99 protein-coding genes and 9 pseudogenes (1 of these 108 only partly in view) are annotated in these 114,155 nt (G+C 59.9%); 33 read left to right on the plus strand and 75 right to left on the minus strand.

What is annotated here, in order from left to right:
- Window positions 1-95: 95 nt before the first annotated feature.
- The 7 genes from ACIGJC_RS28775 to fisR form a co-directional block, all read right to left on the minus strand.
- Window positions 96-917 carry a sulfite exporter TauE/SafE family protein gene (locus ACIGJC_RS28775; RefSeq protein ID WP_483714920.1) on the minus strand — a complete coding sequence of 274 codons (822 nt, stop codon included), beginning with the start codon at window positions 915-917 and terminating at the stop codon, window positions 96-98.
- A 26-nt stretch (window positions 918-943) separates the two neighbouring features.
- The gene (locus tag ACIGJC_RS28780; protein WP_483714921.1) at window positions 944-1,222 is read right to left on the minus strand and encodes a cyd operon YbgE family protein; all 279 of its coding nucleotides are present in this window, start codon (window positions 1,220-1,222) and stop codon (window positions 944-946) included.
- Window positions 1,219-1,335, minus strand: a complete 117-nt coding sequence (cydX, locus tag ACIGJC_RS28785; protein WP_029047162.1) for a cytochrome bd-I oxidase subunit CydX — start codon at window positions 1,333-1,335, stop codon at window positions 1,219-1,221. Before cydX ends, ACIGJC_RS28780 begins: the two co-directional genes overlap by 4 nt.
- Before the next feature lie 18 nt (window positions 1,336-1,353).
- The gene (cydB, locus tag ACIGJC_RS28790; RefSeq protein WP_483714923.1) at window positions 1,354-2,490 is read right to left on the minus strand and encodes a cytochrome d ubiquinol oxidase subunit II; all 1,137 of its coding nucleotides are present in this window, start codon (window positions 2,488-2,490) and stop codon (window positions 1,354-1,356) included.
- 10 nt (window positions 2,491-2,500) lie between these two features.
- A complete protein-coding gene (locus ACIGJC_RS28795; RefSeq protein ID WP_483714925.1) occupies window positions 2,501-4,075 on the minus strand; it encodes a cytochrome ubiquinol oxidase subunit I in 1,575 nt (524 codons plus the stop codon).
- The gene (cydP, locus tag ACIGJC_RS28800; RefSeq protein ID WP_483714927.1) at window positions 4,072-4,266 is read right to left on the minus strand and encodes a cytochrome oxidase putative small subunit CydP; all 195 of its coding nucleotides are present in this window, start codon (window positions 4,264-4,266) and stop codon (window positions 4,072-4,074) included. Before cydP ends, ACIGJC_RS28795 begins: the two co-directional genes overlap by 4 nt.
- Window positions 4,267-4,458: 192 nt before the next feature.
- Window positions 4,459-5,769 carry a sigma 54-dependent transcription regulator FisR gene (gene fisR, locus ACIGJC_RS28805; protein WP_483714929.1) on the minus strand — a complete coding sequence of 437 codons (1,311 nt, stop codon included), beginning with the start codon at window positions 5,767-5,769 and terminating at the stop codon, window positions 4,459-4,461.
- Between the two features lie 229 nt (window positions 5,770-5,998).
- Between fisR and ACIGJC_RS28810 the strand changes: the two genes are divergently transcribed.
- The 3 genes from ACIGJC_RS28810 (at window position 5,999) to ACIGJC_RS28820 (ending at window position 8,844) form a co-directional block, all read left to right on the plus strand.
- Window positions 5,999-6,895 carry an MBL fold metallo-hydrolase gene (locus ACIGJC_RS28810; RefSeq protein ID WP_483714931.1) on the plus strand — a complete coding sequence of 299 codons (897 nt, stop codon included), beginning with the start codon at window positions 5,999-6,001 and terminating at the stop codon, window positions 6,893-6,895.
- 29 nt (window positions 6,896-6,924) lie between these two features.
- Window positions 6,925-8,601, plus strand: a complete 1,677-nt coding sequence (locus ACIGJC_RS28815) for a bifunctional protein tyrosine phosphatase family protein/NAD(P)/FAD-dependent oxidoreductase (protein ID WP_483714933.1) — start codon at window positions 6,925-6,927, stop codon at window positions 8,599-8,601.
- A 147-nt stretch (window positions 8,602-8,748) separates the two neighbouring features.
- Window positions 8,749-8,844 (plus strand): hypothetical protein, encoded by a 96-nt coding sequence (locus ACIGJC_RS28820; RefSeq protein WP_483714935.1) that lies wholly within the window; start codon window positions 8,749-8,751, stop codon window positions 8,842-8,844.
- A gap of 32 nt (window positions 8,845-8,876) precedes the next feature.
- On the opposite strand, the gene ACIGJC_RS28825 is transcribed toward ACIGJC_RS28820, so the two are convergent.
- A complete protein-coding gene (locus ACIGJC_RS28825) occupies window positions 8,877-9,143 on the minus strand; it encodes a hypothetical protein (protein WP_483714936.1) in 267 nt (88 codons plus the stop codon).
- A 104-nt stretch (window positions 9,144-9,247) separates the two neighbouring features.
- Here ACIGJC_RS28825 and ACIGJC_RS28830 point away from each other — a divergent pair, with 104 nt between their 5' ends.
- Window positions 9,248-9,370 carry a hypothetical protein gene (locus ACIGJC_RS28830; protein WP_483714937.1) on the plus strand — a complete coding sequence of 41 codons (123 nt, stop codon included), beginning with the start codon at window positions 9,248-9,250 and terminating at the stop codon, window positions 9,368-9,370.
- Window positions 9,371-9,521: 151 nt separating this feature from the next.
- Here the strand turns inward: ACIGJC_RS28830 and ACIGJC_RS28835 are convergent, their stop codons facing one another.
- Window positions 9,522-11,075, minus strand: a complete 1,554-nt coding sequence (locus tag ACIGJC_RS28835) for a winged helix-turn-helix domain-containing protein (RefSeq protein ID WP_483714938.1) — start codon at window positions 11,073-11,075, stop codon at window positions 9,522-9,524.
- 115 nt (window positions 11,076-11,190) lie between these two features.
- On the opposite strand from ACIGJC_RS28835, the gene ACIGJC_RS28840 reads away from it, so the two are divergent.
- Window positions 11,191-11,655, plus strand: a complete 465-nt coding sequence (locus tag ACIGJC_RS28840; RefSeq protein WP_483715186.1) for a cupin domain-containing protein — start codon at window positions 11,191-11,193, stop codon at window positions 11,653-11,655.
- 319 nt (window positions 11,656-11,974) lie between these two features.
- Here the strand turns inward: ACIGJC_RS28840 and ACIGJC_RS28845 are convergent, their stop codons facing one another.
- The 3 genes from ACIGJC_RS28845 to ACIGJC_RS28855 all read right to left on the minus strand — a co-directional run bounded on the left by ACIGJC_RS28845 (window position 11,975) and on the right by ACIGJC_RS28855 (window position 15,061).
- Complete coding sequence (locus tag ACIGJC_RS28845) at window positions 11,975-12,229, minus strand: H-NS histone family protein (protein WP_483714939.1); 255 nt, start codon at window positions 12,227-12,229, stop codon at window positions 11,975-11,977.
- Between the two features lie 182 nt (window positions 12,230-12,411).
- Window positions 12,412-13,752 (minus strand): H-NS histone family protein, encoded by a 1,341-nt coding sequence (locus ACIGJC_RS28850; protein ID WP_483714941.1) that lies wholly within the window; start codon window positions 13,750-13,752, stop codon window positions 12,412-12,414.
- Between the two features lie 94 nt (window positions 13,753-13,846).
- Window positions 13,847-15,061: a DNA-binding protein gene (locus tag ACIGJC_RS28855; RefSeq protein WP_483714942.1), complete on the minus strand. Its 1,215-nt coding sequence runs from the start codon at window positions 15,059-15,061 to the stop codon at window positions 13,847-13,849.
- A 61-nt stretch (window positions 15,062-15,122) separates the two neighbouring features.
- On the opposite strand from ACIGJC_RS28855, the gene ACIGJC_RS28860 reads away from it, so the two are divergent.
- The 3 genes and pseudogenes from ACIGJC_RS28860 to ACIGJC_RS28870 all read left to right on the plus strand — a co-directional run bounded on the left by ACIGJC_RS28860 (window position 15,123) and on the right by ACIGJC_RS28870 (window position 16,231).
- Window positions 15,123-15,344: a type II toxin-antitoxin system Phd/YefM family antitoxin gene (locus tag ACIGJC_RS28860; RefSeq protein ID WP_483714943.1), complete on the plus strand. Its 222-nt coding sequence runs from the start codon at window positions 15,123-15,125 to the stop codon at window positions 15,342-15,344.
- Between the two features lie 83 nt (window positions 15,345-15,427).
- A pseudogene (locus ACIGJC_RS28865) lies at window positions 15,428-15,622 on the plus strand (tyrosine-type recombinase/integrase); the annotation flags it as partial.
- A gap of 348 nt (window positions 15,623-15,970) precedes the next feature.
- Window positions 15,971-16,231 carry an XRE family transcriptional regulator gene (locus ACIGJC_RS28870; RefSeq protein ID WP_483714944.1) on the plus strand — a complete coding sequence of 87 codons (261 nt, stop codon included), beginning with the start codon at window positions 15,971-15,973 and terminating at the stop codon, window positions 16,229-16,231.
- A 37-nt stretch (window positions 16,232-16,268) separates the two neighbouring features.
- On the opposite strand, the gene ACIGJC_RS28875 is transcribed toward ACIGJC_RS28870, so the two are convergent.
- Entirely contained in the window at window positions 16,269-16,583 is a 315-nt protein-coding gene (locus tag ACIGJC_RS28875; protein WP_435386010.1) for a LexA family protein, read from the minus strand.
- Window positions 16,584-16,631: 48 nt separating this feature from the next.
- On the opposite strand from ACIGJC_RS28875, the gene ACIGJC_RS28880 reads away from it, so the two are divergent.
- Window positions 16,632-17,761 (plus strand): IS630 family transposase gene (locus ACIGJC_RS28880; protein ID WP_483714945.1). Its coding sequence is split into 2 segments (ribosomal slippage): window positions 16,632-17,114 and window positions 17,117-17,761, totalling 1,128 coding nucleotides; the frame shifts between segments, so codons are not numbered across the junction.
- A gap of 154 nt (window positions 17,762-17,915) precedes the next feature.
- On the opposite strand, the gene ACIGJC_RS28885 is transcribed toward ACIGJC_RS28880, so the two are convergent.
- The 5 genes from ACIGJC_RS28885 to acuI form a co-directional block, all read right to left on the minus strand.
- A complete protein-coding gene (locus ACIGJC_RS28885; RefSeq protein ID WP_483714946.1) occupies window positions 17,916-18,617 on the minus strand; it encodes a hypothetical protein in 702 nt (233 codons plus the stop codon).
- Window positions 18,618-19,263: 646 nt separating this feature from the next.
- Complete coding sequence (locus ACIGJC_RS28890) at window positions 19,264-20,070, minus strand: SDR family NAD(P)-dependent oxidoreductase (protein ID WP_483714947.1); 807 nt, start codon at window positions 20,068-20,070, stop codon at window positions 19,264-19,266.
- A 699-nt stretch (window positions 20,071-20,769) separates the two neighbouring features.
- Window positions 20,770-21,675, minus strand: coding sequence for an enoyl-CoA hydratase/isomerase family protein (locus ACIGJC_RS28895; RefSeq protein WP_483714949.1), 906 nt, complete (start codon window positions 21,673-21,675; stop codon window positions 20,770-20,772).
- A 98-nt stretch (window positions 21,676-21,773) separates the two neighbouring features.
- Window positions 21,774-22,544: an alpha/beta fold hydrolase gene (locus ACIGJC_RS28900; RefSeq protein ID WP_483714950.1), complete on the minus strand. Its 771-nt coding sequence runs from the start codon at window positions 22,542-22,544 to the stop codon at window positions 21,774-21,776.
- A 143-nt stretch (window positions 22,545-22,687) separates the two neighbouring features.
- Complete coding sequence (acuI, locus tag ACIGJC_RS28905; RefSeq protein ID WP_483714952.1) at window positions 22,688-23,674, minus strand: acrylyl-CoA reductase (NADPH); 987 nt, start codon at window positions 23,672-23,674, stop codon at window positions 22,688-22,690.
- 176 nt (window positions 23,675-23,850) lie between these two features.
- Here acuI and ACIGJC_RS28910 point away from each other — a divergent pair, with 176 nt between their 5' ends.
- On the plus strand, window positions 23,851-24,408 hold the full coding sequence (locus ACIGJC_RS28910) for a TetR/AcrR family transcriptional regulator (protein ID WP_483714954.1): 558 nt from the start codon (window positions 23,851-23,853) through the stop codon (window positions 24,406-24,408).
- Window positions 24,409-24,732: 324 nt separating this feature from the next.
- Here the strand turns inward: ACIGJC_RS28910 and ACIGJC_RS28915 are convergent, their stop codons facing one another.
- Window positions 24,733-25,740, minus strand: coding sequence for a zinc-dependent alcohol dehydrogenase family protein (locus ACIGJC_RS28915; protein WP_483714956.1), 1,008 nt, complete (start codon window positions 25,738-25,740; stop codon window positions 24,733-24,735).
- Window positions 25,741-25,940: 200 nt separating this feature from the next.
- Here ACIGJC_RS28915 and ACIGJC_RS28920 point away from each other — a divergent pair, with 200 nt between their 5' ends.
- The 7 genes from ACIGJC_RS28920 (at window position 25,941) to ACIGJC_RS28950 (ending at window position 32,319) form a co-directional block, all read left to right on the plus strand.
- Window positions 25,941-26,378, plus strand: coding sequence for a winged helix-turn-helix transcriptional regulator (locus ACIGJC_RS28920; protein WP_483714957.1), 438 nt, complete (start codon window positions 25,941-25,943; stop codon window positions 26,376-26,378).
- Window positions 26,379-27,209: 831 nt separating this feature from the next.
- Entirely contained in the window at window positions 27,210-27,683 is a 474-nt protein-coding gene (locus tag ACIGJC_RS28925; protein WP_483714959.1) for a DUF6841 family protein, read from the plus strand.
- 31 nt (window positions 27,684-27,714) lie between these two features.
- Window positions 27,715-28,518 carry an alpha/beta fold hydrolase gene (locus ACIGJC_RS28930; protein ID WP_483714960.1) on the plus strand — a complete coding sequence of 268 codons (804 nt, stop codon included), beginning with the start codon at window positions 27,715-27,717 and terminating at the stop codon, window positions 28,516-28,518.
- Between the two features lie 281 nt (window positions 28,519-28,799).
- On the plus strand, window positions 28,800-29,402 hold the full coding sequence (locus tag ACIGJC_RS28935; protein WP_483714962.1) for a TetR/AcrR family transcriptional regulator: 603 nt from the start codon (window positions 28,800-28,802) through the stop codon (window positions 29,400-29,402).
- Between the two features lie 86 nt (window positions 29,403-29,488).
- A complete protein-coding gene (locus ACIGJC_RS28940) occupies window positions 29,489-30,391 on the plus strand; it encodes an SDR family NAD(P)-dependent oxidoreductase (protein ID WP_483714964.1) in 903 nt (300 codons plus the stop codon).
- A gap of 111 nt (window positions 30,392-30,502) precedes the next feature.
- A complete protein-coding gene (locus ACIGJC_RS28945) occupies window positions 30,503-31,402 on the plus strand; it encodes an alpha/beta hydrolase (protein ID WP_483714966.1) in 900 nt (299 codons plus the stop codon).
- A 47-nt stretch (window positions 31,403-31,449) separates the two neighbouring features.
- Window positions 31,450-32,319: an MBL fold metallo-hydrolase gene (locus ACIGJC_RS28950; protein ID WP_483714967.1), complete on the plus strand. Its 870-nt coding sequence runs from the start codon at window positions 31,450-31,452 to the stop codon at window positions 32,317-32,319.
- 56 nt (window positions 32,320-32,375) lie between these two features.
- On the opposite strand, the gene ACIGJC_RS28955 is transcribed toward ACIGJC_RS28950, so the two are convergent.
- The 3 genes from ACIGJC_RS28955 to ACIGJC_RS28965 all read right to left on the minus strand — a co-directional run bounded on the left by ACIGJC_RS28955 (window position 32,376) and on the right by ACIGJC_RS28965 (window position 36,661).
- Window positions 32,376-32,960, minus strand: coding sequence for a TetR/AcrR family transcriptional regulator (locus ACIGJC_RS28955; RefSeq protein ID WP_483715188.1), 585 nt, complete (start codon window positions 32,958-32,960; stop codon window positions 32,376-32,378).
- A 190-nt stretch (window positions 32,961-33,150) separates the two neighbouring features.
- Window positions 33,151-34,926 (minus strand): acyl-CoA dehydrogenase C-terminal domain-containing protein, encoded by a 1,776-nt coding sequence (locus tag ACIGJC_RS28960; RefSeq protein ID WP_483714969.1) that lies wholly within the window; start codon window positions 34,924-34,926, stop codon window positions 33,151-33,153.
- A 67-nt stretch (window positions 34,927-34,993) separates the two neighbouring features.
- Window positions 34,994-36,661 carry an AMP-binding protein gene (locus tag ACIGJC_RS28965; RefSeq protein WP_483714970.1) on the minus strand — a complete coding sequence of 556 codons (1,668 nt, stop codon included), beginning with the start codon at window positions 36,659-36,661 and terminating at the stop codon, window positions 34,994-34,996.
- Window positions 36,662-36,998: 337 nt separating this feature from the next.
- Here ACIGJC_RS28965 and ACIGJC_RS28970 point away from each other — a divergent pair, with 337 nt between their 5' ends.
- The gene (locus ACIGJC_RS28970; protein WP_483714971.1) at window positions 36,999-37,574 is read left to right on the plus strand and encodes a TetR/AcrR family transcriptional regulator; all 576 of its coding nucleotides are present in this window, start codon (window positions 36,999-37,001) and stop codon (window positions 37,572-37,574) included.
- Window positions 37,575-37,716: 142 nt separating this feature from the next.
- Window positions 37,717-39,360: an AMP-binding protein gene (locus ACIGJC_RS28975; protein WP_483714972.1), complete on the plus strand. Its 1,644-nt coding sequence runs from the start codon at window positions 37,717-37,719 to the stop codon at window positions 39,358-39,360.
- Window positions 39,361-39,699: 339 nt separating this feature from the next.
- Here the strand turns inward: ACIGJC_RS28975 and ACIGJC_RS28980 are convergent, their stop codons facing one another.
- From ACIGJC_RS28980 to ACIGJC_RS29010, 7 genes are all read right to left on the minus strand, one after another.
- Window positions 39,700-40,125: a winged helix-turn-helix transcriptional regulator gene (locus ACIGJC_RS28980; protein ID WP_483714974.1), complete on the minus strand. Its 426-nt coding sequence runs from the start codon at window positions 40,123-40,125 to the stop codon at window positions 39,700-39,702.
- Window positions 40,126-40,253: 128 nt separating this feature from the next.
- A complete protein-coding gene (locus tag ACIGJC_RS28985; RefSeq protein WP_483714975.1) occupies window positions 40,254-41,243 on the minus strand; it encodes an NAD(P)H-dependent flavin oxidoreductase in 990 nt (329 codons plus the stop codon).
- A 147-nt stretch (window positions 41,244-41,390) separates the two neighbouring features.
- On the minus strand, window positions 41,391-42,971 hold the full coding sequence (locus tag ACIGJC_RS28990) for a class I adenylate-forming enzyme family protein (protein WP_483714977.1): 1,581 nt from the start codon (window positions 42,969-42,971) through the stop codon (window positions 41,391-41,393).
- Between the two features lie 94 nt (window positions 42,972-43,065).
- Window positions 43,066-44,064, minus strand: a complete 999-nt coding sequence (locus tag ACIGJC_RS28995; protein WP_483714978.1) for a Bug family tripartite tricarboxylate transporter substrate binding protein — start codon at window positions 44,062-44,064, stop codon at window positions 43,066-43,068.
- Between the two features lie 74 nt (window positions 44,065-44,138).
- Window positions 44,139-44,756, minus strand: coding sequence for a DsbA family protein (locus ACIGJC_RS29000; protein ID WP_483714979.1), 618 nt, complete (start codon window positions 44,754-44,756; stop codon window positions 44,139-44,141).
- A 414-nt stretch (window positions 44,757-45,170) separates the two neighbouring features.
- Window positions 45,171-46,355, minus strand: coding sequence for an acetyl-CoA C-acyltransferase (locus ACIGJC_RS29005; RefSeq protein WP_483714980.1), 1,185 nt, complete (start codon window positions 46,353-46,355; stop codon window positions 45,171-45,173).
- A 151-nt stretch (window positions 46,356-46,506) separates the two neighbouring features.
- On the minus strand, window positions 46,507-47,241 hold the full coding sequence (locus tag ACIGJC_RS29010; protein ID WP_483714982.1) for an SDR family oxidoreductase: 735 nt from the start codon (window positions 47,239-47,241) through the stop codon (window positions 46,507-46,509).
- A gap of 549 nt (window positions 47,242-47,790) precedes the next feature.
- On the opposite strand from ACIGJC_RS29010, the gene ACIGJC_RS29015 reads away from it, so the two are divergent.
- Window positions 47,791-48,387 carry a DUF6841 family protein gene (locus ACIGJC_RS29015; protein WP_483714984.1) on the plus strand — a complete coding sequence of 199 codons (597 nt, stop codon included), beginning with the start codon at window positions 47,791-47,793 and terminating at the stop codon, window positions 48,385-48,387.
- Window positions 48,388-48,737: 350 nt separating this feature from the next.
- On the opposite strand, the gene ACIGJC_RS29020 is transcribed toward ACIGJC_RS29015, so the two are convergent.
- The gene (locus ACIGJC_RS29020) at window positions 48,738-49,979 is read right to left on the minus strand and encodes an IS4 family transposase (RefSeq protein ID WP_483715189.1); all 1,242 of its coding nucleotides are present in this window, start codon (window positions 49,977-49,979) and stop codon (window positions 48,738-48,740) included.
- Between the two features lie 503 nt (window positions 49,980-50,482).
- On the opposite strand from ACIGJC_RS29020, the gene ACIGJC_RS29025 reads away from it, so the two are divergent.
- Window positions 50,483-51,559: a porin gene (locus ACIGJC_RS29025; protein WP_483714986.1), complete on the plus strand. Its 1,077-nt coding sequence runs from the start codon at window positions 50,483-50,485 to the stop codon at window positions 51,557-51,559.
- 672 nt (window positions 51,560-52,231) lie between these two features.
- On the opposite strand, the gene ACIGJC_RS29030 is transcribed toward ACIGJC_RS29025, so the two are convergent.
- Both ACIGJC_RS29030 and ACIGJC_RS29035 read right to left on the minus strand, forming a co-directional pair.
- Window positions 52,232-53,341 carry an alkene reductase gene (locus ACIGJC_RS29030; protein WP_483714987.1) on the minus strand — a complete coding sequence of 370 codons (1,110 nt, stop codon included), beginning with the start codon at window positions 53,339-53,341 and terminating at the stop codon, window positions 52,232-52,234.
- A 372-nt stretch (window positions 53,342-53,713) separates the two neighbouring features.
- Window positions 53,714-54,720: pseudogene (locus ACIGJC_RS29035) on the minus strand (NAD(P)H-dependent flavin oxidoreductase).
- A gap of 581 nt (window positions 54,721-55,301) precedes the next feature.
- Between ACIGJC_RS29035 and ACIGJC_RS29040 the strand changes: the two are divergent.
- A pseudogene (locus ACIGJC_RS29040) lies at window positions 55,302-55,598 on the plus strand (transposase); the annotation flags it as partial.
- Window positions 55,599-55,639: 41 nt separating this feature from the next.
- On the opposite strand, the pseudogene ACIGJC_RS29045 reads toward ACIGJC_RS29040, so the two are convergent.
- Window positions 55,640-56,262, minus strand: a pseudogene (locus tag ACIGJC_RS29045) (DsbA family protein).
- A 567-nt stretch (window positions 56,263-56,829) separates the two neighbouring features.
- On the opposite strand from ACIGJC_RS29045, the gene ACIGJC_RS29050 reads away from it, so the two are divergent.
- The gene (locus tag ACIGJC_RS29050; protein ID WP_483714989.1) at window positions 56,830-57,207 is read left to right on the plus strand and encodes a VOC family protein; all 378 of its coding nucleotides are present in this window, start codon (window positions 56,830-56,832) and stop codon (window positions 57,205-57,207) included.
- 48 nt (window positions 57,208-57,255) lie between these two features.
- On the opposite strand, the gene ACIGJC_RS29055 is transcribed toward ACIGJC_RS29050, so the two are convergent.
- The 10 genes from ACIGJC_RS29055 to ACIGJC_RS29100 form a co-directional block, all read right to left on the minus strand.
- The gene (locus ACIGJC_RS29055) at window positions 57,256-57,954 is read right to left on the minus strand and encodes an SDR family NAD(P)-dependent oxidoreductase (protein WP_483714990.1); all 699 of its coding nucleotides are present in this window, start codon (window positions 57,952-57,954) and stop codon (window positions 57,256-57,258) included.
- 31 nt (window positions 57,955-57,985) lie between these two features.
- Window positions 57,986-58,702 carry an ABC transporter ATP-binding protein gene (locus ACIGJC_RS29060; RefSeq protein ID WP_483714992.1) on the minus strand — a complete coding sequence of 239 codons (717 nt, stop codon included), beginning with the start codon at window positions 58,700-58,702 and terminating at the stop codon, window positions 57,986-57,988.
- Window positions 58,683-59,417, minus strand: coding sequence for an ABC transporter ATP-binding protein (locus ACIGJC_RS29065; protein ID WP_483714994.1), 735 nt, complete (start codon window positions 59,415-59,417; stop codon window positions 58,683-58,685). Before ACIGJC_RS29065 ends, ACIGJC_RS29060 begins: the two co-directional genes overlap by 20 nt.
- 10 nt (window positions 59,418-59,427) lie before the next feature.
- Entirely contained in the window at window positions 59,428-60,450 is a 1,023-nt protein-coding gene (locus tag ACIGJC_RS29070) for a branched-chain amino acid ABC transporter permease (RefSeq protein ID WP_483714996.1), read from the minus strand.
- A 13-nt stretch (window positions 60,451-60,463) separates the two neighbouring features.
- Entirely contained in the window at window positions 60,464-61,348 is an 885-nt protein-coding gene (locus ACIGJC_RS29075; protein WP_483714998.1) for a branched-chain amino acid ABC transporter permease, read from the minus strand.
- 84 nt (window positions 61,349-61,432) lie between these two features.
- Complete coding sequence (locus tag ACIGJC_RS29080; RefSeq protein ID WP_483714999.1) at window positions 61,433-62,698, minus strand: ABC transporter substrate-binding protein; 1,266 nt, start codon at window positions 62,696-62,698, stop codon at window positions 61,433-61,435.
- A 95-nt stretch (window positions 62,699-62,793) separates the two neighbouring features.
- On the minus strand, window positions 62,794-63,774 hold the full coding sequence (locus ACIGJC_RS29085) for a transketolase family protein (RefSeq protein WP_483715000.1): 981 nt from the start codon (window positions 63,772-63,774) through the stop codon (window positions 62,794-62,796).
- 5 nt (window positions 63,775-63,779) lie between these two features.
- Window positions 63,780-64,667, minus strand: a complete 888-nt coding sequence (locus tag ACIGJC_RS29090; protein ID WP_483715001.1) for a transketolase — start codon at window positions 64,665-64,667, stop codon at window positions 63,780-63,782.
- 77 nt (window positions 64,668-64,744) lie between these two features.
- On the minus strand, window positions 64,745-66,199 hold the full coding sequence (locus tag ACIGJC_RS29095) for an NAD-dependent succinate-semialdehyde dehydrogenase (protein WP_483715002.1): 1,455 nt from the start codon (window positions 66,197-66,199) through the stop codon (window positions 64,745-64,747).
- Window positions 66,196-67,305 (minus strand): glycerol dehydrogenase, encoded by a 1,110-nt coding sequence (locus tag ACIGJC_RS29100; RefSeq protein ID WP_483715003.1) that lies wholly within the window; start codon window positions 67,303-67,305, stop codon window positions 66,196-66,198. Before ACIGJC_RS29100 ends, ACIGJC_RS29095 begins: the two co-directional genes overlap by 4 nt.
- A gap of 117 nt (window positions 67,306-67,422) precedes the next feature.
- Here ACIGJC_RS29100 and ACIGJC_RS29105 point away from each other — a divergent pair, with 117 nt between their 5' ends.
- Both ACIGJC_RS29105 and ACIGJC_RS29110 read left to right on the plus strand, forming a co-directional pair.
- Entirely contained in the window at window positions 67,423-68,253 is an 831-nt protein-coding gene (locus tag ACIGJC_RS29105; RefSeq protein WP_483715004.1) for a shikimate dehydrogenase family protein, read from the plus strand.
- A 78-nt stretch (window positions 68,254-68,331) separates the two neighbouring features.
- Window positions 68,332-69,015 (plus strand): GntR family transcriptional regulator, encoded by a 684-nt coding sequence (locus tag ACIGJC_RS29110; protein ID WP_483715005.1) that lies wholly within the window; start codon window positions 68,332-68,334, stop codon window positions 69,013-69,015.
- A gap of 171 nt (window positions 69,016-69,186) precedes the next feature.
- Here the strand turns inward: ACIGJC_RS29110 and ACIGJC_RS29115 are convergent, their stop codons facing one another.
- From ACIGJC_RS29115 to ACIGJC_RS29130, 4 genes are all read right to left on the minus strand, one after another.
- Window positions 69,187-69,738, minus strand: a complete 552-nt coding sequence (locus tag ACIGJC_RS29115) for a TniQ family protein (RefSeq protein ID WP_483715006.1) — start codon at window positions 69,736-69,738, stop codon at window positions 69,187-69,189.
- Complete coding sequence (locus ACIGJC_RS29120) at window positions 69,698-70,552, minus strand: TniB family NTP-binding protein (protein WP_483715007.1); 855 nt, start codon at window positions 70,550-70,552, stop codon at window positions 69,698-69,700. Before ACIGJC_RS29120 ends, ACIGJC_RS29115 begins: the two co-directional genes overlap by 41 nt.
- A gap of 19 nt (window positions 70,553-70,571) precedes the next feature.
- A complete protein-coding gene (locus ACIGJC_RS29125; RefSeq protein WP_483715009.1) occupies window positions 70,572-72,182 on the minus strand; it encodes a transposase in 1,611 nt (536 codons plus the stop codon).
- 109 nt (window positions 72,183-72,291) lie between these two features.
- The gene (locus tag ACIGJC_RS29130) at window positions 72,292-73,752 is read right to left on the minus strand and encodes an ISKra4 family transposase (protein ID WP_483715011.1); all 1,461 of its coding nucleotides are present in this window, start codon (window positions 73,750-73,752) and stop codon (window positions 72,292-72,294) included.
- Between the two features lie 356 nt (window positions 73,753-74,108).
- Here ACIGJC_RS29130 and ACIGJC_RS29135 point away from each other — a divergent pair.
- Window positions 74,109-74,345: pseudogene (locus ACIGJC_RS29135) on the plus strand (transposase); the annotation flags it as partial.
- Between the two features lie 50 nt (window positions 74,346-74,395).
- Window positions 74,396-74,509, plus strand: a pseudogene (locus ACIGJC_RS29140) (transposase); the annotation flags it as partial.
- Window positions 74,510-74,574: 65 nt separating this feature from the next.
- Here the strand turns inward: ACIGJC_RS29140 and ACIGJC_RS29145 are convergent.
- The 3 genes from ACIGJC_RS29145 to hisD all read right to left on the minus strand — a co-directional run bounded on the left by ACIGJC_RS29145 (window position 74,575) and on the right by hisD (window position 79,428).
- On the minus strand, window positions 74,575-75,546 hold the full coding sequence (locus tag ACIGJC_RS29145) for a Bug family tripartite tricarboxylate transporter substrate binding protein (protein WP_483715013.1): 972 nt from the start codon (window positions 75,544-75,546) through the stop codon (window positions 74,575-74,577).
- A 67-nt stretch (window positions 75,547-75,613) separates the two neighbouring features.
- Complete coding sequence (locus ACIGJC_RS29150) at window positions 75,614-77,863, minus strand: arylsulfatase (protein ID WP_483715014.1); 2,250 nt, start codon at window positions 77,861-77,863, stop codon at window positions 75,614-75,616.
- A gap of 257 nt (window positions 77,864-78,120) precedes the next feature.
- Window positions 78,121-79,428 carry a histidinol dehydrogenase gene (gene hisD, locus ACIGJC_RS29155; protein WP_483715016.1) on the minus strand — a complete coding sequence of 436 codons (1,308 nt, stop codon included), beginning with the start codon at window positions 79,426-79,428 and terminating at the stop codon, window positions 78,121-78,123.
- A gap of 100 nt (window positions 79,429-79,528) precedes the next feature.
- Here hisD and ACIGJC_RS29160 point away from each other — a divergent pair, with 100 nt between their 5' ends.
- Entirely contained in the window at window positions 79,529-80,611 is a 1,083-nt protein-coding gene (locus tag ACIGJC_RS29160) for a LacI family DNA-binding transcriptional regulator (protein ID WP_483715018.1), read from the plus strand.
- 407 nt (window positions 80,612-81,018) lie between these two features.
- Here the strand turns inward: ACIGJC_RS29160 and ACIGJC_RS29165 are convergent, their stop codons facing one another.
- The 10 genes and pseudogenes from ACIGJC_RS29165 to ACIGJC_RS29210 all read right to left on the minus strand — a co-directional run bounded on the left by ACIGJC_RS29165 (window position 81,019) and on the right by ACIGJC_RS29210 (window position 92,835).
- On the minus strand, window positions 81,019-81,951 hold the full coding sequence (locus ACIGJC_RS29165; protein WP_483715019.1) for an electron transfer flavoprotein subunit alpha/FixB family protein: 933 nt from the start codon (window positions 81,949-81,951) through the stop codon (window positions 81,019-81,021).
- A 13-nt stretch (window positions 81,952-81,964) separates the two neighbouring features.
- On the minus strand, window positions 81,965-82,714 hold the full coding sequence (locus ACIGJC_RS29170; protein ID WP_483715020.1) for an electron transfer flavoprotein subunit beta/FixA family protein: 750 nt from the start codon (window positions 82,712-82,714) through the stop codon (window positions 81,965-81,967).
- 82 nt (window positions 82,715-82,796) lie between these two features.
- A pseudogene (locus ACIGJC_RS29175) lies at window positions 82,797-83,108 on the minus strand (CoA transferase); the annotation flags it as partial.
- Window positions 83,109-83,482: 374 nt separating this feature from the next.
- Complete coding sequence (locus ACIGJC_RS29180; RefSeq protein WP_483715021.1) at window positions 83,483-85,078, minus strand: GMC family oxidoreductase; 1,596 nt, start codon at window positions 85,076-85,078, stop codon at window positions 83,483-83,485.
- A gap of 8 nt (window positions 85,079-85,086) precedes the next feature.
- Window positions 85,087-86,484 (minus strand): FAD-binding oxidoreductase, encoded by a 1,398-nt coding sequence (locus ACIGJC_RS29185; protein ID WP_483715023.1) that lies wholly within the window; start codon window positions 86,482-86,484, stop codon window positions 85,087-85,089.
- A gap of 2 nt (window positions 86,485-86,486) precedes the next feature.
- Window positions 86,487-87,299 (minus strand): shikimate dehydrogenase family protein, encoded by an 813-nt coding sequence (locus tag ACIGJC_RS29190; protein WP_483715024.1) that lies wholly within the window; start codon window positions 87,297-87,299, stop codon window positions 86,487-86,489.
- 4 nt (window positions 87,300-87,303) lie between these two features.
- Complete coding sequence (locus ACIGJC_RS29195) at window positions 87,304-88,749, minus strand: aldehyde dehydrogenase family protein (RefSeq protein ID WP_483715026.1); 1,446 nt, start codon at window positions 88,747-88,749, stop codon at window positions 87,304-87,306.
- Window positions 88,750-88,780: 31 nt separating this feature from the next.
- Complete coding sequence (locus tag ACIGJC_RS29200) at window positions 88,781-89,566, minus strand: SDR family oxidoreductase (RefSeq protein WP_483715027.1); 786 nt, start codon at window positions 89,564-89,566, stop codon at window positions 88,781-88,783.
- 2 nt (window positions 89,567-89,568) lie between these two features.
- Window positions 89,569-90,546: a Bug family tripartite tricarboxylate transporter substrate binding protein gene (locus ACIGJC_RS29205; RefSeq protein ID WP_483715028.1), complete on the minus strand. Its 978-nt coding sequence runs from the start codon at window positions 90,544-90,546 to the stop codon at window positions 89,569-89,571.
- Window positions 90,547-90,576: 30 nt separating this feature from the next.
- Window positions 90,577-92,835 carry an arylsulfatase gene (locus ACIGJC_RS29210; RefSeq protein ID WP_483715030.1) on the minus strand — a complete coding sequence of 753 codons (2,259 nt, stop codon included), beginning with the start codon at window positions 92,833-92,835 and terminating at the stop codon, window positions 90,577-90,579.
- A 101-nt stretch (window positions 92,836-92,936) separates the two neighbouring features.
- Between ACIGJC_RS29210 and ACIGJC_RS29215 the strand changes: the two genes are divergently transcribed.
- On the plus strand, window positions 92,937-94,319 hold the full coding sequence (locus ACIGJC_RS29215) for an aminotransferase-like domain-containing protein (protein WP_483715032.1): 1,383 nt from the start codon (window positions 92,937-92,939) through the stop codon (window positions 94,317-94,319).
- Between the two features lie 14 nt (window positions 94,320-94,333).
- On the opposite strand, the gene ACIGJC_RS29220 is transcribed toward ACIGJC_RS29215, so the two are convergent.
- The 7 genes from ACIGJC_RS29220 to ACIGJC_RS29250 all read right to left on the minus strand — a co-directional run bounded on the left by ACIGJC_RS29220 (window position 94,334) and on the right by ACIGJC_RS29250 (window position 101,477).
- Entirely contained in the window at window positions 94,334-95,566 is a 1,233-nt protein-coding gene (locus ACIGJC_RS29220) for an anaerobic sulfatase maturase (protein WP_483715034.1), read from the minus strand.
- Between the two features lie 414 nt (window positions 95,567-95,980).
- Window positions 95,981-97,024: a cyclase family protein gene (locus tag ACIGJC_RS29225; protein ID WP_483715035.1), complete on the minus strand. Its 1,044-nt coding sequence runs from the start codon at window positions 97,022-97,024 to the stop codon at window positions 95,981-95,983.
- Between the two features lie 32 nt (window positions 97,025-97,056).
- Window positions 97,057-98,301, minus strand: coding sequence for an MFS transporter (locus ACIGJC_RS29230; protein ID WP_483715037.1), 1,245 nt, complete (start codon window positions 98,299-98,301; stop codon window positions 97,057-97,059).
- 745 nt (window positions 98,302-99,046) lie between these two features.
- Window positions 99,047-99,778, minus strand: coding sequence for a sulfite exporter TauE/SafE family protein (locus ACIGJC_RS29235; protein ID WP_483715038.1), 732 nt, complete (start codon window positions 99,776-99,778; stop codon window positions 99,047-99,049).
- A 133-nt stretch (window positions 99,779-99,911) separates the two neighbouring features.
- A complete protein-coding gene (locus ACIGJC_RS29240) occupies window positions 99,912-100,259 on the minus strand; it encodes a DUF202 domain-containing protein (protein WP_483715040.1) in 348 nt (115 codons plus the stop codon).
- Window positions 100,256-100,612: a YidH family protein gene (locus ACIGJC_RS29245; RefSeq protein WP_483715041.1), complete on the minus strand. Its 357-nt coding sequence runs from the start codon at window positions 100,610-100,612 to the stop codon at window positions 100,256-100,258. The genes ACIGJC_RS29240 and ACIGJC_RS29245 overlap by 4 nt, the downstream gene beginning before the upstream one ends.
- Before the next feature lie 688 nt (window positions 100,613-101,300).
- On the minus strand, window positions 101,301-101,477 hold the full coding sequence (locus ACIGJC_RS29250) for a hypothetical protein (protein ID WP_483715042.1): 177 nt from the start codon (window positions 101,475-101,477) through the stop codon (window positions 101,301-101,303).
- Window positions 101,478-101,681: 204 nt separating this feature from the next.
- On the opposite strand from ACIGJC_RS29250, the pseudogene ACIGJC_RS29255 reads away from it, so the two are divergent.
- Window positions 101,682-101,987: pseudogene (locus ACIGJC_RS29255) on the plus strand (IS110 family RNA-guided transposase); the annotation flags it as partial.
- Between the two features lie 186 nt (window positions 101,988-102,173).
- On the opposite strand, the pseudogene ACIGJC_RS29260 reads toward ACIGJC_RS29255, so the two are convergent.
- From ACIGJC_RS29260 to ACIGJC_RS29285, 6 genes and pseudogenes are all read right to left on the minus strand, one after another.
- Window positions 102,174-102,392, minus strand: a pseudogene (locus ACIGJC_RS29260) (IS3 family transposase); the annotation flags it as partial.
- Between the two features lie 12 nt (window positions 102,393-102,404).
- Window positions 102,405-103,454, minus strand: a complete 1,050-nt coding sequence (locus tag ACIGJC_RS29265; RefSeq protein ID WP_483715043.1) for an IS110 family RNA-guided transposase — start codon at window positions 103,452-103,454, stop codon at window positions 102,405-102,407.
- A 310-nt stretch (window positions 103,455-103,764) separates the two neighbouring features.
- Window positions 103,765-104,238, minus strand: a complete 474-nt coding sequence (locus tag ACIGJC_RS29270) for an aconitase X swivel domain-containing protein (protein WP_483715044.1) — start codon at window positions 104,236-104,238, stop codon at window positions 103,765-103,767.
- On the minus strand, window positions 104,235-105,464 hold the full coding sequence (locus ACIGJC_RS29275) for an aconitase X (RefSeq protein ID WP_483715045.1): 1,230 nt from the start codon (window positions 105,462-105,464) through the stop codon (window positions 104,235-104,237). Before ACIGJC_RS29275 ends, ACIGJC_RS29270 begins: the two co-directional genes overlap by 4 nt.
- A 5-nt stretch (window positions 105,465-105,469) precedes the next feature.
- Window positions 105,470-106,336 (minus strand): Bug family tripartite tricarboxylate transporter substrate binding protein, encoded by an 867-nt coding sequence (locus tag ACIGJC_RS29280; RefSeq protein WP_483715046.1) that lies wholly within the window; start codon window positions 106,334-106,336, stop codon window positions 105,470-105,472.
- Between the two features lie 186 nt (window positions 106,337-106,522).
- The gene (locus ACIGJC_RS29285) at window positions 106,523-107,299 is read right to left on the minus strand and encodes a GntR family transcriptional regulator (RefSeq protein ID WP_483715047.1); all 777 of its coding nucleotides are present in this window, start codon (window positions 107,297-107,299) and stop codon (window positions 106,523-106,525) included.
- A gap of 339 nt (window positions 107,300-107,638) precedes the next feature.
- On the opposite strand from ACIGJC_RS29285, the gene ACIGJC_RS29290 reads away from it, so the two are divergent.
- Window positions 107,639-108,898, plus strand: coding sequence for an MFS transporter (locus ACIGJC_RS29290; protein WP_483715048.1), 1,260 nt, complete (start codon window positions 107,639-107,641; stop codon window positions 108,896-108,898).
- 437 nt (window positions 108,899-109,335) lie between these two features.
- Here ACIGJC_RS29290 and ACIGJC_RS29295 read toward each other — a convergent pair whose 3' ends face one another.
- Window positions 109,336-110,076 (minus strand): ISL3 family transposase, encoded by a 741-nt coding sequence (locus tag ACIGJC_RS29295; RefSeq protein ID WP_483715190.1) that lies wholly within the window; start codon window positions 110,074-110,076, stop codon window positions 109,336-109,338.
- A 326-nt stretch (window positions 110,077-110,402) separates the two neighbouring features.
- Here ACIGJC_RS29295 and ACIGJC_RS29300 point away from each other — a divergent pair, with 326 nt between their 5' ends.
- Window positions 110,403-110,942 carry a 2,4'-dihydroxyacetophenone dioxygenase family protein gene (locus ACIGJC_RS29300; protein ID WP_483715050.1) on the plus strand — a complete coding sequence of 180 codons (540 nt, stop codon included), beginning with the start codon at window positions 110,403-110,405 and terminating at the stop codon, window positions 110,940-110,942.
- 80 nt (window positions 110,943-111,022) lie between these two features.
- Window positions 111,023-111,919 carry a LysR family transcriptional regulator gene (locus ACIGJC_RS29305; RefSeq protein ID WP_483715051.1) on the plus strand — a complete coding sequence of 299 codons (897 nt, stop codon included), beginning with the start codon at window positions 111,023-111,025 and terminating at the stop codon, window positions 111,917-111,919.
- Window positions 111,920-113,235: 1,316 nt separating this feature from the next.
- On the opposite strand, the gene ACIGJC_RS29310 is transcribed toward ACIGJC_RS29305, so the two are convergent.
- Window positions 113,236-114,155, minus strand: the 3' portion of a protein-coding gene (locus ACIGJC_RS29310; protein ID WP_483715053.1) for a tripartite tricarboxylate transporter substrate binding protein. Its footprint extends 64 nt past the window's final position; the window shows 920 of its 984 coding nt (coding positions 65-984); the start codon falls outside the window, past its right edge; its stop codon occupies window positions 113,236-113,238.

Raw genomic sequence — 114,155 nt, forward strand, 5'->3', positions numbered from 1 at the left:
GTCTGGCCTCGGCTGCTACGTGAAATAGGCGGAGACATTGACCACTTCCTCTGCCAATAGCGTCCCACCCTCCCCGGGCGGCTTGTTTGTTCGCATCAGCTTGCCATGACCACCTTCGCCACCATGCCGATAGCGATCAGGCCTGCGACCACGGCAAAACCTTGCTGCAGCCTTGCGCCGCTCAGCCTGCTCGCGAGCAGTCGGCCACCCAGCATCGCCAGCATCGCACCGGCGGCGAACGGCACGCCGACCCGCCAGTCCATGCGTCCGGCAATAGCGGTCGTGATGACGCCGGAAGCCGACACCAGCGTGATGACCGCCAGGGATGTCGCGACAATGGTATGCAGCGGCGCATTGGTGGCCTTCTTCAAGGCGGGAACGATGACAAAGCCGCCGCCAACGCCAAGCAGCCCCGATAGAAAGCCTGCGCTTGCGCCCGACAGCGCGAGGGCACGTGTGCACAAGGCAGTCCAGACAAAGCGTCCCGTTTGGTTGTCGAGCCGGCAAGGCTGCGTAGATTGAGCGGCTTCGGCTGCCTGCAGCACCCTGTTCCCGGCTGCCTGCCTGAACATCCGCCATGCCACGAACGCCAGCACGGCGGCAAAGAGCAGCGTCAGCGGACCGTTGGGCAGGCGATGGGCAAACCACAGGCCAACGGGCGAGAGCAACGTGCCCGACACCGCCATTAGCAGCGCGGCGCGGTAGCGCACGACGCCGGCACGTAGTCCAAGCAAAGCGCCGACGGCAGCCGACAGGCCTACCGCGAGCAAGGCGACCGGTGCCGCCTCCGCCACGCTCAGGTGCAGGACAAAAAGCAACAGCGGCACGGCAAGAATGGCGCCGCCCGCGCCTGTGAGCGCGAGGATGAGGCCGACGACGGCGCCCAGTGCCGCGCTGGTGGCAACAATGTTTTCCATCTGTTCATTCGCTCAAGATCAGGTGGCTACGCGAATCGCACCGCGAGGCAAGCGGCCAGCGCCATCGCGCTCGCCCCGCCTGAGAGCAGCCGGCGCGCCACGGCGTGCACTGGAACAAAGCCGACACCGCGAACCAGTGCCGCGCTCATCGCCCAGCACAGCAAGGCCGCGGCAACATGCGTGCGGCCAGGATTGGCCGAGATCAGAAAGCGGGGATCAACACTGACGACAAGCATGATGACGACGCCTGCCATCAAGGCCGGCCAGTGCATGCCGGGCCGTTGCAGCTTCGCCGGCCGACTCATATGTCTTCCTCCCGGCTGGCGCGGCGCGCCTCCTCGTTCTCGCCCCACATGGCGTTCATCACGGCAAGCAGGACGGCAAAGCCCACGCCAAGAACCCAGCTGAAGTACCACATTCGCAGACTCCTTTGATATCAGTAGGCGCTGTGCTCGTTGGCCTTGACGTATTCGACCGTCACCTTGCCGCGCATCACGCGGTAAGCCCAGGATGTGTAGCCAATCACGAGGGGCATGAACACGACGGTCGCACACAGCATGATCGTCAGCGTCAGCTGGCTGGAAACGCTGTCCCAGACCGTCAGGCTGTGGGCCGGCATGCTGCTCGATGGCATGATGAACGGGAACATGCTCGCGCCCGCCGTGCCGATCACGCCTGTCATGCTCAGGCTCGTCGCAACGAACGCGGCAAGCGTGCGCCCCAGCCGCTGAAGCCAGACTCCGGCCAGCGCGCCCGCCACGGCCAGCACCGGCAGCATCCACAGCGCGGGCACGCGTGCGTAGTTGGCCAGCCAGGCACCGGCCTCGCGTACCACCGCCTTGGCAGTCGGGTCCGCGACGGCGGCCGATTCGATCGCCGAGGCGATTCGGTATCCGTCCAGCTTGCCGACCCACAGTCCCGCGGCAACGAAGGCCACGCACATGGCCAGCGCTGCCCAAGCGGTGGCGCGGACCGCGCGCTGCTGCAGCGCCCCCTGCGTCCGGTGGGCAAGATACGCGGCGCCATGCATGGTGACCATGGCGCTGCTGACCACGCCGGCAAGCAGGGCAAAGGGATTGAGCAGCGCCCAGAAGCTGCCCGTGTAAGTGGACACCATGTAGGCGTCGAAATGGAATGGCACGCCCTGCAGCAGATTCCCGAACGCCACGCCGAAGATCAGCGGCGGCACGGCCCCTCCGATGAACAGGCCCCAGTCCCAGGTGCGGCGCCAGCGCGGGTCGTGGATCTTGCTCCGGTAGTCGAAGCCGACCGGGCGGAAGAACAAGGCCCAGAGCACGGCGAGCATGGCCCAGTAGAAGCCGCTGAACGCAGTGGCATAGACCAGCGGCCAGGCCGCGAAGATGGCTCCTCCACCAGTGATGAACCAAACCTGGTTGCCGTCCCAGTGCGGGCCGACCGTGTTGATGACGACGCGTCGCTCTTCGTCGCTGCGGCCGATGAAGGGCAACAACGTGCCGACGCCCATGTCGTGCCCGTCCATGATGGCAAAGCCGACAAGCAGGACCCCCACCAGAAGCCACCAGACCAGCTTCAGGGTCGTGTAGTCAAACATGCGAATCTCCTTATGCGTGCGCGTGGGCGTGGGCGTGGACCGGCTCGTTCTGGTAGCGCCCGGTACCGAGACTGCCGGGCCCCTGCCGCGCGAACTTGACCATCAGGTAGACCTCGACGATCAGCAGGACGGTGTAGAAGCCGACGAATCCGGCCAGCGACCCATACAGACTGGTGACGCTCAACGTGGAAACGCTGAGGTGCGTGGGCAGGACGCCGTAGATGGTCCACGGCTGGCGGCCGTACTCGGCGACGAACCAGCCCAGCTCGCAGGCCAGCCATGGCGCGGGCAGCATCCAGATTGCCCAGCGCAGCAGCCACAGGCGCGAGCGGAACCGTCCCTTCAGCGTGGTCCAGAACGACAGGGCGAACAGTGCCAGCATCGCGAAACCCAGGCCCACCATGGCACGGAACGCCCAGAACATCGGTGTGACGCGAGGAATGGTGTCGCGCACGGCGCGATCGATCATGGCCGGCGTAGCCTGGCGCACATCGCTCGTATAGCGTTTGAGCAGGAGACCGAAGCCAAGGTCGGCCTGGTGCTGCTTGAGCGTCGCCAGCGCGTGCGCATCGTCACGGTGGCTGCGCAGCGTCTCGAGCGCGGTGACCGCCTGGACGCCATTGAGGATCCGCTCGCGGTTGCGCATCTGGATCTCGTGGATGCCTGGAATCTCCCGGGAGACCGACCGGGTGCCGATCAGGCCCATGACCCAGGGGATCTGCACCGCCCAGTCGTTGCGCTGCGCGCTCTCGTTGATGCCGGCCACGAGGTTGAACGCTGCCGGCGCGGGCTCCGTCTCCCACATTGCCTCGATCGCCGCCATCTTGGTCTGCTGCGCCTCGCCGACCGTGTAGCCGCTTTCGTCGCCGAGCACGATGACCGAGCAGACACTGGCGAGCCCGAAGGCCGCCGCCACGCGGAAGCTGCGCTTGGCGAACTCCACGTCGCGCCCGCGCAGCAGGTACCAGGCCGACACCGACAGCACGAACATCGCTCCGGTGACATAGCCGGCCGAGACCGTGTGCACGAACTTGGCCTGCGCATCGGGATTGAAGACGATGGCCCAGAAGTCGGTCATCTCCATGCGCATCGTCTGCCAGTTGAACTCGGCGCCCACCGGGTTCTGCATCCACCCATTGGCGATCAGGATCCACAGCGCCGACAAGTTGGTGCCAAGCGCCATCAGGGCGGTCACGACCAGGTGCTGCACGCGCGAAAGGCGCTCCCAGCCGAAGAAGAACAGGCCGATGAACGTGGATTCGAGAAAGAATGCCATCAGTCCTTCGATGGCCAGCGGCGCGCCGAAGATGTCGCCCACGTAGTGCGAGTAGTACGCCCAGTTCGTGCCGAACTGGAATTCGAGCGTGATGCCGGTAGTCACGCCCAGCGCGAAGTTGATGCCGAACAGCTTGCCCCAGAAGCGGGTCATGTCCTTCCAGACCACGTTACCCGTCATGACATAGACCGTCTCCATGATGACCAGCAGCCAGACCATGCCGAGGGTGAGCGGGACAAATAGGAAGTGATAGAGAGCGGTGGCGGCGAACTGCAGCCGGGAAAGGTCCACCAGTTGTTCCGGGATCACGGACGGGCTCCTTGCAGGCGAGGGATGCTGGACACCGTGGGTGCGGCGCGCAGGTGCGCGGAGGCAGAGGCGGCGTCGACCGGTACGCGCTGTCCGGCGATGAAGGCCAGCCAGAGCCCCAGCAGCAGCAGTAGCTTGATGGCCAGGACCCAGCCCAGGTGACGCAGCAGGTTTTGATCGGAAGCGTTCATGACGACACATAAACAAGTTCCGTGCCACGCCGACGCGTTGACAAAAAGGGCAAGCAAAACAAAGAGTTGCCCCGCGCAGCGGACGCAGGTGCCCGGCTGCCTCGACTGTCAGGCAGATGTCACCGCTGCCAGCGGCGGCAGTGAATGGCAGTGATCTGGCAGGAAAACGACGGTGCGACCGGCTCGGGCGGATCAGCCGATGCCCAGTTCCCGTAGCCGGCGGTAGAGCGTGCGCTCGCTCATGCCAAGGGTGCGGGCAAGTTCACGCCGTGTGCCCCGGAACTGGCGGACCTGCTTGCGCAGCGCCTCGTCGTCGGTCTCCCGGGCGTCTGCCATGCGGCGATGCGCGGCCGGCGCCATGCCCGCTTCCCCCAGTCCTGGCGGGAGATCCTTGGCACGGATGACGCCGTCATCGGCGTACAGGCGAGCGCGATCGAGCACGTTGCGCAGCTCGCGGATATTTCCCGGCCAGTGGTACGCGCGCATCCGTGCCAGCGCGTCCGCGCTCAGGTGGAGTTGGTCCCTGGGCCCGCCCCCGCGCTGCAGGATCGACTCGGCTAGCAGCGGAATGTCGTCGGGCCGCTCGCGCAGCGCCGGCAGATGGATGGGGAACGCGGCAATCCGGAAATACAGGTCCTGCCGGAACAGCCCCTGGCTGACCATCTGCTCCAGCGGCTTGTGCGTGGCCGCGACCAGCCGGAAGTCTGCCCGCCGCGTTTCCACGCTCCCCACGCGGCGGTAGGTGCCGGACTCGATCAGCCGCAGCAGCTTGACTTGCATCGACAGTGGCACATCGCCCATTTCGTCAAGGAACAGCGTGCCGCCATCGGCGGTTTCGACCAGGCCCGGCTTGCGCGTGATCGCCCCCGTGAATGCGCCCTTCTCGTAACCGAAGAGCTCGCTCTCGAACAGGGACTCGGTAAGGCCGGAGCAGTCCACCACGACGAACGGCCCGCTGGCGCGGCTGCTGGCCTCGTGCACCGCACGCGCGAACATTTCCTTGCCGGTGCCGGATTCGCCGAGCAGGAGGACCGGCAGCGAAGAAGGCGCTACGCGCTGCACGGCCTCCAGCGCGGTGTTGAACGCCTCCGAGCGGCCGACCAGCCCCTCCGCGCTCGGACGGGCCGATGCACTGCGCACCGTGCTCAGGCGCTCGACATAGGCAACGACCTGCTGGTCCTCGTCAAGGATCGGGCGCAGTTCGACGTTCACATGTTCCGGACCGCGCGGCGTGTGGTGGATGTGCAGAACGCGGTCCGGACCCCGCGTCTCGAACGCCTTGCGCATCGGGCAATGTTCCCCGGCCTGGTCGCACGGTACGTCATAGCCATGCGAAATCCGGTAGCAGTGCTGACCGAGGTAGGGGCGCTCGACGGCACCGTACTGTCGGCGGTAGGCAGTGTTGGCGGCCAGGATGCGGTAGTCCGTATCGAGGACGATCATCGGCTGGCTTTCCTGCTCCAGGTAGGACAGGAGAGCCTGGAGAGTGGCTTGGCGATCCATGAGGGGCGTGGGGAGGGGCTTGCGTGGGGCGGCTTCGGGGGACGCGCCATTCTGTCAAATCCTGCCATCACTGCCAAGTGGCAGCGCCACACTTCACCCGGCGGCAGGCGAAATTGCCCGTTGCGCGAATAAATCATTTAAAAATCAATAACTTAAAAAAACAAACCAGCCTTGGCACGAGTCTTGAGTAGTTAGCAGCAATTCTCTCCTGACATCGGATAGACCACTCATGACACCGACCAAGCCAAGCCCATCGCACATGGAGATCGAAGCCTTCTACGATCCCGATACCTCGACGCTCAGCTACCTCGTACTGGACCGCGCAAGCCTGCAATGCGCGTTGATCGATACCGTGCTCGACTACGATCCGAAATCCGGCTGCACGCGCACCACCAGCGCGGACCGCCTGGTCGAGCGCGTGCAGTCGCTTGGCGCGACCGTGCAGTGGATCCTGGAGACCCATGTGCATGCGGACCACCTGTCGGCCGCGCCCTACCTCAAGCGCAGGCTCGGCGGCCAGACCGCCATCGGCAGCCATATCACCACCGTGCAGCAGGTATTCGGCAAGTTGTTCAACAGTGGCGCCGACTTCGCGCGCGACGGGCATCAGTTCGACCGTCTGCTGCAGGATGGCGACAGCTTCCGCATCGGGGGACTGCAGGCGCGCGCCATGCACACCCCGGGGCATACGCCGGCCTGCATGACCTATGTGGTCAGCGACGGCAACGATACCGCCGCGTTCGTTGGCGACACCCTGTTCATGCCGGATTACGGCACCGCCCGTTGCGACTTCCCAGGCGGCGACGCGCGCACCCTCTACCGCTCCATCAACAAGGTGCTGAGCCTGCCACAGGACACCCGCCTGTACATGTGCCACGACTACCAGCCGGGCGGCCGGGAGCTGCAATACATGACCACGGTCGCGGACGAGCGCGAGCGCAACATCCATGTGCGCAACGGCATCAGCGAAGAGGAATTCGTCGCCATGCGCCAGGCGCGCGACGCCACGCTGTCGATGCCGACGCTGATCCTGCCTTCGGTCCAGGTGAACATGCGTGCGGGTGAACTGCCGCCGCCCGAGGACAACGGCATGCGCTATCTGAAGATTCCCCTCAACTCGCTCTGAGCCACCCGCCCCCAAGGAAGAGACAGACCATGCAACCCCGCGCCCTCACCAACGATCTTTCAGTCAGCCAGCAGATTGTTCCCGACGATGTGCACACCTTGGCCGCCATCGGCTTTCGCTCGCTGATCTGCAACCGCCCGGATGGCGAAGGCCCCGACCAGCCGGGCTTCCAGGAAATCGAGCGCAAGGCTTCCGCGCTCGGCCTGCAGGTGCATTACCTGCCGGTGGAATCGGGCAAAGTCAGCGACGAACAGGCGCAGGCGTTCGGCCAGTTGCTGGACAGCCTGCCGAAGCCCGTACTGGCCTATTGCCGCACCGGCACGCGCTCGGCCACGCTGTGGGCGCTGTCGCAGTCCGCGCGCAGGCCGCTGCCGGACATCATCGAGCGGGCCGCCACCGCTGGCTACGACCTCAAGGGCGTCATCCGGCGAATTGCCAATGGCGGCCGCACGCCCGTGGACGTTGCCGATGCCAGCCACGCCGTCGTCATCATTGGCGGGGGCGCCGCGGGAATCGCTGTGGCGTCGAGCTTGCTGGCACGCAAGCCGGGACTGGACATCGCCATCGTCGACCCGGCCGACATCCACTACTACCAACCCGGCTGGACGCTGGTGGGAGGCGGCGTCTTCGAGCCGGCCCATACCGCGCGCACCATGGCTTCTGTGCTGCCGCGCGGCGTGGCGTGGATCAAGGCGGCCGTCGCAGCCTTTGAGCCCGAGCGCAATGCGGTCATCCTCGACGGGTGCCGCGTGGTGAAGTACGAACAACTGGTGGTGTGCCCAGGGCTCAAGCTGGATTGGGACGCAATCGAAGGGCTGCCCGAAACGCTGGGCCGCAACGGCGTGACCTCCAATTACCGCTACGACCTCGCACCGTACACCTGGCACCTTGTGCGCGAGCTGACCCGCAAGGGCGGCGGCAAGGCGCTTTTCACGCAGCCGCCCATGCCGATCAAGTGCGCAGGAGCGCCCCAGAAGGCCATGTACCTGTCTGCCGATGCCTGGCGCCGCGCCGGCATGCTCGATCGCGTCGACATCGACTTCTGCAACGCGGGTAATGTGCTGTTCGGCGTGGCGGACTACGTGCCGGCGCTGATGCAGTACGTTGAGCGCTATGGCATCGCCCTGAATTTCGGCGAGACGCTGGTGAAAGTAGACGGCGCCGCACGCCGGGCAACGTTCCGGCGGGCCGCCGCTGGCGGCGAGCCGGAACTGGTCGAGCGCGAGTTCGACATGCTCCATGTTGTGCCGCCCCAGAAGGCCCCCGATTTCATCCGCGTCAGCCCGCTGGCCGATGCCGCCGGCTGGCTCGAGGTCGATCCGGCAACGCTGCGCCACAAACGCTTCGACAATGTCTTCGGGTTGGGCGACGCGGGCAACATGCCCAATGCCAAGACGGCCGCCGCGGCGCGCAAGCAGGCGCCGGTCGTCGCGCATAACGTGCTGGCCACCCGCGGCGAGGCCACGGGAGAAGCCCGCTACGACGGTTACGGCTCCTGCCCCCTGACAGTGGAGCGCGGCAAGATCGTCCTGGCCGAGTTCACCTACGGCGGCAAGGTCGCGCCGAGCTTTCCGGGCTGGCTCATCGATGGCACGCGGCCTTCGCGGCTTGCGTGGTGGCTCAAGGAGCGAATTCTGCCGCCGCTCTACTGGCAGGGCATGCTGAAAGGACGCGAATGGCTCGCGACACCCGAGTTGCAGGGATAACGCAGGCGGCGCGACCCGAATCTGTTGTACGAGGCTGTTGTATCCTCCGGCGCTGCTTCCTGAAATGGGCATGTCCGATCCGATCCCAACGCCCTCGCCCCGCCCCCCAGCCGTGCCGGCGAACCACGCCGCATCAACATCCACGACGTGGCGCGGGCAGCAGTCGTCTCCTTGCTGACCGTCTCGCACGCGCTGAACGACCGCGGCGCGGTGAACCCGTGCCCGGTGTGTGTCCGGAACTGAGAGAGACAAGGGCTCGGCCCATAGTGCAAGAATCACGGTCCGCCGCTACCCCATTTCCGGGTAAGGAGTGTCTTCAAGAGGTCGTTCGGGCCGAGGACGAGAAGTCCTGCATAGGTGAATGTCACAAGACTGATCGCAAGCGGTAGCGGTCGCAGTTCCGCCAAGCCATGAATGCCGATGAACAGGCCAAGAGCGGCATCTGCGACGATGGCAATGGCAAGTGTCCTGCTCGGCCGTGACGACCAGAACGCGCGGCGCTCACGGACCGAGACGATGGAAAAGAGGGCGAAGAAGAGCAAGGTCTGGCATCCCTTGCCCCCAAGCGATCCGAATCGCGGGCGGATATGTTACGCCCTCCTCTCATTCGTAGCGGCCAACAGGTGTGGGGTTGCCGGAGAGCGTTGTGGATAAAGGCTTTCGGGGAAACCGCCAGATTTTGCACGAAAAGTACGATTACCCCGACGACCGCGTCACGGCGTTCCGGGCCATGGAGCAGCTGGTGGCGGGCTATCGGCGTGAAACCTGAGCGCCCGAGTGGGCGCGCATACCGCACCTAGCTGGCCAGTAGCCGGTAAGCGGTGCAAAGAAACGGCTTCATTGCATTTTCCCAAACGCGCGGCCCTGATGCGGGCGTTGGAGTGGTCTGGTCAGTGCAAGAGTCGGTGCAGGCTCAACTGCTATTGTGGCAACCCGGCGGCGCGAAGTGCATCGCCAAGGGATGCTGCAAGCGCAGCAGCACAGTTAACGCCGGCGAATTGGCGGTCATAATGAAACGTCGGGTGAAGTTCCAGGACTCTCGCCGCGGCCAGCCTAGCCTCCGTGATTCGCCCAAGTTTGGCAAGTGCCGCTGCCAATTGCACATAGGTGATGCTATGCGCGGGGTTGGCTTGAACGGACCGGTAAGCCGCACGAGCGGCATCTTCATAGCGGCCCCGGTGGAAATGACCCAATGCCTGCGCGTCAAACGCCGCCCAGGCCCAGGAATCGAAGGGGCTGAGACGCAAGCCCCGCTCGCTCCACTCTATCGCGCGCTCGGCTTCCCCGCCCCAACCGAAAATTACGCTGCCCAGAATGTACGTCAGTGCAGACGATGGACTGATGGCAAGCGCAGCTTCCAGCGCCGTGAAGGCGGCGGCGTGGTCGTGCCCGTCCATGCCGATAGAAAACCCGGCCCAGGTTAGGGCAAGCGCGTCGTCTCGTCCATGGATGATAGCCAAGCGGGCGTGCCGGATCGAAGCGGCACGATTAGCCTCCTGCAGGCCGGCGCGAAGGAATAAGCAATGGTGACACATCGCGGCATTACCGTGCGCAAGAGCATACGATGGCTCGAGTGCGATAGCGCGCTCAAGAAGCGCCAGTGCTCTTGTCACCTGCTCCGGCATGCCCGAATCGACGTCAGGCTGGGTTCGCAGGACAAGGTCGTAGGCATCGAGGCTTTCAGGGCGTTTGCGACTGACTCTCTTGATTTCGGCGCGTCGCAGGCTCGGCGCAATAGCGCCTACAACGGAATGTGCGATTTCATACTGAAGAGAAAAAATGTCGGCGTACTTATGATCATAGCGCTCCGCCCACACATTTGCTCCGCTGGAAGCGTCGATCAGTTGCGCGGTGATGCGGACGCGCTCGGGTGCCTTGCGAACGCTGCCTTCTAGCACGTATCGCACGCCTAGGTCGCGGCCCACCTGCTTCACGTCCACCATTCGACCTTTGTAGGTGAAGGTGGAGTTTCGCGCGATGACAAATAACCAGTTGATGCGCGACAAGCCGGTGATGATGTCATCGACAATTCCGTCGATGAGGTAGTCTTGATCGGTGTCACCGCTCAGGTTCGAGAACGGCAGAACTGCAATCGACGGCTTGTCAGGTAATGTCAGGGGCGGTGCGGCCAACACCGCAGTTGTTTGAAACTGATCGGTCGCCGTGACTGCCGGTCCGACATAGCGATAGCCCCGACGTGGCAAGGTTTCTATCCAATGGCCGCCCCCCGCCAGGTCCTCGAAGACTCGCCGCACAGCGGCAATCTGGACGGTCAGGTTGCTATCCTCGACCACCAGACCGGGCCAGGCTGCCTCTATCAAGGCTTCCTTGGAGATTAGCGCGCCAGCCCGTGTCGTGAGCAAAGCAAGCAGCGCAACCGCCCGCCCGCCGAGCGGCGTCGGCTCGGTGGCATGGAGCAATACTCCTGCATTAGTGTCGAGGTGAAACGGACCAAACTCCAGGATCTTCGCCATGGCTAAAGAAAATACCGTTTGCAAAAGTTTCGCAAGTATTTCGGAACGGCTTCACGACTTCCGGGCAACTATAGGGACATGCTTCAGGGAAGAAGCTGCGAATATGGAGGATCACATGAGCGCCAAGCCAGTCATTCGCATGCCCGCTGAAAATGAGGGAGTCACGCTGGGCAGTCATCCGATGGTCTTCCTCGTAACGGGAAAAGACACCAGGCACACTAGCATGTTCGATTGGACAATCCCGCCAGGTTTTGCCACTGGCCTTCATGTTCATCGGGTGCAGGAAGAGACCTTCTACGTGCTGGAAGGCGAGTGCGAATGGTGGCTCGGCGATCGGGTGGTTCGAGCCACGCGCGGAACCTACCTATTTGTTCCACCGGGGGTACCGCACAACATCACCAACGTCAGCGCCCAGCCCGCCCGCGTGCTCATGACCGTCTCGCCACCCGGACATGAGCACTACTTCAGGAAACTTGCCGAACTGGCCGCGCATGGAGGACACACTGACGCGGAAGCCATTGGCGAACTACGAGCACGATACGACACTGAACAGTTGTCGCCGTTGACAGCCAAATTTTAAGTCCGATTTCCAGCTCGTTCAACGTAAGGCCCGAGCTGATTATTGAGCACCCAATCCGGACTTGCCGTAGGTTGTGCGGGTTGTGCGCGAGCAGAGATCGCGTTGGCGATCAGACTCTACGACGTCAACGCTCTGCTTCACGAAGTTAAGGCGCCCTCTGATTAATGATGCGAGAATAGCTCGAATCGCGGTAGGAATGCCCTTTACTGAGCCCCCCACACAGATCCCGGCGTGCCCGATTCGGGCACCGGGCTCCTACCTTGGGTGTCTGACGGCAAAACGCCGGTCGGGCCCTGGATGAAGGATTCGAGGCGGCGGCCTATCCCACCCGGAAAAACTCGACGCTCTGCCCCGCATTGACGGCCCGCTTGAGCCACGACGGCATCTCACCCTGCCCGTCCCAAGTCAGCCCTTCCGCATTGCGGTAGCAGACCACCGGCGCCGGTGGTGCGGGCGGTGGAGGCGGCGGCGCGAAGCACCCCGCCGCGTCGAGGTCTTCCAAGGTGAGCCCGTAGTCGTCCATCTGCGCCTGGATCCAGCGGATCGCGTCCGCCCGCTCAGTCTTGGATGTCATCACTGCCGTCGCTGCCATCACCGCCGTCGTTGCCTTCGTCCTGATTGCCAGGCAGCGCCGCCGCCCCCCTGCTCGTTGCCCGGCTCGTCCCCTTGGGCTTCCTGCGCAGTGGCCGCCGAACTTCGGGCCTGCCGAGTTTGCTCAGAATTGGGGCGGACCGGCCGCGCCCGCCAACCTGTCGTTCAATCGATTAGGAAACGCTCGCGCTTCTTGCCAAGCCACGCGGGAGCCCGACCGCGTCCCGACCAGGTCTGGCCCGTCTTGGGGTTGCGGTACCTCGGACGCGGCGCGGCCTTCGTCTTGGTCGGAACAGCGCGGGCAGCGGGCTCAACACTGGGCTTGCCCGCAATGTCCTCCATGCTGAGGTCGTACTCCTGCATCCACTGCTGAATCTTCTCCACTACCTTTGGCACTTCCGTGGCTCGCAACCGCTCAAGTTGCGCATTGACCGATGCCAGTTGAGCGAGCAGTGAGGATTTGGACGGGCCTTGGGTTGCAGTAGGCGCTTGTTGCCCCTGTCGCGGCTTCCGGGTTCCCGTCTTCTGAGTCGGCGCTTCGGGGGCAGCCTCCACGCCAGGCCGTGCTCTCTGCTTCGGCCCGCGCTTCCGGGTTGGGGTCTCTTGCGTCGTGACTTCCGGAGCGGCAACTTCAGCCAGGATTTTCGGCTTCCGACCGCGCTTCGGGGTCCGCCTCTCTTCCGGCGCAGCTTCCGGAGCGGTGGTTTCGGTAAGCGCTTTCGGCTTCCGACCACGCTTCGGGGCCCGCGTCTCTTCCGGCGCAGCTTCCGCAGCGGCAGTTTCGGTGAGCGCTTTCGGCTTCCGACCGCGCTTCGGGGCCCGCGTCTCTTCCGGCGCAGCTTCCGCAGCGGCAGTTTCGGTGAGCGCTTTCGGCTTCCGACCGCGCTTCGGGGCCTGCGTCTCTTCCGGCGCTGCTTCCGGCGCGGCCGTTTCGGTGAGCGCTTTCGGCTTCCGACCGCGCTTCGGGGCCTGCATCGCTTCCGGCGCGGCTTCCAGTGCTGAGGCGTCACGCGGTGCGACCGGGGCGGCCGTTTCGGTCCGTTCGTCCTGGGCGGCAGCTTCCATCGGTTCGTCCGTGGCCAGGCCTTCAACCGGCGCTTCGGCCACGGCTTCCGGGGTCGCTGCCGAGGGCATGGCTGTCATGGGCGCTGCCGGCGCGTCCGATTCCGTCAACGCCTCCGAGGCGGTGGCTTCCCTCGATGCGTCCGGGGCCACGTCTTCCGTTGAAGCGTCCGGGGCGGTGTAAGGCCGCCGGCGCCGATAGGACACGGTCGCCGTCGGGCCGCTATCCCGGCTGGTGGACCAGAAGTCCATGCGTCGGGCCTGCGTGTCAGCGCTGCCGCCACCACCACTACCGACGCCTGCATCCCTGGCTTCCCCCATGATGGGATCCGCGTCGCGCATCGCCTCAGCGATGGGAAGCTCCATCTGACCAAGTCCGTCCGTCGCAGGGCTCGCGACCACGGGTTCCACCACTTGCTTCTGGGTCAATTCGTTCTCCTTCATGGAAGACACTGCCGGTGCAGACGCTTCCTGCTTCCATGGACGGTGAGACCTTGTCTCTTGCGTGTCGTTCGCTTCAGCGGATCGCGTTCCCTGCTCAGTCTTGGCTGTCATCGCTACCGTCACTACTGTCGTTGCCTTCGCCCTGATGGTTGGGTAGCGCCGCCGCCGGCTCGTCGCCCTGTTCTCCGGCCCGCGCATCCTGCTGCGCTTCCCCCTGACCGTCGCCCTGCGCTTCCGGCGCGGTCGCCGCCGAACTGCCGCCCTTGCGCCGCCTTCCACCACCGCCGTCCCGTTCGCGCGGCTCGACGCGCAGGGTGGCCAGCAACTGGCGCGCGAGCGCCGCTTCGGCTTCGGCCCGCTCGGCCCGGCGTTGCGCCGCGGCGAGTTCCGCCTGGACCGCCTCCAGGTCACCCGCTGTCTTGCGCTGCGCCTGCTCGGTGACCGCGAGTCGCTCGGCCAGCGCCGCGGCCTGCGCTTCGAGCTTGGCGCGCCCCTCCGCCTGCGCCACCGCGGCATCGCGCGCCTCGCTGCGTGCCGTCGCCAGTTCCGTGCGCAGGTCTTCGGCCGTGCGCTCGCTCTTCTGGCGCGCGGTGCGCTCCTGGTCGAGTTCGCGCAAGCTGCGCCGCTCGCTGGCTTCGGCGCGTTCCTGCGCGAGGGTCACCGCCTCGCGCGCCCGCTCCAGCTCCGTCGAGAATTGGGTGCGCAAGGCGTCCAGCTGGCGCCGGCCCGCCTCCAGCTCCGTGCGCCCCGCCTCGAGCCGGGCCTGCGTCGCGGCGTGCGCCTGCCGCTCGGCGGCCAGGTCCGCCTGCACGGTGTCGTGCGCCTGCCGGGCCTCCACTAGCTGGGCCGCGATCGCCGCGGCGTCCTCGCGCGCGGTGGCCGTCTCCGCGCGCGCCGCATCGCGCTCGGCTTCCGCTTCGCTCGCGGCGTGACGCGCCTCCGCGCGCAGCGTGGCCAGCTCGGCGGACGCGGCCTCGTTGGCCGACTGCCAGATGGTCTGGACCGCCTCGGCGGCGATCGACTTGAGCGCGTCCGGCAGATCCGGATGGTCGATGGTCACGCGCGTGCGCCCGCGCAACTCCTGCCAGAACGCCTGCAGCACCTCCGCGGGCGTGCCCATGCTGCCCTTGCGCACCAGGCTGTAGAGCTTGTTGGCGGTGGGCGTGACGCCGTAGCGGAAGAACAGCAGCCCGCAGACCTCGCGGTACAGCGCGCGGGTTTCGGGAAAGCGCCCGCGCAGCTCGGCAATGTCGTTGGCCATGGCGGCCTGCAGCGTGGCGTCGGTCAGGTCCAGGTCGGCGGCCGGCATCGGGGAAAAAAAGTGAATGATGTGAGGTATATTACTACGTAATACGATAAATAGCTAATGTTTGTTGTCATACTTTAGACATAACTGCGCTTATGTCTATGAATCTGGCTGGATTGCACTCCTGACTCCCGCCTCAGGCCAGCCCATGGCCCGGATCGTGCCGCTCGACAAGCCCAAGAGCCCGCGGCGCCTTGGTGGGCTGAAGGGCAAGATCCGCACGGCGGCGGACGACTTCGATGCCCCGCTCCCTGACGACTTGCTCGCGGCCTTCGAAGGACGGTAATGCGCAACCTGCTCGCGATACTCATGTGCTCCTCTGGGTCACGAATGCCCCCAAGAACTGAGCCAGGCCGAGAGGTGTTTGGCATGGCCGCGGCGCACTGGCTGCGCCACACCGCTGGCTCGCACATGACCGACCAGCAGGTCGACCTGCGCTTTGTGCGCGACAACTTCGGACACAGCTCGCTGTCGACGACAAGCGGTTACCTGCATAGCGAGGAGGATGCGCGGCATGAGGCCACGCAGGAGCGCCATCGGATCGGGTGGACCAGCGAGAACTAGCCACCGTCGCCACCTTTTCGCTTAAGCCTTGCAGGCATTCTGCAGTTTCGCGAACGTGAAATTATCGGGCCGGCCGGTTACCCTGGATACCGACCGGCAGGCGGAGGAGCCTGACCCCTCCCCTTCGCGGCCACCCCTTCCACTAGGCAGTGATCCACGCTCTCATCGGCCGGTCGTGGGCAGCCGTTCACAGCAAAAGCGGCGAGCGCGGTCAAGGGACCCGCGGGTCCCCTCTCAGTGTTTCCCCGAGATTGTATTGACATGCGCTTCACTGAATAATCGCGCCCTCAGCCACCATCACGCACGATGCAGAAAGGGGTTGTTGCCTAGCGAATGAAAGGAGTTCACATGTTTTGCTTCGAGTATGGAAAGAATAATGTCTATGCGCAGCTTGGCTTCGCAGACGCCGAAGAAATCCCGCTGAAAGCGAACATCGTGAAAGACATCACCGACCGCATCAAAGTGAGCGGGCTACGGTTGTCGGAGGCCGCCACCCTGCTTGACACCCCGCAATCGGATCTGCTCCTGGCACTGTGCGGGAAATTACAGTCCTTCCGCGCAGCCGAACTGCGCAACTGGCGGGATCGGCTAAGCCTTCCCTTGCGGTGATTTGGGCCGCCAATCGGAGGATCCATCGATCCCCGATCTAGTACCGCTGCACGGAGGTTTTGACAGTTTGGCTGGGTTGTAGGACAGGCAAGCAGTTGTGGTCAACGAGCAGTTCGATGCTGCGAGCGATGCCTGCTTGCCGGCGGATTAATCCATTGCGTTCGAGGTTGAGCACCATTTGGTGGACGGAAGGAGCCGTGACGGCGAAAAATCGCTGCATGTCGCGCTCGGCCGGAGAGCGGCCGTTTATCAAGCTGTAGGCCCAGATGAAGGCGAGATACTGACCTTGCTTGTCGGTGAAGCTCTGGCAGGCTGAGCGCTCGCCAGACAATGGAAGCGATTTCTGATTCATTCGGAACCCCGGTAGTCGAAGGAGGCTCCCCCGAAGGAAGCCATCCGGATGAATCTACGCTATCGAATCGAACTCGACCAATCCGAGTGTGAGGTGCTTGCTGCCATGCTAAGCGGCGGCAAGCACGCGGCACGCAAGCTCAAGCGAGCCCAGATCCTGCTTGCAGCGCACGCTGGCAAGGATGATGCGAGCATTGCCGCCACCGTGGCGGTTGGCGAATCCACGGTGTACCGCACCAAGCGTCGCTTCGTGGAGATGGGTCTGGACGCGGCGCTGAACGAACAGGCTCGGCCTGGGGCCCAGCGCAAGCTCAGCGGCAAGGAAGAGGCCCTGTTGATCGCCACCGCCTGCACCAACCCGCCAGCGGGACGTGCACGCTGGACGCTGGAATTGCTCGCCGACACGTTCGTCAAACTAACCGAGCACGAAGAGCTATCGCGCGAGACGGTACGCCGGCGCCTGGCCGAGAACGATCTGAAGCCCTGGCGCAAGGACATGTGGTGCATTCCCAAGATCGACGCGGAATACGTTGCACACGCATGGAAGACGTGCTCGACCTGTATGCCGAAACCCCAGATCCGCAGCACCCGGTGGTGTGCTTCGATGAAAGCCCGACCCAGCTCATCGGCGAAGTACGCCAACCGATTCCGGCCGAGCCGGGTAAGCCCTTGCGCTACGACTGCGAATACAAGCGCAACGGCACCGCCAATCTGTTCGTCTTCCTCGATGCACACCGTAGCTGGCGCAAGGTGAAAGTCACAGAACGGAGAACGGCAGATGACTTCGCCCAGTGCATGCGCGATCTGGTCGATATCCACTACCCCCATGCACCGCGCATCCGGATCGTGCTGGACAATCTGTCGACCCATACGCCGGCTGCACTCTACCAATCCCTGCCACCAGCGGAGGCACGCCGCATCCTGCAGCGAATCGAATTCCACTACACCCCCAAGCACGCCAGTTGGCTCAACATGGTCGAGATCGAAATCGGCGTGCTGCGAAGTCAGTGCCTAGATCGCCGCATCGACTGCCGCGACCGGCTGATCACCGAGGTCGCGGCTTGGGAGCAACTGCGAAACGCCAGCGGCGCTCGCATCAACTGGATGTTCTCTACCGAAAAGGCACGGGAAAAATTGGCCAAAGCCTACCCAGTACCTACCTCTGACAAACCGTCATAACCTCTGTGCGGAGGTACTAGGTCGTTTTCTGCTGGCGGTGTCAGTGCGGCTCACTAGGCAAGCCGGATACATGCCTGCAAGCCGTTTCGACATCACCGGCAAGAAGCCTGCAAAAGGCGTCGGGTCGATACACGCACCAAATCCGGTGCAGCGGCTAAGGCGAAGCCTGTGAGGTTTGCTCGAGCGGATCTGCAGCCGTCGTGTCGATACGCTGCATCTTATTGCCCTCAGTGATGTCCTGACGCATCACCGCACCAGTCACCGGGCAGAACCAGTCGGTGACTTCCATGTGCGAAGGCTCCGACAAGACTTGCTCGCCCGCGATGATCATCGGACCGATCGAAGCCACGCGCGTGTAGTGGATCGGCACGCATTCCGAAGGGCCTAGCGCGGTCTGAATGACCTGGCGTTTGCCCACTCGGCGCGAGGCTACCGTGACCGTCGCATGTGGGGCAACCAGCTTGCCGACTTCAACGCCCGAGTCACGGGCATAAATAGTGAAGGAAACACTCGATTCGACTGTGGCCCCACTAATGACGTCGCCCTCTCGCAGCGGCAAACCGCGGTATTGATAGTCCAGCAGGCCAAGCCCATCAACGGTAGTCGTGCCATACAGGCGTATGTAACGCGCCCAGGCGTTGACCGTGCCGCTGCCAATTATACCCGGCGGCGCCGCATCATCAGATGGCCGTAAGAGTAAGCGCTGCCTCTGCTCCGTGATGACAGGTGGGCCCATCAGCGCCGCCAGTGCCGTCTTGGATTGGATTTCCAGGTCGGCCTGGCACCCTGAAGCTGTGGGCAAGGGAGCCATTTGCGTGGATCGGCGTGACATGGGCATTTCGCCATCGGCTTCCATCTGCAGTCGCATTCCTCGCGGGAACCAGATCGAGCTACAGACATTTGCATCCCCTGCCGCCTCCGACTGGTCGCCCGATGCTGCCATGGCCGCAGTCGCCACACTCAAAAAGAGGCAGACGATGAGCCAGCTAGCTCGCCACGGCCAATAGAAGGGATCACGGAGTAGCGAGCAAGGTCCGCGCCCCGCGGCGCAAACAAGGCGTGCAAGCTCCTTGGAACCCAACACGTAACGCAAGCCGTGCTCGGACTGCATTGCCGCTCCGGAATGTCGAGATCTGGTGAAAAGCCGCAACGTTGGCTTGGCTGCTTTCCTCCTGGCACTACACCTTGTCAGTGTAGTCCGTATGAACGATAACTTGACCTTCAACCTCGATACTCCATTCGCGCAGTGCACGCACCCGTCGATGTATCGCACTGTCCGACAGGCAAAGAAACCCTGCGCCACAGGAGGAGAAGGCCACGTGCACGCGATGTTCTATGAGCATCTCGAGGCCAGGCTAAGATGAGCGAGGAACGGTCGCTTGCAGCATGTGGCGACCTCGAACTGATCGAACACATGATCAGTCGCGCAGTCGGGCGCGTTCGATGAAGCGCCCGACGTCCTCCTCGACCCTTGCGCGAAGGGGCACGCTCCGCCTTGACGTTCAGGCTTTCAGATAACGCGGTGCAGGGCGTCCCGTCTGCGTTGCCGCGAAGAGCTCGACTCGAGCGGCATCGAACTTGGTCCACAAGCTTTCATCCGCCACCGATGGCCAGGTGACCGGCTCACCCTTGTCGAACCCGGCCAAGGCCGCCTCAACCATGTCTTCGGCAGTCATCACCTTGTCCTTGTCAATGGTTGCCAGTGGTACGCCCGACACGCCCTCGGTCCAGATTTCCGTTGCAGTCACGCCTGGGAGGACAAGTTGCACCCTCACGCCGGTCGTCGCGATCTCATTCTGAAGCCCGCGGGTGAAGGCCAGCACGTAAGCCTTCGTACCGCTGTAGACTGCGCTGATAGGCAGGTACTGGATGGCAAGGATCGAAGCAATGTTAATGATGGCGCCCTCGTTCCGCGAAAGGAATGGTGGCAGCGCCGCATGGGTCAGGCGCGTCAAGGCTACGACGTTCAACGAGATCTGGGACAGCGAATCGCTGACCGCCGTTGCGGCGAGCGGGCGCACCTTCGACACGCCGGCGTTGTTGACGAGCAGGCGGATGCTCTGATCCCGCGCCAGGATAGCTTCGACCTCTGCGAGATCGGCGTCTTTCTCGAGGTCAGCCGCCAGCGTCTGGACGTTGACGCCGTGCGCCTTGGAGAGCCGCTCCGACACGGCTGCGAGTCGATCAGCGCGACGCGCCACGAGGATCAGGTTGAAGCCGCGAGCGGCGAGGCGATCGGCATAGACAGCGCCAATGCCTGAAGAGGCGCCGGTGACGACCGCGGTCTTGTTGGTGGTGGACATGGACATCTCCTATTGATGGGACTGGACAGATCGAAAGGCCAGTCGATGGTTTTGACCTTATGGTCACAGTGCTCTATTGCGCGGGTGTTCACGCCACGCCTCGCGCTATCGCGATACTCGGTGCGTGCTCCTCGAGCTTGCTTATGATCGACTTCAGGTGGACGTTGAAGGCTTCCACCGTGATGCCGAGCTGTCGGCCAATGACCTCGTTGCACTGCCCTTCGGCAATAGACGGCCAGCTCCTCTATTCACGAGGCCTGCGCACTACTCGCGCAGGCTCGGCACCCCGGCCCCCAAGCACTGGCCCGATATAGCGCCCCCCCCCGGTGAGTTGCTCGCTACGGTCTCGCTGGGTTCGGCAAGGCCGGCGCTGCTAAAGGCATAGCCGTAAGCCCCGGCGCCGAACGCCTTGCAAACAACGCGTCCCCGGGGAGACGCTTCCAGCAGCGGTTCGCGGCCATCACGGAGCACTGGGCTTCGCTGCGCCCAGTTCACGACGTCGTCGCCGATGCCCTTGCTAAGGCAAGCAAAAGCATCGCGTCCATAGATGAACGCCCCTACGTCCGGCGCTCTCATAAGCACCGCGGACGCACACTGAGCGGGAAACGGGTCCTTGTGCACGCCTTACATGCGGGAAAACGGCCGCCGATTAGGCTGGCGCCATCCTCCCGTCCCCTCATGTAAGTCATTCAGTGCGCCTGACGGCTACTGTCCGAGCTTGCCCAGGTAGTCGCCGAGTTGCAACTCGAAATCAATCCCCTTCTCGGCCACGACCTTCCCGAGTTTTGGCCTGCGAGCGAGGAAGCCCTGCCACGCAAGGGAGCGGCTGTACTCGCCGTAGGCGGCGTGCAGGTCTGCATCCGGCGGCAGAGTTGCCCGATTGACCTGGGCCTTAGCCGCAACGAGAGCCTCCTTGTCGAAAGAAGCCAGACGCGACGCGACTGCCTCGACAAAGCGATCCAGGTCGGCATCAGGAACAGCGCGCGTGACCCAGCCGTAGCGTTCGGCCGTGTCGGCGTCGTAGTCCTGGGCGCTTAGGATGGCCTCCAGGGCACGGTCGCGGCCGATCAAGCGCGGCAGCCGCTCCGACCCACCGCCGCCGGGCAGGATGCCGGTGCCAACCTCTGGCTGGGAGAAATACGCTTGCTCCTTGCTCGCGTACCGCAGGTCCATCGCCAGGCTCAGTTCGTTGCCCCCACCCCGGGTACGGCCCCGGATAGCACCAATGCTGATGAAGGGCGCCTTGGACAACCGAACCACAAGGTCTACCCAGGCAGGCGTGGAATCGTTCCCAGGTAAGTTGGGGAATTTCGCCGCCTGGCGCAGATCGAAGTGGTTGTAGAAGAAGCGCGGCGTGCTGCTGGTGAAGATCACGACTTGAACCGCGGGATCCTCGCTCAAGGTCTTTACCACCTCATGCAACTGTGACACGGTCTCGGGCACAATCAGATTGACAGGGGGGTTGGCGAACACGACTTTGCGGATCTTCGGCGACACGACCTCCACGGCGACCATGCTGTTTAGCGTCGCGGTCGGCGCTTGGGCCTGTGCGGGCCCAACATAGGTCGGCACGATGGCTGCGGCCGCGATTAGTTTGGTAAAGAATTTCATTTGCCCTTCTCCTTATTGCCCAAGGAAGGTGCTGACTTCTGCAGCGAACTGCTCGGGGTGCTGGAACAGGAAGGCATGCCCAGCGTCGGAGTAGATGCTCAGCGTCGAGTTCGGAATGTGCTGCGCCAGCAGGTGCGTGTTACGGTCGGCACCATGATGTCGTTGTCGCCATTTGCGACCAGAGTGGGCTGTTTGATGGCGGCCAGCCGGGTCAGTTTCGTGGGTTCAGGGATGCCCCAAGTGGAGATGGCGGTCAGTTGTGCATCACGCGTAGCAATGCTGACGGGCAGGTCGCGATCCGTTTGGCGCAACTGACGGCGACGAAGGAACTCGATGCCCTTGGCGCGGCTTGTATCGCTTTTCTCGAAGAAAATGGTCAGCACATCTTCCGCGTCGCTCTTCTCGGCGAGTGCAACCTTCAGGACCTCAGGGACGTACATGTGCATGTCCTGTCCGCCCTGCGGGCCAGTCCCCGCGAGCACCATGCGGCGAACCTGATGGGGCCGCATCAGCGCGAACTCCTGGGCAATGAACCCGCCGAGCGAGAAGCCGAACAGGTCGCAGCGCTCGAACTTCAGCGCGTCGACGAACGCTATGGCGCCGTGCGCCATCTCCTGGATGGTGTTGGGCGTCGCGCCACTGGAGCTACCGACACCAACGTTGTCCATCAGGATGACCTCTCGCTGCTCGGAGATCGCGTCCACGAGCGCCGGATCCCAGTTGTCCAAGTTCGCGCGGTAGTGAACGAAGAAGATCAGCGGCAAAGTATTGCCGTCGGCCTTGCCGAATCGCCGATACGCGTACTTGATGCCGTTACTGCCTTCAATGGTGAGATTTGGGGTATTAACCTGCCCAGGCTTTGTTGTCATTTCGTGTCCTTGGTTCATACAACCGGGCTGTGCCTCAGCCTCAGCGGCAGAGCCACACCCAGATGAATCTGACCGGTCATCTTACTAGGGCAATGGTTGTCTCATCAAATGGGTTCGCCCTCGCCCCCGGCCTTCTGAGCGCCTTAGGCGTTCACGTCGACGAGCGTGCGTCCGCGCACTTCGCCTTTCAACACCTGCACTGCGCGGCCCGCCGCCTCATTCAGGCCGATGACGGTGGCCATGCTGTCGAGCAGACCCGGATCGAGATCAGTGGCGAGACGAGACCAGGCCTGCTCGCGGATTGCCATAGGTGCATTCACCGTGTCGATTCCGCTCAGCGTTACACCCCGAAGGATGAACGGTGCCATGTTGCCCGTCAGGTCCATGCCCTGCGCGAGGCCGCAGGCGGCCACCGTTCCACCGTACTTGGTCTGTGCGAGCACATTGACGAGCGTATGACTTCCAACGGTGTCGACGGCACCGCTCCATCGCTCGGCGCCGAGGGGACGCTGTGGCGGGCTGGACAGAGTAGCCCGATCGATGATCTCGGCCGCGCCCAGCGAGCGCAGGTAAGCCTCTTCGGATACGCGGCCGGTTGACGCGAGGACCCGATAGCCCAGTTTCGCAAGGACGGCGATGGCCACGGACCCCACGCCGCCAGCAGCGCCAGTAACGATCACGTCACCGCTGCGCACGCCCCCGCGCTCAAGGGCGAGCACACTCAGCATGGCCGCGAAGCCGGCGGTGCCGATGGTGGCCGCCTGACGAGTGGAGATGTTCGCCGGCAGTTTGACCAGCCAATCCCCACGTACACGGGCCCGCTGCGCAAATCCGCCGTGGTGCGTAGCGCCGAGCTCGTAGCCGTTCAAGACCACCTTGTCGCCAGACTTAAAGCCTGGATGGGCCGACGCTTCGACGGTGCCCGCCAGGTCGATACCCGGGATCATCGGGAACCTTTTGATGAAACCGCCGAGCCTGGTGATTGCAAGACCGTCCTTGTAGTTGACGGTCGAGTAATCCACCTTGATCGTAACGTCGCCTTGATCGAGGTCTGCATCCGTCAGCTCCGCGACCTGAGCCGCGAGCTTGCCGTCTACTTCCGTGACCTGTACGCCTTTGAACGTTTCCATACCTCTCCTCTATACACGGATGTTCGCCCACGCCAACTGACGTGGTCGCAGTCGCAGTATAAGACGATCGGTCATATTGTGCATTCCACTGGAGGCAGGCACAATGACGCCGTGACATAGAACTGCGCACGGGAGCCAATTAAGACATGGGAAGAGTGAGCGTTAGACCACAGCTTGTGGATGCTGCGCTGGAAGTTTTCCAGACGCAAGGCTTCAATGCCTCAAGTGTTCAAGACTTGACGGAAGCCGCCGGCGTGCCTAAGGGCTCGTTCTATAACCATTTTGAAAGTAAGGAAGAACTGGCGCTTGAGGCGTTAAGCGTCTACGTCAGTCAGCACGGAATCGAAATCCTGCGCGACAAGAAATATGAGCCACTTGAACGATTGAAGCGCCACTTCCGTGCCAATTGGAATGTGGTGCGCGAACGCGGCTACCGCAGTGGTTGTTTGTTGGGTTCGCTGAGCTCAGAAATGGCCGACTCTCATGAAGCGGCAAGGGTTGAGTTTGCGAAGTATTACCGGGGCTGGTCTGCAGAAATAGCGAGAGTTATTGGGGAGGCGCAGGCCGCGGGAGGGATCAGCGATTTGATCGACCGACAGGTCCTCGGTAGATTCGTGCTAAACGCTTGGCAAGGGGCGCTAATCCGAGCAAAAGTCTCGAAAGACGAGGAGGCATTCAAGGATTTTCTGACTGTCACCTTTGGTGTGATCTTAGCTCCGAAACTCAAGGGCTGAGCAACCGGCTTGCTCGCCAACCGGTCTGTGTGACTTAATCCACCTAGACAGGATAGCACTAAAGAAAGCGCTTACTTGTTGGGAGGGCGCGTAGCCCCCCCGGCAGCAAGGATCATGGTGGACGCATATCAATCGCGTCTTCCGAGACGGGACCAGTTCCCGCGCTTTGTTTTAGGCCCGCAACGGCAGCTGTGATAACCGAGCACTGTCCGTCTGCGCAATGCGTCCCAGTCGTGACCGGGCGCCGATGTCGATTGGAGGCGGCAAAACCGTCTGAAAACGCCTGCTCCCGAAGATGAAAGGCGACTTCCGTCGCCCGACCCTTCAAATCGACAGGCAAACTTTGCCAAAATGCTTGCCAGCCGCCTGGTAGCGAAACGCGTCGGCAATCTCCTCGAGTGGGAACGTGCAGTCAATCGCGGGTTTGATGCCAGTGGCTTCGATCGCGCGAATCATGTCGACCTGATTCTTGCGGCTGCCGACAATGAGCCCTTGCAATTTCTGTTGACGAAGCATCAGAGAAACCGTCGGCACCTGACCGGTTACGCCGGTCAATACGCCGATCAGCGCGATGTGGCCACCGATCCGGCAGGCGCGGATCGACTGGCCGAGCGTGTCCGGACCGCCCACTTCGACAACATTGTCGACGCCGCGACCGCTCGTGATTTCGAGTACCTTCGCGGCCCAGTCAGTATCGCGCCGGTAGTTGATCAAGTGATCTGCTCCTAGTGCGCGGGCCTTCTCCAACTTCTCGTCGGATGACGAGGTGGCGATCACCGTCGCGCCCATCCGCTTCGCAAACTGCAGCGCGAAGATCGAGACGCCCCCCGTACCCTGTACGAGCACCGTATCGCCGGCCTTCAGCGCGCTGTCGACAACCAGCGCACGCCACGCGGTCAGTCCGGCAGTAGTCAACGTCGCAGCCTCCGCATGGCTGTAGCCTCGCGGCGCGAGCGTGAACCATTGCGCTGGGCGGACGACGGTTTCCCGCGCGTATCCATCGACACCGTCGCCCGGAGTCGTCGAAAAATCGGCTTGTGTCGGACTGCCGTCAAGCCAGTTTGGGAAAAACGTTGATACGACCGCGTCACCGACCGAAAATTCGGTCACGCCATCGCCGATCGCTTCGACAACGCCTGCGCCGTCCGACATGGGGATGCGACCGTCTTCGGTGCGCATGCGTCCTGTGACCACGCCCAAATCATGGAAATTGAGCGAGCTTGCGTGGATGCGCACACGGATTTCTCCCGGCGCCGGCGAACCGGGATCGGCGAGATCCGCGAGTTCGAGGTGCTCCAATGTAGCGGGTTGGCGCAAAGTAACGGCTTTCATCGTAGTAACTCCTGGTGGTCGATTGACGGGTGCCTTGCGCGATGCGGCTTCTGCGTCGAGTAGGCGATTGCGCGCATTGATCGGTGCGCGTGGCCGCGGGAGGTCCGCGACCATCTGCATCATGATTTTCCGAGGCTACGTTGATTACCGCAAGAACGTACAATTAACACGGGTACTATCAATCATGTAGGTATAACGCTATGCGACCGAAACGCCTGGACAGCAAGAGTGGCTGCGCCGTCGAAGTGACGCTCTCCGTGATCGGTGGCTTATGGAAACCGGTGATCCTCTTTCATCTGTTGCGCGAGAAGAAGCGATTCATGGAACTTACACGACTGATGCCGAACACGACGCAACGCATGCTAACGCTGCAACTTCGCGAACTGGAGGCGGACGGCATTGTTGCGCGCCACGTCTATCCGCAGGTCCCGCCAAAGGTCGAATACGAGTTGACGCCCTTCGGTGAAACGCTCGCACCGGTGCTGATCAGCCTGAGGGAGTGGGGCGACTCCTATAGGGCACGCCGCGCGAAAGAAGCCGCGCCAGGCACGGGGGTCCAGAAGGCTACAGAGACGCACCGCCTTCGCACGAAAAGACCTGAGGACAGCAGTGTCGAGATGTCGGACTGTGGACCTTGAACAGTGCCACTCCGCCTCCAAGGGAATGGATCGCACGCGAAAAACTGATCGACAACGCCAAGTCGCCGCCGTTACGTGCGCCACTACGATTACACCGCCACAATGACACCTCGTCCGGGTTCCCCGGGATCAGCAGGTTGAAAACATAAAAGCTCAGCATTGGTTCTCCTCGCATGAACAACGTCCGCCCGAACTGCCCCGTCGGTGAGACCTACGTTCTCGAGAATGCGGTAGGTATGAAAGGGACGGGAGCGCAACCGTCGACAAGGTATTCGATGATTCAACGAGGACAAGGTGATGACGGCCGAAGATATGGGTTGACGCTGCCTTGCCCGAGTTCGACAAAGGTGAGCCGGTCACGTGGCCAGGTGGCCGATTAAAACCTGTGGACTTCGATGCGGGCCCGCAACGAGCTCTTCGCAGCGACGGAGACGGGACGTCCGGCACTGCGGTATCTGAAGGCCTAAACATTAAGGCGGTGCGGAAGCAACCCGCCCCTCTTCCCAAGGACGAAACGCCTTGCACTCCAGCGAACGTAAGCGTTGCAGCACACCGCGTGTCCCCGCTGCCAAGCTGGTACACCGTCCATTGGACTTCACCTGGGTACTGACAGCGTCCGCTTTAGGAAAGTAAAATTTGGGCTTGAAACCTAAGACGACCAGTCATATTATAAGGCCTGGGGAAGCGCCGCAAGGAGGTGCTTGTGATTGTCGAGCCACTTCCTCACGCGTGCGACGCTTAGCGAAGGAACCAATCGATCCGTCGTGAAGCAGTGTGGTATGCGGAGGCAGTCCCGCGTATGTATTAACCCCAACCCCAAAGGCATTAGGTATGGCAACCCGGCTTGAAGAAAAGCACACCCTTGAAGAGGTATGGAACTGGTTCTTTGAAGACTATCTCCCACGCTGGACCGCAGCGGGTGAGCAGGGAGAAGACTCTTCGTTCATTACCGATTACTGGGGCGCACCATTATGGGTGAGCATCGATGACAGCCCCGTCGTCTTGGCAGCGACAGAAGCGCAAGTTCCTGGAATTCTAAGTCCTATTCATGTCCGACTTAAGGCTGCCGGCTACAGCCACACTTCCGTACTTGACCGCCAGGTCACAATCTTCAACAAAAACAGCGCACAGGTTCGTGCGATTTGGTCTCGCCAACGATCCGACGGATCGGAAATTGAGCGCTGCGCCGTGAGTTTCAATCTCATGAGACGCGAAGACGGCTGGCGTATTCTGCACATTCAGCAAAAGGCCACAGATGCGTCCAAGCTGACCGAAGTCTGGTCCGTGCATAGCACTCTTTCTTGATGACGTTCCACCTTGACACTTGAGTTGAACAATGTCGAAACGCGAATTTGTACGTAAAGTCACGCCTTCTGGCGTTGAGTATCTCTCCGACGGCGGAAGCAGCGAGCGGTTGCTGGTATTTGTTCACGGCTGGCGCGACAGCGCGTTGGGCTGGCAGTGGGTAATCAACAACCTCGAGCCGGAAGGAAGGTGGCGGGTCATCGCGGTGCAGCGAAAAGCCGCCGAACGCAGCGACGCAGACACGGCAGCTTTGCTTGAAGACTATGCGGACCAGGTCATAGATGCAATTTCCGATTGCGCTGCGCCGGAAAGCCAAATAGTGCTGGTCGGTCAATCAATGGGAGCGGCTGTTGCCGAATTAGCGGCATTACGAATCGGCAGTCGGCTCCGGGGTCTGGTGCTCATTACGCCTGCTCCGCTCGCTGGCACTCCCCTTCCACTCGAAGCCCGGAAAGCGTTTGAGGCCGGTGCACGTGATCTGGACCGAGTCAACGCTGGGCTCAGTCGCATCGATTTGGCCGTAAACGTCAGCGCTGAGGCTCAATTGCGAATGATTCTTGCCACACCCGCGGAGTCGGAGCGTTCTACGTTGCAGACACTAGCATCCTGGCTTGGTGGGCACCCTGCGGGTCAGCAGCCATCACTTGTGACTGTGCCAACGCTTGTGCTGGTAACGGATGACACGGCCTTTCCTGAAGAGATGCTGCGCGAAGCGGTTGCTCCACGCTTCAAGAACGTCCGAATTGGCGAGGTACGCAACGCGGGACATTTTCCGCATCTTGAGCGGCCTGAAGAGGTAGCCAGAGCAGTCACAGGCTTCGTGTCGGCTTTTTGATACAAAGGGCTTTTGGGCACAGAGTTTAGCTCTTGGCGCCTGGTGTCACTTCCATTCGCTTTCAACACTCAGACAGACGCAGCAACGTTCTATGAACCTCTACAAGTTGCGATCCTACTTGACAACATAAGTCAAACGGTCTAATTATTGGAGTCAACGAAGTTGCTTGTACCAGGTGCCCGTAAACATCGGTAAGGCTCCGTGGTGGTCAGTATATCGGCGTAGCCGTAGCGCGAAAGCCGAAGTGATGTGCGATTGATAGTCTCAGGAGGTAGATAGGTTTGGCAAATGCGGCTCCTAACAAACGCGGGCTTGAAACACGGTCTAAGCTGCTAACGGCGGGCGTGTCAGAGTTCCATTCCCATGGATTCAATGGCGCAGGGATTGATGTTATCGCCAAGACGGCAGGCGTTCCGAAGGGATCGTTCTACAACCTGTTCGATAGCAAAGAAGCTTTTGCCGTCGAGGTGATCGACCGTTATTTCGAGCTTGGCCAGAGCAAGCTTAACGAGTTTTTCGGCAACGAGGATCTTCCACCGCTAGATCGGCTGAGGGGGTACTTTTACGAACGCATTAGCCACTTCGTAAAGCTTGGGTTTCGACGGGGCTGCATGATGGGCAACCTTACGTTAGAAACTGCCGACGAGAGCGATCTCATTCGTAGTCGGCTTGCAGAAAACTTCAAGCAATGGAGCGCGACCTTCGCCGCCACAATCCAAGATGCACAGGAAGGCGGCAGCATAAAGAACCGCATGCCCGCGTCTGTTTTAGCCGACTTCATACTCAACAGTTGGGAAGGCGCGCTGCTGAGAATGAAGGCAGAGAAAAGCGTCAAGCCGCTCGAGGAAGCGACTGAAGTTATCTTCCAAGTCATTCTCGTTTAAGGTTCTGAATCGGCAATATACTGCGCGCCTGACCGACTGTCTTGCGACCAAGCTGAAATGATAGACGCAAGGGGCGCAAAGACTTATTGCTGCCCGCTGATAAAGCGACCGGTCTACTTTTATTACCACTTTATCGCTGCGGCGGCTCGACGGACTCGTTCACCAAAACGGTGGTCAACCTGCTTTATCCGAATCTACTCATGGCCAAAACGAAATTTCCCACTGCCCTAATCACGGGTGCGTCCACCGGAATCGGCGCCGCCTACGCGGACCGCCTGGCAAAGCGAGGGTATGACGTCATCCTTGTTGCCAGAGACGAGGCGAAAATCAACGACTTGGCATCACGTCTGAAACAGGACTACGGTGTTAGCGCGGAGCCATTCCGTACCGACTTGACTGATGACACCGACCTAGCGGTCTTGGCAAAACGCGTCTTCGAAGATACCTCGATCGGCCTGCTTGTGAACAATGCCGGTGCCGCCACTCCTGGTGGCTTCTTGGGTTCCGACATCCAAGCAATCGTCCAAGTGTTGAAGCTCAATATTAATGCGCTGACGGAGCTCGCCCACGCCGCGATTTCGCGCTTCGCAAGTGAGAGTGGTGGAACCATTATTAATGTCGCTTCGGTGCTCGCGCTCCGTCCTGAGTTCCCAATGGGCGCCTATCCGGCTACGAAGTCTTATGTCCTCACCCTATCTCAGTCGCTGCAAGCTGAATTTGGCACCAATGGAATTTACATCCAGGCGGTCCTTCCTGGAGGTACCAGAACTGAACTTTGGTCGCGGTCTGATCGGGACGTGAGCCAGAACCCAAACTTTATGGATGTCGACACACTTGTAGACGCCGCCCTAGTCGGCTTCGATCGCAGGGAGCCGGTCACCATCCCGCCACTTCCGGATCCGGACATGTGGCAAGCATATGAAGCGGCACGCAATACTTTCGCCTCCAACGTGCAACACCCTCACCCAGGCGTACGCTATCTGAGCTGATTCGATATCCAGTCGGCAGGCCATCGAGCTACCCCGAATGGAGCCATACGAACCGCCGTACCAATTCCCCTCCTGCGCGCAACGCGCAAACATATTTAGGAGTTTCCGGTAATGACCTCAAAGACTGACGTCAGTTTTCCAGCAGAAGGCGGGATCGAGCTCGCTGCGTGGCTGTTCCTACCTGAGGGTGACGGCCCCCATCCTGCCATCACCATGGCTCATGGTTACGGTGGCACACGCTACCACGCCCTCGAGAAGTTCGCCAAAGCCTTTGTGGCCGCCGGCTTCGTTGTCCTTGTGCATGAGCACAGAGGTTTTGGTGCGAGTGGCGGCGAACCCCGTCAGGACATTAACCCTTGGCAGCAGATCGCTGATTGGCGCCGTGCCATCTCGTATCTGGAAGCCCATCCCGCGGTCGATGCATCGCGAATCGGGCTATGGGGCACAAGTTACGCCGGGGGTCACGCCATCGTACTTGGTGCGACCGATCGCCGACTAAAGGCGGTGGTCGCCCAAGTGCCCACTATTAGCGGCTATGTGCAAGGCTTACGGCGGGTCTCCGCGGAAGCCGTGCCGGCACTGGAAGAGGCGCTTAATGACGACGAGCGAGCCCAGCTTCGCGGAGATGCCCCCCGCTACCAGGCCCTTGTAAGTGCCGATCCCACGACTCCTGCAGCTTATCGGTCTCAGGATGCGATCGACTTCAATCTGCAACCAATACCCGAAGGCGCCTGGGAGAACAAGGTCACGATCCGCTCCACGCGATGGGCTCGCATGTACGAGCCAGGAATGTGGATCACACGGGTTTCGCCAACCCCTCTGTTGCTGGTTGTCGCCCGCGAAGACAAGGCCACCCCAACCGATCTTGCGTTGGCTGCGTACGAGCAAGCATTGGAGCCAAAGAGGCTAGTGCTCATCCCCGGGGGTCACTATGACCTATACCAGAGTCAAGCCGAAGCTGCATGCAGCGCAGCTACAGACTGGTTCAACGAACATCTTTCCTCGCCATAAGCCGGAATATACGCAACCACCACCTCTTCAAGAACTGGGAGCAAATCATGAACCAATCTAGCATCGCCGCAACTTCTCTGAACTGGGAGTTGCTGATTAAGCGGCGCACCAGCGCTACCCAAGGAGTCCCCCCGGGCAAGGAAGACCTCACCTGGGTGGCCAACACCGTCACACTGATCTACGGCGAGCGTAATGCGGTCCTAGTTGACACATTCCTCAGCGACGAACACACGCAGGAAATGATCGACTGGATCAAAGCACATGATCGGAATCTTGAAACCATTTATATCACGCACGGGCATGCTGACCACTTCTTCGGGCTGGCAAAGCTACGCGAGCATTTTCCCAATGCTCAGGCGATAGCGCCGCCGCAAGTAGTCGAAGCGATGCAGCAGTCAATCCACGAGGAGGAAACGGATGGTATCTGGAGCAGACGCTTCCCCGGTCAAGTTCCTCCCAAGCTCATCCCCGCGCAGGTGCTCGCCGGAAACGCGTTCGAATTGGAAGGACACGAGTTGCGCGTCGTTGACATCGGCCACACGGATACCGACAACACAACCGCTCTTCACGTGCCGTCCATCGGCCTTGTGATTTCCGGGGACGCTATCTACAACAACACGCACCCCTACTTGGCGGAGTCAGACGAAGACGGCCGCCAAGCCTGGCTAGCGGCGATCGACAAGATCGAGGCACTGAATCCTAAACACGTCATCGCGGGCCATGGTCCGCTCGATCCCGACAGCAGCCCTAGCCATATCAAGGCAACACGGCAATACATCATGGATTTCGAGCGCGTGAACCATCAAACCACGACCGCGCGCGAGCTTTACGATAACATGCTCAAGCTCTACCCCGATCGGATCAATCCTGGCTCGTTGTGGGCAGCGGCCCATGCCGCGAAGAAAACCCCGAAGTAATCCAATACGAACACACTTGGCGCGATCTCGGGTCACCGAGATCGCGCATTCGATCGTCATTGAAATTCTCGCAGGGCAACGTTGTCGGGCAAATTGATGTCATGTCTCGCAAAGATCTTATAAAGCGCCTCGGCTCTGTACGACACAGATTTACCTAAGAAAATGCAATCGTGCTGAATTCCCAGCACAAATCCATAAATTTCAAACGCGAGCAGCCTGATATCGACTTTCGCAGAAATTTCTCCGCACGCGGCGGCATCACGCAACTGCTCATCCAAATAGTTGCGCCACCCATTCACCACAAAGCGCATCGTCTCTTCAATCAGCTCGTCAATACTGGCGCAATATTCGGAAGCTGCCCGAAGCAATAAACACCCACCATCCTTGAGCACGTAATCGCCGAGCCACATATCCACGATTCGTACAAGTCGACAAATTCCCTTTGGTGTATTCCTTGTGATGCCCTTAGCATCGCGCAGTAACGCTGAATAGTATTCCAGCAGGACTTCGGAAACCAAGTCGGCACGCGACTGAAAGCGGCCAAATACCATGCTCTTTGAGATTCCAAGTTGAGCCGATAGTTCGTTGATAGAAAACTTGCTCAGCCCGTGCCTTCTTGCCAACTGAGTCGTGACCCGCATCACGTTCTCTCTTGACGACCGAACAACCGTCTTTCCGTTCCGAGGCGTATCGCCTGAAGTATTCAGAGTCGTCATAATCACGAATACTGGGGAAGGGCCTATAGCCGAGTTAGATCATATACATAAATTTCAAAAATATTCTGACGGTCATATGCCAGACCGTCAGAATATTAAACCTAGAGAAGCACCTTCAGCCGAAATCGAGCGCCATGATCGATCCTGATCCAGCTGAAATCACCGTAGAAAGAGCGTGTATTTCTGGAAGCAATTTTTTGAAATAAAAACGCGCCGTAGCGATTTTGGACGAATATATAGAATCAGAATCCTGATTTTTTGCAAACGCCAGCGCCGCCATACGAGCCCACATCCAGGCGAGGCCCACATGACCAACGAGCCGCAAATATGCGGCCGCGACACTGCCTTCCGCATGCGGGTCCACCTTGGATTGCTGGAATACATTCACCGTCGCATTTCGCACCACGCTGACCGCATTAGACAGTGAGTTGGTGAACTCCCCCATTTCCGGGTCGATGGCTTGCATCTCGATGAATTTATCGATGACTCCCAGGAACATTTCGAGCTTTGCACCGTGGTCCATTAGAACCTTTCGACCTAAAAAATCCGAAGCCTGAATGCCGTTCGCGCCTTCATAGAGTGGGATAATACGTACGTCTCTAAGATGCTGCTCGACATGGTTATCCGCGATGTAACCATGCCCACCAAAGACTTGCATTGCAAGGCTAGTGCATTCAACGGCGAGGTCGCTGCTGAATGCCTTCACAATCGGAGTCACAAGAGCCGAGAGTTCCGCCGCTCTGTAGCGCACTTCTGGATCTTCACTACCGTGCTGGAGATCAGCAAGTTGGCATGCCCACCACCCAAATGCACGCGTCCCCTCGACGTATGCTTTCTGGGTCAAAAGCATCCGGCGCACATCCGCGTGCTCGATAATTGCATCTGCGGGCCCTTTTCTAGCCGTTTCCTTTGGAGCCCTGCCTTGCGTACGATCCTTGGCATAGGCTAGCGCCTTTTGGTACGCCGCTTCCATGACTCCAATCGCGTTGACACCGACAAGGAGTCGTGCGTGGTTCATCATAATGAACATCCCTGCCAACCCCTTGTTCGGCTCACCCACCAGGTATCCGGTTGCGCCGTCAAAGTTCATCGTACATGTGGCATTCGCACGAATTCCCATCTTGTGCTCGATAGAACCGCAAACAACCGCATTGCGATCCCCTAAATGCCCCTCAGCAGACACCAGGATCTTCGGAACAACAAAGAGAGAAATGCCTTTTACCCCAGGCGGAGAATCCGGGAGGCGGGCGAGTACGAGGTGGATGATGTTGTCCGTGAGATCGTGTTCACCGCCTGAGATAAAGATCTTCGTCCCGGTGATGGCGAAGGTGCCATCTTCATTCGGAATCGCACGAGTGCACAGAAGTCCAAGGTCGGTTCCTGCGTGTGGCTCCGTCAGGCACATGGTTCCTGCCCACTCGCCGGATACCAACTTCGGCAGATATAGAGCTTTTTGCGCGGCGCTACCGTTTGCCGCCAGACAAGTGTATGCCGCCTGCGACATTCCCGGATAAGACGCCCATGCCATGTTGGCGCCAGCGAAGATCTCTAGGACGGCAGCATTGACGGTGTTTGGCAGACCCTGCCCACCATGTTCCGACTGACATGCCAGCGACGTCCAACCTGCTTCAATAAACCCTTGATACGCGCTTTTGAATCCGTCAGGCGTGGTCACCACTCCGGCGCACGGCATGGAACAGCCCTGACGGTCGCCGATATCATTCAATGGCGCCAGCACTTCTGACGCGAACAGGCCAGCCGCCTCGATTACTTGGTCGATTGTCTCCGAAGACAGGTCATCAGTGCCAGAAAATTCAGGATGAGAAGTCACATTGAGCAGTTCGTGAAGCACGAACTGATACTCGCGAACTGGAGCGGAATATGAATTCATAACTATTGTCGACTTGTCGCCGATTGCCTCGAATGAAAAAGGGAAGATTCAAAACGATTTGCGGAGCCTAAGCACAGTCGCCATCGGGAGCCACCCGTAAGCGCAATTCTCTGCGCAAGATCTTGCCAACCGTGGATTTCGGCAGCGCCTCAACAAGCGTGATGTGCCGCGGCACTTTATAGGCCGCCAAATGAGCACGACAGTGCATTTCAACGTGCTCCCTTGTAAGCCTCGTATTGCGTGGCACGATGAAAAGGTGTGGTACTTCGCCTGACCGTTCGTCAGGAACGCCGACGCAAGCGGCCTCCATGACGTTTAGCATCATTGTGGCGACGGCTTCTATCTCATTCGGGTAGACGTTGAAGCCAGAGACAAGAATCATGTCCTTCTTACGGTCCACCATTCTCATGAATCCCTGTTCGTCCATAATGACGATGTCCCCTGTACGGAACCATCTATCTTCAAAGAAGGCGCGCTCGGTTTCCTCCTCCCGGTTCCAATAGCCGCTGAAAAGTTGTGGCCCTTTGATAAGCAGTTCGCCAGCGGCTCCGAGGGGGACATCGCGCCCGCTTTCGTCCACTAGACGAACATCGGTAGAAGGCGCAGGAATGCCGATGGTTCCATTTCGGCCGGGAGGGTTAAATGTGGCGCTGGGTGAGGTCTCCGTCAGCCCATAGGCTTCGGTAATTGGGGGTGCGCCCGCCGCACACCAACGCGTTGCGACGGCTTCATGGATTGACGCCCCGGCTCCGATCACCAGGCGAGTCGCGCTGAAATCCACTGAATTAAGCTCCGGCTCGTTCACCAGGCTATTGAACAGAGTGTTGACGCCAATGAACGTCTGAAATGGCCGTCGCATCATTTCCGCGACCAAGGCAGCTGTATCGCGCGGATTGGGGACTAAGCGGTTTTCACCGCCCAGCGATAGCGCAAGCAGAGCGGTAGCAAGCGGAAAGATGTGATAAAGAGGCAGCGGCGTGACCATCGAAGCCTCGCCCCCCGTCAATGCCGATCCAGCCCAGCTCGAAACCTGCGCCAGACTCGCGCAAACCGCCTTGTGGGTAAGGACTGCGCCCTTGGAAACACCAGTCGTGCCGCCGGTATACTGGAGCACCGCAATGTCTTGGGCAGTCTGTGTGACCTCTTCAAGCCGCCTACTGCTTCCCCACAGGATCGCGTCGGCGAGTTTTTGAGGATTCCCTTTACGGGCGGTCTCAGCCTGCTGGATATCGCCGGTATCGGTTGCCATAATTTTGTGAACAACCGACTTCATTCCGACGACGGGTGCTGTCAGTACCTGGACTATGCTGGTTTCTGCCAGTACTAAATGCAGCGACTCCTGCAAATGGTCAGCGACGATTATGCTTGCAGCGCCAGAGTCCTGTAGCTGGTGCTTCAGTTCACGCGGCGTATAGAGAGGATTGACTGGAACCACCACCATCCCCGCTCGAAGTGCCGCCGCTAGACCGACTATGAACGCCGAGCAGCTTGGCAGCATCAAGGCGACGCGGTCCCCTTTCTTCAATCCCGACCGTTGGAGAAAAGTAGCAAGCGCCTCGGACAGCATGCCAAGTTCCGCATAGCTCAATGAGTCCTCCAAGCAGGTGATCGCGGGACGCGCCGCGAACGACTCGACTACGCGTGAAATCATCGATCCTAGTGTCGCAGCTTCGTTGATCTCAATCTCAATTGGCATCCCGGGCGGATAAGCTCCATGCCAGCGTCTGGCTTCCATCGACGTCTCCTTAGTTGTTATACCCCGTTTGAATCCGTGATTGCTTACACCCTGCTAGTCACTTGATCACCTCGTTCCAGTGCACGGAATGACATCTCTAGGGCGTCGCAATCACTGTCTAAACGATCGTTTGGTAAACGATCGTATGGTACACATGAGACCATGTCAACAAGTATTCCGCGCCTGGCAGAATGCCGCGCGAGCTTCCGCAACGAACGTGCGAAAGCGAGCAAAGGGAGGGCAACATGCAATACAACAACACCCCTCGTGGCCACACCTTTCCTGAACGATCGTAATGCTATAATTGCGTCTAACGAAGACAGGAAAGGTGAGCCCAATGCGATACTCAAGCACCCACAAGCAGGAAACGCGAGAGAGGATCCTGAACAGCAGCCGAGCGATTGCCAAGAAGGGCGGCTTCGATTCAACAGGCGTTGATGCCCTGATGAAGGCGATCGGTCTCACTGGAGGCGCTTTTTATAGTCATTTCGAGTCCAAGGCGGAGTTGTTCGCAGCCGTCATCGAGCAGGAACTGACGAACAGTTCGGAAATGCTCGCAGGCAAAGAGACGGACGAAGATCATTTTGTGAAACGTATCCGTAGCTACCTGAGCAGTTCTCACGCGTTGCATCCGGAAACAGGTTGCGCCCTGCCGACCCTAGGCCAGGAGATTGCAAGGGCCGAATCTGAGGTTCGCGCTTCGGTCGAGCAAAGCGTCAAGAAGCTGCAGAGTAGCTGGAAAGAGAGGCTGGACGATCCGGATGCGGCCTGGGCTTTGCTCGCACAGTGCGTCGGGGCTATTCTGCTTGCGCGTGTGGTTGACTCAGACCGAACGAGACAGCAGATTCTCGCATCAAGCCGCCGCTTTCTCGGGCGCTCCATTGAGCAGCTTGAACCCCTCAGCAAGACCTGAGCGATGACAGGTTGCGCCTCCCCTGTTCAGGTACGTCGGCTTTAGAACGAGGGGCCTAATTCGCGAGCTCAACAAGATCCTAATCTACGGCACCCCCTGCGCGCCTATGCAGCTGATCCGGGATGTACGATGACCCGGCATCATGCTGACCAATGCTGAACTACTGCAGGCGTGCCGCACCTGTGAATTGTCAATGTCCCATCCACAGCATTTCGCGGGAGCGACTCCCGAAAAGGCCGCCGCAATATTCGTCCCTGGCAATGCGCGGATCACGTATGACCAGCTCGAGGAGGGAGCAAATCGCGTTGCCAACCTGCTACGACGCAGTGGGATTAAGGCAGGCGATGCAGTGTTATTCGCGGTTGAGAACCGGCCCGAATTCCTCTATCTGGCATGGGGCTGCCAGCGTGCGGGCGTCATATTTACACCAGCGTCGACCAAACTGAGCAAAGAGGATCTTTGTTATATCGCCAAAGATTCTGACGCACGGTTCGTTGTCGTGTCAGTAGCCTCGACCGCGAGCGATGACCTTGCGGCATCTGACTTCCGTGCCACGCCTCGCTTTGCACTGGGCGGGCACATTCCGGGATTCCAGGATCTGGGGAGCGCGCTCCGCTCATGTCCTCCCACACTCATCGCCGATCCGGCACGCGGCAGGGAGATGATGTATTCATCCGGCTCGACAGGTCGCCCAAAAGGGGTGCGTAAGCCTATTCCACCGATTCCCTACAATGGGATCGATCCTAGAGACGTTTCGTATGCAAGCCAGCCTGGCGTTGGGCCATCGATGGTAAGCCTGTGTACCTCGCCGCTCTATCATGCGGCACCACATCGAAATGTTTCGGCGACGCTTGCGATGGGTGGTACTGTCGTGGTGATGGAGCGGTTCGACCCTGTTGTTGCGCTTGCGGCAATCGAGCAATTTCACGTTACGCACAGCGTATGGGTTCCTACCATGTTTCACCGGTTGCTGCGTTTGAACCCCGTTTTCCGGTCGCAATTTGATCTTTCCAGCCACCAAGTAGCACTTCACGGCGCCGCTCCGTGTCCGGTAGAAATTAAAGATGCAATGATCAGCTGGTGGGGGCCAATCCTGCAGGAGTACTACGCGGGCACGGAAGGCATAGGCGCCTGCTCGATCAACTCCGAGGAATGGCTGCGTCACAAGGGCTCCGTGGGTAAGGCAATCGACGGAGTAATTCATGTCCTGGACGATGACGAGAACGAAGTACCGGCAGGCAAGACCGGTACAGTATTCTTTGAGACAAGTTCCTCCTTCTCCTATTGGAACGACGCTGACAAGACGACTCGGAGTCGCAGCAAGCAAGGATGGTGGACGTATGGCGACATCGGCCATCTCGATAGTGAAGGATTTCTCTATCTGACTGACCGGCGGGACTTCACCATCATATCGGGAGGCGTGAACATCTACCCTCAGGAAGTTGAGCATGTATTAATTACCGATCCCCGCGTCCTCGATGTGGCGGTATTTGGCGTGCCCGATGCCGACTATGGCGAATCGGTCTATGCGGTGATCCAGGTCGAACAGCTTCCTGATTTTCCGGAGCACTTAGCCGCAGAGCTTCGTGTAATGTGCCGCCAAAAGCTTGGACCGATTCGAGTACCACGGCGCTTCGCTTTCGTTCTCGACTTTCCACGGTTGCCCACCGGCAAGCTACAGAAGAAGGCGATGCGGGATGCCGTCATTGAATCACGAAAGCGTACGGAAGCAGGAGTAGCTGGTAGCCGGCCGTTGGTGGAAGTCTATGTGGACATGGGGAGCTGAGATCAGGGACAGCCACTTCGGCATAGGAATCAGCACACTATTCTGTCGGTTCCTCGTGAATCCCAAGTTTCCGTGAAAACCCAATGTAGGCACTGCATCGCAACGATACAGGCCTCTCCAAGGGAAAACCGAGTTCCGCAGCAGGACTCCACTTACATTGCGTCATTCGACCACCAGACGTGGCGTGGTCAACTGGTTTGGATCACATAACGCTTTCGCAAAATATGAACGCCGTTTCGAGAGCGTCTGGCGTGGTCTCAGGTAGACATTCCAGCATCCCGCGGGGCGGGACACAATTTTATGTATTGAACGGTGCTCCCACCACAAGATCCTCGGCCACTATCGGGCAGCCGACGTCGCGGGACAACCTGATGCGACAATGAACCTTTGCGTGACCGGGCATGTCATCACTGGCTCGTTATGTCCTGGCTGCGACAGCCATTGCTCCGCCCAAGCAGTGATTGCGACGTAAGTTGACAGCAAGGCCTTGCCACGCTCGGTCAGGTGATAAGACTGCCGCCCTTGTCTCTCGGTGTCACGGCGCTCCAGAATCCCTTGCCCGACCAACGAGCGCAGTCGCCGGCTAAGCGTGGCCGGAGAAATACCGAGGGTCTTCTGGAACTGGTCGTAGTTGGTCAGACCGCACATAGCTTCGCGCAAAATCAGCAGGACCCAGCGCTGCCCAAGCAAGGTCAATGCGCGGCTCGCCGCATCTCCGCGCAAAGCTTCTCGATGTCTTTCCAACGACGGCGTGGTGCGGAACATGGGAATTCAGTGCAGACGCGCGCTTCTAAACCATAGGCATTCGTCTGAAAGGAAAATGAAGAGGCGCTGACACCCCGCCAAGCAAGTTTCAGCGCCAACGGAGTCCTAGAAGCAATGACTTACGTCGTTTAGCTAGCCACGGGTGTCGACAGGAAATTCCCCAACCTCTGCGTGATCAATTGCTCGGCCTCCTCCATGATCCGGTCGATCAGCGTCCGTACTGAGGGGACATCCCGGATTAGGCCTACTACCATGCCACAGCTCCACGCGCCTGCATCCATGTAGCCGTCAACCATGATTTTGGGATAGACACCGGCGACCTGGTCATAAATGTCACCTATTTGCAGATCCTTTCCCTTTTCACGCTCGATATCCAGGATCCGCTCGACACCTGCGTTGTTCAACACCCGCTCTGTGTTGCGCAGTGGCCGCATAACAAGACGCGTATCCAGTTCGGACGCGTTGATGATGGCTTCCTTTACGTTCTCGTGTACCGGCGCTTCCTCGGTAGCAACAAAACGGGTTCCCATGTTGATCCCATCGGCACCGAGCGCCAGGGCAGCGACAAGGCCGCGTGCGTCGGCCATGCCGCCTGAAGCCACAAAGGGAATCTTCAGTTCATCTGCCGCCCTGGGCAGCAGAATCATGTTTGGTATATCGTCTTCGCCTGGATGTCCTCCGCACTCGAAGCCATCGACGCTAACCGCATCACAGCCAATTTTTTCAGCCTTCAGTGCGTGGCGTACTGAAGTGCACTTATGAATTACCTTGATACCGGCTTCCTTTAGTAAGGGCATGAACTCTTCCGGACTGCGGCCGGCGGTCTCGACGATTCGCACTCCGCCTTCGCGGATCGCTGCTATGTATTCTGCATATGGCGGAGCATCGAAAGTTGGCAGAAACGTCAGATTGACGCCGAAAGGCCGGTCGGTCATGGCAGCACAGCGAGAAATTTCGCGTGCCAGTAGCTCCGGCGTTCGTTGTGTCAGACCCGTAATGATGCCAAGGCCACCGGCGTTCGAAACGGAGGCCGCAAGCTCTGCGAATCCGACATAATGCATACCGCCCTGAATGATGGGATGGCGAATGCCAAACAGCTCCGTAATACGAGTCTTCATAATATTCTCGTGGTTGGATTAGAGTTAAGGGGGTGTCATCTCATCGCCATGCACACCCGCTACCCAGGCCAATGCTCAGCCTGACGCGCTGGAATGGCGATTCTCGCGGGCCTGATCGAATGCGAGAGGCGCGTAACGTCTAAGTCATCAAGCGACCGGCCGATCGAATTCGTCGCGCAATTCGCGCTTTAAAACCTTACCAATGGGACTGCGCGGCAGCGAATCGACGACCACCAAGTCCGCCAGCCGTTGCATCTTGCCGAGGCGTTCGTTGGCCCACACCAGCAGTTCGGCAGCAGAATTCCGTGCATCGGTGCGCAGCGTGACGAAGCCGACGGGGGTCTCGCCCCAACGCGCCGACGGCACGCCAACCACCGCCACCTCGGACACATGGGGGTGACTAGAAAGCACCTGCTCCAAGTCGCTCGGATAGATGTTGAAGCCACCGGAAATAATCATGTCCTTTCGGCGGTCCATTAGTACGAGAAAGCCGTCTTCATCGAAGCGGCCGACGTCGCCTGTGCGAATGAAGCGATTGCCTTCACTGTCATACCATTCCACTTCGGCGGTCCTTTGCGGCTGCCTATAGTAACCCGTCATCATTGCGGGTGAGCGGCCGACGAGTTCACCAACTTCACCCAGCTTGAGCTCGCGACCTTCCGAATCAATGATGCGCAGTTCATCGCCGGAGATCGGCTTTCCAACGGTATGCAGCTTGTCTGAATGCTCGTCAGCACGCAGCTCGCATGTCGCCCCGCCCTCGGTCATGCCGTAGAACTCTGTAAGCTTGCCTGGCCAGCGTCGCAGAATTTCAGCCTTTAGGTCGGCAGAGAACGGTGCACTGGTGCAAAAGCGGGTGCGCAGCGTCGATAGGTCGCGACGGTCGAAGTCCGGATGTTCTAGCAGGCGCCGGTACTGCACCGGAACCAGCATGGTGTGGGTGGCACGGTATCGCTCCGCCAGCTCCAGGTACTCAGCCGAATCGAACTTCGGCATCAGGATGACCGTGCCGCCCAACGCCAGCGTCGGAAAGACGCTCACCAGTGTGGTGTTTGAGTACAGTGGTGTGGAGGTCAGGGTAATTGCGTCGGGCCCATAGCCGCGCTCGGCGCTGCGGACGGTGTATGCGTGGCGCATAGCGTGGGACTGAACGATTCCCTTGGGCACGCCGGTTGTGCCGGACGAATATATGATGTTGAATGCCCACTCCGGTTGGATGTCAATCCGCTTCGGCACGGTGCCACTGGGGACGAGCCACATGTCGTAGAGGTTTGTGTCAATCCGGATGACGCGTCCCTCCTCAGGCAGCGTCACCCTCGCCAGAGCCTGCTCAACCGGGCCGTCGGCGAAGACAAGGTGGGCCTCTGCGTTAGCGATCATGCTGGCCAGGTCATCAGGGTGTGCCGCAGGCGACAGTGGCGCCACCACTGCCCCGGCACGCAGGCCCCCAAAAAAGGCAACGACGTAGCGAACGGAACTAGCGGCGCAGATCACGATGGCATCGCCCGGAGCGATACCGTCGCGCTGTAGTGACGCGGCAAAGCGATCGATCATCGCATCCAACGCGTTGAAGCTGACCGCCTCGCCATTGCAAAGGATGGCCGGATGTTCCCCACGTGCGGCTGCAAGGTGGTGGATCATATCAGGCAGGCTAACGAAAGTGCTGATTGCAGGCTGAGGTGGTGGCTCCTGCAACTGCAACTGAGAAAGGGGCTGAATCTCGCTCATGTCTCCATATCCTGGTGTTGTTGTAATCATTTCCGCATGATTGTTCGGGGCGGCCCGCCCCGGTTCAGAGTCGATTCCAGCGATAAAAAAGCGACTACACCTCCGGCTTATAGCCGAGATTGCGAATGAATGCCTCCCACCTCTCCCGATCCCGGCCAAGCTGCTTGGCGAGGCTATCTGCATCGTCGATATTGGGTGGCAGTAGCCGTAACTGCTCGAACCGCTCGGCGAACACAGCCGCGTGCAGCACCTCGTTCACAAGCGCATTGACACGAACCACCAGGTCTTTGCCCATTCCTCGTGGCGCGTACAGGTCGAAGCTGGCGGCAATTTGCTCCATGCCTTGGTATCCCAGTTCTCTGAATGTCGGGACTCCTGGCGCAAACTTCGTCCTTGTAGGGTTGGTGATAGCCATGGCACGCAGTTTCCCTTTTTCCACGTACGGCATGCCGTTCGACAGGGTATCGAACATCACCTGAACCTGCCCCCCCAGCAAATCCTGGAGCGCGGGCGCAGAGCCCTTGTAGCCAATATGCCGCATATCCACCCCTGCCAGCTGATTGAATAGCAGCCCTGCGAAGTGAGAAGACGTGCCAGGACCAATCGACGCGAAGTTTGCCTTCCCTGGATGAGCCTTCATCCAACTTATGAGCCCTGCTAGATCCCCGGCGGGAACGGCCGGATCCGCGTACATCACACCGGGTGTGCGAGCCACCTGCGCCACTGGCGTGAAGTCTCGGATCGGGTCGTACGGCGTCTTGATCGTGAACGGCACTAGCGTCAAGGCGTCACTGAGGGTCAGCAAGAGCGTGTAGCCATCAGGCGCCGCATGAGCGACAGCGCTTGAGCCGACAATAGTTGATCCTCCAGGTTTGTTGTCGACAACTACTACCTGCCCCGTCGCCTTCGAGAGCCCCTGTCCGATGGCGCGTGCGAGATTGTCGGTCGCTCCGCCAGGAGGAAATGGCACCACCACGCGGATGACTTTGCTCGGATACTTCCTTGCTTCTTGCGCTACGGCGAGAGGGATGCCAAGTGTCAGCCCGCCCAGCCATGCGCCACCTGCAGTCGCCAAAAATGAACGGCGCTCCATAGTTGTCTCCTCTTCGCTTCTCTTGTTCGACCTTCTTTGATGATTCCGGGCCTTAACTCAATACGGAACCATTCCTACTTTGCTCTCACCTTCTGAATCTCCTCCTCTACATCCCGCAACTGATCTTTTCCGAAGAACATCTCCTTACCTACGAAAAAAGTCGGCGAGCCAAATGCCCCGCGAAAAAACGACGCCTCCGTGTTTGCAAGAAGAATCTGTTTGACTTCAGGAGTTGCAATGCGCTCATGAAAGCCCTTGCCATCCAGACCGGCAGCATCCAGTGCTTCGGCGATGATGGCAGGGTCATCCATCTTCAACCCCTTCTCCCACATTGTCGCGAAGACGGCATTCACGTAGGACATGAAGGTACCGTTCTTCTGGGCAGCTACGGCACCACGCATGATCTGCAACGTATTGACGGGCCAGAACGGGTTGTGTCGGTATGCGGTCAGCCCGTGCTTGGCGATGAAGCGTTGCATCTCGAGTTCCCCAAACTCCGGCTTGTTCTTGATTCCTCCAAAGGCTTCCGCGGGAGACCGATTTCCGGTCAGCCTGAACAGGCCCCCCAGAAGCACCGGAACGTATTCGAACTTGACATCCTGGCGAGATTCAATAGCCGGGATGATTTTGTGACTAAGGTAAGAATTCGGGCTGCCGAAATCAAAGTGAAACTGGACACTTAAGCCGCTCATGGTGTCTCCTGAACAATGAGAATAGTGAAATCACTCGGGAACGTCTTCACAGAGCGTGCCGCATTGGCGAGACGTGTGCGGGTTGACGCCACCGCGCCAGGACCGGCGACAGCATCTCCGGGACTGTCAGGCTGGTGAAAATTCAGGCCTTACCGATAGCAAGTGTTGGTCAGCAGACCGGGAGGCCTCAAACTTTGCCCGCGCATCGTCTTCTGAATACGCAGGAAGCGTAATGACACCTGCTAGCTCGACGGTTGTGTTCAATACAAAGAGGGAAAACATCCGTGAATTGTTGTTCGATGTATGTGACATTGTGGTTTTCATAAGCATCTCCGAATGAAACGTGGCTGTTTTGACATCACAGTCAAGCTCAATGCGAGGTTGTCGCTGCCGCAAGCCACGATCTAGGGGCCGCTACGCTACTTCGAACAGTCCCGCCGCCCCCATCCCACCACCGACACACATCGTGACGACAACATACTTTTCGCCACGGCGCTTGCCTTCGATAAGTGCGTGAGCGACAAGTCTTGCCCCGGTCATGCCGTACGGATGGCCGATAGAAATACCTCCCCCATTGACGTTCAAGCGCTCGGGATCAATATTCAGGCGATCACGGCAGTAGATGACCTGGCATGCGAACGCCTCATTCAGTTCCCACAGACCGATATCCCCAACCTTTAGGCCATGTCGTTCCAAGAGTTTCGGGACCGCGAAGACAGGGCCGATACCCATTTCCTCCGGTGCGCAGCCAGCAACAGCGATGCCCCGGTAGATTCCAAGGGGCTGCAAGCCGCGGCGCTCGGCTAAGCGGCTATCCATTAAGATAGAGGCAGAAGCACCATCTGATAGCTGACTTGCGTTTCCGCCGGTCACGATGCCGCCTTCAATGGCAGTCCTGAGCGTTCCCAACGCTTCCACCGTCGTATCGGGACGATTCCCCTCATCGCGATCCAGTACTACATCACGAAAGCTAATCTGCCCCGTGTCCTTGTCCTGAGTTGCCATCGACGTCCTGAACGGTACGATCTCAGCTTCAAAGAGACCTCTCTCCTGGGCCAACGCGGTTCGACGCTGCGACTCGGCCGCGTAGACATCCTGCGCTTCCCGGGAAATTCCATATTTTCTAGCGACAAGTTCTGCTGTCTGCAACATTGGCATATAGGCGTGCGGAGCCCGCTCGATCAATGCCAAATCGGCCGCACTCGCCATCCATTCAACAAAGCGGTCCTGCACCAGCGAAATGCTCTCTTGCCCGCCTGCTGCCACCACATCCATACCGTCAGCGATGATCTGCTTAGCCGCAGTAGCCACCGCCATCAGACCAGAAGCGCATTGTCTGTCAATGGTCTGACCCGCGACGCTAATAGGAAGTCCGGCGGCTAAGGCACCTAGTCGGCCGATGTTCATGCCAGCGGTACCTCCAGCCATCGACGTACCGATCACGACATCCTCGATCTCTTCCGCAGTGATCCCGGCGCGCTGAACTGCGTGCGCGAGAACGTGCCCGACGAGGGTGGGCGATTTCGTGTTGTTCAGGGAACCTTTGTAGGCACGACCGATGCCGGTCCGTGCCGTTGAAACAATAACTGCTTCACGCACACTGCTCTCCTAGTGGAAGATATGACTAAGACTTAAACGCACGAAACTGATCGACGCATGATTGATCGCGCATCACAACGCTGCACCGCTTTTCTTCTAAACTGAAAACACTCTGAACACCTCGTCCCTGGATCCCGCGATCCCCGTTCAATCACCAACTCTCAATCCAGGGACGCAAGTCCAACTCAAACGTCCAGGCATCTCGCGGTTGCGAATGGAGGTACCAGTAGTTCTCGGCGATATGGTCCGGATCCAGAATGCCGCCTTGGTCTTTCAATGCATAACGATCTGGAAAATTCGTGCGGATGAACTCCGTGTCGATCGCACCGTCGACCACAACATGTGCCACGTGGATATTCTTCGGCCCGAGTTCACGCGCCATGCTTTGCGCAAGCGCGCGCAGAGCATGCTTAGCACCTGAGAACGCTGCATAGTTATCTTTACCGCGCAAACCTGCTGTCGCACCGGTAAAGAGGATGGTACCCCGCTGCCGCTTAACCATGCGCCGGGCAACCTCTCGAGCATTCAAGAAGCCAGAGAAGCAGGCCATCTCCCAGATCTTGAAGTACTTGCGCGCCGTTTCTTCGAGGATCGAACACGGTACGTTGGCGCCAATGTTGAACACGAGAACCTCTATCGGTCCGATCTCCGACTCGATATTGTCGATGAGCGCGACAACGTCCTCTTCCTTGCGTGCGTCCGTTCCGAAAGCGTAGGCTGTGCCGCCTGCACGGCGAATGGAGTCAACCAAAGGTTCGAGCTTATCCGCTGACCGGCGCGTTACACAGGCAACCATCCCTCCTGCGGCAAAACGCCGGGCAATCGCACCACCTGTCGAGTCTCCCGCTCCAATTACGAGCGCTACCTTCTGTTCTTTCGCAACCATTCTCGCATCCCCCATTGGTTAACTACCGTTTAGTTAACGAACGATATTTCATGTTGAGGAGGGAGTCAAGGGCAACTTGCCGGCTAAGCACTTCGGGCTGCGTGCGGCCGCCTGGGCCACATCTCCTTCGTGTTTCCACTGGTGATGTTCCGGGAGAGATGGCCATTTGCGATGGCGAGATCTCCGCAGTTTTTGGCGCCAGTACCAGCCTTCAATGCAGCCGTAGCCATTTCTAGCAATGGCGTTACACCAATCGCGTCACGCTGGCCCCGTACCTGGTGCAGCAACCTCGAGTGCGTCCTGTGGCTAGCAGCCTAACTTTGTATGCCCCTTTGAAGGCGCCCCACTAGGCCGGCAGCAACATACTCTTGCTTTTTAAGGCGACCGGTCATATTATTGACGGCGGGCTTCTGAAGGAGCACCGATCTGCCGCTTATGAGTGCAGATCGCTTGCAACCAAGTTACGAAACCGTCCGGCGTACACGAGCAAAGTCAAACAAATGCCCTACTACGCAAGACCGACAGATATTTGAGTCAACTGGAGACAAGATGAAGAAATCGACCAGAACCGTATTCACGGTTGCAGCCGCGGCTACGCTGGTAGCTGCGGCAAACATGACGTTTGCCGCACATTTAGAACAACCTCAGGCGGATACCAAAGTACAAGCCAACAATGTCGCGAAACTGGACGATAAGCGGCAAAAGACCCTAGCTGAAGTTCGTGAGTGGTTCTTCGACGACTATATTCCGCGTTGGGTTAAGGCTGGCGAACGAGGTGAAGACTCTTCCTTTATTACAGAATATTGGGGTGCACCACTGTGGGTCAGCATCGACGATATTCCGCCAGTCCTTGCCACAACTGAATCAGACGTAGCCAACATCCTTAAGCCGATTCACGCTCGCCTAAAGGCGGCGGGCTATCACCACACAGCCGTCCCTGATCAGAAAATTACGGTATTTAATAACAATAGTGCTGAGATAAAAGTGATCTGGTCACGCCGCCGAATCGATGACTCGGAGATTGAACGACATGTCGTTAACTTTATGATGATGAGGCGAGCGGATGGATGGCGTATTCTGACCATTCAACAGAAAGCCACTACTGCCTCCACGGTGGACGCAGTTTGGCCTACCATCGAAAACTGACAAACCATTTGGGCGTGGATCGCCAACCGGGTAGGCGGGCGGTCATATCTGTCGGTCGACCGCAACTCTCGTGAACATGAAAGCTGCGTAGACAATAATTGGTACGGCCTAGCGAAAGGATCGACATCGAAGCCCGACCATCCTAAATATGGTGCATAGATATTAGGGCTCTTTTCATCATTTCCCAGACATCTTGTTGGGCAGTGGCGCGCGAGCCACTGCCTTTCGTTCTGCATCCCTCGAGAAATCGGGGCGATAGATTGCCAGGCTTCGTATCGGTAGTACTGACGGCGGACTTTTGGGGGGCGCAGCCCCCAATCCACCCAAGATAAGCACCGCCCAAATAGGCATCAAAAAGCCTTGTAAGCAGCATGTCGATGAGGTTTGTGGCGAGGCGGGCGTGGCTTAGCGCGATCCGGCCGCACGCGATGGGTACGTGTTGCGATCAAGGCCAAGGTCTCATTCAGAGCAGCCTTGGCCCAGCGCAAGCCGAGCAGCGCCGCTGACAGGACAGGTTTGAGAGCGGTGATGGCAAAGGTTCGGTTGATGCGATGGTCCGAGTCAATTTCGTGTTCCTGCGCGGCGCTGAGGCAGCATAGGGCGTGCAGGTTGTCGCTGAGGATTTTGGCGCCGAAGTCCTGCCTGGCGGCCAACTGTGAGAGTCCGGACAGATGTTCGAGCGCCATGCGGTGCTTGAGGCGTTTGAACGCCTCCTCGAGGCGCCAGCGTTGATGGTAGAGATCGCGGAAGGTGGTCGCCGGATAGCGCTGCATGTCGAGCAGATTGGTGATGAGCACGCGCACCTTGCCGGCTGGCGAGATCTGCCGGATCAGCCGAACGGTCTGCGGGGTAGGCGCACACTCATAGTCGCGCGCGTCGATGCGGGCTGGTGCCGGGAGCCTGACGATGGCCTCGTCCCGGCCAGAGCGCACAAAGCGCTGTACGGCCGCAAAGCCGCTGCCGTCTGCGCGCATGCAGAAAGGAATGCTTCGTTGGTTGAGCACGGCCACCAGCCAGCGAGCGGGGTAGCCGCGGTCGAGGAGAAGCAAGTCGTCGGATTGCAGGCGGTCCAGATGCTCGAACAGGATCTGGCGTTCGTTCTCGTGCACGCTGTGCAATGAGGCGGTGAGCATGATCTCGGCCTCGGGCAGGTACAGGCCGAAGGCGAGTTGATCGCGGGTGGCGGCTCGAGGGAGATGGCTGTGGCGGATGGCAAAACGAAGGTGTGAGGCGTCCGCGGCGACCAGCCGGAAGCCGTGCCAGCGCGGCAAATGTTTGGACACTTGCTGAAGCAGCCAGTCATTGAGGTGAGCAAAGACATCGCCGCTGAGTTTGCTGCGAGCCTGGGCGAATGCTTGTTCACTGACGCCTCGGCACAAGGTATTTTGGCGGGCGAGTGCGGCAAAGAATTGATCGAGTTCGGCTTGTACCCCCATGCGCAAGGTGCCAAGCATAAAGGTGATCAGTGTTGGCAGGGTGAGCTTACGCTGACGGGTGAATGCAGCCGGATATTCGGCATGACGGGCAAGATCGCGAAAGACCTGGGTGTGCAGATATTGGGTAAGCGTAGCGAACAGATCAGACAGGGGCATCAGAGCCAAGCGAGGATCGAGAATGATCTTCTATTGGCCGCCGCCCTGCTTGCGCTAAACAGCCAGCGCAAGCAGGCCGGCGGCCCCTCGAACCTCGTCACCTGTCAAGCGTTCTTGGCAAAAATTGCGATTTTTCCCGCGGCTTATCTTGGGTGGATTGGCGCAGCCCCCCCTACAGAGCCGGAACTACGTCGAAACACGGGCTGATACACGCTCTCTTCAATGAGCAAGATCCTCTGAGTCGCTAACTTCTCCGTCCCCCACGATATTCGGATTTATGGGACCGTGGAAGACAAAGAGATAACGTCCGACTATTGGTAGCCGAGACGATTGTGCGACCAAGTTAATCTTATCCACCACCGAATCGCCGGCGCGTCCCAAGACGCATGGCCAGATGCGAGCGCGGAAACGCGCTGTGGAGAATTTCATAGCGATCTTTATGATCGCGTTATTTGCGCAGAATCTATGTCGATAGATTCCGTGCGCGCTGACGGCTGGAGACAATGAAGAAAAAAAAATTACTAATTTTCGCCATCCCTATTGCGTTTGGTGCCGAAAGCGCTACTGCCGCTTCAACTATATACGGGATTCTTGACATTGGACCGGTGTATGTATCGAATTCCGGCGGAAGATCCCAGTTCGCACTTCAGGACGGAATGATTACACAATCCCGTTGGGGACTCGCTGGCAGCGAGGACTTAGGTGGAGGATACCGCGCCGGATTCAGGCTGGAATCTGGGTTTAACTTAGACAGCGGTAAATCACCTGCCGGACTCGCATTTTCCAGGAAGTCTTTTGTAACATTTTCTGGCGCATTTGGCATGATCAGCATGGGTCGAGATACCAGTGCTTTGAGTGATACCATCGGACGATACACCTCAAGTATGCTCATATATGGACCTGGATATCCATCTGTGCACCCCGGAAGCTATGATCACGTATTCGGAACACAGTACAACAGCGTTATTAAGTACTTATCGCCAGATCTTAACGGGCTTACGTTCCGTTCGTCCTTCTCTTTAGGAGGGAAGGCCGGAAGCATTGTTAAGAGCAGCGCCTTTGACATCGGTATCAACTATGAAACGGGCGGCTTAAGTGTCGGACTTGGAGGACAGCGGCTTTATGACGTTAGCGGTAGTGATGTTCTGCTACAACCACAGGCGAACCCCTTCGGCACACCTGGTCGCGTCGATCATCAAGACAATGTTGCAATCGGTGGGTCATACGATTTTGGTTCGCTCCTTATTCACGGCACAATAACCCAAGCACGTATTTATGGATCGGAAACCGTAGGAAGAACTTATGAGCTAGGATTAAAATGGAGTGTTATTCCATCCATGGTGTTAGGGTTAGATTACAATAGAACGATCGTTAAGAATAAGGCAGGACTTGGCACCATCTCGGCATCTTCCGATTACTTCCTTTCAAAGACAACTGACGTCTATTTCTCGGCCGCCTATGAAGAGGTTAGTGGCACGAACGGCGCTGGCGGTCCGCTAGTAGCTCAGATGCTCATATTCGCCCCTTCCTCGAATCGTTCGCAGGCATCTCTGCACGTCGGGGTTAGGCACTTCTTTTAAGATAGCTCGAGCCGCCGCCCGGTATGCGGGCAAGATAAGCGCAATCCGCTCCACGGTCGAAGCTGGAGGAGATATCCGTCTGCGGCCGAGCAAACTCGGCTGGCTGCCGAGCATTGCCACCCGTCGCAGCCTGGCGGGCATCTTACCCTCCGTGTCCTAGGCCAGTTCTTCGGCATTGCGGTAGCGGATCAGCAGAGGGCGGCGGCAGGCTCAAAACGCCCCGTCGCCTGCAACACATCCAGCGTCAGTTCGTATTGCCCCCCGCATCTGGATCCAGCGGATCGCAACGAGCACTTAACCGGCCTGCTACACCGTGAGAGCACAGTTGTTCCCAGGTCAGAGATTGGCGCCTCTCACGGTCTTGGCGGAGGTGTCACTGCTTGAGCGTTGATAAGGCGAATTCATCGCTGACGTGACACGTACTCCATTTCGACAACTGGGCGATGGAGCAAATCGAGTTGCTGGTCTTCGCAGCCTTGGAATCAAGTCTGGCGATGCAATACTGATTTCAGCCCTGAAATGTTCAATCTGGTGTAGGGCTGTCGACGCCCCATCGTCCATCCCGTCAATCAACTCCCGGACGGTCGAGAAGAACGCCCGGGAAGCCAACTACATAGCGAGTGCAAAAGATGAACCTTGCCAGTGCCGCTTGTATCGCGGGACGCTGGCGTGTCAGCCAAGCTCCGGATAGTCTACGTACCCGTGTGCACCGTGCCCACCATAGAGTGAAACGTCCTCAAAGGGCTCGTTCAGTGGCCTATTTTCGCGGAACCGGCGTGGTAGATCGGGGTTGGTGATCATCTTGCGGCCGAATGAGACCATGTCGGCGCGACCGCTACGGATTGCCTCCTCGGCCATTTGCTTGTTATAGCCATTGTTGACCATCCATACACCGGTGTATATACGGCGCAGTGCTGCATAATCGAATGCCACGTTGTCGCGGGGGCCACCGGTATGGCCCTCGACGATGTGGATATACACCGGGTGCAACTTATCGAGTTCGCGTACGACGTGCTCGAACAATGGCTGCGGATTGCTCTCTAGCGCGTCGTTGACCGGCGAGACCGGTGCCAGACGCACGCCGGTCCGCTCGGCGCCAATCTCTTCGATCACTGCGGCCATGACCTCCAGCAGGAAACGGGCGCGGTTTTCGATACTACCACCATAGGCGTCAGTACGTTTATTAGTGCCGTCGCGCAGGAACGCATCCAGCAAGTAGCCGTGAGCACCATGGATTTCAACGCCATCGAAACCGGCCCGGATGGCGTTGGCTGCTGCCACGCGGAAGTCATCGACGATGCCAGCGATCTCAGCCGTCTCCAGAGCGCGCGGCACCGAGCACTCGACGTAGCCCTGACCATTGATGTACGTCTTGGCCTTGGCAGCAATTGCCGACGGGGCTACCGGCGCTTGGTTATCCGGCTGGAAATGCGCGTGCGACATGCGACCGGTGTGCCAGATCTGTAGGAAGATCTTTCCGCCCTTCGCATGTACCGCATCGGTCACCTTCCTCCATGCAGCGATTTGCTCCAGCGTGTAGACGCCGGGTGTGTTGGTGTAGCCCTGAGCGGTCGCCGAAATCTGTGTGGCCTCGGCGATGATCAGACCAACGCTGGCGCGCTGGCGGTAGTACTCCACCACCATATCGGTCGGCACCAGGTTGTCGTCGGCGCGGCTGCGCGTCAGAGGCGCCATTGCCATACGGTTGGAGAGCTCGAGCTTGCCCAGCCGAATTGGCTGGAACAAAGCGTCCGCGAGAAAAGCTTCGGTCTGTACACCCATGAATTGCTTACTCCGAGGTTTGTCGAGGCCCTGCGAGCTAAAGCCGAAGTGCAACCTACATCGACGCGTAGGTGGCATCGCTGGGCGATTTTGTTAGTGCCCCAGTACAAGGAACACGGAAGATAATATGACCGACCGTCTTAGAATGCAAGGGTCATTCGCGACTGCCGCTGGCGCCAAACAATCGAAAAAGCGCGCTACCTGACAGGCAGACTCCCCGCCGCGCTAAGCAGGTGGTCGTCGTGCCCGCCCATCCCAGTGCAGTCCTTCCGCGTGGTAGCCCGCGACAAGACTCCGCATCTGCCGGTGCGAAGAAAATGGCATCCCGGCCTTGAATGCGGCGGACTGCCCACGATGACGCAAATCACGCAATCATGCTAAATCGGCTGCCATGGCACCGCTGATGTGCGCCATTTGTCGCACAAGCCCCAGTCGTCGGCGTGCCTGCACATATTCCTGGGCAAGGCGATGCACCAGATCGGCAGCCGGCACTACCTGCTTGATGGCGCCCACGCCCTGCCCGGCGCCCCAAATGTCCTTCCACGCTTTGGCTTTGGATGTGCCGGTGCTGAGATTCATCCTAGAAGAATCCGATTCCTCCAACGCTGCGGGATCAAGCCCAGCATTGACAATGCTCTGGCGCAGATAGTTGCCGTGCACGCCGGTGAAGAGGTTCGAGTAGACGATGTCCGAGGCGTTGCTGTCGACGATCATCTGCTTGTAGGCGGGCAGCGCGTTGGCTTCCTCGGTGGCGATAAATGCGGAGCCTACAAGGCCAAGTCGGCACCTGCGGCCAACGCTGCAAGGATGCCGCTGCCGCTGGCGATAGCGCCCGATAGTAGCAGCGGGCCATCGAACCACTCGCGAATTTCATGCAGCAGCGCAAACGGCGACAGGACTCCGGCATGGCCGCCAGCACCCGCGGCAACCGCGATCAGACCGTCAGCGCCTTTCTCGATGGCCTTTCGCGCGAAGGTGTTGTTGATGACATCATGCAGTACGATACCGCCATACGAGTGCACCGCGTCGTTTACCTCCGTGCGAGCGCCAAGCGAAGTGATTACGATTGGCACCTTGTAGCGAACGCACACTTCCATGTCGTGCTCGAGTCGGTCATTCGTCTTGTGCACGATCTGGTTGACGGCGAATGGCGCCGACGGACGTTCCGGATGTTTGGCGTCGTGTTCGGCCAGTTCGGTGGTGATCCTGTCCAGCCAATCGTTGAGCACCGGGCCTGGACGCGCATTTAGCGCGGGAAAGGAGCCGACCACGCCGGCCTTGCACTGGGCGATCACCAAGTTTGGATTGGAGATGATGAACAGTGGCGAGCAAACGACCGGCAGAGAAAGGCGGCTCTGCAGAATGGTGGGAAGGGACATAGCGCTTTTTGCGAAGTTGAAACGGTGAGTGGAAGACTCCAGTATCTGGCACCGCTGCCATAGCACCCGCTCGCTGGATTAGGCCTGCCGAGTCTCGATCTAGTACCTTCTGGCGAAGCGATATGCGTACGACAAAGCGAAATCTGGTCACGTCACATTCCGCTAGAGTCTGAAAAAACTATATGCGCGACATTCGGGTTACGTCCAATGCGCACTCACGTTTTATTCATGTGAACTACGCATGAACACAGCGATAGCTTAAAAACTTCCGGTCTCTGTAGAAGCAGCCAACGACAACGAGCGTTAGTGCCGCCGCACGAGCGGTCCGTCCTTCCGTCACTTACGGCGCGAAATTCGCTTCTTCTGGATGTCTTCGTTCGCCCTACTCTGCCGCGCGATCGTGTGGGGTCTTGCCGCCGATTGAGCCTTTCGGTCGGCGCCAGTGGTCCCCAAACTTCCGTCGCTCAATTTCTTGCTCAATCGCGTCCTCGATCATGGTGCGGTGAGCCAAAAGTTCGTCCAGGCCAATCGTGGGGATTGGTCCTAATCTGATGCGCTCGCTAATCAGGGGCCGCCGGACGAAGCGCTGGCCTGGCCTGAAGGATTTCCTTACCGACGGGGGATATGACCATCGTGCGCTGATGGACAAGGCGGCGACGCTCGATTTTATGTTGGAGGTAGTGCGTCGCGATGAAGCGCAGGTTGGCTTCGCTGTTTTGCCCAAGCGATGGATCGTTGAGCGAACCTTTGAATGAATGGTGCGTTGGCGTCGGATGTTCAGGAATTACGAGCGTCGATCTGGCGTATCGGAAGCGAAGGTTGATATCGCGATGGGCGGCCTGCTGCTTCGCAGAATCGCCCATCCTCCAATTTTCTAGCGAGCACCAACTTCGGTGGAGCCGCGCAGAAAGCAGTATGCCTACCCTAGTCGTGCCTGCGCGCGCTGAATTTCCTCCTCCACATCTCGCAACTGGTCCTTCCCAAAAAACATCTCGGTGTTGACAAAGAAAGTCGGCGAACCGAACGCGCCGCGCTCGAATGCGTTATGCGTATTCGCCTGCAGAACCTGTTTAACCTCAGGATCTGCAATACGGCTCTGGAAAGCTTCCCCGTCCAAGCCTACGGAATCTAGCGCTGCCGCGATGACGGCGGGGTCATCCATCTTCAAGCCTTGTTCCCACATGTTCGCAAATACGGCATTTACGTAGGGCATGAAGGTCCCGTGCTTCTGTGCCGCAACGGCGCCTCGCATGATCTGCAACGTATTGACGGGCCAGAACGGATTGCGCCGATAGGCTGTCAGTCGTGCCTGTCGATGAAGCGGCGGAACTCCAGTTGCCCAAACTCCGGCTTGTTCTTGATGCCCCCAAAAGCTTCAGAGGGAGAGCGATTCCCAGTCAGCTTGAACAGCCCCCCGAGAAGCATTGGAACATACTCAAACTTGACGCCCTGGCGTGCCTCAATGCTTGGGATGACTTTGTGGCTCAGGTAGGCATTCGGGCTGCCGAAATCAAACAGAAACTGAACGCTTACACAACTCATGCTGTCTCCTGGTATACGACATGGCGAAATTTGTCTGGAAAGTAGGAAAGCCCAATCTACCCATGATGGCCTGAGCTCAGATGTTGCACGATCCCCGTCGCAGTCGCGATCGGCTTGAAGACGCTTCCTTGGATGAGTATGACGCTGACGTTGGTGTAGCCCGGACTAAGGCTCCGGCCTAGGACTGCATCCACGACGATCTCCCCTTCCCGGATTCCCCCTTGACGATGCATCTGGAACTCCTGCACGTGGCACAACTCGTAAGCGGAGGCGCCGGCCCAACATATTGCGACTTCAGTCAAGAAATTCGGCAAACCAATCCTCGGTCCGAAGACGTCCTCGATCCGAGGCGTCCATCTAGCGAAAATCCTAACGTGACCCGGGGCGATTTGCTCTCCAGAGAGCTCACAGGCCTGTGCCAGCGGGGAGGCGTCAATAAAGTCGGAGAAGTCCTGCATCCATCTCACTGCACTCCCCCGCATCGGAATGATTCTCCGAATGGCGAAATCTCGATCTACCCCCATTAAGATATATCATGCATCATTTAACATCACCAAGGATTACGCCATGGAAGTCACAGGCATGAATCACTTCACGGTCCTGACAACAGATCTGCAATCCAGTGTGCAGTTCTACACGCGAGTGCTCGGGCTTGCCGAAGGCCCACGTCCCAACCTACCTTTCCCCGGTGCGTGGTTGTACTGCAACGATGCCGCGATCGTGCATGTGATCGCCGGGGACGCTCCTGCATCGCCATCTGGCGTGCTTGACCATATGGCGTTCAGTGCCCGGAACCTTGAGGGGTTTCAGCAGCGCCTGCAGTCGCTGGAGATCCCCTTCTCGCTCACGAAACAGATCGATACCGGCATTTGGCAACTCTTCTTTCGTGATCCGGATGGCGCAAAGATCGAGCTCGACTTCGCGCCAGCGGAAAAGGCCGGATAGGGTCAGATTGACAGCGTGCGGTCGCGTCAACCGGACCCGAGCCCAGCATCAGGCAATGCCGAACCCCCCATCCACCGGCAGGATAACGCCAGTCACATAGGCCGCATCCTCGGAGCACAGAAAGCGCGCCACGCGCGCGACATCGCGCGGCGCGCCCCAGCGCCGCATTGGAATACGCGCCATGATCGCCGCACTGCGCTCGGGGTTGTCCAGTGCGCCCGATGACAATCGCGTGCGGATCCAGCCCGGTGCCACGGCATTGACCCGGACGCCCCTGGGCGCCAACGCCGCCGCATAGGCGCGCGTCAACCCCAGCACGCCGGCCTTGCTGGCCGTATAGGCTGGATTATTAGGCGACCCGAAGTAGCTCCACATGGACGCCACGTTGACCACGGCACCGCCTGACGCGGCCAGTCGCTCTTCCAGCACGCTGATCATTGACTGCGAGCCGTTCAAGTTCACTTCAACCACCTTTCGGAAGCCCTCTGGCGAAAACTCCTTGCGGTCGTGCAGGATGATGCCGGCCGCGTTGACCAGCACTGACACGGCATCCAGGTCCGCCGTGGCATCACGCATCGCGTCCGCGGCAGTGACGTCGCCGCGCCGGAACTCCAGCTCACCCGGCAGATCCTCGTCGGCGTCCATGCCCAGGCATATGACGCGCAGCCCATCCTCTGCGAACACTTCGGCGATGGCACGGCCGATGCCGGTCCCACCACCCGTTACCACTGCAATCCGTTGATTCATACTGCCTCACTCCCTGTTGAAAAGACGGGCGCTACACGCCCAGGTAGGTGGCGCGCAAGTGCGGGTTCGCGAGCAGTTCCTTCCCTGGCCCGGACAACGCGATGTTGCCGCTTTCGATGACATAGCCGTAGTCGGCCATGGCCAGCACCTGGTTGACGTTCTGCTCGATCACCAGGATGGCCATGTCGCGTTCGCGCAGCTGGCGGATGCTGTCGAAGAGCCGGTCAACCATGATCGGCGCCAGTCCCAGCGAAGGCTCATCCAGCGCCAGCACGCGCGGCAGCGCCATCAGCGCGCGGCCGACTGCCAGCATCTGCTGCTGCCCCCCGGACAGTGTGGAGGCCGGCAGGTGCTGGCGCTCCTCCAGGATGGGGAACATCGTGTACACCTCACGCAGCGTCTGCGCGCGCCGCGCACGCGCGCGCCGATTGCTGGCGCCGATTAGCAGGTTCTCCAGGATCGACATGCCGAGGAAGAGCTGCTTGCCCTCCGGCGACTGGACGAAGCCGTCCAGCACGACCCGGTGCGGCGCCCGCGCGTCGAGCTCACGCCCGTCCATGCGCACCGCGCCGCGCTTGCGCTGAACCAGCCCCGACACGGTGCGCAGGAAGGTGGTCTTGCCAGCGCCGTTGGCGCCGATCAGCGCGGTAATGGAGCCCGGCGCCAGCGATAGGTTGATGCCGCGCAGGACCTGCTGCTCGCCATAGCCGGACCACAGGTCCTCCACTTCAAATATTGCTGCTGGCATAGCCATCTCCGAAATAGGCATTGAGGACCTGGGGCATGCGGACCACGTCTGCGGGCGCCCCATCGGCAATGAGTTGCCCCTGCTCCATCACGATCACGCGGTCCGACAAGCCCATGATGACCTTCATCACATGCTCGACGATCAGCACCGTCACGCCGGTATCGCGGATCTTGCGCACCAGTTCGACCATCTCGCCCGCCTCGCTGGGCGTGGCGCCCGCCACCACTTCGTCCATCAGGAGCAGCCGCGGGCGCGTGGCCAACGCCCGGCCGAGTTCGAGCTTGCGTTTGTCGAAGGCAGTCAGGTCGCTGGCGTCGGTATCGGCGCGCGCGGCAAGGCCCAGGAATTCCAGGCAGGCGTAGGCCTCGTCGCGCACACGCGCCCGCACGCGGCTGCGCGAAAACCCGCCGACCATGACATTCTCCAGCGCGCTGAGCCCGCCGAATGGCTTGGACAGTTGAAACGTGCGGGCGATGCCGCTGGCGCATATCTGGTGCGGGCGCTTGCCGCGGATCTGCTGCCCACCGAACAGGATGTCGCCCTCATCGGCCTGGATCGCGCCGGCGATCAGGTTGAAAGCCGTGGTCTTGCCGGCGCCATTGGGACCGAGCAATCCAAGGATCTCGCCCTTGCCCACCGAGAACGAAAGCTTGCTGACGGCCTGGAGGCCGCCGAAGCGCTTCGAGATCGATTTCACTTCGAGAATGCGTTCCATGGATCTTCCTTCAGGCGTCCTTGGCCATGACGGCCTTTGCCGGGGCCTGGGGTGCGCGCCGGTAGCGCAGCAGTCGCTCGAGCGGGCTGATGATGCCCTTGGGGAAATACAGCACAGCAGCCATCAGAATCAGGCCATAGATCACCAGGTGCAGGCCGAGAAATTTGCCGGCGAACCAGGCGCGCGCGAGTTCGGCGATGGGATGCAGCACGAAGGCGCCGAGCACGGGTCCGATGATGGTGCCCTGGCCACCGACGATGGCCATGATGGCGGCGTCGATCGACAGGTCCAGCCCCATGTTCCTCTCGGGGTTGATATAGCGGAAGAACTGCGCATAGAAAGCGCCGCCCAGCCCGGTCATGAATGCGCTGATGGCCAGCGCGATTATCGGGTAGCGCGTAGTGCTGACACCCACCGCTTGCGCGGCGGCTTCGTCGCCCCGGATCGCCTTCAGGTAGTAGCCCAGGCGTGAGCGTTCAAGCGCCAGCGTGGCCAGCAGCATCGCCACCAGCATGGCGAAGATGATGTAGTAGTACGGCACCTTGCCGTCGAACTGGAACGTCAGCCAGCCTGCCTGCGATGGCGGAATGACCAGGCCCTGCGCGCCCTTGAGCGGAATGCCGAGGAAATCGTCGGTATTCTCGATCCAGATGCGCACGATCTCCGCAAAAGCGATGGTGGTCAGCGTGAAGTACGGTCCTTTGAGCTTGAAAGTGGGATAGCCGATGCACACAGATAGCAGCGCCGCGGCCAACCCGCCGGCAAGCATGCCGAGCCACGGCGTCACGCCCAGCTGGGTGAACAGCAGCACGGTGATATAGCCGGCACTGCCGGCAAACACCGAATGACCCAGCGAGAGCTGCCCCACATAGCCACAGACAAAGTTCCACGCTGATGCCATGTAGGCGAAGTAGAGGATCATGATCAGCGAATGGAGCGCGTAGCTGTCCTGCACGAACAGCGGCAGCACGGCGGCAACGGCCATCAGCGGAATCCCGATCACGGCGTTGATATTGGTCCTCGATATGGTCATGGATATGGCCTCCCTACTTGCGACCTAGCAGCCCGTTGGGGCGGAACAGCAAGACGATGATGAACAGGCAGAACGAGAACACCGACGCGGACGTCGCCGTGACGAACTGCGAGGCGACCGACTCGAACACGCCCAGCACCAGGCCGCCGAGCAGCGAGCCCGGAATCGAACCGATGCCGCCAAGCACCACCACCAGGAACGACTTGATGCCGAAGCCAAGTCCGGTGGTCGGCGATACCGACAGGAACGGCACCAGCAGCGCGCCGAACAGTCCGAGGATGCCAGCGCCGATGCCGAAAGTGACGTTGTAGACCTGACCAACGTTGATGCCGGACAGCGCCGCGGCGTCGCGGTTCTGCGCGGTGGCGCGAATACGGCGGCCGGTATCGGTGGCGCGCAGCCAGTACGACAGGCTGGTCGCGACCGCCACCGCCGCCACGCACGCGATCAGTCGCGGTACGTTGACCGGAAGCGATGCCACGTCGATCGAACCGCTGAGTGCGTCGGTGGCGACCGTGCGTACATCGGGTCCGAAGGCCATCAGGATGCCGTTGTCGATCACCAGGAAAACGCCGGTGGTCAGCAGTAAAGCACCAAGCGGCTCGACCACCATGGTGGCCTCGCGCCTGAAAAGCGGCGCGATTACCACCGCCTGGGTGAAGTATCCGAGCAGGAACAGCAGCGGCACGGTGAACAGCACGGTAAAGTAAGGATGCAGGCCGAATGCCGACCAGATCAGGTAGCTCAAGTACATGGCGAGCATCAGGAAGGAGCCATGCGCGAAGTTGATCACCCTCAGCACACCGAAGATGAGGCTGAGGCCAAGCGCGATACCGCCGTAGATGCCGCCCAGCAGTATGCCGTTGACCACGGCGTAGGCCAGAATGGTTGGGTCCATGTCACTATCTCGATAAGCACGGGCAGCGCCCGTGTTGCGATACATCCGGTCCGGCATGGCCTGCCGGACCGTCCTGCCGGGCGCTCAGCGCACGCCGGGTGCGGGCAGCGGCCACACCGGCGTCACCCCGGCGAGCCGGTTCGATGCCGGCCAGATCGTGCGGCGCTCGCCGTTCTGGTTCTGCGAGATCACGCCGTGGGCATAGGTGTTCTGGCCATGCGCGTCGAACGTGATCCGCTGGTAGCCGGTGATCAACGCGGGACCGCTGCTGATGTCGGTCGCAGCCAGGGCGTCGCGCACTTTCCCGCGCTCGATCGAGGCAGCGCGCTCCAGCGCGTCCTTGACGATGTAGACATTCGACACGCCCTGTGCGCCGTAGGAATTGATGCCATAACCGAGCGCCGACTTGAACTTGGCATCGGCGGCGATCATGGCCGGATCCTTTGCGGCGCGCATAATGTCGACCTGGAAGTCATCCTGCACGAACATGTTCTCGACCGCCTTGGGCGATACCGCCTTGTAGAAGTTCGGATCCTCCGAACCGCCGCCAACCGAATGGATGCCATAGGGCACATACACGCGGCTTTCGGCAAGCTGGCGCGTGAACAGGATGTGGTCCGGCGTGTAGGCCACGACGATCAGCGCGTCCGGTTTGGCGCTGCGAATCTTGAGCAGTTGCGCCGACAGGTCGGTCTGGTTGGGCGGATACGACTCGTCGAGCGAGATGGCATAGCCGCGCTCCTTCGCCAGTTTCTTGATGTTGGCGGCGTGCGAACGGCCCCAATCGGTGCCCTCGTAGAACAGGCCAATGTTCTTCGGGCCCTTGCCAGTCTCTTTCTTGAGCAGATCGAGCGCGTCGAGCTGCTCGCGCGCGTCGTAGATGGCCTTGTTGTTGGGCCGGAACACATACTTGAAGCCGCGCTCGGTGATTTCGTCCTTGACCGCACCGGTGACCAGCCAGGGCACCTTGTAGCGCTCGGCGACCTCAGTGGCCGGGAAGGTCACCGCGCTGTTGTACGCGCCGACGATCAACGTCACGTTTTCGCGCTGGATTAGCCGCTCGGTTTCCGCCACGCCGACGTCGGGCTTGGACTGGCTGTCGGCGAACACGAGTTTCAGGCGCGCACCGCCCAGCGCCTTGATGCCGCCCGCGGCATTGATCTGCTCGGCGGCGATTTCTGCGCCGAGCTTGGTCTGGTTGCCAATGGTCGCTGCGCCGCCCGACAGCGGCAGCACAAAGCCGATCGGGATCTCCTTGACTTGCGCGATGGCATTGCCACCCGCCAGCGCCAGCAGCAAGGCCGCTGCGCCGACAAAGCTTCGGCGGGACGAACGTAGGTGCTTATGCATTGAGTGTCTCCTGGTTTGGTCCGGACACGACGGCCCGGTGCAACTCTGGGTTGCTTCTTTGATCGAGCGCGGGCACGCGGCCCGCGCCTCGCAGATCAGGCCGCCATGACCTGCTGCGCCAGTTCGACGATGCCGGCGGCATCGAGCTTGTAGTGCGCGTACAGGTGGGTCGGGGGCGCGATCAGGCTGTACTCGTCGAGGATGCCGTGGCGCACCAGCCGGGTGCCCGCGCCAGCATCGGCCAACACCTCGGCCACCGCGCCGCCCAGGCCGCCCAACACGTTGTGTTCCTCGATGGTCATGATCATCTTCGAACGCGCTGCTGCACGCAGCACCGCCTCGCGGTCGAGCGGCTTGACGGTGGCCATGTCGATCATGCCGACGGCGCGGCCGGCAGCGCTCAGGCGCTTGGCAGCCTCCAGCGCCGGATGCACCGTCGAGCCGGTCGCGATCAACGTCAGCTCTTCACCCTGCAGGTGCTCGATCGCCTTGCCGAATTCGAAGGTGATGCCCTCCTCGTAGACGGCGGGCTCGCGGCCCCGGCCGATGCGGAAGTAAATCGGCTGCGCATGGTCCTTCGAGGCATTGATCGCCGCACGCAACTGCGGGCCGTCTGCCGGCGCGACCACGGTCAGATCCGCAATTGAGCGCATGATGGCGAGGTCCTCGGTGGCGTGGTGCGAGGTGCCGTAGAAGCCCAGCGAGATCCCGGCGTGATGACCGATTAAGCGCACGGGCAGCGCACAGTAGGCTACGTCCATGCGGATCTGTTCGCAGCAAAGTAGGGCCAGGAACGAGGCAAACGTGGCGACAAAGGGCGTGTAGCCAGCGGTCGCCATGCCGGCCGCGGCCGTGACCATGTTCTGCTCGGAAATGCCGAACTGGATATAGCGATCCGGATGCCGCTGGGCAAAGCGGATCAGCCCGTTGGAATACTGCAAGTCGGCGGAGCCGGCGAGCACAGGCGCGCCCGCGTCGACGAGGTCGATCAGGCCGTCTGACAGGTAGCTGAGCCCGGGGGTGATCGCGTTCAGGCCGCGGTACTGCCAGGAGTCCTTGGAAAGTGGCTGGTTCATTGCAGTCAGTCCTTTGCGAGAATTTCTTCGATGGCGCGCTGTGCGTCGTCCGGGGCCAGGTAGCCCAGGTGCCAGCCCGGCTCCGTCTCCATGTAGGAAACCCCCTTGCCCTTGACGGTCCTGGCGATCACGCACACGGGGCGCGTGCGCGCTGTGTCGGCGCGCAGCCGGCGCAGCAGCGTCGTCAACGCCGCCACATCGTGACCGTCGACCGTATGGACCTCCCAACCGAAGGCCTTCCACTTGGCATCGAGCGGCTCGATGCCCATCACCTCGTCAACGGCGCCGTCAAGCTGGTAGCCGTTGCGGTCTACGATTGCGATCAGCCTGCCGGTGCGGTGGTGGGCAGCGGACAGCGCCGCTTCCCATACTTGGCCCTCTTGCATCTCGCCGTCGCCCAGCATCACAAAGGTGGTGAAGTCCAGGCCCGCGTGCCGGCCGGCGAGTGCCATACCCAAACCCGCGGACAGTGCATGCCCGATCGATCCCGAGCTGAAATCGATGCCTGGCACCTTGCGCATATCGGGGTGGTCGCCCAGGGGACTCCCCAGCCGGGTGTAATCGTCCAGCCATTCTTTCGGGAAAAAGTCGAGATCGGCAAGGATCGGGAACAGCCCCACCGCGGCATGGCCCTTGCCCATCAGAAAGCGGTCGCGCCCCGCCCAAGCCGGCTCGCCGCGGCGCAACTTCATCACGTCGTAATAGAGGGCGGCGAAGGTCTCGGCCGCGGAAAACACCGAGGTATAGTGGCCGGTCTTGGCAATCTCGATCAGGCGGATCGTTTCCAGGCGCACGAAAGTAGCGCGCTCCTTGAGCATCGCCACCTGTTCGGCGCTGGGCGCAAACGGATCGGCGGCGGTGCTGACGAGCGCGGGTGCTACAGGCTGGTTCATCTCACATCTCCATTTTTTTGATGCATCATATATCCTTGATTTGAACAAAAGAGGACCTCGGACAGCCATGGCGGCCGTCAGAGATTTCCCATGCAGAGATACTTCACTTCCAGGTAGTCTTCGATGCCCTGGCGCGCCCCTTCGCGTCCGAGCCCGGATTCCTTGATACCACCGAACGGTGCCACGGCGGTCGAGATCAGGCCTTCATTGATGCCGACCATGCCGCATTCGAGCGCCTCGGCCATGCGCCACACGCGGCGCAGGTCCTGCGTGTAGAAATAGCCGGCCAGCCCGAACGGGGTGTCATTGGCCATCTGCACGACCTGGTCGTCCGAATGAAAGCGCATCAGGGGTGCTACCGGCCCGAAGATCTCGTCGCGGCCAAGCGCCATCTTTGCGCTGACCTCGCCCACTACGGTGGGTGCATAGTAGGCAGAGCCATCCTCCGGCGGCGTTCCGCCCGCCAGCACGCGCGCGCCCTGTCCGACCGCCTCGTCGACCATGCCGTGCACGCGCCGTGCCGCGCCGGCATGGATCAGCGGGCCAATGGTGACGCCAGGCTGGCTGCCGTCGCCCATCCTCAGTTCCGCTACCGCCGCGCACAGCTTGGTGGCAAAGGCATCGTAGACGGCGTCATGGACGAAGATCCGATTGGCGCAGACGCAGGTCTGGCCCGCATTGCGGTACTTCGAGGCCATGGCGCCGCGCACCGCGGCATCGATATCGGCATCATCGAACACGATAAAGGGAGCGTTGCCGCCCAACTCCAGCGACAGCTTCTTGATATTGGACGCCGACTGCTCCATCAGCAGGCGGCCGACGCGCGTGGAGCCGGTGAAGGTGAGTTTGCGCACGGCCCCACTGCGCGCGAGGACTTCGCCAATGACCGGCGCACTGGCACCGGTGACCACGTTGAATACGCCCGCCGGGACGCCGGCACGCTGCGCCAGCTCCGCCAGCGCCAGCGCGCTCAACGGTGTTTCCGAGGCAGGCTTGAGCACGACCGTGCAGCCCGCGGCCAGCGCCGGTGCCACCTTGCGCGTGGCCATCGCAATCGGGAAATTCCACGGCGTGAGCGCCGCCACCACGCCCACAGGCTGGCGGATCACCATCAGGCGCCGATCTGGCGACGGCGTGGGAATGCACTCGCCATAGGTGCGCGAAGCTTCTTCGGCAAACCATTCGACAAAGGACGCGCCGTAGACCACCTCGCCTGCCGCCTCGGCCAGCGGCTTGCCCTGCTCTGCCGTCATCAGCGCGGCCAGATCGGCTTCGTTCTCCCGGATTAGTGTGTACCAGCGCCGCAGACAGTCAGCGCGATGCCTGGCGGTAGTATTGCGCCAGGCAGTCAGGGCGCGCTCGGCTGAGGCGATCGCGCGGCGCGTTTCGTTGGCGCCCATATCGGCGACTTCGCTGATCACTGCGCCGGTGGCGGGGTTGGTCACGGCGAAGCGTGCGCCGCCGTCGGCATCGCACCATTCCCCCCCGATCAGGCCTTGCGTGCGCAGCAACCCGGTATCGTGGAGCTTCATGATGCCTCCGTTGCTTGGAGCATCTGCAACGCGCGTGCATTCACGGCGCGCATCGCCGCAACCAGATCGCTTGCGTCCAGTTCACGCATGAAGTTGCGCATATGGGGCGCGGCCAAAGAGAGTTCGGCAGCATGACGCAGCTCGTCCTGTGTTGCATCAGGCAGGCCCAGGTCAGCGAGGCACAACGGCAGGCCGATGCGGCGATAAAGCGCCTCAACTTCAGTGCGCTCGGTATCGTCGCGCCGCTCCAGTTCCAGCTGCACCAGCAGGCCGAAGGCTACCTGGAGGCCGTGCGGCGCGTGACTGACGCCGCGCAACGCCGACAGGCCGCGTGTCAGCGCATGCGCAATCGACAAACCACCGCTCTCGAAGCCCAGACCCGACATCAGAATGGTGGCCTCCACCACGCGCTCAAACGAGGGCGTCGGCGTGCCCGTACCCGCAGCAGCCAGTGCATCTTCCGCATCCGCCACCAACACCGCGTAACATCCGCGCGCCAGCGCGAGAGCCGACAGCAACGGGCGCGTACCGAACATATTCTTTCCGGCCGGCGCACGCGCACATTGCTCGGCTTCGAACAACTTCGAGATGGCGTCGCCGATTCCCGCCAGCAACATCGTGGCAGGCGCCTGGGCAATCAGCGCCGTGTCGGCAATCACACTGCTGGGGCTATATGGCAGATGCCGCACGGCGAGTAGGCGGTGTGCCTCGTCATACAACACATAGTTTTTGCTGGTCGGCGCGTCGTTTGACGCGACGGTGGGCACGGTAATCACCGGCACGCCGAAGTAGTCGGCCAGCGCCTTGCCCGCATCGATGCTGCGCCCGCCGCCAGCCGCAACCACGAGGTCGGGGCCTGGCTGTCCGGCCTCGGCCGCCAGGCGCGCCACCAGGCCAGGTGTCAGGGCTTCGTCGAAGCTGACGCTGCGCATCGCCACGCCAGCCTGTTCGCACAGGCGCACCAGCCGTTCCCCTACCATGCCCATCACCATGCGGTCGGCCACCAGCAAGGCATTGCTGCCCAGGCGCGCCGCGTGCTCGCCCAATACTTCGATGGCTCCCGCACCCTGGACATAGCGTCCGGGCGATCCGAATACTGCTTGCACGTTGTCTCCTCTCGTTCATCCAGCGCTCGCCGAATTTCGATACATGATATAGGATATATCCTATCAGGCAAGGAATTTCTTTCGGACTCATCCAACCCGCTTCAGGAGACATAGCTCATGCAGCCACCCGATCTTCAGCCCCGCGCCGCCATCAATGGCCATACCCGCGTCATCGTGATCCTCGCCTACCCGACCCACCACGTGCGCACGCCATCGTTTTTCAATGCCTATATGGCCGAGACCGGCACCAACGCGGTCCTCGTGCCCTGGCAGGTCGCGCCGGCACAGCTGGCCGACGCGGTACGTGGCCTGCGCGAGGTTGAGAACCTCGCAGGCCTGATCGTGACGGTGCCGCACAAGCAGGCTATTGCCGGCCTTTGCGATGAACTGGAGGGGATTGCCGCCGACCTGCACGTATGCAACGTGGTGCGGCGCACCGCCGATGGCCGCCTCATTGGCGCCATGTACGACGGCATCGGCTTTGTCGAAGGCATGCGCAACAACCAGATCAACCCGGCGGGCAAGCGCACCCTGCTGCTCGGTGCCGGGGGAGCCGCCACGGCGGTGGCTGCCGCGCTTCTCGACGCCGGTGTCGCGCAGTTGACGGTGGCGAACCGTACGCGCCCAAAGGCGGAGGAACTCGCCACCCTGCTGCGGGCACGCCGGCCCGGTGCCGCGGTTCAGGCCGCCGCCAGCGTGGAAGGCGACTGGGACCTGGTCGTCAACGGCACCTCGCTGGGCCTGAAGCCAGATGACCCGTTGCCGCTCGACCCCGCCCTGCTGCGTCCCGGCACCATCGTCGCCGAGGTCATCATGCAGCCGGCCGAAACCGCCCTGCTGATTGCGGCACGGGAACGTGGCTGCGGCGTGCATCATGGCGAGCACATGGTCACTTCGCAGATCAGGCTGCTAGCCGACTTCCTGTTCAGCGCAACCGACGCGCAGTAGCGCCATTGCGGAAGCGGGAAATCGGAGCCGGCACATCATATATGATATGTCCATGTACCCATGGCTGAGGCAGGACCCATGAAAGAACTTGCGCGGGTGGAAAAAGGCAACCTCTCTTCCCGAGTCTATGATCAAATCCGCTCCGCGCTGATGAGCGGCAAGTACGTGCCCGGCGAACGGCTGCGCGTGGCCGATCTCGCGCAGTCGCTTGGCACCAGTTCGACGCCAGTGCGCGAGGCGATCTTTCGACTGGTCAGCGAGCAAGCGCTGACCATGACCGCCGCCACCTCGATCACCGTCCCCGAACTGGATCCCGACACCGTCGGGGAAATCCAGTTGATGCGCACGCTGCTGGAGGGCGCCGCTGCCGAAACAGCAGCGCAGCGCATCACGCCGCAGGAAATCGCCCGGCTGCGCAAGACGCACGAGGCGTTTATCAAGGCCGTGGCAATCAGCCCGCGCGAGGCCGCAGCGCAGAACCGCAAGTTCCATTTCGAGCTGATGGCGGCATCGCGCCTGACCAATCTGTACGCGGTAGTTGAGAGCATGTGGGTACGCATGGGTCCGCTCCTGCACATTTTCCATACTGAACTGCGCGCCAGCCGCGAGAGCTTGAATTCGCACCCTCACTATCGCGTGCTTGACGGACTGGAGCGCCATGACCCGGCCACCGCGTCACAGGCCATCCGCGATGACATCCAATGGGGGAAGGTTGTCTTGCTTGAATGGATGGAGACACGCGAAGAGCGGGAAACGGCTTAGTCAATGGGTTGGGGCCGCGTCTCTGGTGTCCTCTTTTATGTTTGCGATCCCATCTCGGCGATTAATTGCATTTTAAGCTTGGCGAACTGCTTCGCCTCGCTTGTTGAAGATCGAGGTTCATGCGACCCACGCTCAACATTCCTGCGACCGTTGCATTTTTTCGCACAGCATTCATGCGACTGTGCGTTTTCCATGCGATACAAGCTCCCGGTGGGGCGTTGCCCCCGCTCTTCGAAGCAGCTGACTAAAATTCCCAAGGTAATAGAGATTCCAGTACCAGGTCGTTTCGAGTTTGCCGGGATGTACCTCGCACATTGAAAAGGCCGGATCCAGCCACTCGAGTTTCCAGAATGGCAAGCAGTCATCGCCGCGATTCAGGATCAAACAGGGATAGCAATACCGTAAGCGACGTCGTTCGTAGATCCAACCGATTGGGGTCTGCATAGCTCTCAAGCGATCCACGCTCACGTGGGCGAGCTGTGAGAGACGTTCCAAGGTCTCGTGCGGCACTGGCGGAAACAGTAGCCATTTTCTTTGCGTCAGGGTTGGCATCGGACCGAGATCGGCGTGCGTCCAAAGCTGCTCGACCGTCATGTAGTACTTTGCAGCGATTCGTCCAAGCCAGCCTCCAAAGGCCTCCCCATCAAAGGGACGCGGTGCAACGGGCCACGGCCTCGGCCGGTTAGAGCACGCAGCTCTGGGCGTGTTCAATGTGGGAGACATCGATCATTTCCCTTCCATCGCGGATCGCCAGCTCGGTGGCAGCATTCAAAATCCGCGAGATCTCACCGGTCAAACCTCCGCTCGCCTCCAGAACCGCCGAGACAACTTCTCGCCTCGACAGATTTGATGGGCGTCGCAAAGGAAGAATGCGCTCGAATGCTGCCGGGAGGCCTCGGAACGCTTCCGACTCCTGCCATCGAGGCATCTCGAAGCGCTCAAAGCGACTGCTCATTTGCGAATCGGTCTGAAGCGCAAACTCAGCATCGTGCGTTCCCACAAGGACAATGGTCATCATGAGATCGTTAGCGAGGAATTTGAGCAGATTTAGTGAGGCGCGCTGTTCGCGATAACTTCCCGCCAAGAGGTGATGAACTTCATCGACAACCAGCATACGCGGTGAAACTTCCCGTAGCACCTCGCGACTCAGATTCTCGAGCACGTTGAGCTTCGCTGCTGCGTTGAATGGCGCTCCAAGCCCAAACAGGAGCGAGGTGTAGAAGCGGCTCTGGTCGGGCGTCGGTGGCATCTGCATAGACACAACCTTGCGGTGCGCCACACCCGCTACTTCATCGTATTCCGGAGGATGGCGCCGTTCGAATTTCGCGATGACCTGGGTCTTCCCGATGTTTGATTCGCCGTACAGCAGCACGCACGGCATACGCTGCCGCGGAGGGATCTTTACCAACCGGTCCAAGAGATCGAACGCCTGGGTTGCGCGGGGATAGTCAATCCATCGATCGCGAGCCAAGGCAAGAATGCGAACATTGTCGTCGCTCTTTGCTAAAGACCGGACATCAGGCAGGAGGTGTGTCAAGGAAGCACCCATTGCCTGCTCACAGTTGCTCTACGTGATAAGTTGGCGCCGGCTTGCTGTAGTCGACGTCCGTCGTAGGCGATGACGCATCGGCGGATTTCGTCTGCTGACTGGACTGCCCGCTTGCCGGGAAAGGCGAAGTCTCGGCTGCTCTTCCGCGTCTGTCTGCAGATCGCCGCTTCGCAGTTGCCCCCTCAATGATGCTGCGCTGCGCGGCTATCGCGTTGAATATCGCAGACTCCGTGACCTGGGATTTTCCCTGCGACCGGAGATGTTTCAGAGCGGCCTTTTGCTCCCAGAGCGAGATTCGGCCACGCCGCAAGTCGGCAAAGTTTGCCTCCACGTATTCCTTGCCATCAGCACTGACGAAGATTCTCGATAGGTCCTCCGGATGGTATCGCACCACGACGCGACGATTAGCCGCCCGCCAGGCGGTGAAGATGGGATGCCAATAGTGCAAATAGAACAGCGACAAGCCGTCAGCCTGGATGGTGCGTCGGCTCATCGGCAAGAACTGAATGAGGAAGCGAAGTTCTTCCGCAGCCGAGTCCGGGAGAAGCCGGGGCTTGGATGCTTCGGACAACGTCAACCACGCGGAGTATGGTGTCGCGCCACCTAGGCCTCGATGGGCACTGTGATGGTAGGTCTGTCCGATTTCATACATCAGCCATTGCTCGAACTCCGGGAGGGTTAATGCGGCCTCCACTTCTGGCTTGCGAGCTTTTCGTCCTTTCGTCGAGGATCCAGTCGAGCCTGGCAGACTGTGCACCTTCTCCATCATGGTCCGGTTCAGTCTTTCGATATGGCCCCCGAAGTAGGGTCGGCCAGGCGGGCGATACATCAGTTCGATTCCGTACTGATTGCAACCCGCTTGCAGTGCCTTACTTTTGAACTCGGCAGCGTTGTCGAGATGCAATACCTTTGGCACGCCATGCATCGGCCAGTCTACCGTGACGTCCCGGCTCGCCAACCAGGGGGCCTTGGGCAGGACCATCCGCGTGAGAAGCAGAGCGACAGTGGCCGCGTTGGGGCGGTCGAAACCGACATACATTGCCACGACTGACCGTGTGGCGACGTCGATGGCCAAAGTTAGCCATGGCCTGCCGATTGTGTGGCGAAACGCCTCATCGACCAGCATGATGTCGGCAAGTGTGTGATCGATCTGCACAATATCCAAAGGATGCCGTGCCGTGAAGTGGCCCGGCGCTGCGCCCGAAAGCTTCGTGCATTCCTTGTCACGGTGGTCAGCCCAACGCCGGGATATCGTTGCGCGCGAAGGTGGTGTGGCGCAAGCAGCAGTGCACCGCATACGAATCTCTCGGCAAATCTCATTGAGGGGATGAGCCAGATGCTTCTGCCGCGGAAGCCATTCCGATAGGACACCATGAACGATTGCCTCCACCTGCTCCGATAGCATGTATTGCCCTCGCCGTGGCCCAGGCGGAAACGGGAGCAATGACGCTGCCACCGGGTCTTCCAGAAAGCGTCTACGCAACCGGTACACTGAAGAACGGTGCAAGCCCAATAGCTGTCCTGCAAGCAATGCTTGCTTGCGGGTCAATGGCGCTTGGCCAAGAGAGCGGAAGATTTTCGCCGCTGCCAGTTCGCGCTTATCGGGCTCCTCTTTCATCGCAGGCCCTGGAGGATTTTTCCTCGTCTTACATTAGGCGATTCTGGCCAGATGTCGGCATAGTCTTAAGAATGCTGAGAGAGAGTGAATCAAACTGTGGGAGGTCAATTCATGCCGCTCGGCGCGCATTCGGCGAGTTCACAGCTATAGAAGTTTTGGTCAACCCGGCAAGTTTCTTAACCGAGAATTCTTTGTTGAGAACAGCAACTCTGACCTGCGCCAGACAGTGCGCTCCCTCGTCCGTCCATCGCATTTGTTGCTTCTTCGCCATGCGATGGCTGACCACCAGGTTCACCGCGGACTCGGCAATGCTGCTGCTGATTGGTAGTCCCTTGTGATAGCGCATGCCATAGTTCACGAGCGTACCGGCGTTGTTCTCGATATAGAAGTACAGGCGGCGCAAGTTCCAGTACAGCGTCGAGTTCTCATAGCCTTTGTCCGCCAACAGCGTGGCATCCAATGCCTTGATGCGGAACACCGATTGTCGGCCCTTTCCATGCCAAACCAGCCACTTGGCGTGGTCGATCTCTGTCTCTACGGCGATTCGCTCGTCCGGCTCCATCGTCTGGCTTCCTAACACCGAGTTCCTGGCAGCCTTGAACTTCATCGCGATGTGAAACCAGTCCAGAATCCTTCCCCTGGCAAGCTGGCTGCCATCTACCGCCTTGCCAAATTCGCCAGCGTCATCGCTGATCACGGTGACTCGCTCGTCTCGAGCCACGCCGCTTGCAAAGAGAAATTGGTCCAGCCGCGCGGGCGCCGATGGCACCAGCTTATGCACGTACGCGTAGAGACGCGGGGTGCGATCAGCAAGAGTTGCGCGGCCCGCAACGATGTTGACATATCGATCCCGAGTCAACTTCTGCGCCCAAGGCGATTTTAGCTCTGCAAGGCCGCGCGCCGCTTTGCGGCTCTTGGGGCTGCTGCTGAAGCTCAGCCAAGCCGAGTCGACGCTCACGCAGCCGACGGTGGTCGATTCGCGAATCTGCTCTCCGCTGACCGCTTTGGGTCCAGACACGATATCGCGCTCGATCTGCGCGTCCAGCGCCCTCCCGATGGCGAGGATCCGACGGCGAGTACTACCGAAGGAAATCCCTTTGTCCAGCGGAAGGACCTCTCGAAGCAGCTCAGTGGCCTGACGGTAGGGTAGATGGGCAGCCCATTTGGCCTGCAGGTACTCCAATTCCGGCGTCACACGCTGGTGAACGGCCTTGCTCAGCGGACTCACTGAGCGGCGCGGTTGTCCTTGCTTCGCCGCGCAGTTGCACGCCCACAGCCTCGGACTCGGCACGTCGACCTTGCCAAACACGGTTCGCAGCACGATCGACTGTGCGTCCTTATGCGCCAGCATCGAGCCACAACGATCGCAAGCCAATTGGCCCTCCATCCACCCGGCAGTCTGCTCCGACACCAGTAACGATTGAACCTCAGCAAGCAAGGCGCGACCTTCGGCAAGTGTAAGTCCCAGGTCGGCAACGCTCTGGTCCTTTCGTTCCACCACAGCAACGATCGTTGCTTCAGTCTCACCCGCTTTCCCACCCTCCAGGCGGGCCTCGATGATCAGTCGCATAGCAACTCCGATCGGTTGGCAACGTCGCCAGCATAGCTGATACGGTCAGCGCACCGGGCGGGCTGGATGGGCTCTTTTCGTTAGAAACTTCGCGAATTCCAAGCACTCCATCGGGTACGGCGCCGTCATGCCGTCTATGACGGCGGTCAAGTCAACGGAAATGGCCTCCCACGTATTGGTTCACTCTCTGCAAAGAATAAGTAATCTTAGTACGGTGGCTAACGCAGAAAACGCTAACTTTTTGATTTACAACACTTTTAAAAAGAGCCTAGCAGGCCGCTGAAATACCTCCAGCGGAAGTCAGCGCGACAACCGGGTGAAGCGTTGATTTGAGGACCCCAGTCAACTCCACTTTCATGCGCGGCGCAGACACCTTCACAGAAAGCTTGTTCACGATGCGGCGGCTGGACGATTTCGTGCCGAAGTCCCACCCGCTGCGCTCGATCCGCACTATGGCCAACCAGGCGCTGGTAAAAATGGACAGGTTGTTCGCGCAGATGTACGAGGCCGATATCAAGGGTGGCCAGCCCAGTATCGCACCGGAGAAGCTGCTCCGGGCTATGCTGCTGCAGGTGCTCTACAGCGTTCGCTCGGCGCTCGCCGCTTGAGGGAATCGTCGCTGCGGCGCACTGTCGTCGGCGATCTGGTTGAAGGCATCAAAAACTGGATCCAGGTGATCAAGCGCATGGCCTATGGCTTCCGCGATGACCACTACTTCTTCTTCAAGATCCGGGCGGCCTTCCCCGGAAATCGGTGAAGAACCGATTTAAAGCCACACTCGGCCGCTCGCCACGGCCGAAGATATCGCTCAATATACAGTAGTCAATCCAAGGTAGTGCCCGTGGACTTCACCACGATCGACCATTTCGCCGTATCGGCCTTAATCAGTTCTCCGAAGCTCTCGGAAGTGCCGCCTGCAGGCTCCGCTCCGATGTCAATCATTCGCTGCCGCACGTCGGGCATGGCCAGCATCTTAAGCATGGCCGTGTGCAGCTTTTCGATAACCGGTCGAGGCGTTCCTGCCGGAGCCATCAACCCCTTCCAAGCGGGCACGACATAGCCCGCAAGGCCAGCCTCGTCGATGGTTGGGATATCGGGTGCAGCCATGGCGCGACGTGCGCTCGCCACAGCCAGCGCACGGAGTTTTCCAGCCTTGACCTGAGGCAAGAGAGCGGGCATGTTGTCGATCGCCATCGACACATGTCCCGCCAGAAGATCGCTCACGGCGGCGCTGGAACCCTTGTATGGCACATGCAGCATCTTCAAACCGGCAGCTTGATTCATAAGCACACCGGCCAGGTGTGCCGGCGAGCCCTGGCCCGGCGAAGCAAAAGTGACCGCGGTGGGAGCGTTCTTGGCATAGGCGATGAACTCCTTGAGCGTCTTCGCAGGAACCGAAGGGTTGACCACCATCAGGTTGTGTTCGTTCTGCATCAGAATGACCGGGGCCAGGTCTTTGATCGGATTAATCGACATCGTCTTGTACAGACTTGGATTGATCACGATCTGCCCAGTCGACGCCATGAGCAGCGTGTAGCCATCGGGCGTTGCCCGGGCGACCTGCTCGGCGCCGATATTGCCGCCGGCGCCTGGACGGTTTTCCACTATGACCGGCTGCTTGAGTTCCACAGTGAGTTTTTCCGCAGCAAGGCGTGCTGCAATGTCTCCCGAACCACCTGGCGCAAAACCCACGATTAGCTTGATAGGCTTAATCGGGTAGGCTTGTTGCGCTAGGACAGGCGGAATCACTAGCGCGCCCAGCGCGCACAGGGCGAGTAGTTTGCGTTTTTGCATGGTATTGTCTCCAGTCACGAATGCGACCTTTCCTGCAAGGGATTAGTCTTTTATTGAAGCCTCCACTTCATTGCTCACGGAGAACCGCTGCGTAAATCGCACCCGGCTCGGTCCCTCCATCGATGTCGAGATCAACGAAGACCCGCAGAGACACGCCGGTAAAGCAAAACGGCGCCTTATAGGACAGGCTGACAGGCGCGCCTGCGTCCAGTCCACAATTGAGACCCGCAGTCGTTCCGTGGGTCGGCCAGGTACTGGGTATGTCAACCGAGCCCAGTTCAGCGCCATCGACGTAAAGCGCGGCGGCGCCTGCGTTCCTGCCCTGCCGCTGGAATCGGAGCTCGATACTCGCCTTGTCCGATGCCGGCCGGAAGTCCACCTGAAGGTTGTGCGTCACCGACTCAGAGTAGACGTACTCGTAGCACAGCTTGCCATCTTTTAGGAACAGCACGAATCCGCCGAAGTGACTGCCCCACGCCAAGATGATGCCTTCCACCCCTGGGGAACGCGCACCGTCGAATATGGCTTTGATTCGGTAGCTGCGGTCGGTGATATCGGGCGAAGTCAAGCGGTCGATCCGGGCCATATCGCCGTGCAGCTCATAGTGCGCCACCCGGTTCATTTTCAGGCGCGCAGCTGCCCGCTCCCAGTCCCGGTCATCCAGCGGAAGTGCTCCGTATTGATGCGCCTGAGCCCACCACAGGTCCACCATCTGCTTGAGCTTGCCGGGCTGGGCCGCCGCAAGGTCGTTGATCTCCGCGTAGTCGTTGTCCAAGTGATAGAGCTCCCACTCATCAAGCTCGAAGTCTCCGCCCTTGGGATGACGTGCGACGGCCTTCCAGCCGCGGTGCCAGATTGCGCGGTCACCGAGCAATTCGAAGAACTGGGTTTCCTTGCGCGTGGGCGCTGCGGGCTCGCCGAAGGTATAGGCCATGCTAATGCCATGGATCGGCAATTGGGGCGAGCCCTTGTAGGTTTGAGGCGCCTGCACATTCAGGATGTCGTAGACCGTGGGCGCGAGATCAATCACGTGATGGAACTGGTGACGAATGGAACCCTCGTCTTTGATTTGTCCCGGCCAATGCATGATCAGCGGTGCGCGCACTCCGCCACCATGTGTGCCCTTCTTGTACCACTTCAGCGGGGTGTTCGAGACTTGGGCCCACCCCGTCGGATAGTGGTTGTAGGCCATCTCGCTACCAATCTTGTCCAGATTCTCCAACCCCACCTCGGGAGACTCCATCTCATATACCATGTGCTTGCGCAAATTGATTGCGCCTGTCGGCCCCCCTTCGGCGCTTGCTCCATTGTCGGAAAGCAGCACGAAGAGTGTGTTGTCGAGCTGGCCGACAGAGTCGAGATAGTCCACCAAGCGGCCGATCTCGGAATCGGTGTGCTCCAGAAATCCCGCATACGTTTCCTGCAGCCGCGTAAGCAAGGTCTTCAGGTCTGTGGTCAGTTCGGTCCACGGCTGGACGCCGGGATTCAAGGGAGAAAGCGTAGTGTTGGGTGGAACAATGCCCAGACGGATCTGCTTTTGCAGACGCTCAGCTCGGATGTCGTCCCAGCCACCGTCGTAGCGGCCCTTGTAACGATCGATGTATTCCTGCGGAACGTGGTGTGGCCAGTGGCAAGCCCCAAAGGCGAGGTAGAGAAAGAAGGGGCGCTGTTGCGCGGACGATAGGTGGTCGCGAACGTCCGTGATCGCGTGATTCACCAAGTCCGTGCTCAAATGGTAGTTTTCCGGCTTTTCTAGACGGATGGGACGGTTGTCCTGACACAGCTCCGGATTCCACTGGTCGGTCAGCGCGCCATGGAAGCCATACCAGCGGCTGAAACCTTTGCCGATAGGCCAGTTGTCATGCGGACCAGCCGAGCCATAGTCGGCGATATTGGTCAGATGCCATTTCCCGACGGCGTAGCTGCCGTACGCATGCTGGCTCAGCACCTCCGGAATAGTCGCAGCTTCGTCGGACACCTGGCCGCTGTAGCCGGGGAAGCCGCTGGACCATTCCGCGATAATGCCCACCCCCACAGTATGGGCATTGCGCCCCGTCAGCAAGCAGGCCCGGGTTGGCGAGCACATTGACGTTACATGAAAATTGGAATAGCGCGCACCTTTGGCGGCTAGTTCATCCATACGCGGCGTGGCGATCTCGGAGCCGTAACACCCAATGTCGGAGTAGCCCACATCATCAAGTACGACAAACACAACGTTGGGTGCACCCGCTGGCGGTGCAACCCTGTCAGGCCACCATGGCACAGAATCCTTGTAGGTCTTGCCGATCGTTCCCTTGAACTTATGTGCGGGATTCATCTTTGTCGTGTCTCCGATATCAAAGCGTTTGGCTTCATTTGTTTAGAAAGTGTGGCTGTCCACCGGCCGCCGGCCGAGATCCACCCCATTTCAAGTGCCGAGGCTGCTTCATGCCAGGGAACCTGCGGTTAACGCAGGCCTGGCACAGGCGGGTGGCAAAAAATATTCGCGGCCCAGAACGAGCACGAACTCAAAGCGCCTGACTGGCGGAGCATGCTCTTCAAGTGGAGGGCAACCAAATTCCGTGAGGCGTTGGCTCAGGCGGCTACACCGGCGTAAGGCACATCTTCGTTACCATAGCGGCGCACACGAATGTTGGCCTGCTCACCATGGGCGACCATTCCTTCCAGGTCACACAAGCGAGAGCAATAGCGGCCGATCATGGCCGAGGCTTCGTCGGTCAAGACCTTCTGGTAGGTGCAGGTCTTGATGAACTTGCCAACCCACAGTCCGCCCGTGTACTTACCGGCCTTTCCGGTCGGAAGCGTGTGGTTGGTACCGATCACCTTGTCGCCGTAGGCGACGTTCGTGCGCGCGCCGAGGAACAGAGCGCCGTAGTTGCGCATGTTCTTCAGGAAATAGTCCGGGTCGCGCGTCATGACCTGAACGTGCTCGCTGGCGATACGATCGGCCTCGGTCACCATTTCCTCGTACGAGTCGCAGACGATCACCTGACCATAATCGCGCCAGGACACGCCGGCGGTCTTGGCGGTCGGCAGGATTTTCAACAGGCGCTCGATTTCGATGATAGTGGCCTGGGCCAGCTTCTCGGAGTTGGTGAGCAGGATGGCGGGCGTATTGAAGCCGTGTTCGGCCTGGCCCAACAGGTCGGTAGCGCACAGTTCCGCATCGACCGAGTCGTCGGCGATGACCAGGGTTTCTGATGGACCAGCGATAAGATCAATGCCGATGCGGCCAAACAACTGCCGCTTGGCTTCCGCGACAAAAGCGTTGCCTGGGCCAACAATCATCGTCACCGGAAGGATCCGCTCAGTCCCCAAGGCGAATGCGCCGATCGCCTGTACACCACCTAGTGTGTAGATTTCGTCAGCGCCACCCAGGTGCATGGCAGCCACCACTGCGGGCGCCGGCTTGCCACCCACCGGCGGGGATGAAGCGAGGATGCGCGAAACGCCTGCGACCTTGGCTGTCACCACGCCCATGTGGGCCGAGGCAACCAGCGGAAACTTCCCCCCCGGCACATAGCAAGCCACGCTCTCAACGGGCATGTTCTTGTGGCCCAGGATCACACCGGGCAAAGTCTCCACTTCCAGATTGTGCAAGGTGTCTTTCTGGTGCTGCGCAAAATTGCGAATCTGGGCCTGCGCAAAGCGGATGTCATCCAACTGACCAGGGGTTAACTGTTTCACGCAATAAGCAATTTCGGCATCTGACAGACGGAAGCTTTCAGGCGACCAGTTATCGAATTTTGCGGACAGTTCCAGCAAGGAAGCGTCGCCGCGTTCTTCAATGTCGGAAAGAATATTTCGGACGGATGCCTGCACTTGCGCTGCATCCTGGGCGGACTGTTCTGCCGTGCGGCCTTCTTTGAGATAGCGAACCATGTATGTCTCTCCGATCAATTGGATTGGGGTTTCTTTGCAAATTCGTGCAAGACATGTACAGTTTGCACGAAGGAATTGTGCAAGTGTTGCGCAAAAACTTATGGTTAACCCCCCGGAAAAATCATTTATGAAGTCTCAGACATCCCGCCGGGCTATACCCCTGCCAAAGGCTCCCACACTAGATGAAATTGCGCACCGCACAGGCGTCTCCACTTCCACGGTGTCCCGTGCGCTGTCCGGCCATGCATCCATCAGCGCAGGTACACGCGACATGGTTCAGGCGGCGGCCAGCGCGCTCGGTTACCGCCTGCCCACGCAAGGCCGCCGCAAGGTGAGAAAGTCGGCGACGAAGATCGTCGGCATCGTGATAGGTGCGCTGCATAACCGTTTCATGACAGTACTTTTGGAGCATCTGCATGACGAATTGCTGGCGTGTGGCTACCATGTCACGCTCATCATCGATTCCATGAACGAAGCGGGCAGCCTGCAGACCTTGCGGCCGCTGATCGACGGGTTTCTCGACGGACTCATCTTTGCGACGGCATCGCTTGACTCTCCCGTGGTCGCCGAACTCAAGCAGCGAGGTATTCCGCTCGTACTTGTCGTCCGCTCCGTCGACGAGCCCGGCCTCACCACGGTCGAGATTGATAACAGCCATGCCGGAGCGGAAGCGGCTCGCCACCTATACGAACTCGGGCACAGAAGCATCGGCATGGTGATGGGCCCGCCCAATACTTCGACCAGCCGAGACCGCTCCGAAGGAGCGTTGAAATGGCTGGAAGGGCACGGCATTCCACGCCGGGACGTGCCCCTCATCTTCGGCGAATACACCACCGAAAGCGGATACTCCGGCGCCGTGTCGCTGCTTGCGCAACCTCAGCCCGTGTCGGCCATCATCGCGGGCAACGACACGATTGCCATGGGCGTGCTCGATGCCGCGAAGCGCCGCAGCATTGTCGTGCCACAGCAGCTTTCAGTGATCGGCTTCGATGATATCCCTCTCGCAGGCTCACCCCTATTGGCACTGACGACGATTCGCCAACCAGTGGAAGCCATGGCAAGAACAACGGCGCGAAGGCTCGTAGAACGGATGCAGGGCAATGGTTTCTCGCCCGCCACAAGAGACATACTACCGATCCAGCTGATCCAGCGGGATTCCACTGGCCTGCACCGCAAATCATAGCTTGCACACCCTCGGATCGAGCAGGGGACCGAGTCACCCCCGTCGTCCTCTCCCACCACGGTACGTGCGGTTCGGCATACGGCGGTTCATTAAACACAACTGGAGGCGCCGCTGGGTCTCCAGCAGCGAAACCAACCCTGAGACGGCTCTTCGGGTTAGGCCGGGTTCATATGGCTCGCACCGGCGTTCCACCAAGGGGCCCGTCCGTTGCTTGCCGATTTCCCCGCCCGCGTCCTTCACTGCCAAGGTCGCGCGGCGGCGCATTTATCCCGGTTAGCCTGATGTTTCAGTTTCCTCTCCAGAGAGTCAGTGATCGCCACCATCGCGCGCTGCCCTGCGGTTTGGCTTTTGACGTAGATGTTGCAGTCATCGGCGTAGCGGCGGAATCGGTCCCCGGATGAGCTAAATCAGATCGTCTTGACCAGTTCCGGCAAGACCTCGAACAGATCAGCCTCCAGTCCGTAGTCGGCCACCGAGAAAATCGGCGCTTCCGGATCCTTGTTGATCGCCACGATCACCTTGGAGTCCTTCATGCCCGCCAAGTGTTGGATGGCCCCCGAGATGCCACAGGCGATGTACAACTGCGGCGCCACGATCTTGCCCGTCTGCCCCACCTGCAGGTCGTTGGGCGCATAGCCCGCGTCCACGGCCGCGCGGGAGGCACCAATGGCCGCGCCCAGTTTGTCGGCCAGCGGGGTGATGACTTCCTGGAACTTCTCCGCGCTGCCCAGCGCCCGGCCCCCTGAGACGATGATCTTGGCGGCCGTGAGTTCGGGCCGGTCGCTCTTGTTGATCTCGCGGCCCATAAACGCGCTCTTGGCCACATCGGCGACGGCGGCCACGGTTTCCACGACCGCCGAACCGCCAGTGGCGCTGGCTGCGTCAAAGCCGGTGCCGCGCACCGTGATCACCTTCACGGCATCCGCCGACTGCACAGTAGCAATGGCGTTGCCCGCGTAGATGGGGCGTTCGAAGGTGTCGGCAGTCACGACCTTGGTGATGTCACTAAGCTGTGCGACGTCCAACCTGGCGGCCACGCGCGGGGCCACGTTCTTGCCGCTGGCCGTGGCCGGGAACAGGAGATGGCTGTAGTTACTGGCGATGGCGAGCACCTGCGCAGCGAGGTTTTCCGCGAGGCCGTCCTTCAAGGACGCGCCGTCCGCGTGGAGGACCTTGGCCACGCCGGCAATTTGCGCGGCGGCTGCGGCGGCAACTTGAGCGCCTGCGCCGGCCACCAGAACGTGCACTTCGGCGCCGCATGCCAGAGCCGCGGTGACGGTGCTGAGAGTGGCACTCTTGATCGATGTGTTGTCGTGTTCGGCAATAACGAAGACTGTCATGTCGTGCTCTTCCTTAGATCACCTTGGCTTCGTTCCTGAGCTTGGCCACCAGGCTCGCCACGTCGGGCACCTTGATGCCGGCGCCGCGCTTCGGGGGCTCGGCCACTTTCAGAGTCTTCAGGCGCGGGGCCACGTCAACGCCCAGATCCTCTGGACGTACGGTGTCCAGCGGCTTTTTCTTGGCCTTCATGATGTTCGGGAGGGTTACGTATCGCGGCTCGTTCAGGCGCAGGTCTGTGGTGATCACGGCCGGCAGGCACATAGCCAGGGTTTCTAAGCCGCCGTCCACTTCGCGGGTGACGTTGACTGTGTCGCCCGCCAGTTCGATCTTGCTGGCAAACGTCGCCTGAGGCAGGTCGGCGAGCGCGGCGAGCATCTGGCCGGTCTGGTTGGCGTCGTCGTCGATGGCCTGCTTACCCAGGATGACAAGGCCAGGCTGTTCCTTATCCACCAAGGCCTTGAGCAGCTTGGCCACGGCAAGAGGTTGCAGTTCGACGTCGGTTTCGACCAAGATGCCGCGGTCCGCGCCAATGGCCATGGCCGTGCGCAGCGTTTCCTGGCATTGCGCCAGGCCGCAGGACACCGCGATGATTTCGGTGGCCACGCCATTTTCCTTCAGCCTCACGGCCTCTTCGACGGCGATTTCGTCAAAGGGATTCATGCTCATCTTGACGTTGTCGGTGTCTACGGCCGTGCCGTCCGATTTCACGCGGACCTTCACGTTGTAGTCCACGACGCGTTTAACGGGGACGAGAATTTTCATTCGAAGCGTCTTTCTATAGAGGGTCATCGGACCATGCCGGCCAGATGCGGGTATTCATCGGTTCTATCTTTTCCGCAAGGCATCACATCTGTGCGCCCGGCAGCGTCAGCACGCCCTGCTCCTTCACGGCCTGCAACTGCGCATCGCTCAGGGACAGCAGCTGCTGCAGCACCTCGCGCGTACCTTCGCCCAGCGTGGGTGGCGCGTTGCGGATTGGCAGGCGCTGGCCGTCCAGGCGGTAGGGCGGCGCGAACACCTGCGTGGTGCCAGCAACGGGGTGCGGCATGTCCTGCACCAGACGGCCGCGGCGCGTGCGCTCGCTGGGCAGGGCCTCCAGGAGGCCGGCTACGCGGCCGCAGGGAATGCAGGACTCGGCAAGGCGCTCCAGCAGCAGCTAGCGGCCAAAATCGACGCTCCTCTCAGAATATCACGCCGTTTTGCAAAGAAACTCATATCCATGTCTCCCAAAGCCATTCTGTTAAATTATGAAAGCGGGGCAATAGCGGCATATTGCGACTCCATCAAGATGGAGCGACGTCATATGTTTCGTTGATCTGCAACGCGTAGCACACTTTTCGAGTGCATGAGACTGAACCTCTTCAATCGACAAATTCAATAATTACCTGAGGATTATCTCGCGTGTCATTATTGAAGCTAAGTATTGAATAGCCGGACGACCATATGGATGCACACCAGTCTTGAAAACCGAATTCAACTGGCAGTGGAGCTCGGCCACTGCTGTGCTAATCGGCGTTTGGAAGAGCGATATCAGCGCGGTTGGTCCTCCAGGATCAAATCGGCTCCTTTTTCTGCCACCATCATCACCGCCCCCTGGATATTGCCGGACACCATCTTCGGCATAACCGACGCGTCCACTACGCGCAGGCCAGATAAGCCGCGCAGCCGCAGCCGCGAATCGACGACTGCACCCTCGTCTTCTCCCATGCGGCAGGTACCCAACGGGTGGTAGATCGTTTGACCGTTTTCGCGTGCGAACGCCAACCAGTCGGAATCGGCACTGATCTGCGGCCCTGGGCTCATCTCGCGTTCGATAAACTGCGCCATGGCGGGTCGAGCGACGATCTGGCGAGCCAGCTGCATACCGCGCACGATGCACTGCTGGTCCACCTCGCTGCTAAGGAAGTTCGGGCGGATGGACGGTCCCTGCATCGGGTCGGCCGACTTGATGTGAATGCTTCCGATGGACTCCGGACGCAGTTGGGCCACGCCAATCGTCATGCCCGGGGCGCGATCGAGAATGCGCTCGGCGGCATTGGCATAGCTCGCATGGACGAAAAAGTACTGCGCATCCGGCACCTGCAGTTCCGCGCGCGTCTTGACGAAGCCGTGAACCAGGCCTGTGCCCAACGTAAGGATGCCGGTGCGGCACGCCAGATACTGCGACACTGCCGCAGCGAGCCGCCAGCCACGCGCCATCTCGTTGAGTGTCACCGTGTTCTTCACGCGCCAGTTCATGCGCGTGGCGAAATGGTCGATGTAGTTCTCGCCCACGCCCGGCAAGGCGTGCCGCACCGGAATGTTCAGCGACTTCAGCAGAGCCGGCTGGCCAATGCCCGACAACTCAAGGAGCTGGGGCGTCTGGATAGCGCCCGCCGCCATGATGACCTCGGTGTGAGCCCGAACACTGACCTCCTGGCCATGACGGCGGTAGGTGATACCTACGCAGCGCCGGCCAGCCAGATCCACGCGCAGTACGTGCGCACCGGTCACAATTGTCAAGTTGGAGCGTTGCCGCGCCGGCTTGAGGTAGGCGTCGTAGGCACTCCAGCGGCGCCCGCCGCGCTGGTTGACCTGGTAGTAGCCGAACCCCTCCTGGTCGGGGGCATTGTAGTCGTCGTTGAGCCGCTGACCGTCCTGAACGGCCGCCTGCATGAAGGCATCTGCGATTGGAAAGCGCTCTCTGACCTGCTCCAGGTGCAGCGGGCCTTCCTTGCCCCGGGTATCTCCACCCCGCGGATAGCATTCAAGCTTCCGGAAATAGGGCTCGACATCCAGGTAGCCCCAGCCTTGGGCACCGGCGTCGCGCCAGGCGTCATAGTCCTGGGCCTGGCCGCGCACGAAGATCATGCCGTTGATCAGCGTCGAGCCCCCCAGGCCCTTGCCGCGTGGCACGGAGATGACCCGGCCGTTGGTGTTGTCCTCGGCCTCGGTCTTGAAAAGCCAGTTGTACTTGCGGTTGGTCAGTAGCTTGCTGAACCCGGCAGGGATCGGAATCCAGGGGTTGCGCGGCTCCCCGCCCGCTTCGACGAGCAGGACGCGCTGCTTACCCGAGGCAGTCAGCCGGTTCGCGAGCACGCAGCCAGCCGTGCCTCCGCCCACGATGATGTAGTCATAGGTATCCATGGTGCTTTTCAGGAGGTTGAGGGAGTGTTGAGGACCTTGCCAGGGTTCAGCAGGCTCGCCGGATCGAGGGCGCGCTTGATGCGCTGGGCCAGTTGCAGTTCGGCGGCGGTGCGGCAACGCGCGAGTTCGTTTACGCGGTACTGGCCAATGCCATGTTCAGCCGAGATACTGCCCGCGTGCGCCACCACCAGATCGTGCACCCGCGCGTTCAAATCCTTTGCATCCATGCCCTGCGGGATGATCACGTTGTAGTGGATGTTGCCGTCCCCCGCATGGCCGAAGGCGTTGACACGGGCCCCCGGGTAATACGTGTGCACCATGGCGTCGGCGTCCCGCAGAAAGTCCGGAATCCCCGAAATTGGCACTGACACATCATGTTTGAGCGAGCGTCCCTCCTTGCCTTCCGCCTCGGAGATCGATTCGCGCAATGCCCACAGCTCCGCCGCCTGCCGTTCGGACTCGGCGATCACGCCGTCCGTGGCGTCGCCGCGCTCCAGCAGGGTTTCCAGCAGGCTCTCCGTCGCGTCGCGCAGGCCGGGCAGGGATGAACTCGCCTCCAGCAGCAAGTACCAGGCCGATGCGCTGAGCGGAACCTTCAACTGCTGGTGCTGCTGCACCAACTCCAGCGCCGCACCGGACATCAGCTCGAACCCCGTCAGGGTGTCGCCGATGGTCCGTCGGGTGGCAAGCAGCACCTCCAGCGCCCGCGCGGCGGTCGGCACCGCCAGCAATACCGTGACGCGGTGCGTGGATTGCGGGCTGAGTTGGAGCACGGCGGCAGTGACAATGCCCAGCGTGCCCTCGGTGCCGATGAACCACTGTTTCCAGTCGTAGCCAGCGTTGTCCTTGCGCAGCCGGCGCAAGCCGCTGACGATCTGGCCATCGGCGGTCACGACCTCCAGGCCCAGTACTCGACCGCGTGTCATGCCGTAGCGCACGACGTTGGTTCCGCCGGCGTTGGTGGCGATCACGCCGCCGATGCGCGCCGACCCTTCGGCCGCCAGGCTGATCGGTAGCAGCAAGCCCTGCTCCGCGGCAGCTTCCTGGGCCACCTGCAGAATGCAACCGGCCTCCACCTCCAGAGTCTCGCCCACAACGTCCAGATGACGGATGGCGTTCATGCGTGCCAAGGACAGGACAATCTGCCGCCCACTGGCATCCGGCGTGGCGCCACCTGACAGTCCGGTGTTGCCGCCATACGGCACCAGAGGCACACCAGCCTGGGCGCACAGGCGCACCACCTGGGCCACTTCTTCGGTGCTGCGCGGCAGTACCGCACAGAATGGGACGCCGTGGAACATGTGGCGCCAGTCATGGCTGTACGGGGCGAGGTCGGGGGCATCGGTGACAACGCCGCGCTCGCCCACCACGTCGCGCAACTGCGCCAGGAATTCGGGCCCATGCATGTTCAGGCTCCGTTCGCCGGCGTCGACCCGCTCATGAATGCCGCCATCAGCTCGATCTGGCTGGTCAGCATGGGGGCGCCGAAGTGGATGCGGCAACCCTTGGCCTGGGCTGCCATCAGCAGCGGCGTCTCGGCGGGTTGCATGATGATCTCCGCGACAATTTGGCGCGGCTCCAAGCGGCCCGCGTCCAGCGGCAGCGCATCGCCGGGGCGAAGACCCAGAGAGGTGGCGTTGACGACCAAGTCGTGGCCGGCCGGGTCCTCGCCGCCAACGGCCAGGGTCAGCGACGGATGGCGGCTCGCAATGCGATCGATCAGCTGCAGCGCCTTGTCGGCCGTGCGGTTGGCAATGGTCAGGCGGCTCACGCCGGCGCTGGCAAGCGCGAACGCGATGGCCGAGGCGGCGCCACCGGCGCCGGCCAGATAGGCGCTGCACCCGGCCGGGTCCAGGCCCTGGCTGCGCAGTCCGCTGACAAAGCCCTCTCCGTCCAGCATTCCCCCGACCAGACGGCCATCGGCCGTGCGGCGCACCACGTTCACCGCCCCGATCAGGCGGGCCTCGGGCGTTACCTCGTCACAAAGTGCGACGATAGCGGTCTTGTGCGGCACGGTGACGATGAAGCCACCCAGGTTCTGCATCGCCCGCAGGCCTTGCACGGCCTGCGCCAGCCCCTCGGGCTTCACATGCACGGGTACCATGACGCCGTCCACCTGACGTTCGGCGAACAACTGGTTGATGCGCTGCGGCGTCTTGACGTGGTGGATGGGGTCGGCCAGGATGCCGAAGATCTGTGTGCTGCCGGTGATATCTCGCATGGTGTCAGGCCAGGGTGTAAGCGGTCTTGGTGGCGGTGTAGAACTCGCGCGCATAGGTACCCTGCTCGCGCGGCCCGTAGCTGGAGGCCTTGCGCCCGCCGAAGGGGGCGTGGTAGTCCACGCCGGCCGTAGGCACATTCACCATCACCATGCCGGCCGTCGAACGGCGCTTGAAATCGGTGGCGTGCTTCAGTGAGGTGGTACAGATGCCGGAGGACAGGCCGAACGGCGTGTCGTTGGCGGTAGCGAGGGCTTCCTCGTAGTCCCTGACGCGGATGACCGTGGCCACCGGTCCGAAGATCTCCTCCCGGTTCACTCGCATCGCGTTGTGCGTTTCGGTGATCAGGGCCGGCGAGAGGTAGTGGCCCGGCGTGGCGCGTTGCAACAGCTCCCCGCCCGCCACCAGGCGTCCCCCCTCCTGCTGGGCCAGTTCGATGTAAAAGCGGTCCTGATTCAACTGGTCTTGCGACACCACGGGGCCAATGTCCGTGCCCTCCTCCAGGGCATGTCCGACCTGGAGCGCGATCATGCGCTCGGCCAGGGCGGCGACAAAGCGGTCGTGCATTCCCTCTTGCACGATCAGGCGACTGGACGCTGTGCAGCGCTGGCCGGTGGAATAGAAGCATCCCTGCAGGGCCACCGTGACGGCAATGTCCAGATCCGCGTCATCGAGCACGACGAGCGGGTTCTTACCACCCATTTCGAGCTGCACCTTGGCGCCGCGCTCCATGCAGGCCAGGCCAACGCTGCGGCCGGTGCCGGTCGATCCGGTGAAGCTGAGCGCGCGCACCTTGGGCGAATTCGCCAGGGTCTGGCCCACCTTGGAGCCGGGACCCATAACCAGATTGAACGCGCCGGGCGGCAACTGACCGGCCCGCACGATGATCTCAGACAGCGCCCAGGCGCTGCCCGGCACCAGGTCGGCCGGCTTGAACACGACGGCGTTGCCGTACGCGAGCGCGGGTGCGATCTTCCATGCCGGGATGGCGATCGGAAAGTTCCAGGGGGAGATGATGCCCACGACGCCCTCCGGCTCGCGCGCCACCTCGACCTCCACACCGGGTCGGACCGAAGGCAGCTTTTCACCACCCATGCGCAGGGCCTCGGCGGCGAAGAACTTGAAGACGCGTCCGGCGCGAACCACCTCGCCAACGCCCTCAACCAGCGTCTTTCCCTGCTCGCGCGAGAGCAGTCGACCCAGTTCGTCCCGGCGTGCCAGGATCTCCGTGCCGATACGGTCCAGAGCATCCGAGCGTAGTTCGGCTGTCAGGCCTGCCCAGGTACGCTGCGCATCAAATGCGGCGTCGATGGCTGTCAGGGTCTGCTGCGCGTCCGCCCGGACGTATTCACCCACGACATCGCGAGTGTCTGAAGGGCTGATGTTGGGCGCAACCGATGTGCCGGCTGTCCATTCGCCAGCAATGAAATTTAGGTACGGTCTGGTGTGCATGATGCCAGTGTTTGGTTGTCGCAAAGGAATATCAGGTCATCAGCCAGCCGCCAGCCACGTCGATGACTTGACCGGTGATAAAAGTGGCCTGATCCGAAGTGAGGAACAGGCAGGCGTCGGCCACCTCATCGGGAGTACCCAACCGCCGCAGCGGCGTGACGGCCGTCACCGCATCATTGGCAGCCTTGGGCGCTCCGGCGACCATTGGTGTGTCGATACGCCCCGGTGCCAGCGCGTTCACGGTGATCCCATGCGGCCCGAGCTCGCCTGCCAGATGTCGGGTCATGCCAATGAGCGCGGCTTTAGTGGTGCTGTAATGCGCCGCAACGATGTCGAGATACGCCTTGCCAGCTACTGACGACATGGAGACGATGCGCCCAAATCGACGCTCGACCATGCCGGGCGCCAGCAAGCGTGAGAAGTGGAATACGCTGTTCAGGTTTACATCGACTACCTGGCGCCATTCGGCGGGGTCCATCTGCCAGATCGGCGCCGGTAGTCCATGGTGCTTGGGCGAAATCCCGGCGTTGTTGACGACGGTGTCCACCGGCCCCAGTACGGCCTGCGCGGCATCGCATGCCGCCTGGCACTGTGCAAAACTGCCGACGTCGGCCTGCGCGAAGTGCACTTGGCCGCCAACCTGGCGAAGGTGCGCCGCCAGTGCATCACCGGCTGTTGCATCACGATCCACCAGGCAAACAGCGGCACCCGCTCGCACATAGCGACTGGCAATCGCCGCGCCGATGCCGCCGCATGCTCCCGTGATCAGCACAGTCCGACCGGCGTGGGACTGTGTGTTTTGGCTAGCTTCCATCATGATCAGAACTTGAGGTTGGCCTGCTTGACCAGGGCGGGCCAGCGCTCGCGCTCCTGCTCGATCAAGGCCCTGAGCTCGGCTTCACCGGTCATCCTCGGTGTTGCCCCCAGCTTGCGAATCGATTCCTTAAACGCTTCATTGGACGAAAGACCGGCGATCGTCTTGTCGATCTTTTCACGTACCCTGTTGTCCAGACCGGCTGGTGCTACCAATGCAAACCAAGCCTCAACCACGAAGTCCTTCAATCCCACCTCCCCAAGCGTAGGTACCTCGGGCAACACCGAAACACGGGCCGCGCTGGTCACCGCGATGGCGCGGACCTTGCCGCTTTGGATGAAGGGCAGCACGGACGGCAGATTGTCGAACAGGAGGTCAACCTCCCCCCCGAGCACAGCGGTGATGGCAGGCCCGGCACCTTGATAGGGCACGTGGGACAGATTCAGACCAGTGCGCGCTTTGAACAACTCACCTGTCAGATGTGGCCCGTTGCCCGCCCCCGTGGAGGCAAAAAAGCTCCCCCCTTTCTCCTTTTTCTTGAGGTAGGCGATTAGCTCGGCGTAGTTCTTCGCAGGCATCTTATTGCTGACCACTAATACATTGGGCATGGTCGCAAGCAAGCTCAAAGCGGTGAAGTCCTTGCGTGAGTCGTAAGGAATCTTGGGGTACGAGGCATAGTTGAGTGCCAGGTTGCCTGCACTGGCCAGACCCAGCGTGTAGCCGTCCGGCTGCGCCTTAGCGACCGCATCGGCGCCAATACCGCCTCCTGCGCCAGGCTTGTTCTCGATGACGAAAGACTGCTTTAGCCCATTTTGCAACTGCACACCCACGAGCCGCGCAAGCAGGTCGGTAGTACCACCGGGTGGATAGCCCACGATGATCCTTACCGGCTTGGTCGGGTAGTCAGCCGCTCGTGCCGCAGACAGCGGCAGCACGCATGTGAGCGCCGCCAGCCCGGCTGCCAGGAATCGGCGCTTGGTCATGATATTTGTCTCCTTCATTTTTTCACCCTTTTACTGTTGCTTGAACACCGTCCACAGCTTGCCGACACCATCGTCAGGTGAACCATCGCCGAGCTCAACGATCATTCGCTTCAGCGTGGCGTTGAAGCGGAACGGCGGCTTGAACGCCTCGCTAATCGGCACACCCGCAAGGCCGCAGGTCAGGCCGGCGGTGGTACTGTAGGTCCACCAGGTCTTGGGGAAATCGAGCGACGCCCTTTGCTGGCCATCGACGCGCAACACCAGCTGTCCAGCGTGGCTGCCCGTGCGCTTAAAATCCAGCTCGACCACGCCCGAGCCTGTGGGCATCGGCGTGCTCATGCGATAGCCCTGCACCTCGGAGTAGAGGTACTCGTAGACCAATTCGCCGGCCCTGCAGTAAAGGACAAAGCCGGCGAATCGACTGCCCCACGAGAAGATGACACCCTCTGTGTCACGCTCCAACCCCGACAGCTCTGCACGGATCGTGTAGTCGCGATCACTGATTTCCGGGACCATGAAGCGGTCGATGCGCGCCATGTCCGGCTGGAATTCATAGCGCGACCGCTTAGCCGCCATCAGAAAGTCGCGCGCGCGCTCCGCCTCGCGGTCGTCAAGCGGCAGCACGCCGAAACGATCCGCCTGCTGCCACCAGATATCCACCAGCGACTTGAGCTTGTCGGGATGCTGCGCGGCCAGATCCTTCGCCTCGGTAAAGTCCTCGTCGAGCTTGTACAGCTCCCAGCGGTCGTCCACCGCATAGTCGGCACCCTTGGCATGCTTGACAACCGCCTTCCATCCTTCGTGCCACACGGCCCGATCACCCAGCATCTCAAAGTACTGTGTGCTCTTGACCGTCGGTGCGGATGGGTCGGCGAAGGTGTAGCGCATGCTTTCGCCCTGCATCGCCAGTTGGTCAACGCCCCGGTAGACGCGTGGCGCTTCGACACCGATGCAGTCGAGCACGGTGGGCATGACGTCGGTGACATGGTGGAACTGCGTACGCACCTCGCCGCGGCTCGCGATGCCAGCTGGCCAATGCATGATCAGCGGCGCACGGATGCCACCACCGTGCGTGTCTTTCTTGTACCACTTCAAGGGAGTGTTCGAGACCTGCGCCCAACCCAGAGGATAGTGGCTGAAGGAATATTCGCTGCCGATAGTGTCGATGCGCGGCAGCATGGCCTCGACCGTCTCCTGCTCGTGAGTCATGTGCTTGCGCATGTTGATGGCACCGAGAGCTCCACCTTCGGGACTTGCGCCGTTGTCCGAAATCAGAACAATCAAGGTGTTGTCCAATTGACCGATCGAGCGCAGGTAGCCCGTCAGACGACCGATCTCGGCATCGGTGTGCTCCAGGAAGGCCGCGAAGGTTTCCTGCAGGCGGCAGCCCACACGCCGCTGATCCTCTGGCACGTCCTCCCAGGCGACCACGCCCGGATTCCGCGGCGCCATTTCGGCGTTTTCCGGCACAATGCCCAGCTCCTTTTGCCGCGCAAAGCGCTCCTCGCGAATCTGGTCCCAGCCCCGGTCGTAGCGCCCACGGTACTTGCTGATGTAGCTGTCCGGCACCTGATGCGGCCAGTGGCAGGCGCCAAAGGCCAGGTAGCTGAAGAACGGCCTGTCGTGTGTGGACGTGACGTGATCGCGGATCTGCCCGATCGTGCGCTCCACCAGGTCCGTGGACAGGTGATAGTCTTTGCGGGGCTCGAAGTGGAAAGGATGGTTATCCTCGTACAGCTCTGGGTTCCACTGGTCAATCAGCGCGCCATGGAAGCCGTACCAGCGCGAGAAGCCCCGTCCCAGCGGCCAGTCGTGGTGGGGACCGGCCGCGCCGTAGTCGGCCAGGTTGGTTAGATGCCACTTGCCGCTGGCATAACAGCCGTAGGCATGCTCGCCTAGAACCTCGGCCAGTGTCGCCGCCTTGGGCGTGATGCGCCCTTGGTAGGCTGGAAAGCCATTGGCCCACTCGGCAATGATGCCGACACCGACCGAGTGGGCGTTGCGCCCGGTCAGCAAGCAGGCCCGCGTGGGCGAACACATGGCCGTCACGTTGAAGTTGCTGTAGCGCAAGCCGCCGCCGGCCAGCGCGTCAATGTTCGGCGTGTGGATCTCGGAGCCGTAGCATCCGAGGTCGGAAAATCCGACATCGTCCAGCACGATGTACACCACGTTCGGGGCATCCGATCGCGCCTTCTGCTGTGCGGGCCAGTGCGGCACCGAGTCCTTGTAGGTCTGGCCGATCTTACCCTCGAACTGTTCGTTGAGGCTTTGCTGCTGAGGCGTTTCCATGCGTTATCTCCTGAGTCCTTCGACGTGGTTGTAAGTCTAGTGACCCGTACCACCTTAGCAGTGGTACACTTGACTGCAACAGTCGAAGCCTCCCTAAAAGCATGAGCAACAACGTTCCGCTGGCCGAGCGCATTGCCGCCGACATCAAGCGCCAGATCGCACAGGGCCAGTTGTCTCCCGGCAGCGGCCTGGCGTCGCTTCGCGATCAGGCCAAGGCCTGCGGTGCGGCCAAGAACACCGTCGTCAAGGCCTATGAGCTGCTGGTGGCAGAAGGGTTTATCGAACCGCGCCGGGGTTCCGGCTTCTATGTGGCGGGCCGGGATCCTCACTTGCGGGTGACGGACGGATGGGCGCCAGCACTCGACCTGGCGCTCAGTTCCGTTGGCATTGAACGGTCCGAGACGGACCCCGTTCACGGTGTGCCGTCCTTGGGCGAAGGCCTGCCGCCCTCGGCATGGCTCGAGGGTTGCCGGCTCGATCGTTACATGCAGAAGATCGGCCGCGGCGGCCTGGGCACGGTTTTTCGCTACGGCGACCCCGCGGGCTACCTGCCATTGCGCAGGCACATTGCCGCGCGCCTGCATGGCTTCGGCATAGCCGTGGACCCTGCACAGATCGTCCTCACCCAAGGGGCCTATCAGGCGGTTGACCTTGTCATCCGACACATGGTCCGCCCCGGCGACCATGTCCTGGTCGACGATCCGGGCTTTTATCCCACCTTCTACAAACTACAACTCCAGGGGGCACAGGTCCACGGCGTGCCCCGCACACCGGAGGGCCCTGACATCGACGTGCTCTCTCAACTGTTGCGACGGCACAAGCCGCGCCTGTTTTTCACGCAGTCCTGCGGACACAATCCGACTGGCAGCGATATGACGGGATCGATGGTGCAGGAGCTGACCGACTTTGCGCAACGGCATGGCCTCGTGATAGTGGACGATGATGCGTTGGCCGATTTTTCCCCTTTGCGCACTCCGCGCATTGGAGCGGGCGACCAGCTCGCACAATCCATCTATGTCGGCAGCTTCTCCAAGTCACTGTCGAGCGTGGTGCGTGTCGGCTTCCTGGCCTGCAGAGCCGATCTCGCGCGTGAGCTGACGCGGGTCAAAACCATTGTCAGTCTAAACAGCTCGTTGTATGCCGAGCGCACGGTGGACGCGGTGATCACCGAAGGACGCTTTCGCAAGCACGCCCTGGCCCTGCGCGCCAAGACACGAAACGCCACGCGCGCCGCGCTGTCGTTGTTCGACGAACACGGTGTCGAAGTCTTCGCCCGTCCGGAGCAAAGCCTTTACCTGTGGGCGCGCCTGCCTGGTGTGGAAGATTCGCTGTCATTCGCCCGCCAGATGTTCGCACGCGGCATTGCGATGGCCCCGGGCGCCATCTTCAGCCCCAACACGGCGTCAAGCTCCCCCTGGTTTCGCTTCAACGTCGGATTTCTGGGACCAGATTCTGCTATCGCTGAGGTTATCACCTCGATTTGATTGCCTTGACACGGTCAGACCAAGGCCATGATTTCATCGACGTAGCGACCGTGACGCAACAAGGTAACCATGGTCTTCATCGAATGGTCGATGTGGGTGAAGAAGGCCCTGTAGCCGGCACAAAGATAGTTCAGACCAGGCTCGCCGTCCGGGGTCTCGATGAACCGGTTGCGCGGACATTCCCCGTAGCAGGCGAAGAGCACCGGACACTGCCTGCAGTACTTCGGTAGCGTGTCGAATTTCGCATTGCCGAAGCGACGCTGCTGCTCAGAGGCCACCAGCGTACCCAGCGGAGTGTCCTTGATGTTGCCCAGTTTGTGCTCAGGCTCTACGAAGTGGTCGCAAGAATAGACATCTCCATTGTGTTCGAGCGCCAGGGAGGCGCCGCAAGTCGGTGAAACGACGCAGCTGTTGTGCTGGCCGAGCCAACTTCCCAGCGCCACGTCGAACGTCGTCACGTACACCTGCCCCACATCGCGCTTCACCCATTCGTCAAAAATGGCGATGAGGAAGCTGCCGAACTTCTCGGCTGACACCGATCTGGAGGTCACACGCGAGCCCTCCTGCCGGTACAGCGGTCGATCCTTGCCCTTGAGGCCGCCCCAGCCCTGGTTAGCGAGCATGATCGTCTGCTCGGTCGCGCGCTCCACAATCGGGATGAGTTGGATGTACTGCGCCTTCAGTTCATCGCGGAAAAAACGATAGACCTCCAGGGGGTGGTCCGCGTTGCCAGCATGCACCGTACACAGGACGTTGCTTTCGACCCCGTGCCGCTGCAGGCAATTCCATCCCCGCAGCACCTGGTCGAACGTGCCCCGCCCTTTTCGGTCGACGCGATAAATGTCGTGCATGGCCGGAGGCCCATCGACGCTTACCCCGACAAGAAAGTTGTGCTGCCGGAAGAACCCCGCCCACTCGTCGTCCACCAGCGTCGCATTGGTCTGCATAGTGTGCTGGATATGCTGGTCAGGCCGGCGATACCTCTCGGCAAGCTCCACCGCTCGCCGGTAGAAATTGAGGCCGCGCAGCATGGGCTCGCCGCCCTGCCACGAGATTTCGACCTGCGGCCCTGGCGAGGACTCGAGGAGTTGCCGGACATAGGTCTCCAGGGTTGCCTCGTCCATGAGATAGCGGTCATTGGGGTACAGGTTCTCCTTGGACAGGAAGAAGCAATAGGTGCAACCCAGGTTGCAAGCCGCTCCCGCGGGCTTGGCGAGAAGGTGATAGTGCTGCTGTTGTGCTTGCATGGGGTACTCCGAAATGGTTTACGGTCGGGACGCCGGCTAACAGGAGAGCTGACACGAATTCGTACGGCATGGACAGCCAATTGCCCGGCAGGTTGCGGACAGAACCGAATACGGGCCTACAGCACACCCTCTATCCTAAGTCCGTCAACGTTGCAGTAAGTCTAGTGACCCGTACCACCAACGCAGCGGTACACTTGACTGCAACAGTCGAAGCCCCCCTAAAAGCTCGCAATCAACGGCCCAGTCGTAGGCAGGCACTCATCTCGCGCTGACTTGGCCGGCATCCCAGTGCCACCAACCGCTAATCTTCGCTGCCATCATTCCGCGGCCAGAACCGAGTATCGACGTATGACTACCCCGTCCCACAAATCCCTGCCCTGTTCTGCTTGCTCCAGCAGGCCCTAGACGCGCAACTCAGACGGTGGCCACCGGGGTTACCGGCGAACCAACGGCCCCAGGCAAGCGCAGCGGTGGGGCTGTCAGAAGACAGTAATTCTTTTCATTCAAACTCGCCCAGGCCGCCAGGTCCGACAAATACCACAATTCACCAAGCGGCAGTCCGAGCTTAAAAAGGCAGTGGTGATGCAACGGCAGGATTTTATCTTTTTGCGGCGATAATTCCGTGGGACACTGTTCGATTGCGTAATTATCGGAACAAATCGCTGCAATTTTTGATTCACTGATCCACTCAAGCAGCTTCTTGTCGTTCCCATCCAGGACGCAGCCATAGTTCTGAAAGACCTCAGCAGAGGGGCAGTCCCGCATGTCGATGATTTTCTGGCCGAGCCCCGTATGGATTAGCAGAATGTCACCTGGTTCGATCGAAATGGATTGTGCGCCCAACACGGTCAATATGTCGCTCAAGCCGACGATTTTTCGCTCACCACCGAAGTACTTGAAGAGATCAACGATAACACCGCGCCCCTGAATAGCCTTTTCCGCAAGATTTTCAATCCCCAGTTTTCGTGCAGAGGAGCCAATGCTACCTGATACGCAACCGCATCCAAGGTAATCGTTATCTTTCGGCCCGACGACATCGATGCCGGCACGGTAGCCGTTGTAATAGCAGTACTTCAACTGCCCATCACCATCGATATCGAAGCGCGCACCAAAATGGGCGAGGGAATCCCACTGAGTGGAGAACTGCAAAGATATCGTAACCTGATCGTCGCAGACGATATCATTGAGGCTCTTTTGCTCCCTGGCCAGAGGAAAATTGAAACGAGATCCGGATGCCGCATGGACGGGAGCAATAACCGGGGCTTTACGATTTGGGTTCAGCGTCTTTTCACCGGGAAGATCCAGGGGCAACGATAAACAGAACGACAGGCCCTTGCCCACCTCCCTGACAGCATTCATAACCTGCGTCGGAGTGATGAAATTCAGGGTTCCAAGTTGGTCATCGTCACCGAACTCTCCCCAGTTCGATCCCTCGGGCCGACATATCCATCTCTTCATTTTTCAGCCTTAATGTAAATCCAATCGAAAATTCATCTATTTCGAAATTCTGAAAACTTCCGCTTGGATTTCTCAGGATTCTGGAAAATCACCGCAAGCGTCGCCCCCAGCAAAACCATAACTCCAGTTGCGACAAAGCCAATTTCGTACCCGTGATTTGGACTTGAGCTGAAGTGCTGAATAAAATACCCCATCACCACCGGAGCAATGACTCCGGAGAATTGCCCAAAAGCTATATAGCCTCCAACTACGGAGCCCCTCTGGCTATCCGGCGAAACCTCCGCAAAGACCGAAGCGCCGACAGCATTACACATCGGATACAGGCTAGCTGAGACTGCGATCAACACTATCTTGGATAAATTGCTTATGCCGGGGACCAATAGCAGACACAGCGATAGCCCCGCAACGATGCCACTTACGCCGATAATTCCAATGCGGGAAACTCGCGAAGAATATCCCGCCCTGATCAGGCGTTGCGATAGCCAACTGAGAGCAACTCCGACTGGGATACCTACGCCAACGATCAATGCAAAGATGCGTCCGGACATCAGCGAGTCTAAGCCGAGCCCCTTGGTCAGGTACGCCGGCAGCCAGGTCAGACAGTTTGTAAGCGCCCAAAATGATGCGAACGCGTTTATGTAGCCGAAGAGAATTGTGCGATCAGTAAAAAGACGGAAGTATGGCACCCTGAAACTCTCATCATTGAGATGCGCACCGCCTTGTTCTTGAGCAGCCACGTTCCCCACAGTTCCTTCGTGACCAAATAACAGCCAGAAAATCACCCAAACAAGCCCGACCAGTGTCATCGTGAGAAACGCTGCACGCCAGCCCCACTGGCTCTCAATGTAAGGAAAGACAACACCTGCCAGCAGTAGCCCGATAAAGGCGCTTTGATTGATTATGGCAATCGGCACACTTCTACTGCGATCAGGGAACCATTTGCACACACAGTGAACAGCAACATTGAAAGTCGGTCCCTCGGCTGCCCCTAGCACCACCCTGCTGGCCAACAGAATTGCGACGGAGGAAGTCAAGTAGATTGGGATTTGCGCGACAGCCCAAATCACCGCAATGACAAGCAGGATCCAGCGCGTCTTTACCTTGTTGGACAGAAAGCCAACGAGCAAAGCAGAGAGGGAGAATAGCCAGAATATGCTCCCTCCAATCACACCAAACTGCACGGGCGTCAGATTGAAGTCCCGCATAATCGGTACGGCGAGCATCCCGATTAGGGCTTTGTCGAGAAAATTGATGACCATTACCGATGCCAGCAGCATGGTCACTATCCACCCATTAGTTCCCACTCTCGGAACCGCTGAAGGCGACAATGTCACACCCCCCATCAGACCATCTGCTCTTGAATTTTGTGTCTCCACTTTTGCTCCTCCTACATTCATCGTGACCGACTAAGGCCGTCACTACCGTCAATCTTCAATTGCGCGAATCAATGAAAAATGCAACAAGCACTAAATGCCAGGTAATTACCCAAAACTCTTTCTTATGAAAAAGGGACGTGATCGCGAACGTACTGGATTGTGTTGTTCGCAAGGTCCCGTCGACAAGTAGTAGCCCTTTTGCGGTTCTTAAGTATGGGATGGTGCCCTCGCACAGATCACCGTTCGATTGGTCGATGAGCGCGTGGAAGCCGTACCGACAGGAGAACACTCGACTCTGGGGCCCGACGCCAGTTGCCTGCCGCATAGCAGCCATTGCTCTGGTCAGCCAGAATCACAGGCGGCGTGACGGTTGCGCCCCGACCTCAGACCTGTAGCCAGCCAATCCGGAGACCCCTACCTCATCCAGCACGATGGTAACGACAGGTCAACTGTACTGCCATCTCCCCACGGATGATTGGTACACCCGATCTCAACAGTTCGACAATGGGATCCCAGACCGCCTTGACTAAGCGCCAAATCCGTTGAATCGACGAATTGACCGGTGGCAGATCTGGACCAGCGAAAGAGTCACTGTCCGAAGTCATTCTGCATTGTGGACCATCTCCGCTATGGAAGCCGAGCTTGGCTAGATCAACAAGGCGACCAACCCGGACGCTAGCAACAAGCCACTCACGATGTGTTCGAGACAGCGCGCCGACAGCATTTTGCATAGCCGCTCCCCCACAAAGACACCAAGGACGAACATCGGCACGAGCAGCACTGTCGAGTATATGTGCGGCAGATGAATCTGGTGCTGAAACAATAAGCAAGCTACCACACCCACATACAGCACCGAAAAATACGCAAGGAGATTCGCGCGTAGTGTCTCGCCCTGCCCCACTCCATTAAGAAAGTAGACGACCGGCGGGCCGCCGATTCCCCCTAATGCAGTCAGCGCACCGCTCATTGCGCCGGCAGCGAAAGTGGGACGCCATCCGCTATCGTGAAGCCAGCGCCAGCCTCTGATGTGCAAGAATGTAGAGAGCAGGACCGCAACAGCTACTATCCGACGCAAATCCCCCGCGTTCTCGTTCATCGACCAGCGGGTCGTTAAGGCCGCGCAAGCCGTCGCGATCAAGGCCAACGGAACGACGGTTCGCCAGCGGGCCACGGCAGCCCAGTTGCGCAAGCCCTGCAGCGACGTCGCCAGATGTATCAGCACGACCAAGGCGCCGATTTCGTGCACTGGGAGCAGTAATCCGAACAAGGGTGCCATGATGAGCGCGCCACCAAATCCGGTCATGCCCTTGGCCATACCAGCCACCAGAGTAATAAGAGAGACGGAAGCCAATATGGCAGGAGAATCGATAAGACTCATGAGTGCTTTGATTCTGGTAGACGAAAGAGATAATTCAGCCCACCGGTGTCGCCGACCGCCATTCCCCTTCCCTGAGGCCAGGTGGCCGTGAGGCCCTTACGTGCCCCATTTGAAGATTCTGCGCGCCCGCCGATTAGAATAATTCCAACCCATAGATTATCGATGCAACCCCGACAACACATGCGCAGAACGCAACGAGCGCCGCCGAGGTGATCTCAATCGTGGATAGAGAAATCCCGCCCCGGTAGGTCACCAGGATCCGACGACGCCAAGCGCCATAAGAAATCCATGCGCTTGACGCAACAAGCAATGCAAGCGCCAGCAAAGAAATTGGGGTCTCGTTGCCCTCCCAACCCGAACGCAATGCCAGCACCGCGTTGATCAGCACAGCCAGGCCGGTGCGGTTCCATGCCAGCGCAGTGCGCTCGGCCTGTAGCCCCGGATCTCGCGGCCGCTGCAATGGAGCAATATGCCGAATCATGTTTTACCAGCTAACAGCAGCGCCACCACCACAGTGACCACCAGTACAGTTGCTGCAATTAGCGGTATAGCGATCGTACCTGGTAGCGTTTGGGCATGACGCATGGCGATTTCATTTGCACGCCAGCGCAAATAGGCGATCGCACAGAGAAGCGCCGCCAGCACACCAAGTGCTACTGCGAGGATCATCACCGCATATTGCGGACCTAGTTTGGTGGCAAACTGATCAAGCAACACGCCTCCTGCCAAAATGGCAAGGGCGGTACGAATCCATGCAAGGAAAGTGCGCTCGTTGGCCAGCGAAAATCTGTAGTCAGGATCTACGCCATCTCGGCGCCATTGGGGTTCACGCATCACTTTAAGCTTCTATAGTGCCAAGATTTCAGTGTAGGAGCCTTTCCAGCAGATCCGCGAACATAGCCGTCAGGGCACGCTCTTCACCATTCGTACTTTGGCCAGCGTGTCGAGTTGACTTCGGAGTTTCTCGATCCCAGGACTTCGCCATGTCCACAACAATAACGGCCGCTCCCTTTTAGGATCCCGGAAAAGTAGCGGCGTGTAAGGGTGAAGGGCTGAACGGGCCTTGATAAGCCGGAATCCGTTTTCCCCTTCGGAAATGAAGCCGACGCGGCGCCAACCGCAATTAGACCAGCGCGTGTCGGCGAGCACATAGCGGTTACTGGGCAGTGATGTACCGCTTTCTGCCTTGCGACCAGAGAATCGGTACGTGTGCCCCGATCGTGGAACCCATTGCAGACGGGGTCGGAGAATCCGCCCCCGTCCATCAGCTCACAGGCATAACTGTACGCTACTGCAGCCATAGATGATTGGTACAGTTAGCCTCAACAGTTGTTGCAGGAAGCGGCTAATGGGCAATCCTTGATCCTCAACAGCGATACGCTGCTTGGCGTCGCAGGCCTTTCGGTGCAATGATGGGCACGCGACTCAGAATCACGCCCGCCATGCCCATTGTTGGGCTCGTCCAGGTTCGGCAACGGCCTCGTTCCGATTCGCCATGTCACGCTCGCCGTCGGCGTTCCGGCTAGGGATGCGGTTCCCACCCCGCGGCCTTGCCCACTTCAACCGCATCGGCCGCTGCCTGCTCGAGCCAGGGTGCATGGGCCTTGGGAACGACCAACATCGTCAAACACAGACCGTCCAGCACCCGCAGAGCATGCTCGAGATTGACGCCCTTGCCATTCTCCAGCTTGGACAGCATGCCGACCGAGACCCCGCAATGCCGCGCCGCCTGGTCAATTGGTAGCCCGTCTTGCCCCGGGTGACGAGGATGCGGTCGCCGAGTTGGTGAGTGGTGCGAACCGTCGCGCGCGAGGGAGGCATCGGATCAGATCCTATGAGTAGAGGGTCATCGACGCACTGATACGTAAATCAGCGTGTCGAGTCCTGTTCAAAGGAGATCATCATGCACACGGATCAGACGTTCTCGACAGGTGGTGAGGAAGTGGTGCTGGCGGTCTCACTCGAGCTAGCCGCAGCAAGCTGGAAGGTCGCGCTGCACGACGGCCGGCGATAGAAGCCGGCCGTGCACACGGTCGCGCATCTGCAGGCGGCCGCCCGCCTGCAGGCAGTGCTGAACCTGATCGAGGCGCACAGGGACAGGTGGTTGTTGCCCGCGGGTGTACGCATCGTCGTGAGCTACGAAGCCGGCCAGGACGCGTTCTGGATCTGTCGCGCGCTGCAAGCGCGCGGCATCGAGTGCTACGTCGTCGGAGCCAGTCAGTCTTCGCGCGCCGCTTTTGGCGTTCGACCGGAATGCTCGCCGGATCGCATGTAAGAAGGCTGCAGACGCGTATGGTGAAGGCGACACAGGCCGGCCGCCATAACAAGGCGAAAGCCTTGCATGGCTGCTGACCCACTTGTTCAGCGGCAAGGCATTCGTCGTCAAGTGTAGTGGTCAAGTAATTTCGGACATGCAGATAGGTTGTTTCGCTGTCGATTTCGCCTCGTAGGCAGCGGGCGACAGATACCCCAGGGTTGAGTGCAAGCGCACCGGGTTATAAAAACCAACGATGTAATGGGTGAAGTCGCGCCGAGCTTCGTCGTGGTTGGCGTATTGACGCTGCCACACGCGCTCCATCTTCAGGTTCAGGAAGAACCGCTCCATCACCGCGTTGACGCTCCTATGTCAAGCAGCGCGGCTCGAATCGGCCAGATCGGCCAAGATGAGGGGGTACAGCTCCCTGACGATATAACGCTTGAGGCAGCGATGAATCTCCTTCTTTGACATGCCTTCCTTGGTCCGGCGTTCGACGTATGTCCGTGTCCTGGGATCGCTGCGCATTCGCACCATGGCGATGGTCCACAAGGCGTTATTTGCCGACCGATCTCCGCCCCTATTCAAGCGATGCCGAACCGTTTTTCCGGACGAAGCCTGCAGAGGACTTGTGCCACAAAGCGCCGCCAATGCGGCTTCGTTTTTCAGGCGCCCCGGGTTGTCACCTGCAACGGCAACGAGCACTGCCGCCGTTTGAGGCCCTACGCCAAACCGCTGCCGAAGCCGCTTGGCATGCTGGCTGGTCAGGCGGTCAAGCATGCCGTCGAGGGTGCTCAGTTCCTCTGCCAGGGCCAGCCAGCGCTTGGCCAGCAGGCGTAGTGTGGAGGTCAAGGTTTGCAGCAATGGAGTGTCGCCTAACGCGCGCAGGCGGGCGCGACTCGCGACGCATTCCGCCGTCTTCTCTTTCAGAAGCCGTTCACGGACTTCCTGAGGCGCGCTGACCAGAAAAGCCCGCAACTGATTGATGGCCTGCGTCTTCGCCTTTACGGCACTGCGCCGGGCAACAGAGACAGCACGCATCGCTTCGGCTGCTCCAGACTGCGCCTTGGGAAGGGCTGTTGCCTTCCCCGAGAGGACTGCGCGTGCGGCGTTTTCCGCGTCAGTGGGATCAGACTTCCCGCGAGACCGGCGCGCCGCTCGGTCGGGACGATTGACTTCCAGTACCTCAATCTCATGATCGCGTAGCACGCGGGCCAGGCCAGCCCCGTAGGTGCCGGTTCCTTCGACTCCAGCGCGGCACAAGCGTCCGAACGAGTTCGCCCAGGAGAGAAGATTGAGATAGCCATTGGTGTCGGCCGATACCGACTGCGTGCCGAGGAGCTTGCCCGTGCCGCTGATCACCGCCCCAACATGCGTATCCAAATGCGTGTCGACACCCAAAATCACTTCGTCTGGTTCCATGCGTGTTTTCCGTTGTAGTGGGCACATCGCCAACCCCACTCGCAGGACAGGACACTCACGGTACAGGACAAGGCTCCTATCAGGTCACAAACGTTGGGCCCGGCAATGCTCGGGGAACGCCGGAACCCGATCGACAGGTCAACGCAAAGGCAGCTCGGCCACTCCCAGCACGGGTCAGATCGGTCCGACGATCGAAGCGTATTTTGGACTGAGTATCCCAGCAATTGCCTTCGCGACGTTAGCGAGAAAATTTATTGGACAGGTAACCGGCTCGCACGAGCGAGTTTTGCCTACCTGTCCGTGACAATGGCTACTTCGGGAAGTGGATTCGAGATAGCCCTTCGTCTAGGACTTCTTGGGGCGGTACTTCGGAGGGATCGAGTACTCGAATGGTTTTTGCCTCTGGATCGATCTCGACGAAGCTTCCATGTGGAACGGCTTCAGTAATGTCCACGTCAAAGCCAGCCATCATTGAGACGTCACCCAATGCGGCTCCTTGCACCAAAATCGTATTCACCGTGTTAAACACAATCGCCTGCGGCACCATGTTTCGAGAGCGCATCTCATGGAGCATCCAAGCGGTTGCAACCCCCCCTTTGGCGGTGTCGAGAACAAGGATTCGGTCAATGTACGATTGACCTGCCAACTTGTGCGCTGGACGCGAAAAGACTCCTTGCAGACGGTTCAAATCGTAACGGGCGGAAAAGCCATCATGAGCAACCAACGCCTGGCCGATCACCTTCTTGCCCATCGCATGGCGGGCGATATACGTATCCGATTTCATTTCAGTTCTCCAGTTTCGGCGGCGTTCACGCATTCTTCCATGGTTGCCAACATTGGCACGTAACCATACCCGCCCAAAATATTGACGAGCTTCGCGCTATTGGTCGCGAGGCGAGTCCAGCCTTTCGCTTCCTTCATTTCGCGCGCATAAGACTGATAGAAGCACATGCCAGACAGGACGGTTCCTCCCGCCTCCTCGATCGTCTTTGTGTATCCGAAACGATCGCAGTCTGGCTTCACTTGCGGGCTTGTCACTGCAAGCAGCGGCTTCTTCAATTGTCGCCCTTTGCACAGCTTAGCGATGTCACGCAACTCATAAAGGCTGAGTTGCGGCGCGGAAAACACGACGACATCGATACCTTCCTGGACGGCGTAGCTATCCCTCAGACCACGCAAGTCTGCTTCACCAATGCGATGCACGACCGGCAACTTGTGTCCACCCACATCTTCCAGGCGTGAGGCTTCAGGGGTAATGCCGATCAGATGGAATAGTGCCGACGAACCAAAACTGGCCATGGCCGCGCCGAAGTGCTTTAGTTCGTCCGACGTCGGCGCCCTATCCAAGCCCTCAACGACAGGTACTTGCCAGTAGTTGCCGGCCAATTTTCCAACCACGCCTCCTAGCGCACCCCACTCGCTCAGATCCCTCGGCGTCCAATCCACTCGCAGTCGCAACGTCGCCTGACGCTGCTCATCAAGATGGTAGCCGTAGCGTGGCGTGCGTCCAGTCAGTCCAGCCGACAGGGCCGACGGACCGCCCTCGAAGTTGGAGCGTGCGCCGCCAACCGAGTTCGAGTAGATGACGACACCAGTATCACCGAATGCCACATGCTCACCCCGAGTCGCCGCCAACACGGTTTGGTAGTTGATACATGTGTCAGTCATACTGACACCAAGGCGGGAGAACGCCTCGATCGCACGGCGCTCTAGTTCGACCATCCATTCAGCCTGACCAAGGTCAGAGGCCTTTGTGAAGTCCGTGCCTCGCGGATCGGTGATCGTCGGAATACGGACGCCCCCTTCATTAGCATCCGCCAAGCGCTCCAGCCACATCACGCCGGCCTGCCCGAGACTCTCGGTATCAGCCATGACGTGTGCTTGCGTCACCGGGACGAAATCCTTCGCACCGAAGAACGTGCCCACCTTGATCTGGTGTTCGATGGCGATCTTCGCCACAATGCCCGCTTCACCTGCGAGTATTGCTTTTTCCTCTTCGTTCAGTATCATGTGAATCACTCGATAGTTATACCCGTGGAACGAACCGCATCGCTCCACTTGGCGGCTTCAGATCGTTGAAAATCTGAGAGGGGAAGGCTCATCGGTTGCAAGCCCATTGGCGTGAGCAAGCTTCCGAATTCACTGGACTGCACAATCTTTTTCGTCTCCGAAACCAGACGCTCGCTGATACTTGGCGGTAACGCAGCAGGGGCAAAAAGTGCCCACCAGGCCAAGGCTTCGAATCCCGGATAGCCTTGCTCCGCCACGGTCGGCGCCTCCGGCAACGCGTCAAAACGCTGTCGGCTTGTAATGGCGAGAATTCGGATCTTTCCCGATTTCACGTGAGGCAGCACAGATTGCAGCGGATCGAACATCAGTGGAATTTGCCCTCCAATGAGTTCCGTCACGGCTGGGGCACTCCCTTTGTACGGCACATGGGATAGCTTTATGCCTGCTTTGGTGGCAAACAGTGCACTAGCGAGATGCCCTGGAGTGCCGTTGCCAGCAGACCCGAAATTGATGGCGTCCGGTTTGGCTTTTGCCTTTGCCACAAGGTCGGCTAGTGAGGTGATACCTGAGTTTTGGCTGACTACGATGGCTACTGGCGCGCTGGCCAAGGTAGCAATCGACGTGAAATCCTTATCAGGGTTGTAGTTCAACTTCCTGTACAACGATGGATTAATCGCGTTGGTACCGACAGTTCCGAGCAGCAACGTATAGCCATCGGGCGGTGCGGAAACGACGGCTGCGGCGCCAATGGAGCCACCGGCCCCGCCCCGATTGTCGATGATGATCGCTTGTCCCAGCGCGTCGCCTAAGAATTTTGCAAAAGGTCTTGCGACAATATCGGTCGGCCCCCCCCGCGGGGAAAGGCACCACAAGCCGAATCGGCTTCGCAGGATACTTCGCAGCGAAGGCTGGGGCGATTGTGCCGACGGCACAAGATCCTGCACTGATCGTAAGGGCGGCCAGCACCCTCCTTCTCGCGTGGAAGGACATGATTGCGTTGTCTCCTGTGGATTTCGCGACTCTTCGGTCGCCTTATGTGTCCGCGTCAGAACATATCGTTATCGCACCGTCGTCGCTGTCGGTCTTAGTGCTCGCGCGATTTCCAAGGGGCCAGGCAGGCTGAGTTTGAACGTGTAACTCTCTGGCACAATATAAATACGCATATGCTCACAAGCTTGCCCCGTACCACTGTACGAAGTGCGCTCCATGATTAGTACATTCGAGCTTGTTCGTAGTCCCAGCTCCTTGGCGACCTGATTGCCCGGTCTACCGCAACGGATTCCCACATCTGCACGGCCAATACGCAGCCCCATGTACTGTTCAACGATCTCGTACACCGCCATCTGCCTTGCCCTGAGTTCCCCGAGAGTCGCGGCCGCTTCTGGCAGAAATGCCTCAGCGATTGCAAATGGTTCGCCATTCAGACAATAGCGACGACGCAGGCGTACTGGAAAATTCAGCCCAGGAGGGATCTGCGAATCGATACGTCCCGCCGAAGCGGAAAACTCCAACAGCTCGGTCTCTGGTTCAACACCTTGACTTCGTAGGGCCTCCTGGAAACCCTGGAGCATGCCCAAGTCTTGCTGCAGTCCGGCTCGGGTGACAAAGGTGCCCTTGCCTCGATGGGCGGTCACCTGTCCATTCCTGGTCAGCATCTGAATCGCTTGACGGACTGTGATACGACTGACGCGAAATGCAGACATCAATTCGGCTTCCGTGGGCAGCTTTGCCCCCGGCGGAAGTTCGCCTTGCGAGATGCGCGCGGCCAACCGACTCGCGAGCTGAACATAGAGCGGCTCAACACTTTCCGAGTCCAGCTGTTCTAGCGCGTTCATAGTTATCCTTGTTGTACTTCTTTGTTATAGAACATCCTATTACATTTATCCTCAAACGGCAAGCACTTCTTTACGGTACCGGGCCGGGATGTGACCGGCTTATACTGCACATAATGTTGTAAAATATGGCTCTTTACGGCATTTTATTCAGGAATCGCGAACAAAGACGATGTTTAGTCGCAACTCGTGTTCGCTTGCACATTGTCTTGTAAACATATACCCTGCATCGATACTTTATATAACAACATGCGACATAGGGTCGTGTGCAGGCACCCCAGGAGACACAGAGCGCAAACCGCGTCAAAGAAGTTTTGGAAGTTCAGAGCGACTGATTGGGTTTTGATCCTCATCTGCCTGTTGTACCTCATCCAGTACTCTGATCGCGTAAACATAGCCACCGCAGCCGACGCTATCGCGAAAGACCTTCACCTGAGTAACACCGAACTTGGCTTCATCTTTTCCGCCTTTGCCTATCCTTACGCGGTAGTGCAGCTGTTTGGGGGCTGGCTCGGTGACAAAATTGGCGCAAGGCGCATGCTGACCATCTTCGGGCTCATCGTAGCGATTGCCTGCATCTTCACTTCATTTGCCGGCGGCCTTATTTCGTTAGCAGCGTGTCGTTTCTTGCTAGGTGTCGGCGAAGCGCCCACCTTGGCAACAGCCACTAGCGCAATGGCGCGATGGCTGCCCGCACATAGGCGAGGGCTTGGTCAAGGCCTGACGCACGCTTGCGCGCGCGTTGGCAGTGCACTCACTCCACCGCTTATTGCCTTCCTGATGGCCCTCTGGAACTGGCGCGTCTCTTTTATTATTGCAGGGATCGTTGGGGTGGTTTGGCTAGTGGTATGGTTTTGGTATTTCCGCGACGAGCCTGCATCGCACCCGAGCATTACCAAGGCCGAACTCGAAACGTTACCCAAAGCCCCCCCGAAGGGCGCCAAGGCGAAAGTACCCGTTCTTCCACTACTGCTTCGCATGCTCCCCGTGACGGCGGTAGACTTTTGCTACGCTTGGACCCTGTGGGTGTTTCTGACTTGGTTGCCATCGTTCTTCCTGAACAATTTCAAGCTCGATCTGAAGAGCTCCGCTCTATTCACATCAGGTGTTTTTGTAGCAGGAATTGTTGGCGATACTCTAGGCGGAATTTGGAGCGATAGGATCTATGAGCGCACTGGGAACGTTCAAAAAGCTCGCTTGACCGTCATCGTGGGGGGAATGGCGGGCGCCCTGGTCTTCCTCGCACCAGTGCTTTTTGTGCGCGACCTCACGACGGTGTGCTTTTGCTTGTGTACCGCATTCTTCCTCATGGAACTCGTAATTGCTCCCTTGTGGTCCGTGCCAATGGACATCGCACCCAACTATGCCGGCACGGCCAGTAGCTTCATGAACGTTGGTTTCGGCCTAGCAGGCATCACCTCCCCACTGGTTTTTGGGTGGGTGATCGACCGTACTGGAAACTGGCAGTTGCCGTTCGCGATCTCGATGTGCTTGCTGGTACTTGGCATCATCCTATCGTTCTTCATGCGTCCGGACCGGGCCTTCTGGCCCGCTGCTAAACATGCAGATCTCGTCCCCGCAGCAACCGAACAGCGCGCATAACAAGACACATCATCGATCCATGCCCATGACCCCCGCCATGCGCGGGGTCTCAGTACGCCCACGCTGCCCAAGCGAATAGATTCTCGCAACTGCATCGCATCACCAAACAACACGCAACTGCCCATATAGCCTCGCTGTTTGAGTTCTTGCCAGATCAGTTCAGGAAAGCGACAGCCGTGGGCGATTCGTTCCTCGATATAGCTGAGATAGGGATCCAAAGGAGTCGGACCCCGCGCCCTCGGTGCGCGCTCCGGAAAGGCTCCCGCAGTGACGAAGTTGCGCACAGTTCGTTGGCCAATCGAGAGCTCGAGCCCGATTCCTTTCATTGTGCCGCCCTGGGCGTGTAGCGCCATCACCCGCTCGTACAGCGCCAGCCGCGCGGCGCGGCTCTGATCGCTCTGGCGCTGCCATGACCACAGTGAATCGCGGCTCAGCACTCACTGCCGGCCCAGGGTCACGCCAGCGACCTCGACCTGCTGCGCGGCCTGGCGCAGTTGCGGCCCGAGTTGGTACAGCAGCCTCTCGACGTTGTCGCGCAGGTTGCTCAGCAAATGCCAGCTATCCGAGACTTGCTGGGCTGCCGGCAGCGCGATGTCGACTGCTTCGGAATAGGCCCCGGCTCGGTCCCTAGCGACGATTTCGATCGATGGGTGGGCACGCATCCAAGCTGCCGCTGCAATGGATTCCCTGCCGGCGAACACTTCGATCGGCTCACGTCGCTCCAGGTCGACGATGATCGTTCCGTACTGGTGACCGCGCGCGATCGCCCAATCATCGATGCCGACGACCCGCAGTCGTGGTTTGCGCTTGCGCCCAGAAGCTCTGCGCAACTCCCGCAGCACGGTATCAGCACTGGTGCGCAAGCCCAAGGCGTCGGCAAGCCGGGCTGCCGCCTCACCACCGAGGGCGTGGCCCAGCGCGTGCAACGCCCGAGCCTGCGATCGCGTACGACGTTGATACCGCCCGGCCAGGGCGTGGACGTTCTTGGCAAACGTACGACGGGGGCAATTGGCGTTCGTACACTTGAAGCGACGCACTTCAATAGCGAGAACGACCCGCTGCTCGAGCATTGGACGTTCTTCCAGCTTGCGCACATAGCGGCCGTGGATTCGGTGACGCCAACGATGGCAGGCAGGACAAGGTGCCGCGCGAACCGTACTGCAGGCTTCGACAGTGATGGTCTCCCCGCACGCGTCGCTAGAGAGACAAAGCGCTTACCCACACGAGCGAGAATACGATCGGTCCCACCGAGAACTTGGCTCATGGTAATAACGAAAATGGGGCCAGATCGGCCCGAAATCAAGCCCTCGACGCCGCCGTCACACAAAGTGCGGGAGACCGTGAAACTGTTGGTCACGCGCCGACTGGAAGATTCCTCGGACCTACAGTCGGCACCTCTGCAAAATCGTCACACCCCCTGTGAACAACAGCAGCTAGGCGTCGGCTCACCAAACCCCTAGGATTTGCTCATCCTTACTCGACAAGTCCCCAAGGAGACTAAGAAATGACTACGCAACCGCCGAAGCCAGACGAACTGCCGATTCCCTACGCCCTGCCGCAAGTGCCCTTCATGTCCCCCGACCTTGTCCATCTGAACGTATTGGACAAATGGCTGGAAAACGACAATCTTTGGGTGCCCGTCACGCAGAGCGTGTCATTCAAGCCACTTCTACTATGCACCAGCGGCGGTTACTACGTGAACCTTCTGCGTGTACGGAAGGCTGGTGTATTGTCTCGCCACCGCCATACTGGCGCGGTTCACGCCATCGTACTGAAGGGTCGCTGGCAGTATCTCGAGCACGATTGGATTGCGGAAGAAGGCTCCTATGCGCATGAGCCGGCCGGAGAGACTCATACCCTCGTTGTACCGGAGGGCGTGGAGGAAATGATTACCTGGTTCCACGTAACGGGCGGGTATACCTACGTCGACCCTCAAGGCGTTGCTGTGGGGTACGAGGACGTCTTCACCAAACTAGAAGCGGCGCAAAAGCACTATAGAAACATCGGGTTGCCCGACGATTACATCAAACAATTCATTCGATAAGCGGTCCACTCGTTTTCGAGGAAAGCGCATCTTCATGGCGCGCTTTCCTTTTTTTTCTTCTTTAGTGTAGGGTAAAGGCCATGGACCTCTACACACAAATTCAAATCTTTGTCTGGGTGATTGACAGCGGCAACTTCTCTGCGGCAGCGCGCGAGCATCGTCTCTCGCCGTCCACGGTAAGCAAAGCCATCGGCTATCTCGAGGAACGTTTGGGTGTTCGGCTTTTCTATCGCGGCCCGCATTCGCACAGACTTACCGATGAAGGCCTTTGCTACGAACTCACCGCGCGGAAAGTCATACGAGCAATGACAGCCGCCGAAACTGTAGGGGAAACGTTGCTGCAGCGCGTATCCGGGATCTTAAAGATACACACGATGGCCACCTTTGCGAAGCATCAACTGCTTCGTTGGTTACCCGAATTTCTGGAGACCTATCCGGAGCTTTCGGTGGAAATACAAGTAGGTGCCCAGTACGTAGATCTCGTGCAACAAGGAGTCGACGTAGCTATACACAGTGGCGTCCTTCCTGATTCCTCTCACGTTGCACAGCGAATTGGGGAATCGGAATGGATTGTTTGCGCGTCGCCAGAATATTTGAGACAACATGGCACTCCAAGACAGCCCATGGACTTGTTATCCCATCGTTGCTTTAACTTCAGCTTCGCAAGTCCCTGGAACAGCTGGTCCTTCCGACAGAACAATGACGTAGTCACTGTACCTGTAAGGTGCCGAGCATCATTCACTCAAGGCGACTTGCTGAGAGACCTTTCCTTGGCCGGTGCAGGTATTGTCAGGCTAGCAAATTTTCATATAGGTGATGACCTTAAGTCCGGCGCGCTGGTTCCTCTACTCAAGGACTACCAATTGCCTATTCGAGAACCCATTTACCTTATTCACGCCCATAGAAGTCATCAGAGCCCTCGCATCAAGGCATTCATCGGATTCTTCAAGGACCGCATCGCCGCATCCGGGTGGTGAGGCTTAGGGCTAACCAGATAGACGCCCTCGCTCTTCTCATGAGCGCGTCGGATCGATAGCTCGCCCGCCAGCCTCACGGGGCACTGCAAGCTACTCACGATATGTTCAAGAGATCGAGCTGACAGCCTTGCGCAGCCGCTCTCCGACGAAGGAGCCAAGGACGTAGCACGAGCAGCGCTGTCGAGTAGAGCTGCGCCATATGAATCTGATGCGCGAACAATAGGTAGGCCACAACCCCCACGTACAACACGCCGACGCAACCAGCGCCAACGGAACGACTGTTCGCCAACGCGCCGTGGTTGCCCAGTATCGCAAGCCCTGCGGCGAAGTCGCCAGATGCTGTGCGGTCGAATCGAACGGCAACTATGGCAGTCCCTTCCGGCATCGGCATCTCCATGCGGTACGAGACCGACTCGGCGTAGACATAGTAGTAGACCGCCTACAGCCAGGGCTCATTTAGGGTGTCCTGATCTAGGACCCATAGCAGCCGAGCTTGGCGAACCCAACGTCGTCCAGAACAACGGATACTACGTTCGGTGCACCGGGAGGATCGGCCGGCTTTTAGGGCCACTCGGGTGTGGAGTCCTTGTAGGTCTTTCTGATCGTTCCCTTGAACGATCCATTCAACCTGTTACGCATAAATTGACCCAACATTTCAGGGTAATGCGGATTTTACCCTGCTGTACCCACCTCTCGTTGGTACAGTTTTGCTCAACAGTGAGAATTCTACTGTCCCCCGCTGAGAGCTGGGACGGACGGTCTTTGGAAGTTGCCAGTTCGCTGCTCCCGACGCCCAAGCGCCTGCTCGTGGCCCAAGGACGAGCCAGACGCTCCAGACAATTGTTATCAACCTGACCTTGCTCGTCGTCGCCCCACGAAAGCTATCTGCGCCGCGCCAGTTGGGTCGAAGGCGCCGCCCACCGGGTCCAGACGTAGGCCCGCCTGCCCTTACCGGCTCCTGGGCCGAGGATCAATAGATTGACGATATAGCAACTTGACCATCGCAAACGGTCGCCATCGGATGCAGCCAGTCATGTTTCCAGAGAGGCGAAAAGGCATCGACGGGATCCAGGATGATGCATTCGAAGTAGGCAGACGATTAGGTCGGACAACCGGGTGCTAGGCTCGCTATCATGCACTCGGTTGGGGCATGGAATGCGGGGCGGCACAGCATCTAATCGCCAACGGGCGGCGAAGCGGTCGCGGTGAGTTACGCCTCGGATCGGTGCTCACCGCGACCAGTAAAGCGCAAATCGGCTATGCCGTATGCTAGAGGTGGCGCACAACGGCGATTGCCAGTGACGTAGTAGGCCGGCTCAACTTAGTTGCAGGTTCGCACTCTTGACAGCGGCCTGCATCCAGCCTAGATCAGCCTCAATGAGCTTGGTGAAGGACACCTGGCTCTCGCTTGCTTGCGGTGCAGTGCCGGTGGCGCGCAGCTTGCCGACAATGTCTGGGTTGCTGACGGCGATCGCGATCTCCTTGCGCTGCCGCTCGAGAATGGCAGTCGGTGTGCCCGCAGGCGCTGCAAAGCCACCCCAGAATGCCAGCGGAGGAACATTGATGCCCAGGTCCTTGAGTGACGGCAGAGCGTGCGCGCCGGCAATGCGCTCGTTTGTCGAGGAACCCAGCGCGCGCATCAAGCCCTGTTGTACGAAGGGCTGCGAGACCGAATAAACCATCGACACAAACTGCACCTCGTTGCGCACCAGCGCGGTCGCCGCGTCCGGCATGCCCTTGAAGGGAACATGCACAGCCTCCACCCCCGCCTCCTTGAAGAAATTGTGGGTCCACAGGTGCTCCATGCTGCCCAGACCCACAGAGCCGTAGTTGACCTTCCCCGGATTGGCGCGACCGTAGGCAATGAGCTCCTTCATGGTAGTGAAGCCGCCTTTGCCCGACGTGACCAACAAAGTGGGCATGGACCCAATCAACGAGATCGGGGCCAGCGACTTCAACAGGTCGAATCTGCGCAGTGCAGCCTGGGCTGCAAGCATGCCGACGTTGATATGCATCAGCGTGTAGCCGTCAGCCGGCGCGGTGGACATCGCCTGCATACCTATGGTGAAGATGCCACCTGGCCTGTTGTCGACCACGAACGGCCTCTTCAACTGTTCTTGCATAGCCGCGGTCACCAGCCGCACGGTAACATCCGCAGCCCCGCCGGCCGGCAACGGCACAATGACCCTGATCGGCTTGCTGGGGTAAATTTCCTGCGCTAGGGTAAGCCGTGGCA

The sequence above is a fragment of the Cupriavidus sp. C3SS-1 genome, assembly GCF_057073755.1.

Coding starts and splice junctions, on each gene's coding strand:
- ACIGJC_RS28835 (WP_483714938.1), bottom strand. CDS start 11,075: ATGGCGAAGATCCTGGAGTTTGGTCCGTTTCACCTCGACACTAATGCA.
- ACIGJC_RS29070 (WP_483714996.1), bottom strand. CDS start 60,450: ATGACCATATCGAGGACCAATATCAACGCCGTGATCGGGATTCCGCTG.
- ACIGJC_RS29015 (WP_483714984.1), top strand. CDS start 47,791: ATGAAGAAATCGACCAGAACCGTATTCACGGTTGCAGCCGCGGCTACG.
- ACIGJC_RS28885 (WP_483714946.1), bottom strand. CDS start 18,617: ATGGAAGCCGATGGCGAAATGCCCATGTCACGCCGATCCACGCAAATG.
- ACIGJC_RS29160 (WP_483715018.1), top strand. CDS start 79,529: ATGGTTAACCCCCCGGAAAAATCATTTATGAAGTCTCAGACATCCCGC.
- ACIGJC_RS28875 (WP_435386010.1), bottom strand. CDS start 16,583: ATGAATCAGAAATCGCTTCCATTGTCTGGCGAGCGCTCAGCCTGCCAG.
- ACIGJC_RS29090 (WP_483715001.1), bottom strand. CDS start 64,667: ATGAACCAGCCTGTAGCACCCGCGCTCGTCAGCACCGCCGCCGATCCG.
- ACIGJC_RS29000 (WP_483714979.1), bottom strand. CDS start 44,756: ATGAGCGGCTTAAGTGTCCAGTTTCACTTTGATTTCGGCAGCCCGAAT.
- ACIGJC_RS28815 (WP_483714933.1), top strand. CDS start 6,925: ATGCAACCCCGCGCCCTCACCAACGATCTTTCAGTCAGCCAGCAGATT.
- hisD (WP_483715016.1), bottom strand. CDS start 79,428: ATGGTTCGCTATCTCAAAGAAGGCCGCACGGCAGAACAGTCCGCCCAG.
- ACIGJC_RS28980 (WP_483714974.1), bottom strand. CDS start 40,125: ATGTTCCGCACCACGCCGTCGTTGGAAAGACATCGAGAAGCTTTGCGC.
- ACIGJC_RS28920 (WP_483714957.1), top strand. CDS start 25,941: ATGCGACCGAAACGCCTGGACAGCAAGAGTGGCTGCGCCGTCGAAGTG.
- ACIGJC_RS29250 (WP_483715042.1), bottom strand. CDS start 101,477: ATGCTGTCCAAGCTGGAGAATGGCAAGGGCGTCAATCTCGAGCATGCT.
- ACIGJC_RS28775 (WP_483714920.1), bottom strand. CDS start 917: ATGGAAAACATTGTTGCCACCAGCGCGGCACTGGGCGCCGTCGTCGGC.
- ACIGJC_RS29110 (WP_483715005.1), top strand. CDS start 68,332: ATGAAAGAACTTGCGCGGGTGGAAAAAGGCAACCTCTCTTCCCGAGTC.
- ACIGJC_RS29230 (WP_483715037.1), bottom strand. CDS start 98,301: ATGCTGCTGGCATCGGTAATGGTCATCAATTTTCTCGACAAAGCCCTA.
- ACIGJC_RS28850 (WP_483714941.1), bottom strand. CDS start 13,752: ATGAAGGAGAACGAATTGACCCAGAAGCAAGTGGTGGAACCCGTGGTC.
- ACIGJC_RS29245 (WP_483715041.1), bottom strand. CDS start 100,612: ATGCGTGAACCCCAATGGCGCCGAGATGGCGTAGATCCTGACTACAGA.
- ACIGJC_RS29050 (WP_483714989.1), top strand. CDS start 56,830: ATGGAAGTCACAGGCATGAATCACTTCACGGTCCTGACAACAGATCTG.
- ACIGJC_RS28925 (WP_483714959.1), top strand. CDS start 27,210: ATGGCAACCCGGCTTGAAGAAAAGCACACCCTTGAAGAGGTATGGAAC.
- ACIGJC_RS29190 (WP_483715024.1), bottom strand. CDS start 87,299: ATGCGAGATATCACCGGCAGCACACAGATCTTCGGCATCCTGGCCGAC.
- ACIGJC_RS29065 (WP_483714994.1), bottom strand. CDS start 59,417: ATGGAACGCATTCTCGAAGTGAAATCGATCTCGAAGCGCTTCGGCGGC.
- ACIGJC_RS29055 (WP_483714990.1), bottom strand. CDS start 57,954: ATGAATCAACGGATTGCAGTGGTAACGGGTGGTGGGACCGGCATCGGC.
- ACIGJC_RS28855 (WP_483714942.1), bottom strand. CDS start 15,061: ATGCCGGCCGCCGACCTGGACCTGACCGACGCCACGCTGCAGGCCGCC.
- ACIGJC_RS29060 (WP_483714992.1), bottom strand. CDS start 58,702: ATGCCAGCAGCAATATTTGAAGTGGAGGACCTGTGGTCCGGCTATGGC.
- ACIGJC_RS28965 (WP_483714970.1), bottom strand. CDS start 36,661: ATGGAAGCCAGACGCTGGCATGGAGCTTATCCGCCCGGGATGCCAATT.
- ACIGJC_RS29075 (WP_483714998.1), bottom strand. CDS start 61,348: ATGGACCCAACCATTCTGGCCTACGCCGTGGTCAACGGCATACTGCTG.
- ACIGJC_RS29105 (WP_483715004.1), top strand. CDS start 67,423: ATGCAGCCACCCGATCTTCAGCCCCGCGCCGCCATCAATGGCCATACC.
- ACIGJC_RS28810 (WP_483714931.1), top strand. CDS start 5,999: ATGACACCGACCAAGCCAAGCCCATCGCACATGGAGATCGAAGCCTTC.
- ACIGJC_RS29095 (WP_483715002.1), bottom strand. CDS start 66,199: ATGAAGCTCCACGATACCGGGTTGCTGCGCACGCAAGGCCTGATCGGG.
- ACIGJC_RS28985 (WP_483714975.1), bottom strand. CDS start 41,243: ATGAAGACTCGTATTACGGAGCTGTTTGGCATTCGCCATCCCATCATT.
- ACIGJC_RS28970 (WP_483714971.1), top strand. CDS start 36,999: ATGCGATACTCAAGCACCCACAAGCAGGAAACGCGAGAGAGGATCCTG.
- ACIGJC_RS28845 (WP_483714939.1), bottom strand. CDS start 12,229: ATGACATCCAAGACTGAGCGGGCGGACGCGATCCGCTGGATCCAGGCG.
- ACIGJC_RS29210 (WP_483715030.1), bottom strand. CDS start 92,835: ATGGAAACGCCTCAGCAGCAAAGCCTCAACGAACAGTTCGAGGGTAAG.
- ACIGJC_RS29185 (WP_483715023.1), bottom strand. CDS start 86,484: ATGCATGGGCCCGAATTCCTGGCGCAGTTGCGCGACGTGGTGGGCGAG.
- ACIGJC_RS29145 (WP_483715013.1), bottom strand. CDS start 75,546: ATGCAAAAACGCAAACTACTCGCCCTGTGCGCGCTGGGCGCGCTAGTG.
- ACIGJC_RS29195 (WP_483715026.1), bottom strand. CDS start 88,749: ATGCACACCAGACCGTACCTAAATTTCATTGCTGGCGAATGGACAGCC.
- ACIGJC_RS29165 (WP_483715019.1), bottom strand. CDS start 81,951: ATGACAGTCTTCGTTATTGCCGAACACGACAACACATCGATCAAGAGT.
- ACIGJC_RS28870 (WP_483714944.1), top strand. CDS start 15,971: ATGTTTTGCTTCGAGTATGGAAAGAATAATGTCTATGCGCAGCTTGGC.
- acuI (WP_483714952.1), bottom strand. CDS start 23,674: ATGGAAACGTTCAAAGGCGTACAGGTCACGGAAGTAGACGGCAAGCTC.
- cydX (WP_029047162.1), bottom strand. CDS start 1,335: ATGTGGTACTTCAGCTGGGTTCTTGGCGTGGGCTTTGCCGTCCTGCTT.
- ACIGJC_RS28780 (WP_483714921.1), bottom strand. CDS start 1,222: ATGAGTCGGCCGGCGAAGCTGCAACGGCCCGGCATGCACTGGCCGGCC.
- ACIGJC_RS28950 (WP_483714967.1), top strand. CDS start 31,450: ATGAACCAATCTAGCATCGCCGCAACTTCTCTGAACTGGGAGTTGCTG.
- ACIGJC_RS29020 (WP_483715189.1), bottom strand. CDS start 49,979: ATGCCCCTGTCTGATCTGTTCGCTACGCTTACCCAATATCTGCACACC.
- ACIGJC_RS29130 (WP_483715011.1), bottom strand. CDS start 73,752: ATGCGACTGATCATCGAGGCCCGCCTGGAGGGTGGGAAAGCGGGTGAG.
- cydP (WP_483714927.1), bottom strand. CDS start 4,266: ATGAACGCTTCCGATCAAAACCTGCTGCGTCACCTGGGCTGGGTCCTG.
- ACIGJC_RS29270 (WP_483715044.1), bottom strand. CDS start 104,238: ATGAAATCGGATACGTATATCGCCCGCCATGCGATGGGCAAGAAGGTG.
- ACIGJC_RS28945 (WP_483714966.1), top strand. CDS start 30,503: ATGACCTCAAAGACTGACGTCAGTTTTCCAGCAGAAGGCGGGATCGAG.
- cydB (WP_483714923.1), bottom strand. CDS start 2,490: ATGTTTGACTACACGACCCTGAAGCTGGTCTGGTGGCTTCTGGTGGGG.
- ACIGJC_RS29180 (WP_483715021.1), bottom strand. CDS start 85,078: ATGGATACCTATGACTACATCATCGTGGGCGGAGGCACGGCTGGCTGC.
- ACIGJC_RS29025 (WP_483714986.1), top strand. CDS start 50,483: ATGAAGAAAAAAAAATTACTAATTTTCGCCATCCCTATTGCGTTTGGT.
- ACIGJC_RS29030 (WP_483714987.1), bottom strand. CDS start 53,341: ATGGGTGTACAGACCGAAGCTTTTCTCGCGGACGCTTTGTTCCAGCCA.
- ACIGJC_RS28900 (WP_483714950.1), bottom strand. CDS start 22,544: ATGACAACAAAGCCTGGGCAGGTTAATACCCCAAATCTCACCATTGAA.
- ACIGJC_RS28840 (WP_483715186.1), top strand. CDS start 11,191: ATGAGCGCCAAGCCAGTCATTCGCATGCCCGCTGAAAATGAGGGAGTC.
- ACIGJC_RS29285 (WP_483715047.1), bottom strand. CDS start 107,299: ATGAACGCGCTAGAACAGCTGGACTCGGAAAGTGTTGAGCCGCTCTAT.
- ACIGJC_RS29085 (WP_483715000.1), bottom strand. CDS start 63,774: ATGAACCAGCCACTTTCCAAGGACTCCTGGCAGTACCGCGGCCTGAAC.
- ACIGJC_RS29200 (WP_483715027.1), bottom strand. CDS start 89,566: ATGATGGAAGCTAGCCAAAACACACAGTCCCACGCCGGTCGGACTGTG.
- ACIGJC_RS29220 (WP_483715034.1), bottom strand. CDS start 95,566: ATGCAAGCACAACAGCAGCACTATCACCTTCTCGCCAAGCCCGCGGGA.
- ACIGJC_RS29170 (WP_483715020.1), bottom strand. CDS start 82,714: ATGAAAATTCTCGTCCCCGTTAAACGCGTCGTGGACTACAACGTGAAG.
- ACIGJC_RS28930 (WP_483714960.1), top strand. CDS start 27,715: ATGTCGAAACGCGAATTTGTACGTAAAGTCACGCCTTCTGGCGTTGAG.
- ACIGJC_RS29300 (WP_483715050.1), top strand. CDS start 110,403: ATGACTACGCAACCGCCGAAGCCAGACGAACTGCCGATTCCCTACGCC.
- ACIGJC_RS29275 (WP_483715045.1), bottom strand. CDS start 105,464: ATGATACTGAACGAAGAGGAAAAAGCAATACTCGCAGGTGAAGCGGGC.
- ACIGJC_RS29215 (WP_483715032.1), top strand. CDS start 92,937: ATGAGCAACAACGTTCCGCTGGCCGAGCGCATTGCCGCCGACATCAAG.
- ACIGJC_RS28960 (WP_483714969.1), bottom strand. CDS start 34,926: ATGAATTCATATTCCGCTCCAGTTCGCGAGTATCAGTTCGTGCTTCAC.
- ACIGJC_RS29240 (WP_483715040.1), bottom strand. CDS start 100,259: ATGATTCGGCATATTGCTCCATTGCAGCGGCCGCGAGATCCGGGGCTA.
- ACIGJC_RS29235 (WP_483715038.1), bottom strand. CDS start 99,778: ATGAGTCTTATCGATTCTCCTGCCATATTGGCTTCCGTCTCTCTTATT.
- ACIGJC_RS29265 (WP_483715043.1), bottom strand. CDS start 103,454: ATGGAACCAGACGAAGTGATTTTGGGTGTCGACACGCATTTGGATACG.
- ACIGJC_RS29225 (WP_483715035.1), bottom strand. CDS start 97,024: ATGAAGAGATGGATATGTCGGCCCGAGGGATCGAACTGGGGAGAGTTC.
- ACIGJC_RS28975 (WP_483714972.1), top strand. CDS start 37,717: ATGCTGACCAATGCTGAACTACTGCAGGCGTGCCGCACCTGTGAATTG.
- ACIGJC_RS28955 (WP_483715188.1), bottom strand. CDS start 32,960: ATGCGGGTCACGACTCAGTTGGCAAGAAGGCACGGGCTGAGCAAGTTT.
- ACIGJC_RS29150 (WP_483715014.1), bottom strand. CDS start 77,863: ATGAATCCCGCACATAAGTTCAAGGGAACGATCGGCAAGACCTACAAG.
- ACIGJC_RS29205 (WP_483715028.1), bottom strand. CDS start 90,546: ATGACCAAGCGCCGATTCCTGGCAGCCGGGCTGGCGGCGCTCACATGC.
- ACIGJC_RS29080 (WP_483714999.1), bottom strand. CDS start 62,698: ATGCATAAGCACCTACGTTCGTCCCGCCGAAGCTTTGTCGGCGCAGCG.
- ACIGJC_RS28915 (WP_483714956.1), bottom strand. CDS start 25,740: ATGAAAGCCGTTACTTTGCGCCAACCCGCTACATTGGAGCACCTCGAA.
- ACIGJC_RS29125 (WP_483715009.1), bottom strand. CDS start 72,182: ATGAAAGAGGAGCCCGATAAGCGCGAACTGGCAGCGGCGAAAATCTTC.
- ACIGJC_RS29010 (WP_483714982.1), bottom strand. CDS start 47,241: ATGGTTGCGAAAGAACAGAAGGTAGCGCTCGTAATTGGAGCGGGAGAC.
- ACIGJC_RS28990 (WP_483714977.1), bottom strand. CDS start 42,971: ATGAGCGAGATTCAGCCCCTTTCTCAGTTGCAGTTGCAGGAGCCACCA.
- ACIGJC_RS28995 (WP_483714978.1), bottom strand. CDS start 44,064: ATGGAGCGCCGTTCATTTTTGGCGACTGCAGGTGGCGCATGGCTGGGC.
- ACIGJC_RS29115 (WP_483715006.1), bottom strand. CDS start 69,738: ATGTCTCCCACATTGAACACGCCCAGAGCTGCGTGCTCTAACCGGCCG.
- ACIGJC_RS28895 (WP_483714949.1), bottom strand. CDS start 21,675: ATGAAATTCTTTACCAAACTAATCGCGGCCGCAGCCATCGTGCCGACC.
- fisR (WP_483714929.1), bottom strand. CDS start 5,769: ATGGATCGCCAAGCCACTCTCCAGGCTCTCCTGTCCTACCTGGAGCAG.
- ACIGJC_RS29305 (WP_483715051.1), top strand. CDS start 111,023: ATGGACCTCTACACACAAATTCAAATCTTTGTCTGGGTGATTGACAGC.
- ACIGJC_RS28890 (WP_483714947.1), bottom strand. CDS start 20,070: ATGTCCATGTCCACCACCAACAAGACCGCGGTCGTCACCGGCGCCTCT.